The organism is Xanthomonas sp. A1809, from assembly GCF_017746015.1.
GTDB classification, from domain to species: Bacteria; Pseudomonadota; Gammaproteobacteria; order Xanthomonadales; family Xanthomonadaceae; genus Xanthomonas; species Xanthomonas euvesicatoria.
This window is the reverse complement of record NZ_JAGHWZ010000016.1, coordinates 57,311-172,653: the sequence shown is the minus strand read 5'-3', so window position 1 is coordinate 172,653 and position 115,343 is coordinate 57,311. Positions and strand designations below refer to the sequence as shown.

The following is a 115,343-nucleotide window of genomic DNA, read 5'->3' as shown; positions in this document are numbered from 1 at the left end:
AACGATGGACCAAACATCTTCGGGCGCACGCCCCGCAACGAGTACGTGACGATCTATTTCTGTACGCGTGCAAGTTCAAGACTCGAAGGATCGGCGCAATCCGCTCACTGGGACAACCGCTCCGTGGGACCTACAATCTTTCAGCCGAGAGGAAGTCAAGGTTCTTCAAGGAGCAAGGACTCAAGGCCGCAGGCTCAAGCGCCCTTCGGTTAGCGGGGGCCGAGTACCTCGATGAAATACTTGGGGATACGGACAAGGTCCGTGTTCTCCTTGGACACAGCACGGTCTCGGTCACACACAATAACTACCGTTCTAAAGTAACTCGCAGAAATGACGAGGAAGCGTTAGCTGGAGCCATGGCTTTACAGTTTCGATACCACGATAGCAATACGAAAGTTGACTCACGCAGTCACTTCGGCGATCGATCTGCGGCGTCACCCGGCTACCAATGTCTGGATCCATTTCAAAGCCCAATGCCGGGTCAAATTAATGGGCGCATGTGCACTGGCTATGGCTTGTGTCCGGCGTGTCCTCTTGCCGTCGAAATGAATGACGACGTTTCCATCGGGCGCAGAATTCAAATTTTCGAGAGGTACGGTGAGGCGCTCCGCACTCTTGGCACGCAGCGTTTCAGAGAGCGGTATGGAAGTGCATACGACCGCCTTGGCTCAGCTCTCGCATCCACGCTTAAGAAAGCAAATGCGAAGCGACTGGAACAATTAGTCCTCAACCCCATACCGCCGTTGGAATAGAATATGCCAACACGTGAAAGCAAAAAGCTGAGCCGACTTACTTTCGCAGGTGCAGATTTTAACGCTCGCGTCTGGATGCTTCCCAATGAAACTCCTGGTCAAGTAAAAAAGAACGCGGTGATGAGATGGGACAGGCCTCTTATAAATGGGGAGTCGCTTTTCGCGCCTGAACATCAGGATCTTCTCTTCTCTCTTAAATGCTTCGTATGGACGCTGGTTTACATGCCGCAGGCATCTGCAGCTACAACTGCGGGCGGGCTACAAAGGGTCCTTATTGGAGTAAGAGATCTCGCGAGCTTCATGATTGATGAGGGCATAAAGGATCTCGACGATTTGGACACAGGAGACTCATGGGCCTTTGCTGAGTACGCAGTTATAGTGCACGAAGCAGGAACAAGGGATGCAGAACGATGGGGCGCCTCACGAAAGCCTACCCACGCTGGCGTTATTCCATCTGTCAATGTTCTAACTCTGATCCATAGGCAGCGCTTAGCAATGTCCAGCCTAGGTGCAAGGACTCTCAAACTTGCGCCTTACGATGATAAGTCGCCTTACGAAGTAGTGAACAAAGACTTAGGACTCAAACGAGGAAGTAAAACCATACCTGCAATTCCTGATGAGGTTGCGATACCGATACTAAATGCGGCGTCACGCGTGATGGACCACTCTGTGGAAGCACTACGCGTTGCAGTAGGAAAGCTTCTTAGCATCAGGGGTTTTAAAAAGGATTGGGACGAGATTAGCGTTGCTGATCGTCTAGAGTTGTACGCTCAGGTCAACGCGTTCGCAAAGGAAATGCAGATACCGATGCCTAATGGCGGGGAATCACTGTTACTTGGTGAAAAGGCTACCAGGCGGAATTCCGAAGGCGATCATCTCGTCCTCGACAAGCCGCTTCTCGTACTTCGTTATTTAATTGTCACGTGTGTTGCAGCCTGCTCAATCGTGCTGCAAGCGGGAACAGGTTTGAGAGCCCACGAGCTACTCAGCTTACGCGCAAAAGCCACTCGAACCAATGGTTGGCCGGCGTGTTTGCATAGCTCAGTCACTCCCGATGGATTACTAGAGATGTTTTATGTGGAAGCCACGACTGCCAAGCGTGGGAGGCCTAGACAGGCAGATTGGCTAATTGGTGCAAGGCCGGTTGGTGCTGACTACAAGCCTCCTACAGTGCGCGCTGTTTTGGCGCTCAACGAGCTTCTTAAAGAGTTTCGCGACCTCGGTGGTCAATCCGAACTCCTTGTCACTCTAAGAACTAAAGGTGGGCTTCCCACAACCGCCGCTTCAGTCACGTCCATGAGCAGTGGTTATCTCGCAAGATTGCAGCGGGAGTTTCTTCTGAACTGGGTAGACTTTAGTATGCTCTCTGAACAGGAGCATGAGGTCTACAAGAAAGGGCGAATTAGACCTCATCAATGGCGACCAACTTTTGCGACATTCGTTTTTCGAACTAATCCCAATATGCTCAAACCGCTTAGCGAGCATTATAAACATGTGAACGATGCGATCACGTGCCGATACTACATAGGAAATGACCCGACGCTCGTTTCAGCTTGTTCGGATGCTCAGGCGATGTCAGCGGTACACGTTCTTCGCTCTATAACCTTCTCATCTGTCCCAATGGCTGGCGGATTCTCTACGGTTGTAAGTGCGGTACGCAAGGCACTGAGCCTGGAACTGAGTAGCGAAAGCTTGTCGGACGACGACACCGCTGCCCGCTACGTTAACGAGAATGAAGTGTCATTGTGGAACACACCTTATGGCCGCTGCTGGGCGTCACAGCTTCCTTCAAAAAGTTTGTGCAATCAGCGTGCGGGCACCTCTACATTCGCAGCGACCAAGCCCAATCTCAAAGTTGCCCATCTGGAGTTATGTGTAGGTTGCAGTTGCCTTGCCATCGGTCCTGAACACGAGAATTTTTGGCGTAATCGACGCGATGAGAACCAAGTGTTGATCAAGCGGGCACATGCGTCTGGAGACAAGGCGAGCCTGGCAATCGCCACACGGCGTAGGAAGCAATGCGATGCGATCCTTGCTGCCCTTACTCCTTAGTGCGCTTGTTTCTGAAGTTCCTTTGCATGCTGCGCACAATGGGATCGGCGCCAAGCTCGATCAGCGATTTCTGAGCTCGATCTAGCTCAGCACGTTGGGAGGCGATCACCGTAACCAATTCCGCTTTAAGTTTCTTTAGCTCGGCGATTTCCTGACGCAGCGCCTTGATGGTTGATGAACTCGGAGCTGCCTTTTTCGCCTTCAGAACTGCCATTCGGATCGCAGGGTACTGACAGCCGTCGTAACCAATAAGAGTGCGACTTACACCCGCTTCTAGGGCGACATTGGCGATGGAGACTAAGTTATAGGTTTTACCGGCACCAAGCTTCGAATCTAGACTTGCGCGAAGCTTTGGGTGATTCGGTTCACCATCGCGTAGTCTCTTCAGGGCATCTTCCAGTTGTTGTTTGGTTGTATCTTTCATGACCATTCCGCCTTGCAGAGACGCTCCCGACAAATCTTATCGGCCGGTTCGCCAGCCGGCCGCACGTCGGCTACCCGCCAAGATATTCGAGTTTGCCTGTGCGCAGATAGAAGTTAGCGACGCCCCCCGGGCCTGGCGGACCGGTGCGCATGTCCCCTGTGCAAAAAAGCTCGGATTAGGGTGTGAACGTGACCCTTTAAAGCGTTAGTATTAATGCTAACAAATGCAGGGGGCGCGTTGTAATTTGGGATGGTGAAAGGACGGATGCCTTGACACCCAGGGCTCCCATCAAAGGCAGGGCTCGGCTTCTCACGTGGCCGGGCGCTTCTCCCCCGTCGTTACGTTAGGAGTGGATGCAATCACACATGTGCGCCTGATCGCAGGACGGCTGGATCACGACACCTTGTCGACCCGCCAGCGACGCCAGATCGAAGTGCCGCTGGACGTGCAAGCCAGCTGACGGCTGGGGTTCTTTCTACGAAGACCACGCCGGGCGTCCGCAAACGTCTGTGGCATAAGAACGGGCCAAAACCATCATCAGCCGCAACGATTCCTCAGACATTGGTTTCTCTCAGTCCGGCAATCCCTCTATGGGCTGTGAGCACGGATGCGTTTACTGCTTCGCCCGTCCGTCCCACGCGTTTCTGGATCTCTCCCCTGGCTTGGACTTCGAGACGAAGGTCTTCGCGAAACGTAACGCGGCAGAACTCCTTCGCAAAGAGCCCCAGTGAGTGGCATCTCATCGCCGGTTTCGGCAGCGATCTATCAAGAAAGCTGATCGTCCAGGAAGTCGTCGCGATGAATGCCCAAGAGCTTGGCAAGCCAGCGCGTAAGCTGAAACGGAGGAGTGCCGCGAGGGGCCTGCTTTCCCGCGATCAATCGGAAATTGCTCCAGTCGCCCCAATTCCGATCTTCGTGGGCGGCTGCTGTTTGCAGCTCCAGAACGTGGATGAAGGGACCGATCAGCGACACAATTGCAGGCATCTTGCTTGAAAAGAAGTGTGCATCGCCCTCTTCGAACAGAACCATTCCAAATCCGGCTGCGAGGCAAAGCAACTCTTGCGGTGGGGCCTCCGGGAGTCCGTCAAAATCAGATGCAAAAAAAATATAGCTATTGAACTCCGGTGGGTGCATGTCAGCTGAGTTCAGGTAGGTGCGCATGAAATGCTCAGTACTCCGCGCATCCTCAACGTAAAGGTGCGGGATCTTATTTTTCTCGAGCAGATACCGAAGTACCCGCCAAGCCACGGACAAATAGAACCTCACGGTGGATGCGTCAGGCGAAGAGCCGGGGACGTTGGGATACGAACTAAACCACGTCCTAGAAAAGGGGCCTTCAAGATCCCCAAAAAGATCCTCGCAGGACTCGCAGAGGAAGGGAAGCTTGAGCGTGTCCTGTGCGAAAACACGCCGACCCCTCAGCGTGACCAGGCGATTCTTGCCGGCCGCCTTGGCACGCCTTCCCACAAAGGCTGGGATGATGTGACTTTTCTCGGCGGTCGGATGAAGCCCGCACAGGCGGCAGAGATCCGTTGGAGTTCCCTTCTGCATTGATCAACTGCCCCTTTATGATGGTGTCAAATACTAATTCTATCGATCTTCCATCAGCCACCGTACTATTTCGTTAATGAGAAGTGATTGATGTACGCGCACAGCAAATTTTCGTGTGAGCCCATTAAGTCATAACACCTCCTAAAGGGAATACCACGATGACCAATGCAGTCGTTTGGCTTGAAGCCGGAACAGAGAAAGTCTGGGCAATCGCAGACTCCCTGATCACAGCCACTGGTACTAATCCGGTTAGACGAGTAACTAATCAGGCAATGAAGATCATGAAGATGCACGTTGGCGCCTGGGGCCAAACGAAGTACACAATCGCGAGCGGACCGATGATTGGTTATGAGGTAGGCATGGCGTATGCAGGAGCCGTGACGCCGGCGCTCATGACACATGCAACGGCATCCATGATGCTCAAGAACTTGCATCCTCAGACGAAAGCGAGCCGCCGCATCTACGCACCCTCTTTCCACCGGATCGCTGAGCTGGTCCGCATGATATCTGAGAGATATACCAGGGAAGCCATGGTTGGGCAGGGAAACAACAACCCGCCATTCTGCGAGTTCGTGATCTTTGCTGTTCCGCCCGCGCAGAGCGAGGACCTTCCTGCTAAAGGTAGCTGGGATGAGAATCTTACTCAGCAACAGAGGCAAGCCTACGCGGACAAGCTCAATAGAGGGTCATTGGATTGCTATTGGATCCATCCGAAAGTCGATTCGCTTGGCTATCGTCAGGTGGCGGAGAGAGTGAACTTGCTCGACGGAGAGTACGTTGTGATCGGGGACCAGACGGCCACGTTGAGGACTGACATAGAGAGCCTCAAAGCATCCCCAAGCACCGGTCTGGTTGCAGAGCCCCGGATCGCGCTGGCGGCCCGCATTCTAGCCGGTCTGCACGATACCGTGGGCGGGACTCTACAGTTCGGACTCATGGAGCAGGGCCGGCTGGGCCTGTTCGGAGCTATGCAGGACGCCTACGGGGACCCTGCGAAAAACTGGTTAGGGTTCGAGTGCGAGACGGACATCAACCCGGTGTTGGGTATGCCAGTCGTCATTCCCTCGCAGGCGTAGATCGAGATCTTGGCCCTCCACACAAAACTGAGCCATCGTAGAGTAGAGACTTCGCCGGCATGGGACCCCATCATCACAACGAAGCAAGCTATAGCGACTCACAACGAAGCAAGCTATAGCGACGAAGAAGTCCCGTTTTGGCGTCCGCTGAAAGCCGAGGGATTACCGGCGCGTCTACTCTCTTCAGGTGTATAGCTGCCTCACTTTCCGGTCTCTAGGGAATCTCTGAACAACGGGCCACAAAAGCGCGACACTACCGGCTCGGAGCGAGGAGGCACGCATGCAACTGACGTTCGGTGACGCCGAGGGCTTGGGCAAGCGTAAGCGAACCCGTCGCGAGATCTTCCTAGCCGAGATGGAGCGGGTCGTTCCGTGGCAGCAATTGCTTGGTTTAATTGAGCCGCACCATCAGGTATCAGTGCGGCCCGGTCGGCAACCGTACGCACTGGCGACAATGTTGCGGATTCAGCTACTACAGCAGTGGTATGCGTTGAGCGATCCGGCGATGGAAGAGGCATTGCACGAGATCCCAACCCTGCGGCTTTTGCCAAGCTCGGCGGCTTGGACAACGTTCCCGACGAGATCACGATCTCAACTTTCGGCGCCTGCTGGAGACCCATGACCTTGCTGCACGGATGCTGGAAGCGGTCGACGCGCATCTGGCGCGCAAGGGCCAGAGTCTGCGGGCGGGAACGATCGTCGATGCGACTCTGATCGCTGCGCCCAGCTCGACCAAGAATGCCGATCATGCGCGCGACCCGGAGATGCATCAGACCAAGAAGGGCAACCAGTGGTATTTCGGAATGAAGGCGCACATCGGCGTAGGTGAATTTTCCGGGCTGGTGCACCACGTCCGTTGCACGGCCGCCAATGTGGCCGATGTGACGGTGACGCACGCGTTGCTGCATGGCAAGGAAGACAGCGTGTTCGGCGATAGCGGCTATACCGGTGCGGAAAAACGCGACGAGCTGCAACGCTGCGAGGCAGCATTCTTCTTTCAGCCGGCATTCGCTTTTTCGTACTCGCTTTCGCTCAGCGCTCCAGATCAAAGCGCGTCGCACGGGCAGAACGCTCGTCCCCGCGGCGTTCGGTCAGCACGTGGTACAGCTCCGGACGCCTGCCTGTCATCCAGCGTTGGCCACTGCTGCCTGTCACCAGATCGAGATCCAGGTCGGCGACAACTACGTCATCATCGATCGCCGTGCTTTCGGCGACAATGCGGCCGTAAGGATCCAGAATCATGGCATTGCCGGTGCGCAGCTCATCCTGGTCGCGGCCGACGCCATTGCTGAAGACCACGAACATCCCGTTGTCATGCGCTCTGGCAGGCAGCCAACGCATCAGCCACGCTTTGCCGTTTGGACCCGCAAAAGCCTGGCGTACGGCATCCGGGTCGCTTGCTCGACGTTCCCATAATGCAAGGGAAATTCGTTGCATGCCGTGTGGGCTGCGCGAGTCAGTTCCGCCGGTCTGATGCGGCGCCAGTAGGACCTGCGCGCCCATCAACGCGCATGCACGGACGTTCTCCACCAAGTTGTTGTCCCAACAGATCAGGATCGCCATCCGCACACCCCAGGGCGTATCGAACACTGTGTAGCTCTGACCACTGCAGATCAGCGGATGCTCGAAGGCATGCAGCTTGCGATGCGTTTGGCTTGAACCGTCAGGCAGGCAAAGCCGATATGCGTTGTAGAAACACTCATCGTCGGCCATCTCCAGCCAACCGATTCCGATGGCGATCCCTAGCAAAGTCGCAAGCTCGGCAACTGCTCGCAACGATGGACCGTCTCCTGGCTCGGCCAGATTGGCCAAGCCTGCGGCATCGAGCCGGGGAACATGCCAGTAGCCGGAAATGCACATCTCCGGCATTAGCACCATCGTTGCTCCGCGCATCTGGGCGCGAAGAGCTAGCGCCGCTATCCGCGACAGGTTGTAGCGCTTGTCGCCTGCACGATGCTGAAACTGCACGGTGGCGACACGCAGCTTTGTTTGCATTCCGGAGATCCTCGCGATTGGTCGGCTCAGGATCATGCGTTGCATCCATGAAATCTAATGAAAGCTGGGCGAACTTGTGATAACAATAGGGAATGGACCTACCGCATCTGCGCGCATTCGTAGCGCTGGCTGAGCTACAACATTTCGGACGTGCCGCCGACCGCTTGCATATCACCCAGCCCGCACTAACCAAACGGTTGCGGCTCCTTGAGGATGTGATCGGTGCTCGACTCTTCGAGCGCGACCGTACGGGAACGGTTCTGACCTCAATCGGGAAGGCGTTGCTTCCGGACGCGCTACGGATCATTACCGAGGCCGATGCCCTGCTGATTCGCGCCCGCCATGTCGTGCAAGGTACGGCAGGCCGGCTGGATATTGGGTTCGGGCTTTCGAGCATCGACATGGCACCATGGTTGGTCAGCGCGTACCGACGCACGCACCCAGAAGTATCGGTATCCCTCAACGACTTTTCCTCGACCGAGCAGATCGAGCGGCTTCGAGATGGGCGCCTGGATGTCGGCTTCGTGAGGCTTCCCCTCGCCTCTGCCGGATTGAAAGCAAAAACGCTGGGCCGGGACACATTGGCACTGGCTTGCCCCAAAGGCTGTCCGTCAAGCGGACATCTGTCAGACCTTGACGCCTTGAACGCGATTGGTTTTGTCATGCTCGATCGCAAGCGCGGCCCCGGATTGCGCGCACAAATCGACCGCTGGTGTGCCGTAGTTGGCCTGGAACCGCGGATACTGCAAATCGCGGACGACCTCCAGACCGTTTTGGCCTTGGTGGCCGCAGGAGTTGGTCTCTCTATAGTCCCGCAGCGGGCCGTGCGTCTGTCGGGCCCAGGAGCGGACTTGTTTCCATTGACGGGAGAGCATGCGGAATGGGTGATCGGCGCGGCCTGGCGCTCGGACCGGGACAACCCCGCCCTTTGGAGTTTTCTCGCCTTGATCGAGCAGGCGTGGCTGACTGAAACCACACGCGCGATCGACATCTCTGCCCTGAGACCTTAAAGCCCTGCGCACCTGGGTCCAACTCACCTATCTCACAACTGCAGCGCCGGATAAATGGACATAACTCATTCGGGCATGAGCAACGTGTCAGGCCTATCAATTTGTTTTTAAAATGGGCAAAGCCCAAAACTACTTGCCGACACCCGCAAACTTACTTGGTACACAAGCTGCTGGGCGCGACCAACACGGGAGCATATCTTCGCACGGGCTCGCTCGAGCTTTTGGGCTTCGCGCGGCTGGCAACCCTATGGGGCTGCCGTACAAGCCGGTCGAAGCTACTGGACATGAAGTGTGGGCTGTGTACGCGAACGCTATTCCACAGCCTCGGGGATCTGATAGTCGTCTGAGCGCCGCCGCTACCCAGTGGTGCAGCGGCATACGGGTACGCAGAAGGGCCCTTCTTTAATCCCGTCTTCCAACAAACCATGTCCATATGAGATAACAAATCATTGCCTCCAATGGAACTGGTTATAAGGCATAAGCCTCGCGCTGCGTCTGAGCTGTGTTCGGGCCGACGCCTTGAATTACATGTGAAGAGCATGGAAGCAGAAACATGACTACGTCTACGAAGTCCTCGTCCAAGAACCCCGGCCTGCCCACGCGGCACGGCATGCCGTGGAGCCCTAAGGAACTTGGAGAACTACTCGACGGCATCAAGCGCGGCATGGATCTGGACCAGCTTGCCTGCAACCACCAGCGGTCACGCTCAGGCATCAGTGTGGCGGCAGCCCGCCTTCTTCCTGAGCAGATGCGGCCGCCAACGCGAGCGCACTCGGTTGCCGTCCTAACCCGGTACCTCCTGCAACAGCAGAAGAGTCAACAGACATCGACAACCGACAGAGTCCCTACCGATTCCGTACTACAGAGCGAACCTGGGATGATTCAGCAATGGTCTCCAACGGGTGAGCCTTCGGCCTCAAGTGCTAATGGCTTCATCGCCACGATTGAGGTGTCGAGTCCAAAGGGACAGGAAGAGCCGGCTGAAGATGAAGCGCTGTCGGTTGATCACACCGACGCGACTATGCTGGTCGCCGTCGCGATTGAGAGCCTGAGCAACAAGCGGGACCGTAAAGTTCTAGAGTTGCGCTTAGGCACGGATGGACAACGGCTGACGCTTGCCCGGACCGGCAAGGAATGGGGAGTCACGGGAGAGAGAGTGCGTCAGATCCAGGAACGAGCACTGAAGAGGCTGGCCGCTCGGGCACGTCGTCTAGGAACCGCGGGCGCCTCCCTTAGACGACTGATCAACGCGAGTTCCGCTGACTCAAACGCTTCGGCGCCCTGGTTGATTGAAGTGGCTCGTAACGGCTTCGATATAGCCCTCCCACTGGCGTTGAAGTTCATGCTCAGGGCTGCCGGCTTCCCATAATTGGAGGTAGAAAGCGCCATCCAACTACTGTGCGGAATCGAACGATCGCGCCAAACTGAAACTCGTACGACCGCATCTCGCAGTGAAGAATTATGGGCACTAAGGGAGGTTGGGGATACCAATATTGCCGGCACCTACCACTCAGACAAGCTTGGACGAGCTGTCCAGTACGAGTCGGGCCTTGAGCTGGAAGTCATGTCACTCCTTGAAAAGAGCGAGCAGGTGGCTTACTACCAGGAGCAGCTGGCAGCCATCCGCTATGCTTTCGGCAAGAAACACTACAACTACTACCCCGATCTTCTGCTCGCCACTACTGACGGACGTTGTGTGCTCGTCGAAGTGAAGCCAACTAGCGCAAGCTCAGCCTGCAGCCTACGAAAAATCCAAGCAGTAGAACTGTAGTCAGTATGGATGCCACAAGTGCTCGCCGGGAGCTGCCGTAGAGCGTTCGGCGGTAGCGCTCCCTGTTTCTCTGATGAAGGCGTCGCCCAATTACCCAGACGCAGGCTGGAATCACCATCAGCGGAGAACTCGCGATCACCTGGATCCAGGGCTCGGCAAAGCTTCGATGATTCATAGTCCAGGCAACCGCTTGCGTTGGGAGGCCAAGGTAGAGAGCCATTGAGGCCACCTGGGTAAGGTGGAATCGAAAGCCGACCCTTGGCTTGGCGCGCCAATCGAAGTGTGTAATGACTACCTGAAGCCGGTACACCAAAGCGCAGATCAGCGATATCGCGACGATTCCCAGGTAGGCCACCGCTGGGAACACATATGTGCTGATCTCCAGCCATGTCGACATATTCTCAAAGGCTACCTGACCGAGCTCGGCTACGATCCTGTCCTCCGTCGTGTCGAAGAACATGGAGCGGTACTGGTCATAGGCGATCGCCCAAGGCGCAACCGCCACGGTTACCAATGGCCAGCTTCCTTTGAATGCGTCTCGGATCGCATCCCTTAGGCGAGCCTTGGGCGGTATTGGAAACGACTTGGGATCGCCCCATATCGGGAAGGCCGCCAAAAGTGCATAAGGATGGGCCTGAGACCAGCGCTTTGCCCGACGCACCCATCTGTATCCCACAGCTTTCATCTTTCGAGCCGCCTGAAGGACAAGGAATCTGATGTGCGTCAGGATCACCAGGCATCGGTGGGCTGCGAGGTGCAGCCGTCCATGTTTAGCTGCCCGCCTATGTGCTCGCTTGGTAGCGTGTGAGGAGGAGTTCATGATTCTTTTCATTTAAATGAGTTTAGACGAGCATTGCTTCTTCAACTGCGGAGCTCTCCCGAGCTGAAGGGTTCTATTGGCAGGCCTAAAGCTTTGGGCTGGCTTGCCGAATTCAGGCACCTCTGATGAGATGCCGCAACGCATGGTCATCCGGCACTCCCCAGCCCGCAGCAACACGTCGATCGCTTGCATTGATGCAAACCTTCCTGGCCGAAGCGAAGGCACTTGCCAGCGAACGCTCCCAATGAAGGTGTTCCGCAGCGATAGCTGTGGATAAGCCTGGAAAGCCTTCTCTGCGTCTCCCTGGGTGGCCTACAGCTAACTGAATCTTCGGGTATTGCGGTGGCCGTGGTTAGTAATAATACTAACCACCTATCCTTCCCAGGTCGTTGCTATGGAACACGATGCTCGAAAGGCACAAGTTCCCATCAAAGGTAGAGGTGCCGCATCGCGCGTCCCAAGCCGCTTCGATACCACATCAACCGTGGGGGTCGATGATGGCTGGGAGTCCGTCTATCAGGGGATGGAAGACGAGCCGCGATTGCGAACTCACGTACAGGAAGAGCGAGCGCGGACGGTCATCAGCCGCAACTCGTCACCCGACGTTGGCTTCAGCGTGTCGGTCAATCCGTACCGCGGTTGCGAGCACGGGTGCGTCTACTGCTTTGCACGCCCTTCTCATTCCTATCTCAGTCTCTCACCTGGCTTGGACTTCGAGACGCGCCTGTTTGCAAAGACGAACGCGCCTGAACGACTCAGAGCAGAGATCAGCAAGTCGAACTACAAGTGCGCCCCGATTGCGTTGGGGATCAACACCGACGGCTATCAGCCGATTGAAAGGAACTACCAAATTACACGCCAGTGCCTTGAGGTGCTTGCTGACGCAAAGCATCCGGCAAGCTTCGTCACCAAGAGCGCCCTGATCATCAAGGACATCGACTTGCTGGCCTCGATGGCCAAAGATCGGCTGGTGACGGTCTACTTCTCAGTCACCACGCTCGATAGAAAGCTATCGGCAAAACTCGAACCACGAGCCGCCGCTCCCCACGCGAGGCTGCGGGCAATGAAGCAGCTGCAGGAGGCAGGAGTGCCGGTAGGCGTTCTGATCGCGCCCGTCATCCCTATGATCACCGACCAGGACCTGGAAGCTATACTTCAGGCCGCTTACGAGCACGGCGCGAGGGCTGCAGGCTACGTGCTGCTCAGGCTGCCCAACGAGATCAAGGACATCTGGAGAGAGTGGCTAGAACTGCACTACCCGGATCGGGCCGAGCACGTGCTTAGCTTGATGCGACAGATGCATGGTGGAAAGGAGTACGACGCAAGCTTCGGCACCAGGATGTCCGGAACGGGCCCGGTGGCCGACTTGATCCGCAAACGGTTTGAAAAGAAGCATCGTGAGCTCGGCTTCGCCAGGCTGCCAGCGCTGGCCACCCATCTCTTCCAACCCCCTCAGGAAAAGTCTCCACAGGGTCAGCTCTTCTAGATCTGAGACATTCGGTATGAAGGCCTCAATCTGTAGCATTCGGCTCAGAGCCGCCGCCGCGAGCTTCAAAGTGGTCTTTCAATAGTGGGACCAGGCAGAGATGCCACATCAACCAACAAGCATAAATGGAATCCCCGGAGTAGGCTTGGCCATCGCTTGTCGTTCCGTGCGCGATGGCGTGGCGAAGCCCCGGACCGGATCGAGTAAGAAACACTCGCTCGATGTCATCAATCACGGGCGCGCTGAAGATGGCCTCTAGCTCACCGCGATGATTCTTGTACAACTGCGTAATGCTCATGTCCTCCTGGGTCCCAGACTCCTCATCGTGACGAACAACATCGATGTCATGTCCTTTCAGGACATAGATCAGCGAGGCTTCTAGCAGCGGAGTCAGGATGAACATGGCCGACGTCATATCGCCATGCAGAAATGCCATGATTCCCTTAGAAAAGGTCTCCGTGAGATCAGGAGGAACGAATGGGCTTTCTCGGCAGAGAGGGAAGACCTCGTCTAGTGATACTGAGTGCTCGCTGGCCAACTGATACACAACGACAGCGATTCGGCCCCGCACCACAGTCTCTCGGTAGATCCCCTCCTGCTTCGCGATAGCATGCTCCAATGCGGCAGGATCAATGTTCCGCGTGTCCGTTCCCGGAGAACGGAATCGAACATGGCCATCGGAATCGTGCTGCTGAACACCGAACAAAGAACCTAATGGATGTTTGCGCATCCCTTCAATTGCCTCTTTCTCGATGACTGAAGTAGGCCGGGGCCGGTGGATAGCAGCAAGCAAGAACAGAGCCTCCTCAATAGAAAGACCCTGAGTCCGATCTTTCACAGCTTTGACCAGCTCACTCAGATCATACGAGTACTCGAAGGTACCGAACTCATCCTCGGCAGCGGACTGAAGCCGAATCAACTCTATACGCAGCTCGCGCTTGGAAGCTTTGGCATCAGGCGAAGACAGCCCCCGCAGCAAGTCAATAGCCTGCTGTACGAAGTGTGAGCCACTCAAATTTCCGCCTAGTGCCTTTCCATACTCTGCCATACGGCAGCTTGCTTCAATCATGCATCGTTCGTAGTTGGAACTGTCCTTCGCACGGCGCCAAGCGCGACCAGCACCAACAAGCGCATCGCAAACAAAATGAGGGTCTGCTCCAGAAGTGAATCCGCGTGCAGCGAACTCCATACGAGGTGCACAACGCTCCGGCAAATCCAACTCATAGTCCAAGGCCAGATTCATCATGGCCAGCAGCCCCTGGCTGTCGCCTTCAGTCTCAAGCTGATCGGCAGACGCCAAGCAGAAAGTTTTCAGCGCTACGAGATCGGAGTCGTCCTCGCGCAGGCGCAGCAGGTCACAGATCTGGAGTCCTCTGCGAAGCGACCTCGTGACCTCGCTAATGGGACGATGATCTGAATCATAATCCCGATGCCTTAGCTCGCGGGTAAGCATCCCATCTGCTACACGAATGTAGGCGAGCACGGCCGCTCTACCAGCATCAACACGACTCCGCTCAACCAGCCAGGCAAGGTCCAAAAGCCGAGCGCAGATCACAGGATTGGGCGAACGTCTCCCCAACTCCTCCAGCACTGCGGCACACCCAATCCAATCCGACCCAATAGCTGTCCGTCGGCCACCGAATTCCATCATTGCGCTGTACGGGGCCTTGGGTAGATCAAGCCTTTGGTGCAGCTGCAATGCTGAAGCCACCATACAAAGAACCCGACTTCGCGGCGAGGTCGCTTGCTGATCGGCACGCTGATCTTCCGCTATCAGTAGGTCACCTATACGATGCGCAGAAGCTTCGCTGGCGAGCAGCCCAGAATCACCAGTATCAAAATTAAACTCACTTGCATCTGAAAACGAAGCCTCCGTCCAGGGGTAATTGATACTGTTCATTAGGCCTATCCCCATCAAGTCAGTGTGTAGCGATTACGACATGAAGTTGGCGCTGCGAAGACAAGACAGAACCAACTAACCATAGTTGCGTAATGCGTGGACCTAGCCTACCGGAAATACATCTAGGTCAGGAAACCAGAAGATCGATCAGAGTCCGTTCTTGCCATGGCAAGAACGAAAATCCAATTGAAGGAGGAATTCACGGAGATTCCGCTGGTCGTCGTGAATATGGCAACGCGTTTAGGCGTTCCCGTAAATGACGTGCCCGTCATCGACGACCTGATTCTTAAGCGGTTCTTGATAGGCAAGCTGGAGGCGTCGCGCTCGGCCGGGTGATCTGTCAGTACACAAGCGTCGAAAACTGTGTGCGACAGCTCTCGAAGAATTTTTACCGACTTCGACTTGCTTCAAGGATATAAATAAAGGGACATCGCCCTGTTCTATAAGCCTGGCGAGGGCTTTCCCATCAAGTCATATGTGGTTGGTATTGCAAGGCAGGACAACAAGTAATTGTTGATCGAATCAAGACAAGGGGGGGAGCCTTGCAGGGTTGCATGGCCATCTCGTGAGTCAGCGACGGCTTTTGGCCAATAGCGAACGTTGACGGTGGAATGAATGGATTGATTTATCGTGGTATGGACTGGTGGCCTAAAAGAACTTCAATCGACTGGCCCTGCAGCTTGCAGACTTGTGGCGTTGGCTTGCCTTTTGAGCACGCAATCGCTGCAATTGATCAGAGCGCTTAGTCGACCGCTTCGAAGGCAGCTATCGCTCCAGCTTATTCTCGTGATCTGCTCAAATGTATATACTTGCCGGAAAGGGGGGAGCATGGCAGCAGTTTTCATACATTTGTCGGACATCCACTTCGGCCAAGAGAAGGACGGCGGGCTCGTAACGATAAACGACGATGCGAAGGAGCGGCTGCTTGAAGACGCCGCTGCTGAGATCGCGAAACTGGGTATTAGTGCAACTGGCATAATCGTGACTGGGGACATCGCATATGCGGCGAAGTACGAAGAGTATGCGAAGGCCGGCAAATGGCTGGACCGGTTGGCGGAGTGCACAGGCTGCAGTCGCCTCGACATCCAGATGGTCCCCGGTAACCACGACATTGATCGCGACGCCATAACCGCAGTCACCAAGTTCCATCTCGATGCCGTCAGCGAGCAAGGAGACAAGGTGCTGGATATGCTTCTCGACGATGAGGCCCAGCGCGAGGCGCTCTACGAGCGCTTTGCTGCCTACCGGGACTTTTCGGGCGGCTACGGATGCGATCTGGACGTCGGCGGTGTGTATTCGGCTGACGTGGCTGTCGCCGTCGCACCGGGGCGGGCTGTTCGCTTCGTCCGGCTTAACTCCGCGCTGATCTGTTCGCGCAAAGATGACGAGGGTAAGCTGATCCTGGGGGCACGCCAGCGAGTGTTCGAACCGACTGACGGCGAAGAAATGGTGGTGCTCGTCCACCACCCTCTCAACTGGCTCCAAGATTCGGATGAGGCGGCACGCTACTTCAAGTCTCGCGCCCGCGTCATCATTTCGGGACACGAGCACTTCCCGTCACTCGACATCAAGTCGGTCGAAGAGGAATGCGATCTTTTGATGCTCGCCGCGGGCGCAACGGCGCCTGACGACATCGACGAGAAGTACACGTATAAGTACAACATCCTAACGTTCGATTGGGATGAGAGGGCCGATGCGCTGGCAGTGACCATCAACCCGCGGACTTGGAACTTCGAGATGAAGCGCTTCGAGCGGGATGACCCCTTTCTCGAAGGCCGGTCAGAGCGCAATGTCCTGGGGTCGCCCTACTTCCGTAGAGGAACTCAACCGATCGCGCCCGTACAACGCGCGGAGGACGAGCCGCCTCAAGCGCAGCCGGTCGCGAATCCGGTCACGGGCTCGAAGGAGGTAGACCTTACAATGACAGACGACGTTCGCCTGATCCGTCTGCGCTTCTTTCGGGATCTGCCGGAGCCCTGCCGCCGCCGCATCCTTGTCGAGCTCGACGTCATACCTGATGATCTGACCGACCGTCTTGATCACACTATCGAGCAGCGCTTTTTCGCGAAGTTGGTTGCGCAGGGGCGCATGGGCGAACTAGCTGCTGCGATAGACGCGGCGGCACTGCAATTGAAATCTGGAGATACCGAATGAGCGTGATGGCGAAGTACGTCAGGATCTTCTGTCCGGACCCCAAGGACGATGACGTTAGTCGTCGCAACGCCGCCGTCGTGGCAATCCAGTCTTGGATCACTGCATTAGACGACCCCTGGTCGGCGATTCAGCTGGCCTCGGCTTTGGCAGATGGGGTCGCCGACGGGAAGGCGCGCGACGATTTCGCCTTGAAGATCGAGCAGGCAATAGTTGACGCCGGAAGTGCAGCTTTCGTGCGCCAAGACCACGATCTAGAGATCATCGTCGTGGCGCTCGTGTCGGTTCTCAACCTCATCGAGCGCGAACCAGATGGTTCCAATTGGACGCCGGTTGACGCTCTGGCGGCGGGTTTATGGTCGGCGCTCTCGTTCCAGGCTCCCGTTCCGGAAGAACCCATCGAGCTTCTCCGTCACGAGTTGCTCGTCGCATCGCGGACAAGGACGATGCTGATTGCCGAGCGGTCACGCAAGCGGGTGCCGGTCCCGGAGATTGGACCGCTCACACTGCCGGAGGCTCAGCCAACAGGCACGCGGGCAAACATGGCATACCGCAGGGCTACTGAGCCGCTGGTCAGGGCCTTGCGGAAGAACGCCGAGCTGGACCGCGAGGAGCTTGAGTTCCTGTGGTGGACGATCGAAGACTGGAGCGAGTCACTTGGCTGTCGCCTGTCGGATGCGGATCCGCTCGTCCGTGCGGTCGTCGCGGGGATTGATGGCGCTTCTAAGCTGCGGCGCTTGCCGGCGTCAGGCCACCGAAACGTGGTGCTGCGGGGTGTGCCGGCGGGAACCCCCGCCGCTTTGCACTCGCTCCTCGCAGCGCTGGGGGATCATCGCTCGACGCTGGCGAGGTCGATCGACGCGGATCGGATTGGTCAGTCAGCTACGGTGTTTCCTCTGCTCGCGGCGATCACGGGCAGGAAGGCCGATCCTGTGGGCGCTGACATCGAGCGCGATGCACGTGAGTGGGGCGCGCGAGCGCTTCTGGAGGGCGGCGTCCTCCAGGCCGAAATGCTGCGGGACGTTTGATCATGGCTCAGGGCTCATGCCGACTGAGCGACTGCACGTTCAACTTGACGGGCGCGTGCGTGCTGAACCGTCCGGTCGAGCAATGCTCGAACCGGAGTGATCCTGGCAAGGCTGCAGGAGGCATTGAGGAGGCCGACGAGTCCGACAGGTGGGCGCTTGCGGCAGGTTCTTTGTCCGAAGGACCATCCTCCTCTGATCTGGGCGACGCAGTCCTGGCACCCCCGGATGAGACTCCGAGGTTACCGTCGAGCCTGACGATGGGTCTAGAAGAGGCGACGTCCCTCATGATGAGGCGACACACGACGATGGTCGGCATCCTGGGCCTGCCCGATTCCGGCAAGACTGCCTGCTTGGTTAGTGCTTACTTGCTCCTCGCTAGGGGCGGGTTCGAGGGATACGACTACGCCGACAGCGCCTCGCTGATGGCGTTCGAGCAGATCTCGCGCGGCAGCCGCCACTGGACGAAGGGGGACGAGCCAGGGCAGCTGACCATACACACTGAGATGGCTGACGACAGGCAGGCAGGGTTCCTCCACCTCAGGCTGCGTCGCCAGAAGGACGGCCGGTTCTTCGACCTACTGATGCCAGATCTTCCGGGCGAGTGGTCTAAGGCGCTGATTGATAAGACCGACAGTAACCGCTTCGCATTCCTCGGATCGGCCTCGGTGATCTGGCTAATGGTTGATGGCCGTGCGTTCGCCGATCCGGCGAGGAAGGGGTATGCGACCTACCGGGCCGAGGTGCTCGTCGAACGCCTGTCCGCGATCCTGCCAACGCCTAGGCCACGGGTCATCCTCGTCCCGAGCTGGCGGGACATTGGCGAGTTCCCAGCGGATGCATATAAGAGCATATGCGAGGAGGGTCTCAGACACGGCATGAAGATCGCCCTCGCGCCGATCGCCTCCTTCTCCTTCGGGGACGTTCCGCCCGGATTCGGTGTGGCGTCGCTCATCAACATGACGCTGAACCACGATCGGACGTCACCTGACTTCTGGCCGGACGATCGAAGCCCGGGCGCGAGGACGCTTGGTTGCTTCAGGAGTGCCAAATGACCCGGAGATCGATAGTGCTCCTAGGCGGCCCGGATTCGGGCAAAACCAACTACGTCGGCCGGCTTTGGCCGTCGTTCAAGAAGCGCAAAGGAGTGCTGCAGGCTGAGCGACTGCCGGACGATATCGCCTATGTCGACGGGGCAGTCGAGCACCTGATGCAGGGCAGCTTCGCGCCCCGCTCCGACAGGAACCTTGAGGTCGGCCGCGCGGACTTCACGATCAGCGTGCGTGGCGCAAACGGCGAGGGCGGGCTGACCGAACTGATGGTGCCGGACATCTCAGGCGAGCTGTGGACGCGCACGGTAGCGACATTCGAGATCTCCCAGGAGTGGCTCGACGTCCTCAACGAGGCGGAGGGGGCGGTCGTCTTTGTGCGGGCGCACTCCGATCAGATCGTTCAGCCGCTCGACTGGGTCACCGCGCAAACAATCCTGCAGCTTGATGCTGAGGACGACGAAACCGTCGCCGAAGCGGCGGCCGATAGCGCTGACAAACCCATAGTCGCAACCGAGGCAGCTTCGACGATAGCCGAGGTCGAACAGTCGCTTGCAGACGAGGAACGTGATAATTCTGCCGGGCTTACATCGGAGCCGAGTCTGCCAACGCAGGTGTTGCTCTGCGAGTTGCTCCGGTATCTGGACTTGTGTCTGGCAAACCGTGCGAATAGCGGCCGCCCGCGCATCGCTGTCGTCGTAGCTGCGTGGGACCTGCTCGACCCTGGTGTTCGCGCCGGTGGACCGATGGCCTATCTGAGGCGGGAGTTTCCGCTGTTCGCGGGCCGCCTTGCGGATACCGGCCGGCTGGACGTGAAGCTGTTCGGGCTTTCGGTCGTCGGCGGAGATCTCGCGGATGATGAGGACTTTCGCAACCGCTTCCTCGAACGGGACATCACGGAACAGGGCTGGGTCGTCGTTGAGGACGTGGACGGCGTGAAGACAGATGAGGACGTGATGCTGCCCATCGCTTGGGCGATGGGGGACTAGCTTGGCCGAATTCGATCAGCAACTGCATGGCTATCGGCAGGGGCACCAGCTCCTGTCTAGCACCATTCGGTTGCCCAAGGCCGATCAGGACCTGATCGACCGTCTGTCCGATGTCGCCGGCCCGCTTTCGCCAGGCGAACGCTTCGCGCCCTACCTCACCCTATATCCTCTTCCGAGCGAGACACACTACGTAGTGGCTCGGACGTGGCAGGATTTTGCGGCGCCGAGGGCCGGATGCGTTCGCACTCGAAGCGTTTTGGTGCCGATGTCCGAATGGCAGGAGATGCAGGACTTAGCCTCGATCGTCTCCGTCGCGACCGAGGGCGGTGCAGACCAGCCGGCCGAGCGCAGGGCGCCTGCAGCCGCCATCGTGGCCCAGCTTCCACCGGTCGATCCGCGACAGGGTACCGAGTTGATCGAGGCCATCTTTCTTGAAGAACGCGCACCGATTGTCGTGTTCGATGCGGAGAATCCCGAGCCGCTCGCACTCCGATTGACGACCGCGCTCTGGCCGGGCTTTCGCCGCACCTTCAGCATGTCGACCTTTGCCCGCTCGCCGCGGACGATAGGCCGACGTAGCTTCGATCTCGTGTTCGCGTCGAAAGAGGCTAGGTCCCGGTTCGCCGGTTGGAAGGGGCGTCGAATCGACGGGCGTAAAGGCGGACAGGCAAGGCATCCGTGGTCCGCGCCCATTGTCTACCAAGTCCTCAGCGCCCCCGTTCCGTCGCTCAAGAGCCTGGATGCACTCGGCGAGATGTCATCGGACGATGTCGGGAGTGAGTCGGCGCTGCGGGTCTCGCTGCTGTGGGACGATCTGCGTCGTAAGCTGCCCAGTTCGCCCACTGCGGCGCTGGGCATGCTCGACATCGCCAATACGCGGAAGGTCAGACAGGTCGACCTGATCCGTGAGCTAGAGCCGGCTCTGGCCCGGTCGGCAGCGATGGCAGCCACCACCATGCAGACGGAGGACGCCTGGAGATACCTGGGCGCCCTTATCCAGAAGCTAGAGGATATTCGTCCGTCGATGTCCGTGGAGACATCCATACGGACTGCAGCGGTGGAACTGGCGGCCCGCCATCCGGCCGAGACCGTAGGTGTGCTCTCGTCACTGAATGTCGAGCCTCAGAGGGGGCTGCTGATTACTGCGGCGGCCGACGGGCTCGCTCGATCGCTCGATCTCGACGTTGCAGAGCTGCTGAGCCGCCTCGATGGCGAGGATCTTCTCGATCTACTGTTCGCAAGCGCGAAGCTGGCGGAGGAGGCCATCGGCAGATTTCCGGTCTTGTCGTCCGCGTTGGCGACGGCGCTCCGTACCGCCGACTATGGGGTACGAGCGGAGGCGAGGCGCCAGCTGCTAGGGCTACTGGTCGATGATGACCACGTCGATCCTGCACGACTGCTTATCGACGACCTCGACGTCAACGGTCTAGTCAAGGAGGCAGCGCACGTCTATGTCGTCAACGGACTGAGCTCAAACGGGATCCGGAGTGTCCTCGTCGAGCGAGCACGGGTGCTTCAAGGCGAAGTCGTCCTCCGCGACGCGGTGAGCGCAATGGGAGCGAGCGCCGGAGGCGACGCGCTCGTCGAGGCCACGTTGCGTCAAACTCCGGAAGACATGGCTTGGCTGGTTACCAGTCCTATGCTGAAGCAGGAACGGCGGATCGAGTTAATCCGGTCCCTGCTCGCCGCGGCGAACTCGTTGCAGCTGCGCGGCATGCTAGCCGATCAGAGCGTACTGATCAGGACTATCGAACTGCTGAGCGCTGCGGACGAATCAGACGCCCAGCTGCTGTGCCGCATCGCCTGCAACGTGACAATGCCGCGTCACCACTACGTTGCCCTCATAGTCGCTCTGCTTCCAAAACTAACGGGCAGCATTGGCACAGAGCTCGTCGCCAAGGCGATCGAACTTGCATTGCCTCAAGAACCTAACGAGATCTCGTCCACCGCACTTGATCGACTATTGTCAACGGCAGGAGCCAAGCTGAACGGCGGCAGGACAATGCGCGTGGGTTTGCAGCGTGGTGTGTCCTCGGAGGCAGCGTCTCGTAACCTCGCGGCATTCGGTCGCGCTCCCGTCGCCGCCCGTGGCGCCCTTCTTGCCGGCATCGAGGAGATGGCAGGGGCAATAACGGGGCGGCATCAGCTGGACATCTCCACAGAGGCGGCAGAGGTGGCCGCTACGCTGTTGTGGGAATCCGGATCGGTGACCGCGAATGGCTTTGTTCGGGCTTCAGCCACTATTCTGCAAAGCGCGCTTGATGATCGGCGCGAGGCCGCATCTCCCCTGATTGCGGCGTCGTTTCCGCCGGTGTATTGGGAGCTCACCAAGGAAAGCGCGTCCAATCCGCTGAGCTATATTTTCGTCTTCCTAGACTGGGACAAGTGCAAAAGCGCACGCCGACGTCTAGCTGACGCGTTCGTCCATTCAGAATGGCGTATCTCTGACATAGCTATCGCAGCTGTGCGAGCTCGTGATCCTGTTCGCATCTTAGGGAGGATCGCCCGCGAGCGTGGCGGAGAAGAAGTACTTCAGGGTCTGAGCGCCAACTTGAAGCAGCTCCCGGTAGATGTTCGCAAGCCCATCCGGGCAGCCCTGAAAGAGCTCGAGATTTGCTGAAGTCGCGTCAGACGGCTGCGTCTTGCCTGAATCAAAATTATGATATTCAACTCGATTTTCCATGGCTTGCTGAAACTTCCGCAGCTCTTGTTGTTTCTCCCTTGGTGAAGATGTTTCTAAGCCGAATCTTTATTGGATCGGCTATTGGTGGACTGGTCGCCAAGTGTGTGATAAAGCCTAGATATTCTATCGCTGAGCCCCGTGGTCAACGGCCCGTACCGATAGCCCTCGAACCAGCAGGCCTCAGGCTGCGGCAAGAAGTGCCCGATGACCGACGAAGTAACTGCAAGCGAGCCCCCTGGTGTGGGGTAATGACGTGTTAGCCGTGCCGCTTCGCGGCGCACTTCAACAGGCAAACGCTCATCGAGCGCGAGCTCAACCAAGAAAGCGCCAGCTTGAAAGAGATGGCGCGTACTTTCTTTGGGTGTCGTCATATGGGCATCCTTAGGAAAACAATTTGGATAAAAAGGCTAGCGCTTAAGATGCGATCTCGGTCACTTCTTACTTGTTAGCTTGCTTGTGGAGGGGACAGCGTCCAAAATTTCTCGCCCATCGGTGCAATTCTTGTCAGGAAAAGTTCCATCAGTATTGGACGGCGCCAATGGGCGTCAGGTACGAAGCTATACTCGTCATCAGCAAGGTCTCGCTGGGTTTGCCTGGCTGCGAGCCAACGTCCTCGGCGTCGTAGATGTGTTTGTAGGGTGGCATATACCGCGTCTGTACCCAAGTGCTCTTGGGCCAACGTGGCGGCAACGTGGCGCACGCTCAACCAAGCAAGGTAGCGACGTCTACCTACAGAATATGGTGCCCACTCTGCTCGGATCGCCAATATGAGCGTTTGAACGTCGCCGCCGTCTAGTCGATGGCGTTGTAAGAGATGAACAAGATAGGCCTCGCTATCCCCATCGGCGAGCAACCGCCAGAGGGCATTACGAATTATTCCATCGTCCTCGGCTAGGCGAAGTTGTAATGCATCATCAAGAGCTGCTTGGATTTCTGTGCTTGGCAAATCGATGTCACAGTAGCGCCAAGCAACAGGCTCGTAGACGGCCCGGTGGGGTGCACCAGATGGAGAAGTACAGCGTATCAGGATGCCAGCCTGCTCTAGGAACTGAAGTAACTGCTCCGTTAAGCAAGGGCGAGACGTGATTGGGTTTGGCTGTTGGGTAGCGAGGTGCAAGGCGCACCAAGCAGCGGTGCCCATCAAACCGACACGCTCGGAAGCGCGCAACAGCGCGGTGCGAGGAGTTAAAAGAGTCGGTTGAGTCTGGACATGAGCCACGCGTACCTCTGTGGTATCAGGCTATCAGCGTATCAGGTGAAGGGACTGATATCTACATGATTTTCATGTAATCAGTAGATGGCGCATAGATTGCTGGTCGCATTCAGCAATCGCGACCATGGCAACTAAGACGATCTATGACGGGCAATACCGTGAGCTGATCTACCAGCTACGTGCACGCCGTGAGCGATTGAGGCTGTCACAGAGTGATGTTGCCCGGCGGTTGAGCTGGCCACAACAGCGCCTGTCGGCGATCGAAGCAGGCGCACGTCGTTTGGATATCTTGGAGTTCGTTCTGCTTACGCGTGCTTTGGGCTTGAGTGTAGCCGCTTCCACTAGGCTGCTGTTCCCAAAAGAAGGTTAGATGGCAGGTTCCCATACGGCACTTTACTAATTCGACGCTAACTGGAGTGCCGATCAGTTTTCCGCGAGGAGGTGTCAGCTAGGAGCAGGTATAGGTTGCCGCTGGCCTAAAGTGAGAGGGGGTTTGACGTTGCGAGGTCAGCGACTCAGCGCGATGCGGTCCTGCCGTTACGTCAGAACCCACGAAAGATAGGCGTCACTCTCGGAGTGTCGCTGAATGCTGTAAAGATCTCTGCGGTTTTTTCTGACGCTGCGACGAGTTCACGGCTGATGGTGCTGAAGGTCTTGTCATGACAATAATTCTTCGTCGTCCAGGCCACGTCCCCCACCATGGCTGGGGGACGGAGGTCAGAGCCTCCACTCAAGCGCCGATGACCAGAGGCCTGGCATGCGAGGTCTTTGCTTTTGCGCCTAGTACATCAAGCCCGGACCATGAACCCAGCCGCTACTCAGGATGGAGCAGTTCAGTTGCGAGATGCTTGGCGCAGAGTTTGTAGCTGCGACAAAACGGCTATGTCGAAGAACGCATGGTGCGTCGGACCGCTCCTCGCGTGTCGGACAATGGACGGTGTGAAGCTGCTACATCGTGCGCTGTTGCGGGAGCTGCATGTGCTGCTTTTCAGCAGGCAAGAGAGAGCGAAGGAAATCGTGCCATTGGATGTTCTCGGCCTCACACCGCGCCTCAACCTGCTCAACAATCCAATGCGAGTAGACCAGCACTGGGGCTTTGCCGTCTGCAATGTCATCGACCGCTGCGCCGACTAGCCAGCCAAGTGCGGCTATTTCGTCATCAGTGCCGGCGACAGGATCATCGTCCACTACGACTGTCCACGAATTTGTATCGTCACCTTCAACATAGGCGAGAAGAGCTTCGTCTTCACCAATGAGTTCAACAATGATGTTGCGCTCGGCATCAAAAGCGGCCATCCAATCTTCAACCTTACTTGGACCTGTGATTGGTCGCGCCTGCGCTTCTGCAGCTCTCTTGCGACGCTCCTTGAGCTTCGCTTTTCGTGCAGCATCCGATTTCTTTGCCATTGTTGCTCCTAGCGTAAAGCGTGGTACAGATGCCTGCCCAGCAGATGCGGTCTGTCGTTGTCAAAGTCTAACTTTCGATTCAATCAGCTACCCATCCCGGTTATGACATTCGCGGCCCCGTCCTGCTCGGGTCATTCTGGGTCTGGTCACGTGCTTGCGCTAGCTCCTGCAGTAGAGTCTGTTCTTGCGTATCGCGGGTCTGACTCGCAGCTAGATATTGCTGTTCCGGAGCTGCCGCTAGCGCCTCGCTAGTCGGCATATGTGCCCGGTTGGCGAAAGGATCTGGGGAAGCGCCTGGGCCTGAGCGCATCACGAACATCGTCACGCCGCCTGGAAGCTTGTCGGTCGGTAAGTTCAGTGCAACGTCGACCTTGTCGCCGGGCTTGAATCCTGCCTCCACGGCCATTTTGTAGGCACTCGCAACCATGCGATCGCTGCGCTCATCCCACGGTTTGTTGGCGCTCTCATCAAGTCTTGCGATGGAAGAGCGTAGTTGCTCCACCAGCGCAGCGTCTTGCGGTCTTGGGCCAACGGCGCTCTGACGATTCACAGATGGCTGCTCGTCTTCACGAGGATCATGCGATGGATTGGAACGCGCACCCATCTGCATTGCCGGTGCGGCGACCTGTGCTGTGTTCCTGCTCGTGGGCGCTGCACGCTGTTGCATGTGATCGTCATCCAGCGCTGATGAATGTCCCGGCGTTGTCTGCGACGACGGCGCGCTGGGTAATGGGGTTTGCGTGGGCGGCGCTGCAGGCTGCAGTGTTTGCGGCGACTGCGTGGAGGGATCGGGTTGGGGGACGTTGGCGGGCGTAGACTGCTGCCGTTCTGCCTGCAATATCTCTGCTGCCGTCGTGGTAGCCCTGATTTCCATGCGGTCGTCGTTCTGGCCAACCACCGTGGCGATTGAGCCATCTTTCTGCAGCTGCAGGAAGAAGGGCATCTGCTTGCCCGTATCGCGTGCATGGTCTTGTGCAACTGCCGCCGTGGCGGCATCAATCTGCGCGTCAGTGCGTGTAATACCAGCGCGGGCGTACATCCCGGTCACCTGGCTGTGCAAGTCGCTCTGCGTCGGCGTGGGATGGGTGCGCGCTATTTCCGCCATCGAAGCCATGTCTTGAAGGCCGGCCTGCTGGCTCTGCCACGTGCGGTTCAATTCCTCGCGTGTGTTGCCGGTGGCCGCATTGGTGCCATAGAACGTGCCGGGCGTGGTCCATTCGCCGCTGGCGTCGCGGGTGTAGGCATGACCGTCGGAAGCCTGTAACGGCTGCGGTTGCGTGCGCGCGTTCGTGATGGCCTGGGGCACAGGTTCGCGATTGGCGAACTCATTCCAGCCGAACTGGTTGTAGGCAATCTGGTAGCGGGCCGCTGTTGCTTCCGGCGTGCTGGCGGCGTTTTGCGCAATGATTGCCTGGGACTGGCTTTCCAGTGCGGTCTCACGCTCGGTGCTGATCGGGGTATTGCGTGTGATCGGTATCTTGCCGTCGATATTTTCCCTGATTTCGAGCTGCCACTGCCCGGTCTGCGCATCGCGCACGTAGTCGCGGCCCGTTTCAAACGGTTCGCGCGGCGGATGCGTTTCGGCCTTGGCATCCAGGCGGTATGGATCCTGCGGCTTTGGTGGATTTGCCAGCCCGAGCGAATACGAGTCGTTAGCCGCGCGGTAATTCAGTTCGTCGGCAAGGCGGCCAGCAGCAACCAGGCGTGTCTCCTGATAGCCGCCGCTTGGCAACGGAGCGCTCACCGTACGCGTCCACGTGCCCTGTGGGTCCTCTGGATTACGCGTCCACTCGTTGCCACTGCGGTCCGGCTGTGTGTAGATCCGGTTGATGTCCTGCTTCTCTGCCCAACGTTCGCCAAGGTAGGCGCCCGCCACGCCGCCGACCAAGCCAGTAGCTAACGCCCCAGGCCCCGTCCACGATCCTGTGACAGCACCGTAGCCTGCACCAAGCAGGAAGCCGCCTGCGATGCCGCCTGCATTGCGGCCGACGAAATGCGTTGCTGCTGACGCAGCACCGGTGTCGTTGCCTTGCGTACTTAGCTGGACAACGCGATGGCCGGTCACGGCGAAGTCGTAGGCCATCAGCGCTACGCCGGCCGCACCCGCGACACGAGCACCAGAAAGCCCGCGCGCTCCGGCAGCTTCCGCTGCAAGCCCTTCGCCCGCCACGACGCTGCCTTCGCCTGGGGTGCCCGGGAGCCGGGGACCAGCCGGTGGCCGTGCGAGAACTGGGGGCATCTCCTGTGCAAAGGAGAGGCGAAGACGGGCTTCAATCGGTTCGGTGATTGATAGGCGCCCGGCCTGGTTCGCTTCAGCAACTGCGGTGCCCAGCGACTTGTGGCCACCCCACTTGTCGCTGAGGGTAGATGATCCCGGCTGATTGATCGCATCCAATGCTAGCCTGACGTTACGCTCTGACTGAGTGACGCCAGCCCATTTCGCCTCTGCATCTGCCATCTTTCCCAATTCGGAAATCTGGGCTGCGTGGCCCTGTTTGTACGCAGCGAGATCCCCATGAAACGCTCGGATCTTCGCGTTCGCTTGCTCCTGCGTCATGCCCTCAGGCGTGTTAGTGACAAGATCTCCATTTACTAAGCCCACCTTAAGAGTGTCGGTTAAGGCATTGACCCTAGCTGCGATTCGCTGAGCTGCTCCCGGATCCGTTGCTTTATCCCCGAGCAGGGTTTGTTGGCCGTCGGGAGATATCTCTAGCCGATCAAGAGCAGTCTTAAGCTCGTCGGTGTATGCGCCGAGGGGACCACCTGGATGAGGCGACAATCCCATCTCTGCCGCCAATGCCTGGTCTGCGGGCAGATTGAGAATATTGCGTGGGCCATGTAGTTCAAACAAACCGCGTTCCGATAGCGCCTGTAGTAATTCACTGCGGGCATACGCAACTTGCTCAATTACGTGATGTCCCTGGAAAACAGGTGTGTCGGCCATGCTGGTGCTCCTGCGCAAAAATCCATGAGTGCGTCGGCGGAATCAGATTTCCGCAGCGTCTCGTATCCGAACACCGTCGAGGTTCGCAGCCATCAGTGCATCGGCTAGAAGACGGTCGCAGATAGCATCTATCGCGAGTCGCGGTTGCCGGAAAACGTGCGCGTCACCAACGATCTCTTCCTTGAAACCGAGACTTGCACCGCCGGCCACGCTGTAGAACTTGAGATCTTCTCCGGTCTGGTGATCGCGCTCATACTCGATCTTCACCCGTGAATTTTCCTCATCGAGCGCATCGAGCGAACGCACCACACCACACAAGTAGTACTGGGGACCTGCAGAACCATCGGCGAGGGTAAAATCACACGCACAAAAAGCGAACCCGTGCGGATCAATAGACTCGAAGATGTGTTTCAGAGATTCGGAAACAATCCACTTACCTGCCAACTTTTCAAAATCTCTCGGCATCCCGCCTTGGTCGGGTACATGGATCAGGTGGGGTTTTTCTGGGTATTGATTTGGATCGCCATTTGGATTTTCAATCATGAAAGTCCCAGGGAGCCGTAACTGCTTCTTGTTGGCAATCTCTAAGCCCGGCTGTTTGCCATTTCCCCAGAAGCTGGGCTCAAGAACAAAGAACTTCCCCTTCTGAGATGCGCTCATAACAGTGACCGGAATCGCACTTCTTTCGTTCATTTGGGCTTCCATCGGGGATGCGAGTGCGCTGCACATTGAAGTTGAATCCTCCTGCCGTCGCTATTGCTAGAGTAGCAGATGAGGTTGCCTTCTATTGATGAGGTCTTACATGATTGTTGTAGAAAAAATTTCTAGCGTAGCTAAGTTATTGTCTGAGGCTGCCCAGTCGAGAAGCACTGCTGGATTTAGGAAGCTTCACGAAATTTTCGATGAGGGTACTCGAAGTAATGACGTGTACGATACTTTGGAAGCCGCTAGCCGAGCGCTTTGCGACACACGCACAGCTATCTACAGTGCAGTGCTGGCAAAAAATTCCGATGGTTGCCCTGGAAGCGGGTTTTACGACATATTTAATAATATTCGCAGGCAAGAGTTTTTCGAAATCGCCGGACATAATGATATTCATAAATTAACGGATGGAGATCGGGTGTCAATGGCAAGAGTCGAGCGCGAACGGGTCTACCAGCATGCTGAGGAAGATTGAGTATCTGTTCTACTTCGAGAGCTAAGAGTACTGAACTGATCCTACTACCTATAGGGGGTCTTCGATATATCCACTGGTACAGACCACTCAACATCTCCACCGTCGGGGCGATAGCCGCTCTTAATTGAACCTATGAACATCTTCACGGACAAGGAAGCTAGGTGTTGATCTCGAAGGGGGCCAACACGGATACCAACTATCGCCTCTGCGGGGATCTCGACTTCAACATAAGGAATTAGTATCCCATTTCTGGGTCTGTACCTAATATTGTGCTGTCCGGGTGCATGATCATGCGGACTTCACTCTCCTTATCGAATCCGGCATCTTTGAAGGCAGCTGCCGATTCGAAACTCTGCCCTGCTTGCCGCGTGTACTGCACACGTCGAAAAGCTACGCATCGGCTTGCAAAGTAGCGCAGTACCCAACTTTTTTGATAGGCGCGTCAGACTCATCAAGGTCGCTCGGCGGCGCGTAGCCAATCGTTTACACCGTTTACGCCTAGCTCAAGCAATAGATCCTGAGTGGTGACCACCCTCCTCAACATAGTGCCATTGTCTACTTCTTCTTGATCTTCGGCTTCGGCGAAAAGACGAGTCATAAGCTGAGGGAGTCTGTTTTTTTGATCATAGAGATGCAATTTGAATTTCTTCGCATAGGAGAGAAAAAACTCTGCAGCAGACAGAGCCGTTTGGGGGGAAAGCTGAGAGGTCACGCTGAGCCAGTCGGGGAATTTGTAAAGACTATTTTTTCGCTCACTATCTACCTCACTTGATAGCGCTTTGAAGAAAAGCTCTATCATCTTAACTGGTAGGAGCAAGGTGGCTGCGCTCTCGTCTAGAAGCTGTGGGACATGTCTAGAAACTGAGTTAATGTAAGGAGAATCAAGCCTCAATCCCTCAGTCAACGCGGCAATGCAATGCTCTTTATGTTGTTGAAAATTATTGAGGTTAGTCCACACGCCGGCCGCCCCATCCCAGGCGCTGGGATCATCCAAATTGACCAAATCACTGATAAATTCAGACAATTTAATCTTGTCGGACATTGCCGCCAATGCTGAAATTCGGCCCCACGTTTTGAGCTGCTTTCCCTTTCCTTCTTCGCGCAACCTAGCTAGCAGTGGCTCCACTACCTCAAAATTCTTGTAATAAGCATAATAAAGGCATCGTTCGGAAACCCTCCACAATCCAACAGCTTCTCTCATCGCGACATGAAATAGTTCCCAGCCCAAAGCAAAGTCCTTGCTTTGGATATATGGCAAACGACGCAGAATGAGGGAGCGGATGGCGGGGTTCTCGTCGGTGGCGAAGCGGCGAAGAGTCGGAACCAATATTTCGGGATAATTGACGTTTTGATCGATAAGATTTTCCGTCAAGATCATTAAGCTGTCTGCAACATCGCCTTTCTTCATGTTAATCCCAATCGAAACAGGATCTGCATCGTCACCGCTGATTGGATTATCCTCTTTAAGGCTTGCAAATTGGATCGCGAGGAAAATTATTCGCTCTGCCGTCTCGGAATCAAAGACAACATGCGAGCAAGCCTTCAATGCTCTCGCGGCTGAGCGACTAAGCCGCCAGTGACAAGGATGCCTCTCCACCTCTCTAAGCATTCGCTTGGCTAATCTTGTTTCGTTAGCTTCGCATACAGGGTTCCACCCCGCGTTTGCCTGCAAGTCACCGAATCTGTGTTCCAAATAATTAGAAACCCCTTCCATGATGTCATCTCGGAACCTTCCGGCTAGCTCACGCCAAGATGCGCTCAGTAAGCTCAAGAATCTCTCTGGATGTCGAGACGATGCCTCGCGTAGCTGCCCGCCCACCTCGCGCTCACCCCCAACTAGGTGATCGTCGAACCAGCTATTTTGCCCCTCGTAATGCGCCAGAAGACGAAGAATTCCGGCGTCGCTGGAAGTTAGGAGCACGTCGTAAGGGAACGGCGCGCTTACAAACCCGCTTTGCCTTTGTATATCTGGTTGGTGGATAAATTTCCCAGACCTAATCTCATAGCGAGTTAGGTAATCCTGAGCACTGCAAGAACGAAGATGACATGGAATCGCTGCAATCAACTCAACCCGCTTTCTTATTATCCAATGTCCGTGCGAGTTTTCAAGGTCATGACCATTCCATGCCGATAGGAAAGATTCTATTGCCGCATCCTGTACTAGATCATCAAGATAAATAAATGCTGAGCTGATAAGAAGAGACAACTCGTATGAAAGTTTAAACTCCAGAAGTTCTTTATTGCAGAGCATGCGTCCAATTAGCTCAGAATTATTCTCTGCGGCCGTTCTGCAGGCTAGTATGGCGATATATGCGAGCGCGCCCTCGTGGCTACTGCAAACGCGCTCGGAATTTTCTACCCACCAGTTAGAGTTTTCACTCGCTTGAACCATGACGGAGTGCTCTATCGCATCCAGAAGAACATCCAAGCTATCCGAATGTCGCAAATCCGTCTGGCTATGAGTCGATGCGTATGATGTCTGATCTAGAAATCCGTGACGATAGCTTTTGCGCAAATCACCACGGCGTGATTCTCGATAATCACTCCATCTTTCCAAGTTATCTAACGCGAGATCCAGTAGCGCGGTTGATTTGATCATTCGCTGGCGAAGAAAATTTTTATCTGGATCGCCAAATTCATGCATGTCACATCGCAACTTGCCATCAAATTTGTAGCTGAGCAGATTAGATTCTTCGATCTCTCCCGCAATATACTTCCACAGCATCGAATCATCCATGACGCCAGCATCGACCGATCGCGCGATAGTTGGGCCTAGAGAGCTGTGCTCGGCGCGTGGAAGGAGAATTAGTTTTTCTAGAATCGGTACGAGGAGATTTAATTCACTCGAAGAGACGCTTGAAAGGTGGTATCCAAGATACTCTGAAATGCTTTTCTGGTCCAGCCAATTCAATGACAGCGCCTCGGTCCAGAACTGCACAACACCTCTAGTGTCTACATTTGACCACTGCGATATTCGATGCACATGCCTAGTCATCTCATCGGACTCCATGGCAAGTCTCATCTCTGGAACCAAGTTTCTAAGCCAAAAAAAATGCCAATCTAACTTATTGGATGCATAAATGACCTGGAATATCTCACCATGGTTCCTACGGAGCTCGCGCACCAGTGGCCAGTCCTCATCATGAGGGGTTTGCTCAGCGAAAGATTCAGCAACCAATCGTCTGATATGAAAGGCTGAATCGCCTTGAAGAACTGCGCGCACCTGCCTCCTGAACTCACGGCGCCCGCCAAGGGCTAGCTCCGAGACAAAGCTTCTAATGCTGGGGCGGATAAATGGAACTGGGGGTAGGCTACCAATAAATTCATTGAGAGAAACCCCGTTTCTGATTGCCCCGCTGATAACCAGTACATCTAACAATGTTTGATGGCCGAACGTTATCTTGTGATCTTGCGTTTCACAAAGGATATTAAGACTGAGTAGGCCTCTTAGAACATCTTGAGATGCACGGAAACGTTGGTAGGGAATTGTAAGGCTGCGCGAGTTCAGCATATCCGAGGCTATGGCCTCAATAGCTTGCATCGCGGTGTCGCCTAGCGCTGAGTCGTTTTGGACAATTGTATGTAGATAACGCTGCGCTAGTCCGTGACTCGTCACGACGTTGAAGCTTCCCTGATGCCGCGCCAGTTCCACAAAGAGAGTTAGCTCTCGCGGATTGGTTATCAGACCGCGCGTCAGGTCATCGATGGACTCTGTGGATATACCTAGATCATCAAGCAAAGGCTTGATTGCAGAGTCCCAATCTAAAATATTGCAATCTATCTCGTAATCCCACTGCCTTTCCGCGATTCGGCGATCGTAATGCCTATCAAAGTTTCGACAGGATGTCACTACCGTCACAGATGGAATCAATAGAAGGCGATCAATTTGACCTAAGAAATAGCCGAGGACCCTGTGATCACGAGCGATTGAGAGAACATCCAGCGAATCAATGACCACAATTACGTGTGCGCTTTCCGCCAAACGCGCGACTCGCTCTACCCACTGCTCATGCAGGCCGAAAGATTGCCGGTCCTGTGAACTTGAAATATCAGCAAATTCTCTTGATTGAATGAAGATTGGAACGATACCGGGGTCAAGTCCGGCTCTTTCTTCAAGCTTCTCCTGCAGGTCCAGCATTACGCATGTTTTCCCTGATCCAGGCAGGCCTGTGAGCAAGATCGCCCTATTTCCTTCGAAAATTGCGGCAAGTAGCAGATCAGGCGTAGGCACAGCAAGTCTTCTGCCAGAGATTTCTCTACGCCAGGACCTGCCTATCGCAGAGGTACTGGCGAATGACGAACGCACTTCCGCTAGGTCAAGTGGCGGAACTAATAGGGCGCCGGCCTCGTGTACGATGGCTTTAAGATCATCTTTGGTGAGTCTATGCCGATTGGCAGCGGTGCAATTACCCTCAATGCGTGCGCCCAATCGATTAAGATGCGTCCAAAGATGATTAAACGCAGACTTTGGATTGCTTGCCATGCCACGCAATCGTTCATGCAAAAGCTCTGTCATACGCTCCAGTTCATCAGTAGTGACAAACTTTGTGCGCTTGAGGAATTCATATGAAGAAAGACTCGACGAGGCGCCTTTCAGCTTTTCGGTCAGTTGAGCGTCGGTTGCCTCGATTGATTTAGTCAGGCTGGAACGATAGCTTGCTTCACAATCCTGTGTGGTACTGTGCTCTCGCAGCTTTGCCAGATCGCCGAAGTTGTTGCGGGAGTAGAAGCGCACTTCGACGCCAGCGTCCCGAGCAAGTAGGATGAAGGACTTATCTAACTCGTCGCCAAGGTCTGCAATCGACCAAGCCCTCGAGTCAATTTGGTTCTTCTTGCATTGGCAGGCTATTAGAGTGCCGTCTGCCTTTCCAATTACGACATCGTCAACGGTATATGCCACTGAATCAATCTCGATCCAGACAAAGTTTGGATCGGATATAACCGTCAATGCCCAGTCCAGTGCTACCAGAGTCTGGTAGCTGTCGCCTCGGTTTGATCGTATACCTGAAGTGCTCATCGATTAAATTCCGTTTTCCTCGATTTTACTCCGTATTCTTGGGGCGGGGGAGACTGCCTCCCCACAAAACTGGTTCGTCAAGTAGACACTTCGCTGGCATGAGTTCCCGTCTTCACGAGGAGTCAAGCGATGAAAAAGTCTCGTTTCACCGAGAAGCAGATTGCGTAGGAAGAGACAGGGATTGAACAATGTATCGAACGACGAATTCGCGGAAGTGATAACAGTCCCAATGGATAAGACTTGGCTCAGGGAGTGAAGGTATCTACTGCCTAGTGGCTCATCTTGCCGCACAGCCTAAAAAACTTGTTTCCGGGTGCCTGTCACCCACGATCGAGATGGTCATATCAAGGGAACTTGAAACCTGCCCCAACCCCCCTTACGGGCGGTACTTGCGACCATTAGCCTTGGATGAACCCAGTCCGATCTTGCGCACTTTGCCCAGATGCCAACCCCAGATATCGCCGTTGACCCACCAAAGCAACTGAACAAAAGAGCAAAGTCTCCATACAGTGTTGCTGCGTGTACTGCTTTGCCAGGCCCTCGCACGCGTATCTGGATCTGTCGCCAGGGCTGGATTTCGAAACGCGGATCTTCGCCAAGCCGAATGCGGCAGCGCTGCTGCGCGCAGAGATCGCACGCCCGTCCTACCAGTGCTCGCCGATCGCGTTGGGGATCAATACCGACGCCTACCAGCCCACCGAGCGGCGCCTGCACATTTCCCGGCAATGCCTGCAAGTGCTTGCGCAGGCCCGTCACCCGGTCAGCTTCGTGACCAAGGCAGCGTTGATCGAACGCGACATCGATGTGCTGGCCGAGATGGCGCAGCACAACCTGGTGTCGGTGTATTTCTCGGTCACCACGCTCGACAATCGCCTCGCGGCCAAGATGGAGCCGCGCGCCGCCGCGCCGCACGCGCGACTGCGCGCGATGCAGGCGCTGCACGCTGCCGGCGTACCGGTGGGCGTGCTGGTCGCTCCGGTCATCCCGATGATCAACGACAAGGAACTGGAGCGCATCCTGGACGCGGCAGCAGCCCACGGCGCACGTTCGGCCGGCTACGTGTTGCTGCGCCTGCCGCACGAGCTCACCCAGTTATGGCGCGAGTGGCTCGAGCTGCACTATCCCGATCGTGCCAAGCATGTCATGAGCCTGATCCAGCAGATGCGCGGCGGCAAGGACTACGACAGCCGCTTCGGCAAGCGCATGGTCGGCGAAGGCCCGTTTGCAGAACTGATCGCGCAGCGGTTTTCCATCGCGTATCGGCGCCTTGGATTCGGGCGGCTGCCCAGGCTCGATACCACGCAGTTCCGTCCACCCAGACCGGACACGCCGCAGCTGGACTTGTTTTGATCCTGCCGGGTCCGCGCTGCCTGCAGTGGCCTTGGCCCCGACGCGCAGGCAACGCGTTCGGCAGCAGGACCAATGCGCCAGCGCCGGCAAACGCGCTGCAACGCGTCCAGCAGAAGGCTGCAACCTGATGCCGTGGAAGGGTTGCAGCACGATCTCGGCAATTGCCGAACGTCCCACCTCGAAGGCGTGCTGATACTCCGCATCGGCAATCATCTGCTTGAAGGCGGATCGACCCGGATACTGCACCAGCGTGACCGCATCCCACGGCTGTGCCTGGCCCGCGGTCAGCACCGGCAGGCCATCGCCACTGAAGACGATGTGCGCGCCGAACCGGGCCAGGATGGGCGTGGCCAACCGCAGGTACTGGTGATAGCGCTCGCGGCCACCATCGGCCTGGAAGCGAATCAGGTTCAACATGACGATTGCCGAGGTGTCCTCGTCATCCAGGAACGCACCGAGCGCATCGGGTAAAAACGCAACCATGTCAGTCTCCTTGGTCTGGCTTCCTCGCAGTGGAAGCGGCCAACACACGCTAGCGTTGCGGCCTGTCAGAAACTGTCAGTAGCGAACGCCAGTCGCGGTCCTGCTCTCGCCATTGCTTCACCAACGCCTGGCGCGAGTGCGGGTAACGCGTTTGCAGCAGTGCCCGCACCTGCAACCGATCGACACGAAAATGCCGGAACGCGCAGCGGCGCTCGCACCAGGCCGCCAGGACGCGTACGTCGTCGAAATACACCAGGGCGATCGGCCAGACGATGCGCTCGGAGGGCGTGTCGTGCGCATCGACATAGCCGATCGCCAGTTTGCATTGCCGCCGAATGGCCTCGCGCAACACGGCGGTCTGCGGATGATCGACCGACTCGGATGTGGAAGCGGCGGTCAGAATCGCCGCTGGCGCCATGTCTGTGCCGACGCCATCGCCGTGCCTTCTGGCAGACAAGATCTTCGCCAGGGCGCTTTCACCACATCTGGCCAAGGCAGGATCGGCGCGTTGTTTGACCCAATCCAGGCCCAGCATGACCGCATCCAGTTCCTCCTGCGAAAACGCCAGCGATGGCAGGAAGAATCCCGGCTTCAGGTAATAGCCAACGCCGGCTTGGCCCTCCAACGGCGCACCGAGCGCGCGCAAGGTGTCGATATCCCGGTAGACGCTTCGCTGCGATACCCCCAACTCGGACGCCAGCGCAGCTGCCGACACCGGCCGTCTGTGCGCGCGCAGCAGGCCAAGCAGTTCAAACAGGCGGGTTGTCCTGGACATCCATCAGCCTTCGCGCGACAGCCTTGCATTCCGGCGCTCATCCTAGAGCGTGTCATGTACTTTGGGGTGAGTGCGAAGCGTCCTATGGCGCGTGGAGACACCGCGTGCGCTGCGGCCAGGCTTGCCGCCTGGGCACGGCGCGCAACGCGGTATCGGCGCCCCACACGGCGCTTCCCCGGCAGGTTGGCCGCCAGCGCTGCAGTGCGCTCTGGCGAATGCCATCCAGGGCTGGAAGCGCCCGGGCACGCGACCGACGCCTGCAGAACGGGCAGGTCTTGCCGGCTCGAGGGCACCGGCGCGTGCAGGCCGCTATCGGCAGCGTTTGCGTGCCGCCGCCGCCATCGCCACCTCGCTCACGCGGGCAGTGATCATCGCAACACCGCATGCGCCCCGTAGAATCCGCGCATGCTCGCACTTGCACAGGGCGCGTGGGAGTGGCTGGCCACCATTCCCCACCTCGAAGCGCTCCTCCTGGCCGCCTATGTGCTGTATCTGCTGTGGATCGCCGGCTGGATCGTGCTGCAGAAGCGCGAACCGGTGGCCACGCTGAGCTGGGTGTTGTCGCTGGCGGCGCTGCCGTACCTGGGGCTGCTGATCTACTACTGGCTGGGCCCGCAAAAGGTCAAACGGCAGCGGCTGCGGCGCGGGCGCTCGCGCTCGGGCATGGAGAGCTACAGCAGCGTCTGCCCGCCGGATGCCGACTGTACCGAGCTGGCCAAGATCGCCCAGTCCACCACCGGGCTGGCGCCCAGCAGCGCCACCGAGGTGCACTGGCTGGTGGATGGCGCTGCCACGTATGCCGCCATCATCGAAGCGATCCGGGGCGCACGCGACCATATCCATCTGGAGTACTACATCTTCCAGCCCGACCACAGCGGTACCGCGATCTGCGCTGCGCTGATGGAACGTGCCCGTGCCGGAGTCAAGGTGCGGCTGCTGATGGATGCGATCGGCTCATCGGCAATGACCCGACGCGCACTGCGCACGCTGCGCGAGGCCGGGGTGGAAACCGCCTGGTTCCATCCCTCGCAATTGCTCAAGCCATTCAAGCGGCCGTGGTTGAACCTGCGCACCCACCGCAAGGTGATCGTCATCGATGGCCGCGTGGGTTTCACCGGCGGCATCAACGTCACCGACGACGAGAACGAACAGGTGCGCAAGCAGGCGTATCGCGATCTGCACGTGCGCCTGCAAGGCCATGTGGTGCGCAGTCTGCAGCTGGTGTTCCTGGAGGACTGGCTCTATGCCACCGGCCAGGGCCGCGCGGCCTTCCACGGCCAGCAGCTGTGGCCGGACGATGTGCCCACCCGCGCGCAAGGCACGGTGGATGCGCAGGTGCTGGTGTCCGGGCCGGATTCGTCGTGGGAAGCGATCCACCGCCTGATGGTCGCCGCCATCCATGAAGCCAAGCACCGCGTGTGGCTGGTCACTCCGTACTTCGTGCCCGGCGAAGCAGCGCGCATGGCGCTGACCTCGGCCGCGCTCGGCGGGCTGGACGTGCGCCTGCTGGTGCCGCGGGTCAGCGATTCGCGCCTGGTCACCTACGCGGCACGCTCGTATTTCGACGAGTTGCTGGAAGCCGGTGTCCGCATCTACGAGTACGGCCCGCGCATGCTGCACACCAAGGCGCTGCTGGCCGACGACGATGTCTGCATCGTCGGCAGCGCCAATTTCGACAGCCGCAGCTTCCGGCTGAATTTCGAGTTGTCGATGCTGTTCCGCGACCAGGCGGTGGCGGCAGAGATGGCCGGGCTGATCGGCACCGATCTGCAGCAGGCGCAGGAGGTGCAATTCGCGCGGCATCGGCCGTTATGGCGCTCGCGCCTGCCGGAGGCCTTCGCCCGGCTGTTGTCGCCGCTGCTCTGACCAACGGTGAGGCGCCCACGTGGAACCGCGCCGGGCGCGGCGCTACACTGCCGCCACTCAACGGGGGAGCGCGTCATGCACTGGCTGTTTCTGCTTATGGCACTGGGTGCGCTGGTGCTGGCTTTCAGCACGCCGCACGTGTGGTTGCTGGTGGTCTCGCTGCTGGTGGCGTTGGTGCTGCTGCTGTTGTGGACGCGCGGTTGGTTCGCCTCGCGCATGGGCGACACCCAACGCGATACCAGCAGCATGATCGATCCGGCCGAGCTGCGCCGCCTGCGCGAGCTGGCAGAAGCACGCAAGTCGGCCGCCCTGGCCGCCGCACGTGACAGCGAGCCGCAGGCCTGATCACCGCATGACCACCCAGCTCAGCGTCAACGTCAACAAGATTGCAGTCCTGCGCAACTCGCGCGGCGGCACCGACCCGGACGTGGTGCAGGCCGCACGCGCCTGCATTGCCGCCGGCGCACACGGCATCACTGTGCATCCGCGCCCGGACCAGCGGCATATCCGCGCCGACGACGTGCTGGCGCTCAGTGCACTCACGCGCGCGCAGGCGGTGGAATTCAATATCGAAGGCAACCCCTTCGCGCCGCCGCGCGCAGGCTACCCGGGGTTGCTGGAATTGTGCCGTGCCACGCGCCCGCAACAGATCACCCTGGTGCCGGACGGCGACGGGCAGCTGACCTCCGATCACGGCTTCGATTTTGCGCAGGACACCACGCAGCTCGCCGAGCTGATCACCGCGTTCAAGCAGCTGGGCAGCCGGGTCAGCCTGTTCGTCGATGCGGGTAACCCGGACATCGCCCGCGCAGCCGCGCTCGGTGCGGACCGTATCGAGTTGTACACCGGCCCGTATGCCCACGCGCACGCCAGCGGCCAGGCCGATGCCACGTTGGCGCTGTTCGCCGATGCCGCGCAGCGCGCCAGTGCCGCAGGCCTGGGCATCAATGCCGGGCACGATTTGTCGCAAGCCAACCTGGGCGATTTTCTCGCCGCTGTGCCGGGGGTGCTGGAAGTATCCATCGGCCACGCCTTGATCAGCGAGGCCTTGTACCAGGGATTGGATGCAAGCGTGCGCGCGTACGTCGACATCCTGCGTGGCAGCCACGTTAGCGCTTGAGTCCATGCGCTAACGTCGGCATCGATGATCGATGCCCGGGTTGGCGACAACCACGTTCGCGTGGTGGATGCTACGCAGGAACATCACGACGAGCGCCTGGTTAGCGACGGCCAGCTGCTGCCGGTGAGAAACAACCTCGATTAACTCCCCATGCCTGTCGCGTCCGAAGCCGCGATGCGGCGCCTGGGCGACGCGCATCGCGCGTTGTTGCATGCACTGCACGTGGCCAAGCGCAATACGCGCTTGCACAAACACTACTGCACAAAGGCGATGCGCTGCACTTGCGCGTTCTTCGCTGCCGCCAGCACGCTGGCCACCGCGGCATACTCGGCGTCCCCACTGGCGGCGATGCGCAGTTCCGGCTGACGTCCTGCAGTTGCCTGCATCTGCTCGATCAACCTGGACTGGAGTTGCTGCAAGGTCACCGGGTTGGCGTTCCAGAACAGCTGTCCGTCGGCATCCACACGCAAGGCGATTGGTGCAGCCGGCTCCGGCCGTGTGGTCACTTGCGAACTGTGCTGCGGCAGATCCACCGCGATTGTCCGCGTCACCATCGGTGCGGTGACGATGAAGATAATCAACAACACCAACATGACATCCACCAGCGGCGTGACATTGATCTCCGCCAGCGGTCCCCGATTCCCTGTCGTACTGAAAGCCATGACTGCCTCCCGTGCTGTGATCGTGGGTGCTGCACGGCCGAGCACACACCTGCGACCTGCACCGGCAACTCGACGCGGGTGCGCTGGCGGCACGGCATCGGCTCGGCAATGGGGTGCTGGGCGCTGAAGGGTCTACAAGCGCTGCCATTAACGCGCTTGGGTCGAAGCACACATAAAAAAACGCCACCGTTTCCGGTGGCGTTGCAGTCGCGTCATGACTGTTGTGTTGCGGTCTTGCAGATACGTTTACTGCTGCATGAAGCCGATTTTCTTCATCTGCGAGTTCTTCGCAGCGGCCAGCACCTTGGCCATCACCTCGTACTCCGCATCCGGATTTGCATCGATGCGCAGTTCCGGCTGATTGGTCGGATCGGCCTGCACCACTTCTTCCATCTTCTGTTGCAACACATCGACCGGAGTCGGGCTGTTGTTCCAGAACACCTGGTTGCTGGCGTCGATACGCAACTCGATCGGCGGCGGCGGTTCGGTCGTCTGCGGTGGCGGGTTGAGCACCCGCTGCGGCAGATCCACGGCGATCGGGTAGGTCATGATCGGCGCGGTGACGATGAAGATGATCAGCAGCACCAGCATCACGTCCACGAGGGGCGTGACGTTGATGTCGGCCATCGGCCCACGGCTTCCACCAGTACTAAATGCCATGGCTTACTGCCCCTTCACTTTGGTTGCAACGAAACCGACGTCCAGCATGCCCTGACCCTGCGCGATCTTGGTGATCTCGTTGATCGTACGCATCTTGGTCGTGCGGTCGCCACGCAGGTTGAGCGGCGGCTGCGGGGTCTGCTGTGCGGCGGTGGACAGGCGCGACTCCAGGGCTTCCTTGGAAATCGGCTCGTCGTTCCAGTACAGCGACCCATCTTCCTTGACGGCCAGAGTGATCGGCGCGGCGCGTTTCTCCGCATCTTCCTTCTGGATCAAGTTGGCCTCTGGCAGCTCCACCTTGACCTTATGGGACATCAGCGGTGCCGTAATGATGAAGATGATCAGCAGCACCAGCATGACGTCCACGAGGGGCGTCACGTTGATGTCGGCCATCGGGCCACCGCTGTTTCCACTACTGAAGGCCATAACGGGCTCCGTCTAAATCGTTGCGAAGGCGTTCTTGACGACCGGATTAGCGAACGCGCGAACCGGTGGCGAAGAAGTCGTGCAGGTCGTGGGCAAAGGTGTCGAACTTGGCGATCACCGAGCTGTTGACCTTGGAGAAGAAGTTGAACGCGAACACGGCCGGGATCGCGACGAACAGGCCGATCGCGGTCATGATCAGCGCTTCACCCACCGGGCCGGCAACGGCGTCGATGGAGGCCGAACCGGTCGCACCGATCTTGATCAGCGCGCCGTAGATGCCCCACACGGTACCGAGCAGACCGACGAACGGTGCGGTCGCACCGACGGTGGCCAGCAGGGTCATGCCCGACTGCAGCTTGGTGCTTTCGCGGGTCACGGCCTGACGCAGGGCGCGGTCGACGAACTCCGAACGGCTCAGGCTCTCGCCCAGGCCACCGGTGCTGCCTTCGGCACGCTGGTGGTGCGCAGCAGCCTGGGCGGCGTCCAGCGCGATCTTCGAGAACGGCTCGGAAGCCGGCTGTTCTTCCATGGCGCGGATGGCGTCCTGTGCATTCGGGGCATCCCAGAACGCGGTGGTGACGCGGTCAGCCGCGCTCTTCAGGCGGGTGGCACGGAAGATGTTGATGACAGTCCAGTACCAGGAGGCAGCGGACATGGCGATCAGGGTGATCAACACGACCCAGGACACGGCGAAGTCGCCGGGGCTGGAAGTCATTTCGGTGATCAAGTGCTCGAAGCCCATCTGCGACAGAGCGGCCGACGGATTGGAGCCCCCTGCAGCGGCGGCGATAAAGAATTCCTGCAGCATGACGCTTACCTTTGTTGTGTGTGGTGATGAAGGGTGGAGCGAAAGGAAGACAGGATCCTGGGCCGACCGTGGCCGGCCCGTGGGATCAGTTCAGAGCAAAGTTGACCGGGACGCGGACACGTCCGGCGGCTTTCTGCCCGTTGACGGTGGAAGCGTTGAACTTCCACTTGCGTGCTGCGTCCATCGCGGCACGGTCAAGGTCGCGGTTGCGGCTGGACTTTTCGACCGACACGTTGGTCACGTTGCCGCTGGCATCCACATCCACGATCAGGATGACCTCGCCTTGGACACCGGCACGGAATGCAGCCGGCGGGTACTTCGGCGGGTTCATGTTCTTGGACGAGATATCGACGCTGGCGCCAATGTCACTCGGCGGAGCCGGCGGGCTCGGCGGGCTCGGCGGCGTGACGATATCGCTCGGACGCGGTTCGGGAACGTCGACCACCGGAGCTTCCGGCGGCGGCGGAACCGGTGACGGCTTCGGCGGCGACAGATTCTTGACCGGCGGCGGCGGCTTGTCTTCCGGCGGCGGCGGCGGCGGCGGCGGCGGGGGAGGAGGCGGTGCATCCACCAAGGTGACCATGGTGGTGCGCTCCTTCTCTGCCGGAGCCTTCGGCGCCACTGCAGGGATCAGCAACATCATCAGTGCAGTGAGGTGCAAAGCAATTACAAAAGCAATGCCGATAATGCGGGCCCAGCTCAGACCCTGGTTCCCGGCATCGTAGTCATGCCTGTGGATAACGAGTTGTTCCGTCATGCGCCAATGGCTCTTTCAGTGGGGGCCCGGATCACTGTGATGATCCCCAGGTTTTCGGACGGCTTTGACACCGCAGGAACTCCCAAGCTTATACCAATCCCGAGTCCTGTAACCACTAAAAACACAGGGATTTCGGGGGTTTATTTTCTTTTTTTACTTCAGGTTGATGATCTTCTTGGCGTCTTCGGGTTTTTTAACACCCTTGGCGATCGCCTGCTGTGCGGCCTGCTTGGCCTCGGGGATGCGACCTTCCGAATGCAGCACCTTGGCCAGATTCAAATAGGTCTCGCCATCCTTGGAAAGCGGTGCGGCCTTCTGCCAGTTTTCGATCGCCTTCGGGACATCGTCGCTGTAGTAATACGACTGGGCCAGGGCAAGGTATGTCTGATAATCAGGCTTGAGGATGCCTTTTTGCATACCCTCATTGATGACGGCAATGACGTCCTTTTCTTTGTTCTCGGTGTTGGCGTAGATGGAATACAACTGCTTGTATTCCTTTTCTTCGGTCAACTGGCCGGAGGCACGCAGCTTGTCCATCACGCCTGCGGCCTTGTCCATCTGGTCGGCCTGCATGTACATGTTGGCCAGGTTGAGCTGCGCCTTTTTGTCGTTGGGCGTCTTGGCGGCCAGCGCCTCGGCGGCCGCAACGGCCTCACCGGTCTGGCCAGCTTCGGCGTAGGACGCCATCAGCAGCTGGTTCCAGCTGTCCTTGGGCTCGGGCGAGGCAGCGATGGCCTGCTTCAACACCGGAATGGCTTCCTTGTAGCGCTCGGTCTGGTACAGCGCCTGGCCCTTGAGGATCAGGTCTTCCGGACGCTGCGACTTGCTCTCTTCCAGATATTTGTCCAGCGTGGCCAGACCCTCGGCCTGCTGGTCGTCCTGCATCTGCAACTGCGCCAGCATCAGCATCGACTGGAACTGGCCGTTGTTGTCCAGCGCGTTCAGGCCGATGGCCTGCTGCAGGTACTTCTTGGCAGCGGCGGTGTCGTCCAGGTTGTAGGCAGCCTGCGCGGCCAGCTGGGCCGCCAGCGCCTTGTCGGCGTCGTTGGCAGCGCTGTTGGCCAGGATCTCATCGGCCTGGGTGCGCACGCCTTGGTAGTCCTCGCCCTTGTTGAAGGTTTCGATCAGCTTCTGCAGCTTGCTGCTCAACTTGGAGGACGGCTTGATCGTCGGTGCCTGGCGGGTCGACTGCGGGTACAGCTCCTCGGCCTTGCCGCTTTTGGATTTGCGGCTGGCGCGTTCGGAGGAACGGTCCGACTGCGCGACCGCATCGGTGACGACAGCCCCACCCAGCGACGCGGCGATGAACAGGGACAACAGGGCTTGCTTGCGGTTGAGCAGTTTCATGTTTCACCTCGGACGATCCGCCGTCGGGCGGTACGAAAAGCGGAATGGGCGCTGTACGAAAAATCTGAGCCGGCAAACTTAGCAGAAAGTCTCAGTTCCCGAAAACGGTTTCCATGTTGTGTTGCGGCAATCAGAAGCAGGGAACCGATGTCTTAGCGTCGCTAACAGACCTTGACCGGTGTAGCGGCGCGTACGCCACCAGGGGAGGCAAGCAAGCGTCGCATCGAATCGGTGTTCGTCCGGGTTGACGGCGGCCGCACGGATGTCGTTAGCAGCACTAGCCACAACGCGGCACGCGCCCGCTCTGCCTGGCCTGCTGGTACACCGGTTCGAGCTGGGCAACGTCGGCCTGCAGTTCGCGGATGCGGTTGGCAGGGTCGGGGTGGGTCGACAGCCACTGCGGTTGGCGATTGCCGCTGGCGGCCATCATGTTCTGCCACAGCGTCACCGCCTGCGCCGGATCGAAGCCGGCCTGGGCCATCAGACGTTGGCCGACCACATCGGCTTCGCTTTCCTGGGTACGCGAGCCGGGCAGCAGGAACACTGTCTGGGCAGTCATACCGCCGACCTGATTGACTGCATTGGCCGCCCCATCGCCATAGGCAGCGCCGGCGAGTGCGCCGATGATGCCCAGGCCCGTCTGCGCGCCGAGCTGACGGGTGATGCGCTCTTCGTGATGGCGCGAAATGACATGGCCGATCTCATGCCCGAGCACGGCGGCGAGCTGATCCTGGGTCTTGGCGACAGTAAAAATGCCCGTGTTGACACCGACCTTGCCACCAGGCAGGGCGAAAGCATTGGCTTCGTTGTCCACGAACAGCGCGGTTTCCCACTTGGTTTCGCGCCATTGCGGCGGCAGTTGCGCCACCAGCGCGTTGACCACGCACTGCACGTAGGCGTTCTGCTTGCCATCGGTGCTGACTTTTTCCTTGGCCTTGGTCTGCGCAAAGGATTGCGCGCCCAACTGGTCCAATTGCTGTTGCGATACCCCGCCCACCACCTGTCGGCGGCCGGTTGGCGAAGTTGTGGTGGCACACGCCGTCAGTGCAAGCACGGCAACAACGATCAACAGCCTAGCTTTCATTCGATCCCCCTAGAACCATGGGGGCATTCTGGCAGGCTCGTCTTAACTTTTCGTCAAACGGTTCCGTGCGGCCGATGACGCGTGCCCGGCCGGGGCGATCGGCTGTCCAAAGCGTGCGGATTTATCCGGTGCCCAGGCGCCGCGCCGCTGCGGCTGGGTTCTCGCATCTGACCGCTTGTGGACTCAGCCAAGCCCGAAAAAGTACAGCGCTGCCAGGGCCGTGGTGTTGTTGATGCCATGCGCGGCAATGGGCGCCCATAACGTACCGGTGCGCCAGTACAGCCATGCGAACGCCGCGCCCATGCTGCCGTACACCAGCCACAGCTGCGCGATCGCGGCCGGGCCGTTGCCGCTGATGCCGGGTACTTCGTGCACCAGCGCGAAAATCGCCCCGCTCAGCACGATGCCCAGCCAGGGGCGGCCGGCAGCGAGCAGGCGCCCGAACAGCACGCGACGAAACAGCAGTTCTTCGTAAGCCGGCGCGATGACCACCGCAAACAGCGTCAGTGCCAGCGGCCACTGCTGGAGCGCGTCTTCCATCAACGGCAGGTTGGTGGGCACCGGCTTGATGCCCAACGCCGAAGCCGCCACGCTGACCAGGTTGCTGAGCAGGAACACTGCGGCGGCGACCAGCGCGGTCCAGCCCCAGGTGGAGGCGCGACGCGCGGCAGCCCGCGAGGCGGTCTGTTCGGCAGCGGTGGCGCGGCGGCGCCAGTAGTACAACAGCAGCGCCGGCGTGGCCGTGCTGACCAAGGCGGTGAGCAGCTGCACCATCACGCCGGGTTGGCCAATGGCGGCCATGACCTCGGTGGGCGAGGGAGTCAGTCCCTGCGCCTTGGCCGCCTGTACGTGGCCAAAGCCACGCACCGCGCCCCACAACGCAAAGCCGGCCACGCTGAGGGTCAACAGCAGGCCGGCGGCGATGAGCACGTCGACCCAGAAACCCACGAGCACGGGCAGCAACGGCGGCTTGCCGGCAACCGTGCATGGTGCCGGGGGCGGTGGAAGATCGGTGCGCATCATCAATCCTGCGAACACCGCACCGGCCACCACGCCGCGGTTGCGACGTGTCGGCCGATGCGGGTGCCTCAGATATCCAGGTTGGACACCTTCAGCGCGTTGTCCTCGATGAAGTCGCGGCGTGGCTCGACCACATCGCCCATCAAGGTGCTGAAGATCTGGTCGGCGGCCACCGCGTCCTCGATGCGCACCTGCAACAGGCGACGCGTGTCGGGGTTGACCGTGGTTTCCCACAGCTGCTCGGCATTCATTTCGCCCAGGCCCTTGAAGCGCTGCACCTGGCGGCCCTTCTTGGCCTCGTCCAGCAACCAGGCATGGGCCTGCGCGAAGCTGGTGATCGGGTGGCTCTTGTTGCCGCGCACGATCTGGGCACCTTCGCGCACCAGGTCGTGCAAGGCCAGCGAGACCTCACGCAGCGGACGCAGCTCGCCGCTTTCGAACGCACCCATCGGCAGCACCTGGGTGAACTCTTCGCCCATGTGGCGGCGGATGGCCACCAGGGTGGCAGGCGCGTTCTCGCTGCCGGGGTCGAAGCGCAACTGGTAGCGCGCGGTACCCAGGGTGCCGCGGTTGAGCACTGCCTGCAGTGCATCCAGGGTCGGATGCTGGTCGCCTTCGGCCTGCAGTTTTTCCACATCCAGTGGCGGCAGGTCGATCAGCGCGGTGAGCAGGGCCGGGTCGTAGCGGTGTGCGTTGCGCGCGATCGCTTCGTTGGCGCTGGTGAACAGCATCAACAATTTCTCCAGCGCTTCGCCGGTGATCGGCGGTTCGTCGGTGGCCGGAATCAGCGCCGCACCCTCGACCGCATTGCTGGCCAGGTAGGCGTTGAGCGCCGCGTCGTCCTTCAGATACAGCTCGCTCTTGCCCTGCTTGAGCTTGTACAGCGGCGGCAGGCCGATGTAGATGTAGCCGCGCTCGATCAACTCCGGCATCTGCCGGTAGAAGAAGGTCAGCAGCAGGGTGCGGATGTGCGAGCCGTCCACGTCGGCGTCGGTCATCAGGATGATGCGGTGGTAGCGCAGCTTGTCCGGGTTGTACTCGTCGCGACCGATGCCGGTGCCCAGCGCAGTGATCAGCGTGCCGACCTGGTCGGAGGCCAGCATGCGGTCGAAGCGGGCACGTTCGACATTGAGGATCTTGCCGCGCAGCGGCAGCACGGCCTGGTTCTTGCGGTTGCGTCCCTGCTTGGCCGAACCGCCCGCCGAGTCACCCTCGACGATGAACAGTTCCGACAGCGCCGGGTCCTTTTCCTGGCAGTCGGCCAGCTTGCCCGGCAGGCCGGCGATGTCCAGCGCACCCTTGCGGCGGGTCAGGTCGCGCGCCTTGCGGGCGGCTTCGCGCGCGCGCGCGGCATCGACGATCTTGCCGGTGATGGCCTTGGCTTCGTTCGGGTTCTCCTGCAGGAACTCCTGCAGGCGCGCACCGAAGGCGTTTTCCACCGCCGGGCGCACATCCGAGCTGACCAGCTTTTCCTTGGTCTGCGAAGAGAAGCTGGGGTCGGGCACCTTGACCGAAAGCACCGCGATCATGCCTTCGCGCATGTCATCGCCGGTCAGCGCGACCTTGGCCTGCTTGGCGATGCCGTTCTGTTCGATGTAGGTGCTGAGCACGCGCGTCAGCGCCGCACGGAAACCGGCCAGGTGGGTGCCGCCGTCCTTCTGCGGAATATTGTTGGTGAAGCAGTACATGGTTTCCTGGTAGGCGTCGGTCCATTGCAGGGCCACGTCCACCATGATGCCGTTGTGCTCGCCGGTCACCGAGATCACATTCGGGTGCAGCGGCGACTTCAACTGCGCCAGATGCTCCACGAAGCTGCGGATACCGCCTTCGTAATGGAAATCGTCGCGACGGCCTTCGCCGCGCTCGTCGATCAAGGTGATCTTGACGCCGGAATTGAGGAAGGACAGCTCGCGCAGGCGCCGCGCCAGGATGTCGTAATGGAACTCGACGTCGCTGAAGATGGCCACGGACGGCTTAAAGCGCAGCGTGGTGCCGCGCTTGGTCGAGGCTTCCAGCTGCTTGAGCGGGTACTGCGGCTCGCCCAGCGCGTATTCCTGCTGGTAGTGGAAGCCGTCGCGCCAGATATCCAGCCACAAGTGCTCGGACAATGCGTTCACCACCGAGACGCCTACGCCGTGCAGGCCGCCGGAGACCTTGTAGCTGTTGTCGTCGAACTTGCCGCCGGCGTGCAGCACGGTGAGGATCACCTCGGCCGCCGAGACGCCTTCTTCCTTGTGGATGTCGACCGGCACGCCGCGCCCGTTGTCGGAGACCGCCACCGAGCCATCGGCCAGGATCTTCACCACGATGTCGTCCGCATGCCCGGCCAGGGCTTCGTCGACCGAGTTGTCGACCACCTCGAACACCATGTGATGCAGGCCGGTGCCGTCATGGACGTCGCCGATATACATGCCGGGGCGCTTGCGGACGGCCTCCAGGCCACGCAGCACGGTGATCTTGCTGGAGTCGTAGGTGCCGTTGGGTGTTGGCGGGGTGTTTTGTTCGTCGGTCATGCGCGTGCCGTTGGCTCCACAACACGGGCGAAGGCGGCGATAGCCGCTCCGCACCGTGGGAAAAGGGGGATAGCGAGCAAATTATACCAGCCGGCACGAGCCGGCCGTTGCGGCTCAGTGGGCCGCTGCCTGTCGCGTAATGTGGCCGTGTTCCACGTGGAACTGCTGCAATCGTGCGCCGGCATCTGCAAGACCAGGCGGGGTTTCGGTTGCGGTGATGAGCACCTGCGCCGGCGCGGACGCGAGCCGCTGCAGCACACGCCCCTGATGGTGCCGGTCCAGCTCCGAGCCCAGATCATCCAGGGCGATGACCGGCCACTCGCCGCGTTCGTATGCGAAGTCCTCCGCCTGTGCGAGCAGGCAGGCGAGGGCGGTGAGCTTGGCCTGTCCCCGGGAAAGCGCGTCCCGTCCAGGGAGTGCCTGAAAGCTGGGCACCCAATCTGCGCGGTGCGGGCCTTGCGAGGTGTAGCCGTTCTGGCGATCTCGTTCGCGCGCAAGCAGCAGGGCGTCCGCCAGCGAGACCTCGTGCCGCTTCCAGCCGGGAGCGAACGTCAGCGCAGACAGTCCCAGCGCGGGCGCGATCGCGTCTGCCACGGGAACCAGCCGCTCCTGCAGGCGTTCCAGGTAGCGCGTGCGCCGAGACGTCAGGCTCTCGCCGGATTCGGCGAGTTCGTGGTCCCAGGCGTCCAACATGCGTGGCTGCGCGCCCTGCTTCAGCAACGCATTACGTTGCTTGAGCGCCCGGGCGTAGCGGCGCCACATGGTGAGGAAATCGGGTTCCACGTGGAACAGGCCCCAATCCAGGAAGCGGCGACGAGGTTCGCCACCGCCACTGATCAGCACGTGGCTGCCGGGCTCGAACGTCACCACTGCCAGCGCAGCGCAAAGCGCGCCAAGCTGCGCCACGTCTTCACCGTCCAGACGTCCCGTCCATTCCTGCCCGCTATGACGCAGGCCGGCTCGACGCGTCCGTTCGCCCGCAGCGCCGTTGCCTTCTTTCCATTCCACGAAAACTTCAAGGTCGTTGGCGCCTTGTTGGATCAGGCCGTCACGGACGCGCCCGCGGAAGCTGCGGCCGTAGGCCATCAGATGCAGCGCTTCGAGCACGCTGGTCTTCCCCGCACCGTTGTCGCCGGTCAGCAGATTCAAGGTACTGGAGGGATGAAGCTCGACCGTGTGAAACCGGCGAAGCCGATGAATGGACAACCGCACTACATGCATCGATCGGTGTGCTCTGGGCTGTAATCCGGCATGCCGGTCGGGTCGAAGGATACGGGATCGGCATGAAACGCGCGCAGTTGTGGCCGGCAACAACGGCGGGACAGGCAGGGGATAACATGTGGATAAAAAAGGGGCGGAGGGCGGTGTTTTTTCTTATCCACAGCTTGTAAGCCAGAAAACAGGTCGATAAACACAGGGTTTCGACCCCCTAATTCCCTTTAAGAACAATCACTTGAGGTGTTTTTACGCGAAATCTGCGCCTACCATCACCACAAAGCTCTTAAGTTATTTATAGATTTAAAAGCAAAGCGCGATGTGCATAAGTCAAAAACAGTAGGGAGCTGAACAGCTGGACACCGGATCTCGCCGACATGTGCGATAGCAAATCAATTGATTGCCTTGAAATGAACTCATTCAGGTTAAACACGCAGAGCTTCAAAACCCAATGGCGCATGAGAGATAAGGTGTCCTGTTCTCTCCCTGCTTTCGCTGTGTCTCGGACCAAGCCAGCTCGACGATCAAAGACCGGGCGAATGAACTCGGCTCCGGCCACGTTGAGACTTTCGAACCTCGCTGGGTCGCCAGGTGCCAGGCCCGTCCAAAATTTCAGGACACTGCAGACGTAACGCGAAGATGCGTGGCGACGGTAATAGTCCGTAGAGGTCCTACTTACGCGCCGCGGTGAATCTTGTCCTGACGTTTGACCGAGTCGGAGCTGGGTCCGCAGCCGCTCATGTAGATTTTGAAACTCGATGTGTACCGCGTCTCAACCCTGGCGCCGATGTCCAGCCAACACAGCAGCGCCGTGGCAAGCGCGTGGAGCGCGTTGGTCCATCGATCGGATCGAAGGCATAGCTCCCACGCTTACGTCAGCGCTTTATCCCTTCAGATCATGCACAGGCGCCATAGCTCGACCCACGCCCCATTTGGTCGCCACAGACGACTTGGCCGCGATGCTTATCTACACACAACAAGCCCCCGAATGGCGCAAACAAAAAGCCCGGCAGATGCCGGGCTTTTGCGTGTTCCACGTGGAACGAAGCGTTAGAGACGCAATGGCATCACCACATGGCGCGACTTCTCGCTGCTGGCCTCACGCACCAATGCAGACGAATTGGCGTCACGCAGCTGGATCACCACGTGCTCGTCGCGCAGTGCCGACAGCGCGTCGAGCAAATAGTTGACGTTGAAGCCGATAGCCAGGTCGTCGACCTTGGTATCGGCCTCGATCTCTTCCTGCGCCTCTTCCTGCTCGGGGTTATGCGCGCTGATCTTCAGCTGACCCGGCGACACTTCCACACGGACGCCGCGGTACTTCTCGTTGGACAGGATGGCGGCACGCTGTAGCGACGCGCGCAGCGCTTCACGATCCACCTTGACCTCACGATCGGCACCAATCGGAATCACTGCCTCGTAGTCCGGGAACCGGCCGTCGATCAGCTTCGACGTAAAGGTCACATCACCGCGCTTGACGCGGATATGGCTACGTCCCACTTCCAGCTCGACCTCGCGATCGGCACCTTCCAGCAAACGCTGCAGCTCGGTCACGCCCTTGCGCGGCACGATGATCTGGCGCTTGGCGCCGCCGGCTTTCTCCAGCTCCATCTCGCACAGCGCCAGACGATGACCGTCGGTGGCCACGCAGCGCAGCAAGCCGTCGCGCAGGTCGAACAACAGGCCATTGAGGTAGTAGCGCACGTCCTGCTGGGCCATGGCGAACGCGGTGCGCTCGATCAGCTCCTTGAGCCCGGCTTCGGGCACCACGACGCGCTCGGTCGCCTCGACCTCGTCCACGGACGGGAAGTCGTTGGACGGCAACGTCGCCAGGGTGAAGCGGCTTCGCCCGGCCTGCACGGTGACCTTGTCGCCGGTCTGCGAAATGGTGACGCGGCTGCCGTCGGGCAGGGCGCGCAGGATGTCGAACAGCTTGCGCGCCGGAATCGTGGTTTCGCCGTCCTGCGCGTCCTCCACCAGCGTGCGCGAGATCATTTCCACTTCCAGGTCGGTGCCGGTCAACGAGACCTGTCCGTCCTTGACCTGGACCAGCAAGTTGGCCAGGACGGGCAGGGTTTGACGGCGTTCGACCACATTGACCACTTGTGCCAATGGTTTGAGGAAGGCTTCGCGCTGCAGTGTAAAACGCATGTGGTTCCGTGCCCCTATGCTTTAAAAGATATGGAATAAATCAAAAGCTTGGTGGTGATGGTAGGGCCGTTTTCAGCGGATAACCACCGTAACTATTTGTTTCCAAAGACATTTCAGCATCTGAAACGCGTTGGACTAGTGCGCCTGAGCTGGTCGGAAAACCTGTGGATAGTTTTCCAGCCGGACTGCGGTGCAACGTTATCCACAGATTCTCCCGCATTTGACCCCAACGTTTCCACGCTTTTTTCCAGCCTGGCGCCGATGGCAGCCGATGGCCTACTCGCTGAGCTTGCGAATCAACTTTTCCCAGTCCTCGCGGAGCTTGCCGTCGGCCTCCATCAACGTGCGGATCTGCCGGCAGGCATGCAGCACGGTGGTGTGGTCGCGGCCGGCGAACGCGTCGCCGATCTCCGGCAGGCTGTGCTCGGTGAGCTCCTTGGCCAACGCCATCGCCACCTGGCGCGGGCGCGCCAGCGAGCGGGTGCGCCGCTTGGACAGCAGGTCCTTCATCTGCAGGCCGTAGTAATCGGCCACGGTCTTCTGGATATTGGGAATGCCGATCGCCTGTTGCTGGGCGCGCAGCAAATCGCGCAGCGTCTCCTGGGCAAATTCCACCGTGATCGAGCGGCCGGTGAAGTTGGCACGCGCCACCAGGGTGTTGAGCGCGCCTTCCAGGTCGCGCACGTTGGAGCGCATCTTCTTGGCGATCAGGAATGCCACGTCGTCGGGAATCTCGGCGCCGCGCTCGCGTGCCTTGGCCAGCACGATGGCCGCGCGGGTTTCAAAGTCCGGCGGGTCGATCGCCACCGACAGGCCCCAGGCCAGGCGCGACTTCAGGCGCGGCTCCAGGCCTTCCACTTCGCGCGGGTAGCGGTCGCAGGTCAGGATGATCTGCTGGCGGCCATCGAACAGCGCGTTGAAGGTGTGGAAGAACTCTTCCTGGGTGCGGTCCTTGCCGGCGAAGAACTGGATGTCGTCGATCAGCAGCGCATCGATCTGCTGGAACTGGCGCTTGAACTGGTCCATCGCCTTGTCCTGCAGCGCCCGGATCATCGCGCTGAAGAACTGTTCCGAACGCAGGTACATCACCTTGGCGGCCGGATTGGCCTGACGCAGCGCATTGCCGGCCGCGAACATCAGGTGGGTCTTGCCCAGGCCGGTGCTGCCGTACAGCAGCAACGGGTTGTGCGCGCGGTCGCCGGGCTTCTGCGCCGCCTGAATCGCGGCGGCCAGACCCAGCTGGTTGCTGCGGCCTTCGACGAAGTTGGCGAAGGTGTAATGCGAATCCAGGTTGCCGGCGAACGGCACCATCGGCGCAGCCTGCGGCGCACTTGGCACCGCCGCCGCTGCGGGGGCCGGCTCAGGCGCACGTGGACGCGAACCGACCGCCAGCGCGACTTCGCCGTTGCCGGCGAAATACGCCAGCAATTCGCGGATGCGCGGCAGGTACCGTTCGCGAACCTGGTCGACGATGAAGGCGTTCGGGGCGTACAGCACGATGCTGTCGCCGCGATCTTCGGCTTGCAGGGGTTTCAACCAGGTGTGGACATCTTCGGGCGGGAATTCGGCTTCGAGACGTTCCAGACAGCGGGGCCAAGCATCCATCAACGTGTGATCATCTGTTGCCGGCCGCGGGGCGCAGAAAAGCGCCGTGCTCGCAGCCCGGTAGTGAAAAGAGGATGGACCAGACTAGCACCGAGGGCAGGGTTTTCCCAGAGTTATTCACAGGGCCATCCACAGGCCGCCGTCGTCCTCTTCCGCGGTAAGGCAAGCAGGGTGTTGACCTGCGGCGCGGCAGGCCTATAGAATTGCCGGTTCTATTCGTCTCCATTCATGCAGAGGGCCCCATGGCCACCAAGCGTACTTTCCAACCCAGCAATCTCAAGCGAGCACGCGACCATGGTTTCCGCGCACGTATGGCAACCGCCGACGGCCGCAAGATCCTGGCTCGCCGCCGCGCCAAGGGCCGCAAGCGCCTGAGCGCTTGATTGCCGCGCCGCTCCCTGCGGCCGAGGCAGTCCCTACCGTGAACGCATCGAACCCGTGCAGGCGATTTCCTCGCTCTGCGCGGGTTCGTACGCGTGCGCAATATACGATCGTTTTCGATACTGCACGTCGCACCTCGGACCCACTCCTGAGCCTGCACTGGCGCACCGGCGATACGCCGCCGCGCCTGGGCATGGCCGTGTCGCGCAAGGTCGATACGCGCGCGGTCGGACGTAACCGCATCAAACGTGTGCTGCGCGATGCCATGCGGCATCTATTGCCCGAGCTGGCCGGTGGTGACTACGTCATCGTGGCGCGCTCGGCGGCGGCAAAAGCGACCAATCCACAGATCCGCGATGCCTTCGTGCGTCTGCTGCGCCGTGCCGGCGCATTGCCCCTGCCTGCTGCGCCCGGCACAATGCCGCCCGCCAGGACGGTGCGCCCATCCTCCCCTTCCCCGACAGAGCCGGAACTGTAGTTCCGACTGAGCGAGTTGCTGCCCGATGAACCAGACCCGTGTTTTCCTGATTTTTGCCTGGCTGATGGTCGCGGCGTTGCTGTGGATGGAGTGGGGCAAGGACAAGGCGGCTGCCAATGCGCCGGTGGCCGCGGCGACCCAGGCGGTGCCGGCGGCGCGCGATCCGGATGCGGCAGCGCCGAGCGCGGCCAATGTGCCTTCGGCCCAGCCCATTCCGCAGGCCGGCGCGCCGGGCACGGTGCCGGCGACCAGCAGCACTGCGGCAACACCGGCCGCAGCCGGCGCTGCGCCGGTGGTGACCCTGACCTCGGATGTGCTGCGCCTGAAGCTGGACGGCCGCAGCGTGCTCGATGCCGAGCTGCTGCAATTCCCGCAGACCAAGGACGGCACCGCGCCGGTCAGCCTGCTGACCGAAGATCCGGCGCACCCGTATAACGCCACCAGCGGCTGGGCCAGCGAGCATTCGCCGGTGCCGGGTGTAGGCGGCTTCCGCGCCGAGCAGCCGGGCACGACGTTCGAAATGGCCAAGGGCCAGAACACGCTGGTGGTGCCGTTCGTCTGGAATGGCCCCGACGGCGTCTCGATCCGTCGCACCTTTACCCTGGAGCGCGGCCGCTATGCCATCTCGATCAAGGACGAGGTGATCAACAAGAGTGGCGCGCCGTGGAACGGCTACGTGTTCCGGAAGCTGAGCCGGGTGCCGACCATCCTCAGCCGCGGCATGACCAATCCGGATTCCTTCAGCTTCAATGGCGCGACCTGGTACAGCCCGCAGGAAGGCTACGAGCGGCGCGCGTTCAAGGACTACATGGACGACGGCGGCCTGAATCGCCAGATCACCGGCGGCTGGGTAGCGCTGCTGCAGCACCACTTCTTCACCGCGTGGATTCCGCAGAAGGACCAAGCCTCGCTGTACGTGCTGGCCCAGGACGGCCCGCGCGACGTGGCCGAGTTGCGTGGCCCGGCCTTCACCGTGGCGCCTGGCCAGACCGCCAGCACCGAAGCGCGCCTGTGGGTAGGCCCGAAGCTGGTCAGCCTGATCGCCAAGGAAGACGTCAAGGGCCTGGACCGCGTGGTCGATTACAGCCGCTTCTCGATCATGGCCATCATCGGCCAGGGCCTGTTCTGGGTGCTGAGCCATCTGCACAGCTTCCTGCACAACTGGGGCTGGGCCATCATCGGCCTGGTGGTCCTGCTGCGCCTGGCGCTGTATCCGCTGTCGGCTGCCCAGTACAAGTCCGGTGCCAAGATGCGCCGATTCCAGCCGCGCCTGGCGCAGCTCAAGGAGCGCTACGGCGACGATCGCGTCAAGTACCAGCAGGCGACGATGGAGCTGTTCAAGAAGGAAAAGATCAACCCGATGGGCGGCTGCCTGCCGCTGCTGATCCAGATGCCGATCTTCTTCGCGCTGTACTGGGTGCTGGTGGAGTCGGTGGAACTGCGCCAGGCGCCGTGGCTGGGCTGGATCCAGGATCTGACTGCGCGCGACCCGTACTTCATCCTGCCGGTGCTCAACATCTCGATCATGTGGGCGACGCAGAAGCTGACCCCGACCCCGGGCATGGACCCGATGCAGGCCAAGATGATGCAGTTCATGCCGCTGGTGTTCGGCGTCATGATGGCCTTCATGCCGGCCGGCCTGGTGCTGTACTGGGTGGTCAACGGCGGGCTGGGCCTGTTGATCCAGTGGTGGATGATCCGCCAGCACGGCGAGAAGCCGAGCAAGATCATCCAGGCCAACGCCAAGTAAGTTCAAGAAGGCCCGCCGCAAGGCGGGCTTTCTGCATATCAGCCCGCATTGAGTGCCTGTTGTCTCTTTCGCCAAGGACGCCGTCGTGACCACATCGCCGTTGCATCGCCTGTTGCTGTGCGCAAGTTGCGTCGGAGTGCTGGCACTGGCCGGCTGCGGCACGCAGGACGCCAGCGATGCTGCCGGCGCTGCGAAGCCCGCGGCTGCAACGAGCGCTGGCACGCAGGCGGACAAGACCGGGAACGCCACCGGTGCATTGATCGCGCAACTGCGCGAACAGCTGGACCGGCACCGCCGCATCATCGTGCTGCTGGCCGATGAGGACAAACAAACGCCACGCGATCGCGCCACCTCCAGCAGCGTGGGCCAGCAGTTGTTTCATGAAAACCTGGAGCAGCGCGAACGCATTGCCGCATCGTTGGACACGATTCTGGCTTCCAAGGATGCACGCCGGTTCGCGACGATTGCCGCAGTGCTGGACGAGGTGGAATCTGCGTCGGATCTGTTCGATGCCGACCGCCTGGCATTTGCCGAGGTGCTGCGCGATCTGCATGCGCGCATCGGCCGTGACTCTGCATTGCCGGCGGTGAAACTGCATCAGCGCATCGGCGAGGATCTGGAGGCGCTGGACGAGATCGAGCGCAGCTACAACAAGGAGTTGACGCAGATCTTCAGCCGTTTCGATCGCAGCCGGGCGATCGTGCCCAAGCGCGAGAAGTGGGGCGACTACGTGGCGCAGTTGCGCACGCTCTATACGCGCGAGAACATCCTGCGCGACCATGGCGTGGTCGAGCCGTACCCGTTCGCCGCGCGCGACAGCGACAGCGAAGTGTTCGGCCGCGACCTGCCGCCCAAGACAGTGGTGCTCACCTTCGACGATGGCCCGCACAAGGCCTATACCGAAGAGATCGTGGCGATTCTCAAACGCTACGATGTGCCAGGCGTGTTCTTCGAAGTGGGACGCAACCTCGGCAGCCTGGATGCCAACGGCAAACCGCAACTTGCGCCGCTGTCGAAGATCAGTCATTCGCTGATGGAAGAAGGCTATGCGGTGGGGAACCACAGCCTGACCCACGCACAGTTGTCCAAGACCACCGGCGATGCACTGCGTCGCTAGGTTCTGGATACCGACACCTTGCTGCGTGCGGTGGATGACAAACGTGCGCCGCTGTTCCGGTTTCCGTATGGCGCGCGCAATGCGGAAGGCTTGCAGCTGCTGGGCGAAGCCGGCCTGAAATCGATCATGTGGAACATCGACTCGCTGGACTGGGCCGATCCGGTGCCGGAATCCATCGTGCAACGCGTGCTCGATCAAGTGAACAAGGAGCAGCGTGGCATCGTGCTGTTTCATGACATCCACGACCGCGCAGTGAAGGCGCTGCCGCAGATTCTGGATCGTCTGATCGCCGACGGTTACCAGTTCGCCGGCTGGAATGGCCGCGAGTTCTCGGTCGCGCGCGCGCCCGGCGCGGCGGCCGATGCCACGGTGACCACCGGCTATGCGAAATCGTGGGCGATCGTGATCGGCATCGACGACTACGCGCATTGGCCCAAGCTGGAATATGCGGCCAACGATGCGCAGGCGATTGCCAGTACCCTGACCGGGCCGTTGGGATTTCCGTCCTCGCAAGTGATCGTGCTCAAGGACGGGCAGGCCACGCGCAACAATATCCTGGCCGCATTCCACGACCGCCTCGGCGAAGGCCGTGCACAAACCAACGACCGCGTGTTCGTGTTCTTTGCCGGGCATGGCGCCACACGACGGCTCGCTTCCGGTCGCGATCTGGGTTACATCATTCCGGTCGACTCGGACCCGCAGCATCTGGCCAGCGATGCGATCGCAATGAGCGATTTGCAGAACATCGCCGAAAGCCTGCAGGCCAAGCACGTCTTGTTCGTGATGGATGCGTGCTACAGCGGGCTGGGATTGACACGTGGCGGGCCGACGTCCAGCGCGTACCTGCGCGAGAACGCGCGGCGTATCGCGCGCCAGATGCTCACCGCCGGCGGCGCCGATCAACAGGTGGCCGATAGCGGACCCAATGGGCATTCGGTGTTCACCTGGGTGCTGTTGCAGGCATTGGCTGGCAAGGGCGACCTCAATGGCGATGGCTTGATCACCGGAACCGAACTGGCCGCGTACGTGGCGCCCGCGGTGTCGGCAGTCTCGGCGCAGACGCCGGCCTTCGGCAGCCTGCCCGGTTCGCAAGGCGGCGAATTCGTGTTCCAGGTTCCCAGCGGCGAAGAATTTCTCACTGCGCAGACCGCGCAGCTGTCGGCCGATGCGATTGCGCTCAACTCACGCGTGGACGCAGCGCGCCCTGTGCCGGCCGCAGCCGGTGTGGCAGTGGCTGCAGTGCCGGTGACGGTGAAGACACTGCAAGGTGGCCAGGCCACGCTGGTGTTGCCCACCGCAGCGAAGAGCAGCGATCGCCAACGTGCACAACTGGCCAACGAACGCGGCCTGCAGTTGTACAAGGAAAAGCGCTATGCCGATGCGGCCGAGCAATTTGCCGAGGCACTGAAGCTGCGTCCGGATTTCGCGCTGGCGGCCAACAACCTGGGCTTTGTGTATTACCGTCAGGGGCGCTTTGCCGAATCGGCGCGCTGGCTGGAAAATACCTTGAAGATCGATCCCTCGCGCGCGGTGGCCTATCTCAATCTCGGCGATGCATATGCCAAGGCAGGCGATCGCGACAAGGCGCGCAAGGCCTATGCCACGTACCTGGAATTGCAGCCGCAAGGCAGTGGTGCCGAGCAGGCGCGCGCACAGCTGCAATCGTTGTGACCGGACGCGCGACACGACATGGCGTGCAGACGCCAGACAGCGCGGATGTCGTCATGGGAGGTGATTCAAAAGTGCCCGCAAATATGTGGGTCGGCGCTGTTGGCTGCGCCGTTTAAACTCCAGGTGTCCTTTTTTAATCCACGTAGAGCAGTGCCCATGTCGTCTTCCGCTTCGACCATCGTTGCCATCGCCAGTGCTGCCGGAATCGGCGGCGTTGGCATCGTGCGCCTGTCCGGGCGGCAGTCGGTGCAGATTGCAGCGCAACTGGGAATTGCGCGGATGCAGCCGCGGCATGCGCACTACGCGCGTTTTCGCGACGGGCAGGGCGCCGTCATCGACGATGGCATTGCGCTGTGGTTCCACGCGCCGCACAGCTTTACCGGCGAAGACGTCGTCGAGCTGCAAGGCCATGGCAGCCCGGTGCTGTTGCGGCAACTGGTTGCCCGCTGCATCGAACTGGGCGCCCGCCAGGCACGCGCCGGTGAATTCAGTGAGCGTGCGTTCCTCAACGGCAAGCTCGATCTTGCGCAGGCCGAAGCGATTGCCGACCTGATCGCAGCCGGCGACCTGCGGGCGGCCCGCGCCGCGCGGCGCGCACTGGACGGGGTGTTTTCGCGACGGGTCGATGCGGTGGCCGACACCCTGACCCGCCTGCGTATCCACGTGGAAGCGGCCATCGACTTTGCCGACGAGCCGCTCGACACCTTGGGCGGCAACCAACTACGCGATGGTCTGGGTCAGGCGCGCAACGTGCTCGCCCAGCTGCTGCGCGATGCCGAACGCGGACGCAAGTTGCGCGACGGCCTGCATGCGGTGTTGATCGGTCCGCCCAACGCCGGCAAGAGTTCCTTGCTCAATGCGCTGGCCGGTAGCGACCGGGCGATCGTCACCGATGTCGCCGGCACCACCCGCGACACCTTGCACGAAGCCATCCAGCTCGACGGCTTCGAGTTGACCCTGGTCGATACCGCCGGCCTGCGCGATGGCGGCGATGCGATCGAACGCGAAGGCATGCGCCGTGCACGCGCCGAGCTGGAGCGCGCGGACCTGGCACTGGTGGTGCTGGATGCACGCGACCCGCAGGCCGCCCGCGATGCCATTGGCGATGCCGTCGATGCCGTGCCGCGTCAGCTGTGGATCCACAACAAATGCGATCTGCTCGGCAATGCCGCATCGCTCGATGCCAATGCGATCGCTGTCTCTGCCGTGACCGGGCAGGGACTGGAGCAATTGCACATCCGCCTGCGCGCGCTTGCGCTCGGCGATGGCGTGGACAGCGTCGAGGGCGAATTCTCTGCCCGCACGCGGCATGTGCAGGCGCTGCATCGCGCCGAACAACACGTGGACGCAGCCGATCTGGAACTGGGTTTCGAGCAGCTGGAACTGGCTGCCGAAGAACTGCGCCTGGCGCATGAAGCGCTCGGCGAGATCACCGGAAAGCTCAGTGCCGATGACCTGCTCGGCAAGATCTTCTCGAGTTTTTGCATCGGCAAGTGATGCGGCGATGCCCAGCGCGATGAGGCGCGCGGCAACCGTCGGAACCGGGCCGCATCCAGACGCAGCTGCCGCCGCATCATCTGCGTGGACGGCGATGCGGGCGCAAACTCTCGCACGTCGTCCGAGCACCGCAGGCGCATCGGCCATGCGCTTGCGGTGGACTACAGCACCCCAGGCAATGCGGTCCCTAGCGCTTGGTTTTCCGCGTTGCACGCAGCCACCGAGGACGCAGCCGGCTGCTTGGCCTGCGCCTGTTCGATCTCGCGGCGTGCGGCGGCCAGGTCTTTTTCGAACGCAGGATTGGCGTGCAATGCGGCGACCGTGGCAGCGCCTACCACGCGGCCCTGGGTGACATCGCTCTGCCAGTGCACGTTGCAGACCAGGCGGCTGTCGCCGAAGGCGCGGCCGCGCGCGAGCAGGGCGTCGCGGTGGGCGGGGGCGATTTCGGACAGGATCAGGCCCCAGGTCCAGCCGATGGCGGTGTGGCCGGAGGGGTAGGAACCGTTCTTGCGCAGGGCCGCGTCATCGGCCGGGGTGCACATCGGTTGCGCGTTGCGCATGAAAGGACGCGGGCGTTGATAGCGTGCCTTGGCGGCGCTGGTCGCGGTGCTGGCATCGCGCATGCTGCGTTCGAGCAGACGGATCAGATGCGGGGTGCTGGCCTGGTCGATCTGTATGCCCAGCGCGCAGCTGAAGTGCGTGGCCGCAGCCGGAAAGCTCAGCACCGCGTCCTGCGCGGCCAGCTCCCAGCGCGGTGTCCCGCGCAGGGCGAGCATGGCCTTGGCCACTGCCTCGTCGTTGGCGAGCGCAGCGCTGCCCTCCTGCGGTGGCGGTGGCACCAGCTGCACGCTGTCGGGCAGTTGTTGTTTCTCCAGGTACCCATGCGCATCGGTGGCGAGCACCGAATCTTTCGCGGCTGCCTTGTCCCGTGCACTTGCGATGCCGCTGCCGATCAACAATGCGGCGATGGCAACGCTGACCAGCGTCCGGTGAGAGTGGCAAGCAATGCGCTGCGACATGGCAACCTCAGACAACACAAATGGAAGAGCCCGCAGATTACGACGGCTCGATGACAGCTGCATGCCAACGCGACGCAGCAACGGCCAGGGATGCGAAACGGTTGTCGTTGCACTGTCATGTTTCGGTCGCATCGACGCAAGACAACTGTCGCACGCTTGCCGCCATCTTTTGACTCGTCCCCAACGCCGCTCATGCCCAAGACCCATCAGTTAAGTGCCGCCGTTCTCGCCGCGCTCGTGCTCGCGCCTGCCGCTTACGCCGCCGACCCTGAGGTGTCTGCCGATACCGGTGCGACCGTGCAGCAACTCGATGCGGTGTCGGTGATCGGCCAGGGCGAAACCCGCCAGGTGCAGCGCATCACCCCGCAGGACATTGCGGTGTTGCCGCCGGGCACCAGCATCCAGAAGCTGCTCAACCGCATGCCGGGCGTCAACGTGCAATCCAACGATGCGTTCGGTGCCAACGAAGAATCGCAGACGATCAGCCTGCGCGGCTTCAACGGTACGCGCCTGGGCTATACGCTCGACGGCCTGCCGTTGGGCGACAACGCCTATGGCAACTACAACGGCCTCAACATCAGCCGCGCATTGATTGCGGAAAACTTCGGCGGCGTGGAGCTGGCCTCGGGCATCGGTGCGTTGGGCACGGCGTCGACCAGCAACCTGGGCGGCACCATCCAGTATTACTCGGCCGATCCGTCCAGCGTATTCGGCGGGCAGGTGTCGCAGACGGTGGGCTCCGATGCCAATCGGCGCACCTTCCTGCGCGTGGATACCGGCGATTACAATGGGTTTTCGGCGTATGTGTCGGGCATCAATGCCGAAGCCGACATGTGGGCGCGCCCGGAATCGCCGACCACCACGCGGCAGTTCAATGCCAAGGGCGTGTACCAGTTCGATGGCGGCAAGCTGACCGCATTCGCCGATACCTCGCGTACTTCGCAGGCCGACTATGCGTACCTGTCCAAGAGCGGCATGGCGCGCGGCCTGGGCTGGGACTGGAATCTGTACGCGCCGGACTGGAACCGCGCATTGGCTGCGGCGTATTGCGCACCGGCCACGCGCAATGCCGCGCGTTGCGGTTTCAGCGGCGGTGTCGACAACATCGACGATGCGTATTACCAGAGCCGCGCCTTGCGCGACGACGACCTGTTCTACGTGGCCGGCGATTTCCAGCCCAACGATGCGATCAGCCTGCATACGCAGGTCTATCACCACGAGAACAAGGGCCAGGGCCACTGGTGGTCGCCGGGCCAGGCGTCCAATCCGGGTACGCCGCAGGCATTGCCGATTTCCATCCGCAGCACCAATTACTGGATCAACCGCACCGGCGGCATCGCTTCGCTCGGTTGGGACCTTGGCCCGCATCATCTTGAAGCGGGCCTGTGGTACGAGCGCAATCATCACGATGTGGAGCGCAATTTCTACTGGATCGATGGTCCGGTCAGCGACGACAAGTTCCTTCAGAATCCCAATCGCCGGTTGTTCTCGCAGAACTACATCATCACCACGCGGCAGTTCTACGTGCAGGGCAATTTCAAGTTCCTGGATGAGCGTCTGAGCCTGGACCTGGGCATCAAGAGCCCGAGCACCGAAATGACCGCGCGCGAGACGCCGGGCGTGGCAGTGGAAGCGCCGGTGGCCACCGGTTCGCTCAAGGCCAGCGAATCGGTGTTGCCGCAGATCGGCGTGGGCTATCGGCTGGCCGAAGGCCAGGAAGTGTTCGCCTCGTACGCGGAAAACATCGCGGCGTTCCAGGGCGGCGGCGCCGGCGGCCCGTTGCTGGTGACCCAGGCCTCGTTCGATGCCAGCGTCGGCGCATTGGAGCCGGAGAAATCGCGCACGCTGGAAGCGGGCTATCGCTTCGTGCGCGACCGCTTCGAAGCCTCGCTGGTCGGTTACGACGTCACCTTCGATAACCGCCTGCTTTCGCTCAACCCCTGCGCCAGCATCCAGCAGGGCACCACGCCCGCATGCACCACGCGCTTCTTCAACGTGGGCTCGGTGAGCAGCCGCGGCGGCGAACTGACGGTGATCTGGAAGCCGACCAGCTACCTGCAGTGGTACAACTCGGCCTCGATCAACCGTTCGACCTACGACGACAACTACGTGCAGAACGGCGTGGTGATTCCCACCGCCGGCAAGTACACCGTCGACACGCCCAAGCGCATGTTCGCCAGCGAACTGGCCTTCAATTACGGGCCGTGGAATCTCAACCTGCGCGGCAAGTACACCGGCCAGCGCTACTACACCTACACCAACGACCAGGGCTTCGGCGGCTACACCGCCTTCGATGCGGGCGGTGGTTATGACTTCGGCCAGGTTGGCGTGCTGCAGGGGCTCAAGCTTTCGCTCAATGTCACCAACCTCACCGACAAGCGTTACGCCTCCAACCTGACGGCCTTCGCCAATAGCGATCCCAACGGCCGCCAGCTGGCCTTCCATGCCAGTGCGCCGCGGCAAGTGTTCTTGACGCTGGATGCGAAGTTCTGAGGACGGGAATCGGGATTGGGGAATCGTAAGAGCCGGTCTTGCGGTTGCTTACCGAATTCCGGTTTCGATCGACGCAGACAGTTTCAGGCTGGCGAACAAGACGTCGCGAGTGATGTTCCGGCGGGTGCTGACGATGCAGCGGAAGCGGGATGTACAGTCGTACCTCCCGCGCCGCCTATCGGCCAGACTCGCCCGGCGGTCATACGTCGATTCGGTACCTGTTTTTCGTTGGAGAGATGCATGATGCAGTTCGGTCGTATCTGGTTGGTGGGAGCGATGATGGTTGGCATGAACGGCCCGGCAGTTGCCGAAGCGCCGCTGGCCAAGACGGTGCAGATCTTTGCGCACCGCGGCGCCAGTGCGCTGCGTCCGGAACACACCCTGGCCTCCTATGCCAAAGCCATTGTCGATGGCGCCGATTTTGTCGAGCCGGATCTGGTGTCCACCAAGGATGGCGTACTGATCGCGCGGCACGAGAACGAGATCGGTGGCACCACCGATGTGGCCAGCCACCCGGAATTCGCTGCGCGCAAGACCCGCAAGACCATCGACGGTCAGGCGATGGAAGGCTGGTTCACCGAAGATTTCACCCTGGCCGAGTTGAAGACGCTACGTGCGCGCGAGCGGCTGCCGCAGCTGCGTGGCACGCGCTGGGATGGCCAGTTCCAGATCGTGACCTTGGACGAGATCATCGATTTCGTCGCGGCCGAATCTGCCGCGACCGGCCGCACGATCGGGCTGATTCCGGAGATCAAGCACCCCAGCTATTTCAAGGCGCTGGGCCTGCCGATGGAAGACAAGGTGCTGGCCACCTTGCAGGCGCATGCCTATACCCGGACTGCGCCGGTGATCATCCAGTCGTTCGAGACCGGCAATCTGCGCTATCTGCGCGACAAGATCGGGCGCACCAGCAACATCGGCCTGCTGCAGTTGCTCGGTGGCGCGCAGATGGCGCTGCCCGCCGGCACGGACGATGCGCCGAAGACCTACGGGCAGATGATCACGCCCGACGGCCTGAAGCAGGTCGCGACATATGCCGATGCGATCGGCCCCGACATCCGCAGCATCATCCCGCTGGATGCGCAGCAACGTTTGGGCGCGCCCACCAGCCTGGTGCACGACGCACATGCGGCCGGGTTGCAGGTGCAGCCGTATACGTTCCGTCCAGAAAATTATTTTCTGGCCGCCAACAACCGCAGCAGCGGCGCGGTGACCGAGCGCAACGACGCCGGTGCGTTGGTCGAGTTGCAGGCGTATCTGGATGCGGGCATCGATGCGTTCTTCGCCGACGACCCGGGCCTGGCGCGGCGCGCATTGAGCGGGCGCCCCGCGCGCTAATCAGCATCTGTAGGAGCGCGCCAGAGCGCAACGGGCTCTAGCGGTACAGCCCGTCGCGCGCAGGCACGCGCCTACGCAGGGCAGAGCAACGCCGTCGATCGCGCGAGCGGAGCAACGGCGTTGATTGATTCGAAAGTCGCCTGAAAATTTTTTAGGCACCTGGCGGCCGTTCGCGCGGCGGGAAATGCAGCACCACGCTCTGCGAGCCATCGTCCTGGCGCTGCCACAGCACCGGCACCTGACGCGGCGGTGGCGGTTCCAGCATCGCGTGTTCGGAGTTGCTCACCTCCCAGGCAGCGTCTTCGTCCTCGTCTTCCCAGCTGTAGCGCGGCTTGGCCTGTTGCGGGTCGCGCAGGCGCAGCAGCAGGGCGGCGATCAGGCCGGCCACCGCACCGCCCAGATGCGATTGCCAGGACACGCCGGCTTCGTGCGGCAGGATGGTCATCAGCATGCCGCCGTAGAACAGGAAGGCGATCATGCTGGTGGCGATCGCGGGGCGGTCGCGGCGCAGCAGGCCCAGCACGAACACCAGGAACATCAGCCCGTGGGTCACGCCGCTGGCGCCCAGATGCCGGCTGCCGGGTTCGCCCAGCAGCCATGCGCCCAGGCCCGAGCCCAGCCACAACAGCGGCAGCGCCATGACGGTGGCACGCGGATACACGCTGCCGGCCAGCGTGCCCAGGATCAGCAGCGCCGCGGCGTTGGCGCCCAGGTGGGCCAGCGAACCATGCAGCAGCGGTGCGGTGAGGATGCCGCGCAGGCCGTCGGCCTGCAGCGGTGCCACGGCCCAGGCGCGCCAGTCGAACATGCCCTGGGCGGTGAACACCGCCACCAGCAACAACACGGCGGCCAGGCTGATGTTGAAGGCACGCAAGACCCGGGAACGATCCAGGCGAGCTTGGGTGGTGGTTTCTGCGGCGGCAACAGGATGCGGTGTCATACCTTCACGGATGGCGTCACGCGGGTTTTTTTACAAGCCTCTCAAACTCGGGATAAGCAGGCCCGGCGGCGGGATAATCCAATCCCGCCGCCGAATCCTGGCGTCGTCTGCCGCGCATGACGCAAGTGGATGAGGCGCGGCACCGCACGTGCCGCGCCATCCGCCATCTGCAAAGTCCACTTCCGGCCGATCTGCAGCTTGGCTGCAGGGCCCTTGCCCGCCCACCATCGCGGGACACGCTGCAAGTACGTCCTTGTAAGCTCTGGCGCGGCATCCATGCCGCTCAAGGTCCCGCGACGGTGGGCGGGCAAGGACCTGGCGAGATGGTCGGTGCGCATGGTTGCCAGCAGTGCAGGCTGCGCCACGATTCCCGATTCCCGATTCCCTCAGTGCCCGGCAGGCCTGGGCGGGCGCAGCAGGCTCAGCACGATGGTCGCCACCAGGATCGCAACCACCACGCCCAGCGACACCAGCACCGGGATCTTGTACAGATCGATGATCATCATCTTGATGCCGATGAACACCAGGATCACCGCCAGGCCGTAGGGCAGCAGGTGGAAGCGGTCGGCCATGCCGGCCAGCAGGAAGAACATCGCGCGCAGGCCCAGCACCGCGAACACGTTGGAGGTGAGCACGATGAACGGGTCGGTGGTGATCGCGAAGATCGCCGGGATGCTGTCCACCGCGAAGATCACATCGATCACCGCGATCAAAATCAGCACCACGAACAGCGGCGTAAACCAGCGCTTGCCGTCCTTGATCACGCTGAGCAGGTTGCCGTGGTACTGCGGGCTCAGGCGCAGGTGCCCGCGCATCCAGCGCAGCACCGGGTTGGCTTCCAGATCCGGCTCCTTGCCGGCGGAGAACCACATCTTGATGCCGGTCAGCAGCAGGAACGCACCGAACACGTAGAGCAGCCAATGGAACTTGGCCAGCAGCATCGAGCCGGCAAAGATCATGATCGCGCGCAGCACGATGGCACCCAGCACGCCGATGATCAGCACGCGCTGGCGCTGTTCTTCGGGCACGCCGAAGTAGGTCATCACCATCAGGAAGACGAAGATGTTGTCGACCGCCAGGGATTTTTCCACCAGGTAGCCGGTGAGGAACTGCAGCCCGATCTGGTCGGCCTGGGCGTCGCCGACGCTGCCTTGCAGGTACCACCACAGCCCGGCATTGAAGGCCAGCGCCAGCAGCACCCAACCGATGCTCCACCAGGTGGCCTCCTTGAAGGTGACCTTGTGGGCACCGCCGTGGCGCATCAGCACCAGATCGATCAGCAGCGCGGCGATCACCACCACCGCGAAGCCACCCCATAACCACACGTTGCCAATGGTTTGCATAAGAATCCCGAAAAAAGTGAAAGCGGCCTGGACAGCCGGCGGGCTGAGGCCTTGTGACACGGAAATCGTGGATTCCGGGTGACGGACCTTCGCCTGCGCGGCGAAGGTCTCGCTCGCAACCGGCCGGGCCGGTTGCCGTTGCACCGGAGCGCTGCACATGGCGGGCTCGTAATGACGGCGACAACGCTGGGAGCTACTCCCCTTCTGCGCCCGATTCTGCGTGCACGGCGCAGGCACGTCAATCCAGCCGGATACAATGGACCGATGAATATTCCAGTCCCCGTCGTCCGTCTCAAGAATGCCTGGCGCTCCAGCCACCCGTGGATCTTCCAGAAGCTGGTGGAAAAGCCCGCCGCCAAGCCCAAGCCCGGCACCATCGTCGATGTGGTCGGCGTGGATGGGGAATGGATTGGCCGCGGCTTCTACAACGGCCATTCGCGCATTGCCGTGCGCATCCTGGAAACCGACCGGTCGGTACCGGTGGATGCGGGCTGGTTCTCGCGCAAGATCGCCGCGGCAGTGAGCCTGCGCCGCGACTGGCTCAAGCTCGATGGCGTGTCCGACGCTTGGCGCGTGGTGCACAGCGAAGGCGACGGCCTGTCCGGCCTGGTGGTGGACCGCTACGGCGACCTGGTGGTGGTGGAGTTCTTCGCCGCCGGCATGTTCCGTCATCGCGAATGGATCTACGAGGCGCTGCGCGAACAGTTCCCTGGCTGCCGCTTCCACAGCTTTGCCGACGAACATGTGCAAAAGCAGGAAAGCTTCGATTTCCACGGCAACACCACCACCGAAGCGGCGGTGATCACCGAGCACGGCATCAAGTTCCGCGCCGACCCGGCCGGTGCGCACAAGACCGGCTTCTTCGCCGACCAGCGCGACAACCGCCAGTGGCTGAGCGAGCAGGTGGAAGGCAAGAGCGTGCTGGACCTGTGCTGCAACACCGGCGGCTTTGCGGTGTATGCCGCCGCCCGCGGTGCGGCCGAAGTGCTGGGCGTGGACATCGACGAAGACGTGATTGCCATTGCCAAGGGCAACGCCAAGCTCAACAACGTGCGGCCCAAGTTCGTGCAGGCCGACATCTTTCCGTGGCTGCGCGATGCGGCCAACCGCGGCGAGCAGTTCGATGTGGTGATCCTGGATCCGGCCAAGATGACCCGCGACCGCGATCAGGTGATTCCGGCGCTGAAGAAATACCTGGACATGAACAAGCTGGCCTTGGGCGTGGTCAAGCCGGGCGGCCTGTTCGCCACCTTCTCGTGCACCGGTCTGGTGGCCGAGCAGGAGTTCCTGGACATGCTGCGGCGCGCCTCATATTTCTCCGGGCGCACCATCCAGATCCTGAAAGTGGCCGGGGCCGGTCCCGATCATCCGTTCATGGCGCACGTGCAGGAATCGCGCTATCTGAAGGCGGTGTTCTGCCGGGTGATGTAGCAGCGCGTTGCGGCGAAAGACGCCCGCTGTGTGGCAGGCAGCGTCTTTCGCGGCGCGATGCCATCGTCGGCCAGCAGTAGGTCAACGCAGACATGCAACCAGGAGCCGGCAGCCGATGACCTCCAGCGACGAAGACGAACGCAAGGCCCTGCGCCGCTTGCTGCGGCAGATCGAGCGGCCCAATGCCAGCCTGCTGGCCAGCAACTGGCCGGTGTTCGGCGTCTGGCTGCTGTTTTCCGGGGCTTTCATGTATCTGTTCCAGACCGGCGACGGTTCGCCGCTGCACCCGTTGCTGCTGGCGCTGGGCTCGACCTGTCTGGGCGTGTTCGGTGCGTGGATCGTGTTCCGTTCGGTGTGGGCGCGGCAGTGGCCGCATGTGCGCGAACACATCGATGTGGACAGCGTGCGCGCGCGTCTGGCAGAACTGGACGACTGAGCGATACAGCGCGCGAGGCGGTTTGCGCGCGCTGCCAGGCAGATCAAACCGATCTGCAACGACGAGCGGCCGCCCGCGCCGTGGTTGCCGGCATGGCGGCGTCGCTCGACAGCATCGCGCGTGCGCACGCCATCGGCATCGCCGCAGAACTGCGCTTGCATCGCGCGTATCGCACGCCACGCCGTGCGGATCGACCGCAGCGCTGCAGCGTCCCACGTGTGGCCGCAGTGCGTGTAGCCAGCCGCTATGATCGGCTCACCCCCACTGCCTGTGAGATCGCATGCACCTGCGTTCGCTTTGCCTGTCTGCCACGTTGTTGCTGGCCGCTGCGCTGCCCGCACATGCGCTGGAGTTTTCCAAGGCCGAACTGGCGCGCGCGACTGCCCTGCAGAAACGCCTGGTCACGCTGGATTCGCATCTGGATACGCCGGCCAATCTGGAACGCGCCGACTTCGACGTCTTGCAGGCGCATGCCGGCAACCGCCTGTCCCAGGTGGATTACCCGCGCATGGTCGAAGGCGCGCTGGATGGTGGGTTCTGGGCGGTCTACACCGGGCAGGGCGATCGCAGTGCGGCCGCGCACCTGGACGATCGCGATGCCGGTCTGCAGCGCCTGCTGAAGATCCACACATTGGTGGCCGCGCAACCGCAGCGTTTTGCACTGGCCACCACGCCGGCCGACGCCGCGCGCATCAAGGCCGCCGGCAAGCGCGTGGTGTACATCAGCATGGAAAACGCCAGCCCGCTGGTGGCCGATCCCACCTTGCTGCGCTTCTATTACGCGCAGGGGCTGCGCTTGATGAGCACCGTGCATTTTCTCAACAACGAGTTCGCCGACTCGGCCACCGACCCCAAGGGCGCGGAGTGGAACGGCCTGAGCCCGGCCGGCAAACGGCTGGTGCAACAGGCGCAGGCGTTGGGCATCGTGATCGATCAGTCGCATGCCTCCGATGCGGTGTTCGACCAGTTGATCGCGCTGTCGCCGGTGCCGATCGTGCTCTCGCACAGCGGTGCGCGCGCGGTCTACAACCACCCGCGCAATATCGACGATGCGCGCCTGAAGGTGCTGGCCGCGCATGGCGGGGTGATCCAGGTCAATTCCTACGGCGGCTACCTGGTGGACAGCGGCGCCAGCCCCGAGCGCAAGGCCGCCGAGAAGGCGCTGACCGACCAATACGGCGGCTGGGAGCACGTCAAGATCGCCGACGGTACCAAGCTCAGCGCCGCGCTGAAGGAGCTGGATGCGCGCTACCCGATCAAGCGCGCCACCGAAGAAGACTTCTTCGCGCATCTTGAGCACTTATTGGCAGTGGTCGGGCCCGAGCACGTGGGCATCGGCATGGATTGGGACGGCGGTGGCGGGGTGGTGGGCCTGGAAGATGTCTCCGACCTGCCGCGCATCACCGCGTGGCTGTTGCGCAAGGGCTACACCGAGCAGCAGATCGCCGGCATCTGGGGCGGCAACCTGTTGCGGGTGATGGGCCGGGCGCAGGCGTATGCGGCCGGGAAACGGGAATCGGGAGTGGGGAGGTAGTGCTGGGGGACCAGGGATTCGGGATTCGGGAATCGGGAATCGGGAATCGGGATTCGCAAAGCCGAGGCGGTGTGTCGTGTGGGGCTGGGTGCTGGCCGCCGGCTTGGTTGTGGGTGCAGGGCTGGGGTAGAGGCAGCGTTGCTGCCGCGGGCTCCTTCGCCGGATGGGCTGGTTGGGGCGCGCGCGGAGTGCGCCGCTAGGTGTCAGCCAAGCGGTGGGTCACGGGGCGCCGTCGCTGCATCGGGGCGGCCAGCCCTGCACCAACAGCATGGTGGCTGTTGCGTTCCGAACCCGGCACACGCCGGGAGCGGTTGCAGTTGATTTGGGCATTTGCACGAAAATTTGCGCGTGTCAGCCCGCAGACAGGCAACACCCTGACGATGATTCCGGGAAAACGCTCAATCTAGAATGCGTCGACCACCTGCCTGGTGTCGGTGCTGCCGCACTGCGCACCGGCTGGCCTTCCGACTGCTGGAGCGTGCGATGACCCAAGCCACCCGGCCCCTGCCGCCCTCCGATGACATGGGTCCGACCTACCGCAAGATCCTGTGGCGGCTGATCCCGTTCCTGTTCGTCTGCTACCTGTTCAATTACCTGGACCGGGTCAACGTGGGCTTTGCCAAGCTGCAGATGCTGGGCGACCTGGGCATGAGCGAGACCGTGTACGGGCTGGGCGCGGGCATTTTCTTCATCGGTTACCTGGCCTGCGGGGTGCCGAGCAATCTGATCCTGCAGCGCATCGGTGCCCGGCGCTGGGTGGCGATCATGATGGTCAGCTGGGGCCTGCTCTCCACCTGCCTGCTGTTCGTGCGCACCCCGGCCGGGTTCTACACCCTGCGCCTGCTCACCGGTGCGGCCGAGGCGGGCTTCTTTCCCGGCATCGTGCTGTACCTGACCCGCTGGTTCCCGCGTGCCCGGCATGGCCGGGTCATGACCGTGTTCATGTCGGCGATCCCGATCTCCGGGGTGCTGGGCGGGCCGTTGTCCGGCTGGATCCTGGATCACTTCTCGGCCGGGCAGGGCGGCCTGGCCGGCTGGCAATGGATGTTCCTGTTGCAGGGCCTGCCGACCGTGTTGCTGGGCATCGGGGTGTGGTTCCTGCTCAGCGACGGCGTGCAACAGGCCAGCTGGCTCAACCCGCAGGAAAAACAGGCCTTGGCACGCGTGCTGGCCGAGGACGAAGCAGGCAAGCCGGCCGGCGCGTCCACCTCGCTGGGCGCAGTGCTGCGCAATCCGGCGGTGTGGCTGCTGGGCACGGTGTACTTCTGCATCCAGAGCGGGGTGTATGCGATCAACTTCTGGCTGCCGTCGATCATCCAGGGCAGCGGCGTCACCGACCCCACCCGGATCGGCCTGATGAGCGCCATCCCGTACCTGGCCGCGGCGGTGTTCATGGTGCTGATGGGCCGCTCGGCCGATCGCCGCTGCGAGCGCCGCTGGCACCTGGTACTCCCGTTGCTGATGGGAGCGGCCGGGCTGTGCATCGCCGCCAGCGTCACCGACAACCTGGGCCTGGCGGTGTTCGGCATGACCCTGGCCACGATGGGGGCGGTCAGCGGCTTGCCGCTGTTCTGGCCGCTGACCAACGGCTTTCTCACCGCCGCCGCCGCGGCTGGTGGGCTGGCGCTGATCAACTCCACCGGCCAGGTCGCCGGCTTCGTCAGCCCGTACCTGGTGGGCTGGATCAAGGACGCCACCCACAGCACCGAGCTGGCGCTGTATGTGCTGGCCGGGGCCATGCTGCTGGGCGCCGCGCTGGTGCTGCGGGTGCCGGCACGCGCGGTGAACCAGTGATGCGTCCGTCCCAGCGAGTGTGCCCATGAAGATCGTCATCGCCCCCGATTCCTACAAGGAAAGCCTGTCCGCGCTGGAGGTCGCCACCCAGATCGAGGCCGGTTTCCGCGAGGTGTTCCCCGACTGGCAGTACCGCAAGGTGCCGGTCGCCGATGGCGGCGAAGGCACGGTCGATGCGCTGGTGGCGGCCACCGGCGGGCGGGTGATCGACTGCACGGTCAGCGGCCCGCTCGGCACCCCGGTGCAGGCGTTCTTCGGCCTGACCGGCGACGGCCGTACCGCGGTGATCGAAATGGCCGCCGCCAGCGGCCTGGCACTGGTGCCGCCGGCCGAGCGCGCGCCGCTGCGCACCAGTACCGCGGGCGTGGGCGAGTTGATCCTGGCCGCCCTGGACGCCGGCGCGCGGCGCTTCATCATCGGCATCGGCGGCAGCGCCACCAACGACGGCGGCGCCGGCCTGGCGCAGGCGCTGGGCGTGCGGCTGCTGGATGCGCAGGGCGAGTCGATCGGCCCCGGTGGCGGCGCGCTGGCGACGCTGGCGCGGATCGATACCCAGGACCTGGACCGGCGGCTGCAGGACTGCCAGTTCGAAGTGGCCTGCGATGTGGACAACCCGCTGATCGGCCCGACCGGCGCCTCGGCGGTATTCGGCCCGCAGAAGGGTGCCACCCCCAGCATGGTGCGCCAGCTCGACAGCAACCTGCAGCGCTACGCCGATGTGCTGCAACGCGACCTGGGGCTGCGCCTGCACGACCTGCCCGGCGGCGGTGCGGCCGGCGGCCTGGGCGCGGCGCTGGTGGCCTACCTGGGTGCGCAGTTGCGGCCCGGGGTGGAGATCGTCGCGCAGGCGCTCGGGCTGGATGCCCTGGTCGCCCAGGCCGATCTGGTCATCACCGGCGAAGGCCGCCTGGACAGCCAGAGCCTGCACGGCAAGACCCCGGTGGGCGTGGCGCGGGTGGCGCAACGACACAGCAAGCCGGTGATCGCCATCGCCGGTTGCCTGGGCAACGGCGCCGCGCTGCTGCATGGGCACGGCATCGACGCGATGTTTGCGGTGGTGCATCGCGCCTGCACGGTGGAACAGGCACTGGCCGACGCCGCCAGCAACGTGCGCATCGCCGCGCGCAACGTGGCGGCGACGCTGCAGCTGGGCGGGGCGTTGGCACAGGTCGGGTCGGGGCGCGAGCGGGGCTGACGGCAGTGCCCCGGGTGGCTCGGAGGGGTGGGGCGCCTGCGCTCGCGTTCGGGGCGGCCTCCTGGACAGGGTGCGCGCCCACGGCATGTACGACCGATCCGCGCGAAGGCGGTCAGCGTTCTTCGCACCGATCCCGGGCATCGGCCGCAACTGCTCCCGTCACACACCTGCCGAACATCCGCGAAGCGAACATGCCACCGTGACCGCTCCTGATCGCGGCAACAGACCCCCGCCCATGCTCACGCTAGACCGCACCCTGGCGCAGTCCATTGTCGACCGCGCGATGACCATCATCGACGGCAACGTCAATGTGATGGACCACTCCGGCGTCATCATCGCCAGCGGCGAGCCGGCGCGGATCGGCCAGCTGCACGAAGGTGCGTTGCTGGTGCTGTCCCGGCAGGGCCGGGTGGAGATCGACGCCGCCCTGGCGCAGCAGCTGGATGCGGTGCGCCCCGGCGTCAACCTGCCGCTGATCGCCGAGGGCCGCATCGTCGGCTGCGTCGGGCTGACCGGCGACCCGCAGCGCATCGGGCAGCAGGCCGAGCTGGTGCGCATGGCCGCCGAAGCGATGCTGGAACAGGCCGGGCTGCTGCGCCTGCTGGCCCGCGACGCGCGCCTGCGCGAAGAGGTCACGCTGGGCCTGATCCGGCCCGAGGGCCCGACCCCGGCGCTGGCCGGCTGGGCCGAGTGGCTCGGTATCGCGCTGGACCTGCCGCGCGTGGCCGCGGTGATCGAAGTGGAAAGCGATAGCCTGGACCTGGACGCGATGCTGGTGGAACTGCAGCGCCTGCACACCCTGCTGTCCACGCCCGAGCGCGGCAACCTGATCGCCGCCACCGCGCTCAACGAGCTGGTGGTGCTCAAGCCGGCACTGGACCGGCGTGGCCACTGGGACGTGGAGGAGCAACGCCGTCGCGCGCACAGCCTGCTCGAGCGCATGCGCGCCAGCAGCCGGCTGCGGATCCGGTTGGCCCTGGGCCAGTATTTTCCGCAGGCCAACGGCCTGGCGTTGTCGCACCAGATCGCGCGCACCACCATGCGCATCGGCAAGGCGCGCACCCCGCATGCCGACGCCTTCTTCTACGACGATTACCGCCTGCCGGTGCTGGTGGACGACCTGCGCCAGGCCTGGCAGGCCGAGGAATTGCGCAAGCCGCTGCAGGCACTGCTGGCGCAGGACCGTCGCAGTCAGTTGCTGAAGACCTTGTCGGTCTGGTTCGGCGCCGGCATGCGCATGGCCCCCACCGCCAAGGCGCTGGGCATTCATCGCAACACCCTGGATTACCGCATGCAGCGCATCCAGGAACTGTGCGCGGTGGACCTGGGCAACACCGACGACTGCATGCGCCTGTACCTGGCGCTGCAGATGCGCCACGACAGCGCCGCAACCACGCCGAACACCGACGCGCACGCCCCCGACTGAGCGAGGCCACAACCGCCGCAACGCTGCCCTGTGCAGTGGCGCACGGAACGCCGCCTTGGCTGGTATGCGCAGTCCGCTAGACTGCGCGGATTGCCCGGCCGCGAGCGCTCCGTTGAACCAGTGCGATACCGTCGTGTCATCTGCGTCTAGCGAGGCCCAGCGCCTGGCACGTCTGGCGTTGTTGCAGGTGGTCGACACTGCCGCCGAGCCGTTCTTCGACGCGCTGGCCGCTGCCGCGCAGGCGATCGCCGGTACCCCCATCGCACTGGTCTCGCTGGTGGACGAACATCGGCAGTGGTGGAAGGCCAACATCGGCCTGCCGGGGGTTTCGGAAACCCCACGCGAGCTGGCGTTCTGCGCCTACACCATCCAGGGCGATGCGGTGATGGAAGTGCGCGACGCGCCGGCCGACCCACGCTTCCACGACAACGCCCTGGTCACCGATGCGCCCGGTATCCGTTATTACGCCGGCGCCCCCATCGTGCTGCCGGATGGTTTACGCATGGGCACGGTGTGCGTGATCGACCAGCGCCCGCGCGCGCTGGAGCCGGCGCAGTTGCAGGCCTTGCAGCAACTGGCCAGGGTGGCCGCCGAAGGCCTGGAGCAACGCCGCGTGATGCTCGAGCGCGAGGCGGCCAATGCCCAGCTGCAGCAGCGGCTGCGCGAGAGCGAAGCGTTTCTGGAGCGCACCGGCCGGGTGGCCGGGGTCGGCGGGTGGGAGGTGGACGTGGCCAGCGGCACGCTGATCTGGTCGGACCAGACCTGCCGCCTGCACGATGTTCCGCCCGGTTACCGGCCCAGCCTGACCGAGGCGATCGGCTTCTATCCGCTGGAAGCGCGCGCGGTCATCACCGAAGCGGTCGAAGCCTGCGTGCGGGACGGCACGTCCTGGGATCTGGAGCTGCCGCTGACCAGCGCCACCGGGCGACGGCTATGGGTGCACAGCACCGGATCGGTGGAACACGTGGATGGGCGCATGCGCCTGATCGGTGCGGTCCAGGACGTGACCGACCGGCACCAGGCGGTGGACGCGCTGGCCGCCAGCGAGCGCAAGTTCCGCAAGATGTTCCAGTACAGCCTGGGCCTGATCTGCACCCACGACATGCATGGCCGGCTGGTCAGCATCAACCCGGCCGCCGCACGCTCGCTCGGCCGCAGCGTCGAGCAGATGGAAGGCCGCTCGCTGGTGGAATTCGTGCGCCCCGAGCGCCACGCCGCCTTGCGCGGGTACCTCTCGCGGATGGTGCTCGATGGCCAGGATTCGGGAGTGATCGAACTGGTGGCCGGCGACGGTAGCCTGCGCCATTGGCAGTACCACAACGTGCTGGACGTGGAATCCGACGCCACGGTGGTGCTGGCGCATGCCCAGGACATCACCAACCAGTACCGGCAGGAGAAGCAGCTGCTGGAATGGTCGTTCACCGACCCGCTGACCAACTGCTACAACCGCCGCTTCCTGGACGAACTGGACAAGCGCGACCCCAGCGTGCGCTGGGGCTGCATCGTGGTGGACCTGGACAAGTTCAAACTGGTCAACGACACCCATGGCCATCAACGCGGCGACGAGGTGTTGGTGCAGATGGCATGGTTCCTCAACCAGCCGCTGCGCACCCAGGACCGCCTGGTACGCCTGGGCGGCGACGAATTCCTGGTGTTGCTGCACCAGGCCACCCAGGCACAGCTGGATGCGTTGACGCGCGACTACATGGGGGCCATCGAGGACGCGCCGATCCGCTTCACCCTCGGCACCGCCCTGCGCCAGGACGGCGAAGCGCTGGCGGCGGTGGTCGATCGCGCCGACCACTCGCTGTACTCGCTGCGCCGCGCCCGCCGCGGCACCGGCACCAGCGACCAGCGCTGAGCCTGCGAACACCCGGAAGCTGCACCGGACCCATGTGACCGGCTGCGGGGAAGCGTGCCGATGAATAAGCGATCGCCTATCATGTAAACGTTTACAACTACATGGATTGGAATGGATACCTTCGATCGCACCCAGCTCAGCCCCAAGTGGCAATTCCGCTTCGCCTTCTTCGACCGTCACGGCGGTCCCAGGGACCCTGCCTACAAAGAGGCGCTCAAGACCCTGCCGTTCGGGGAGAAGCTCAAGGTGGGCATGAACTTCTACGCGTTGTTCTTCGGCTTCATCTATTTCTTCATCCTGGGCCTGTGGCGCAAGGCGCTGGGCCTGATCGGCGTCGGCCTGGTGGTCGGCATCGTAGCCTCGTTCCTGCCCGCATCGATCGGTAACGCGCTGAGCATTCCACTGGCCCTGCTGGCCGGCATGAGCGCCAACTACGCCTACTACCTGGACAAGGTGAAGGGCAGCACCAGCTTCAACCCGTTCGAAGGCATGCGCTGGTAAGCCACCGCCGGGCCGCGGACCCTCCCACCGACGCCCTGCCGCCAAGCCCGGTCCTGTGACCGGGCTTTTTTGTGGGCCAAGCGCGCCGGCCTGAGGACAAACGTGTGGGCATCATTTGCATGCCAGATGGCAGGGGATCGCGGGAAAAGCGCATTCAATCCTCGCCGTACGCGACTCAGGCCGCGCGGGTGCAGACGCGATCGCAGCAACGCCAGGATTTGAGAATAGGCCTCGCTGCACGGCCATGCGTCCTGGGCAGCCTCCCGCGCACGCTGCGAGCGGGGTTGTCGGCGCAGAGCACCCTCCGATCCGGCAGCGCCACGGCTGCCGCAGCGGCGTTTGGCCCTGGAAATGGGCGCCGGACCAACTGCCGTCCAGGCAGGCACGGGAAGTCACAGCCGGACTCATCCGTTAGCGAAGCTGGCAAGGCGTTTGGGTTAATACTCCAAACCATTGATCCAAAAGACGTCTCTACCTCGAAGACGCGCTTGAGACCGCCCGGATTGTTGCGTCGCGGCGTGGTGTGGGTGCTGCCGCATGCTTAATCTTTGCCAACACATGACACACCGCTCTGCTGGTTTTAGATCGATCCAAGCGCGCCCATCGCCCGCAAGTGTTTGAAAAGACATTGTCTTTCCGTCGCACCATCACCCTCGACGAGACGCTTGAATGACCGCTTTCCGCCATTGCCGCCACACCCGCTGTCGCAGGCGCTGCTGCTCGCATCACTGTCGCCCCTGGCTGGCCTGGCCCAGCAGACCCCCGCCCCGCAACAGCTGGACGCGGTCACCGTCACCGGCTCGCGCATCAAGCGCGTGCAGGCCGAAGGCCCGGCGCCGGTGCAGATCATCGGCGCCGACGAGATCCGCGCCCAGGGCTTCACCACCGTCTACGACATGCTCGGCACGCTCAACCAGGCCATCGGCACGGTGGAGGCGGACGTCAGCTGGGGCTCGCATACGCCCAATGCCAGCCCGCTCAACCTGCGCAACCTCGGCCCCAACCGCAGCCTGTTGCTGGTCAACGGCCGCCGCGTGGCCGATTACCCGTTGCCGTACAACGGCCAGAGCAACGTGTCCAACTACAGCAACATCCCGGCCGCGGCGGTGGACCGGGTGGAAGTGCTCACCGGCGGCGCCTCGGCCATCTACGGCTCGGACGCGATCGCCGGCGTGGTCAACGTGATCCTCAAGCAGAACTACAGCGGCGATCAGTTCCGCATGCGCGGCGGCACCTCCACCGAGGGCGGCCGCGACACCGCCGACGTGTCCTGGGCCGGCGGGCGCACCGGCGACCACTGGAGCGTGACCTACGCGCTGCAGTACACCAGCCGCGACCCGCTGTTCGGCCGCGACCGCCCTCAAATGGACGATGCCAGCGATGCGCCCTATAGCGCCTGGACCACCGAACAGCGGCGGGTGGGGTTTCGCCCCAGCAGCGGCATTGCGCTGATCGACAATGCCACCGGCACCCGCCAGGCGCCGCCGCCCGGTGCCTGCGATCAGTTCGGCGGCGAGTACTACCTGGCCGACCGGCTGCTCTACAACCGCAATACCGGCGTCACCACCAATACCGGCCAGCTGTGCGGGCTGAGCGCCGACTACGGCCAATGGCTGCTGCGCAGCGGCGGCAAGGACCTGTCCGGGTATCTGTACGGCACCTGGGAGTTCGGCAACGGCGTACAGGCCTGGACCAACCTGGCGGTGTTCGACTCCGAAGCGCAATGGGGCACCTCGCCGCCCTATGTGCAACTGCCGGCCGGGCTGGACTATCCGGCCTTTTACGATACCGCCAGCGGCCAGCAGCTGATCGGCGTGCGCCAGTTCACCGCCAGCGAGGTCGGCAGCCAGGCCGGCCTGCGCAACCGCAATCGCGAGCGCTCCTGGGACATCAGCGCCGGGCTGCGCGGCACCCTGGCCGACGGCCGCTTCGACTGGGAAGCCTCGCTGGGGCGCTCGTACTACCGGGTACAGGAGCGCATTTCCACGGTCGATTGGCAGCGCGCCAACGACTACTTCCTGGGCCCGCAGCAGGGCACGGTGGACGGGCTGCCGGCCTACACGCTGGACCGCGCGCGCTGGTGGACCCCGCTGACGCCAGGCCAGTACGCGCAGATCGGCGCGCATTCGGTCAACCGCGCCGCGTCCTGGGTCAACCAGGGAGCGCTCAGCCTGAGCGGTCGGCTGTTCGAGGGCTGGGCCGGGCCGGTCGAATTCGCCGCGGTGCTGGAAGCGGCCCAGCAAGGGTATCGGCTCAATCCGGACCCGCGTGCCAATGTCGATTACGAAGTGCAGAACGTCGACCGCGGCGGCGGCGAGCGCACCCGCTACTCGGGCGGCCTGGAGTTCGGCGTGCCGTTGACCGCCACGCTCACCGCCACCCTGGCCGGCCGCTTTGATCGCTATGGCGACTACACCGCATTCAACGACGCCGCCGACCAGTTGGACATCGGCACCCAGAAGGAATCCACCTGGAGCGCCGGCCTGCAGTGGCGGCCGATCGACAGCCTGCTGCTGCGCGGCAGCTACGCCACCAGCTTCCGCGCCCCGGACATGCATTACTTGCTCGGACAACCCAGCTCGGCGCAGGTGCGCACGCTCGACCAGTACCGCTGCATCGCCAGCGGTGCCTACCAGATCAACAACTGCACCGGCGACAACACCGAGGTGACTTATCCCTTCGCGATCAATCGCCGCGGCACCCCGGATCTGGAGTCGGAACTGGGCAATTCCTGGACGGTGGGGTTTGTCTGGGATGCGTTCGAGAACCTGTCGTTGACCGCCGACTTCTGGCGCATCCATCTGGAAGAAGAGATCCGCGACATCGATGAAACCACCATCCTGCGCGACGAGGCCGGCTGCCGCACCGGGCTGACCATCACGCCTGGCCAGGCCTGGTCCAACCCGGGCGGCGCCGATTACTGCGCCTCGATCCTGGCGCGCGTGCAGCGCAATGCGGCCGGCGCCATCACCGCCATCGAGCGCGGGCCGATCAACCTGGCCCAGCGCGATGTCAGCGGCATCGACCTGTCGGCGCGCTACCAGCTCAAGACCGGTGTCGGCGATTTCCAGATGGGGCTCGACTACACCAACCTGCGCTCGATGCGCGAGCAGACCTACCGCACCGACCCCAATCCCGAGCGTCGCGACCGCGACATCCGCAGCAAGCTGCGCGGCAGCGTGAGCTGGCTGTACGGCAACTGGAATGCCACCGTCTATGGCGATCGCGTCGGCGCGGTGCCGGGCGTGCGTTCGCACTGGGGCCTGGACCGGCTGGACAACCCCGGCGGCTGCGTGCCGTTCGCCGATGGCGGCGTGCCCGACGACCGCGCCAACTGCACCGACACCGATCCGGCCAGCCCCACCTTCGGCCAGAGCACCCGCAAGTACTACGGCCGCATCGGCCCGGCGATCACCTGGAATGTCAATGTCGGCTACCGCATCACGCCGGCGATGAAGCTCAACCTGTACGTCAACAACGTTTTCAACAGCACCGGCTACAACCACAAGGATCCGTACAAACTCGATTACGAGTTCTATAACAGCCGCCTGTTCAGCCCGGTCGGGCGCGAGATCGCGGCAGAATACGTGTTCGATTTTTGAAGCGCGCAATCGGCGACGCGTGCGTCGGATATGGACAGGTGGTGTTTGCGGCATCGTCCGGGCACGCAAGATGCCTGCCGATTCCGGGCACGGCCAAAACGCACGACGATGCCGGCGCCTTGGTGTCTCGTGTTGCGCGCACGTGTCGTGCGTCGGTCGCTGCGCATCGCAGCGGCGGGCACGCGCCTTCCACCTGCGGCTTTGGCCGCCCTCTCCCCCAAGGGGTTCTGCATGCTGTCAGTCGTACCGCCCAACCGTTCCACCGCGCGTGCTGCGCGCACGCCGTTCTGGCGCCGCGCCGCGGTCGGTCTGTGCCTGCTTGGCGTGGCCATGTCCGGCCCGCTGGCCGCGCAAGACCCGGCGCAGGTCAACACCTTCATCGGCAGCAAGGACGACGGCAATACCTATCCGGGCGCCTCGGCGCCATTCGGCCTGATCCAGGTCAGCCCGATCGGCGCGCACTACGCCGGCTGGCGCTATGACGACCCCAGCATTCGCGGCTTCGGCCATTCGTTCCTGTCCGGCGCCGGCTGCTGGGAGCAGGGCGGCCAGGTCTCGCTGCTGCCGGTCATCGGCCGCATCGGCCCCGGGGGCGACTTCGACACCAACGATGCCAAGGCCTTCGACCAGAAACGCTATGCCGCGCGCTACACGCACGATGGCGAAGTCGGCCAGGCCGGCTATTACAAGGTACGGCTCACCGATTACGGCGGCATCGACGCCGAAGCCAGCGCGCTGACCCGCGCCGCGACCGAGCGCTACACCTTCGCGCCGGGCGCCGACACCGGCCATGTGCTGGTCAACGTGGCGCAGGCCAACGACCGCCATGTGGTGATCGGCAGCCAGGTGCAGATCGTCGGCGACCGCGTGGTCGAGGGCAAACTGACCACGCAGAGTTTCTGCGGTGGCCACGAATACACCACCTGGTTCCGGCTGGAATTCGATCGCCCGTTCACCGCGCATGGCGTCTGGGGCGAAGAGGGCGGTGTGCCCGGCGCGCGTCACGGCATGGGCGGCGAACTCAAACCCAACGGTGCCTGGCTCAGCTTCCCGCTGGGCAAAGACAAGCGCGCGCGTGCGGTGACTGTGGTCAGCGCCATCTCGCATGTGGATGCGCAAGGCGCCCGCAGCAACCTGCGTGCCGATGGCATGCAGGGCGGCAAACTGCTCAGTCTTGAACAGATGCGCCAACGCGCGCAGCAGGGCTGGCGCAATGCGTTGGCCAGCATGCAAGTGGAAGGCGCCAGCAACGACGAGCGTTCCGTGGCCTATACCGCGCTGTATCACGCCTTGCTGCAGCCGCTGACCGGCAGCGATGCCGATGGCCGCTATCGCGGCTACGACGATGCGATCCATCGCGCCGATGGCTGGACCTACTACGAGTATTTTTCGCTGTGGGATACCTACCGCTCGCAAAACCAGCTGCTGGCCTTGCTGCAGCCAACGCGCGCGCGCGACATCGGCCGCTCGTTGCTGGCGATCCAGCAGCAAGGCGGCTGGCTGCCGCGTTGGGGCTATGCCAACTACGACACCAACATCATGACCGGCGACCCGGTCACCCCGTTCCTGGTGGATCTGTGGCGCTTCGGCGCGTTGCAGGGTAACGAGGCGCAGGCGTATGCAGCGCTGCGCCAGAATGCGTTCGGCCAGCCGCCGATCAATTCGCGCCACGCCGGGCGCTCGGGCAATGCCAACTATCTGGCCAACGGCTTCGTGCAATACGACCGTGCGTTTCCCTCCAAGGGCATGGACGTGGACCCGCATCACGGCGGTTCGGCCACGCTGGAATACGCGCTGGCCGATTGCGCGCTCGCACAGATGGCGCAAGCGCTGGGCCACGGCGATGACAGCGCGCAGCTGCGCAAACGCGGCGGCAACTGGCACAACGTCTGGGATGCGGATGTGCGCGATACCGAGACCGGCTTTGCCGGCTTCCCGCGCCCGCGATTGGAAGACGGCAGCTGGTATGCGCCATCCGACGATCGCTACAGCCCACGCTCCGAGCACGGCTTCCACGAAGGCACCGCCTGGCAATACCAGTGGCTGGTGCAGCAGGACATCCCCGGCATGCTGCAGGCCATGCATGGCCGCGAACACACCGGTAAACGCCTGGACGCCTTCTTCGCCTACGACGATCTACTGAAAGATCCGCTCACTGCCGCACGCACGCACTGGGTGGTCGGCCCGTACAGCTATTACAACCAGTACCGCTACAACCCCAACAACGAACCGGACCTGCACGCACCGTGGATGTACACGCTGATCGGGCAACCGTGGAAGACCGCCACCGTGGTGCGCGCCGCGCAGCAGTTGTTCACCAATGCACCCAACGGCGTCACCGGGAACGACGACCTTGGCACCATGTCGGCCTGGTATCTGTTCAGCGCGCTCGGCCTGTATCCGGCAGTGCCGGGCAGCGGGCAATTCCTGCTGCATGCACCGCGTTTCAAGCGGGTCACGCTGAATCTGGGCAACGGCAAGCGCCTGCGCATCGACGCGCCCGGCGCCAACGGCCGCGCGCTGCAATACGTGGACAGCGTGCGTTGGAATGGAAAGCCGCAGCCGCAGGTGTTCCTGGATTGGGCGCAGCTGCAGCAGGGCGGCACGCTGTCGTTTGCGCTCACCCCGCAGGCGCCCACCCAAGGCTGGGGTACGCAAGCGGATGCATTGCCCACTTCATTCTGCGCCACACCTCAGGCGCAGTAACACCACGGCGGTTGAAGCCCTCTCCCTGCGGGGCGAAAAGGCACAGCTTGCGCGCTACTGGCGCGCGTGCCTTGGAGAGAGAAGGACGCTCAGCCCGCCTGATTCAACCGGCTATTGCGTCGCCCATATGCCAGGTACACCACCACGCCCAGCGCATTCCATAGCAGGAACCAGACCTGCGTCTTGCTCGGCAAACTCCAGAACAGGTACAGACAGCCGCCGATCGCCACCGGTCCCACCACCCACGCCAGCGGCGTGCGGAAGGCGCGCGCGCGGCCGGGCTCGCGCACGCGCAACACCAACAGGCAAGCCGCCACCGCGGTGAATGCGGCCAGCGTGCCGGCATTGGCCAACGCGGCAATTTCGTCCAGCCGGGCCACGCCCGCCAGTGCTGCCACCAGCACCGCGGTGAACAGCGTGATCGCCACCGGCGTGCCGGTGCGTGCATTGACCTTGGACAGCCCGCGCGGCAACAAGCCATCGCGCGACATCACGAAGAAGATGCGGCTCTGCCCGTACAAGAACGCCAGCAACACCGTCGGCAACGCAATGATCGCCACCGCACCGATCACCAGGGCCGCCTTGCCGTGGCCGAGTTCGCGCAGGATCAGCGCCAACGGCTCGGGGCTCTTGCCGAACACGGTAAAGCTCATCGCACCCACCGCCGCCAGCGCCACCAGCACATAGATCAAGGTGCAGCCGATCATCGAACCGACGATGCCGATCGACAGATCGCGTCCGGGGTTCTTGGTTTCTTCGGCGGCGGTGGAAATCGCATCGAAGCCATAGAACGCGAAGAAGATGATGGCCGCCGCTGCCATCACGCCGCGCTCCACGCCATCGGGACCCATTGCCTTGGAGAAGCCATACGGCATGAACGGCTGCAGGTTGGCGCTGTTGAAGGCCGGCAGCGCAATGGCCACGAACACGCCCAGCGCGATGATCTTGAACACCACCAGCACGGCATTGAGCGTGGCGCTTTCCTTGGTACCGGCCATCAACAGGCCAGCCACCAGGAAGGTGATCACCACCGCCGGCAGGTTCACGATGCCGCCGGCATGCGGCCCGGCAATGAGTTCATGCGGCAAGCCCACTCCCAGCCATTGCAGGAACCCGACGAAATAGCCCGACCAGCCGACCGCCACGGTGCTGACCACCAGCGAGTATTCCAGCACCAGGCTCCAGCCCACCACCCAGGCAATGCTCTCGCCCAGCGCGGTGTAGCTGTAGGTATACGCACTGCCGGCAGCCGGCATCATCGTGGCCATCTCCGCATACGCCAGCGCCGCGCAGGCGCAGACGATGCCGGCCGCCACGAACGACAGCAGCACCGCGGGGCCGGCCTTGTCGGCGCCCACGCCGATCAGCGTGTAGATACCGGTACCGACGATGGCGCCGATGCCCAGCGCGATCAGATGCGGCCAGCTCAGGCTGCGGACCAGTTGCCGGCCAGTCTCGTGCACGGTGACCTGATCGATGGATTTGCGCCTGAGCCAAGACGACATGCGGACCTCGCAGGAATCAAAAGAATGCGCGAGTGTCGCCCAACGCAGCGCAGCAAAGCTATCGGTCCAAGGTCATGCGGTGGCTATGCCCGGGCAAGGCGGGCACGCGATGGCATCAACTCATGCGCGGCGCATCGTGCCTATCCTTGGCCAAGCACCACCATCCATCACGGCGTGCGCGATCGACGGCACGCGTTCGCCCACCACACTGCCGCTCACTCAATCGAGGCGCGATGCGGCGGGCGCGCGTTGCGATAGATCAGCTGCACCGCCCAGGCACCGGCAAGCCCGACCACACCGGCAGCGAAGTGGCTCCAGTCCAGCACCCGCGGCGCCGCGCCATTGGCGTCATGGCCCCACAGGTTAAACCACAGCAGCACCAACGCGGTGATGCCCATGCCCATCCAGAACCACAGCCGGGTTCCGCCGATTGCGTAGATCAAAAACGGCAACGCCGCTCCGATCAGAAAATGCACCGGAAAAAAATACGCCGTGCCGTAGGGGCGCATCAGGTACCAGACGATCGCTGCGAACGTGCCCAGAAAAACGAACAGGCCAAGCGCCAGCAGGCGGGTTTGGTTGGTGGCAGTGGTCATCGGCAAGTCTCGCAAAAGCAGACCCTCACCCTACCCATGCCCAGGTCAATGCAGTGCGAGCGTGCTGCATGCATCGCTTCGGTGGTCTGGTTCGCTTCGCACAAAGGCGACATGCAGCATCACGGTGCCGTGCAGCCATGGCGCTGAAATCCGGCGCGTGTCTGCAAGTGTGCGTAATACGCCGCCACCGCAGGCAATGCCGCATGCGCGATGGGGCTGGCGACCCAGCGCTGTGTCGACACCCCCAGCACGATGTCGGCAAGCGTAAAGCATGCGCCCAGGACGAACGGACCGCCGCGCTGCAGCTGCGCATCGAGGATCGCCATGTGGCGGTTCCACTGCTCCACGCTCGCCGCAATCGCCTGCGCATCGGTATGCGCGGCGCTGCCACGCACGGTGGCCATGAATGCGTAGCGCCAGGCGGTATTGAGTTCGGTGGCCTGCCAATCCATCCATTGCTCGACCAATGCGCGCGCGGCGGGCGCGGCCGGCAGCAGATCATCGCGTTGGCTGCGCGCGGCCAGGTAGCGGCAGATCGTGTTCGATTCCCACAGCACCAGTTCACCCGCGCGGATGACCGGCACCAACGCATTGGGGTTGAGTGCGCGAAATTCCGGCGTCTGCACCGACGCAAAACCGCTGCCATAGGCATGCAGCGTGTAGTCCAGCCCCAGCTCATCGCACAACCACAACACTTTGCGCACATTGATCGAGCTCGGCTTTCCGTAGATCTCCAGCATGTGTTCCTCAGTGACGCGCGTAATGGCCGGCCGTTGGCGGTGGTGATCCGTGCTGCCTGCAACCCCGCACGCGCCTTGTGCAGCGCGTGCAGCCGAGTGCATCCATGCACGCTGCGGTCAGTCGCAGAGCGGTGCATTCTCGCCGCTGCACTCTTGCGCCGCTACAGCTCGATCTTGCCCGCGTATGCATCGCGCACGGTCTGGCTGATGTAGGTGCTCAGCCCGCGTCCGGCCGTGGCAAGCCGCTGCATGGTCGCGACCGCCTCGGCACCGGCGCTATCGGCGGTATACACATAGGTCTCGCCGCTGCGAAAGCGCACGGCGATGGCGTCGTCGGCCAGCGCGTAGGCCACCACGCCCGAGTGGCCGTCGCGATTGCCATAGCGCTGCATGCGAACCGGGCGGGGTGCGGTCATGCCGGCAGGCTAGAACCGCTGCAGTGATGGGCGCTTCAACGAACACGGCAATAACGCGCTACAGCCCGCAGGCCATGCGACATCGAAACAGGTGTGCTGGCCATTTCAGCGTCATGGCGCAGCCGTGCAGCCACCGTTTGCACGCCGGCCACGCGAGGGCCGCCGTGATGGCAGGTACCGCGCGTGTGGCAGATGGCGCAGCGCATGCAGGTGTGGCGCGTGGATGATGTGCGTTCGCGCGCGCATCGCATCGACCGCCGGCCTTCTGTCTAGCCAAGCGATCGCGCCGATCGCGCCACTGCGATCACCGCATCACCCCATACCAGCCCCATCGGCCTGCAGCGGGTACAACGCCGTCAGCGCCTGGCAGCGCTGCGCAAACAGCGCATGCAATTGCCGGATCGCCGGCGAAAACTGCTTGCGGTGCGGGCACACCAGCTGCAGCGGCAGCCGATCGCCGCACTCGGGCAACAGCGCCTCCAGCCGCCCGGCCTGCACGTCTGCGCACACATCCAGCCACGACTTGTAGGCAATGCCTTCGCCGGCGACTGCCCAACGCCGCACCACATCGGCGTCGTCGCACAGCATCGCCCCGCGCACCGGCACCACGTGGCGGCGGCCGTCCAGGTCGAATTGCCAACGGTCGTAGGCGCGTCCGGCCAGCACGTACAGCAGGCAGGCGTGCTCGCGTAGCGCATCCAGCGTGGCGGGGCGCCCGTGGCGCTGCAGGTAGGCGGGCGCGGCCACCAGTACGCGGCGGTTGTCCGGTGCCAGCGGCAATGCCACATGCTCTGCACCGTCGATACGGCCGAGCCGAAATGCCACATCCACCGGCGCGCGATACAGGTCGGCCACCTGATCGGACAGGTGCAGGCGCAGGGTCAGCTTCGGGTGCGCGGCGCGGAATTCGGTCAGCCACGGCAGCAGCACGTTGCGGCCCAGGTCCGACGGCGCCGTCACCTGCAGCAGCCCCTGCAGCGCGCTGTCGGCGCCTCGCACATGCTCGCGCCCGTCGCGTAGCAACTCCAGCACGCCGCGCGCATAGGGCAGGTACTGCTCGCCCTCGGCGGTCAGCCGCAGGCTGCGCGTAGACCGGGCGAACAGACGCAGATCCAGCGCGCGTTCCAGCCGGGCCACCGCCGCGCTGGCCTGTCCCGGCAACAGATCGGCCTCGCGCGCTGCGCTGGAAAAACTGCCCAGCGCCGCGGTCCGCACGAACAGCGCCAGGTCGTCGAAGCGGACCATCTTCACTCCAGTGGTGAAAGTGCTTGTGCAGTTTGCCGGTTTTTCCGTGAATCCAGGTGGTTGACGATACAACTCCCTCCCGCACGACGCCTGCCATGAAAGCCATCGCCTACCCGCAACACGGCCTGCCCATCGACGATGCGCGCGCGCTGATCGAACTCGAGCTGCCGCTGCCCACCCCCGGCCCGCGCGACCTGCGCGTGCGCATCCACGCCGTGTCGGTCAACCCGGTCGACACCAAGGTGCGCAGCAACACGGCGGTGGATGCCCCGCGCGTGCTGGGCTGGGACGCCAGCGGCGTGGTCGATGCGGTCGGCGAGGCGGTCAGCCTGTTCCGCCCCGGCGATGCGGTGTACTACGCCGGCGCGCTGACCCGCCCGGGCACCAATGCCGAGTTCCACCTGGTCGACGAGCGCCTGGTCGGGCGCAAGCCGGCCACGCTCGACGACGCTGCGGCCGCCGCATTGCCGCTCACCGCCATCACCGCCTGGGAGCTGCTGTTCGACCGGCTCGGCATTGCCGAAGGCGGCGGCGAAGGCCAGGCATTGCTGGTGGTCGGTGCGGCCGGGGGCGTGGGCTCGATCCTGGTGCAGCTGGCGCGCACGCTGACCAAGCTGACCGTCATCGGCACCGCCTCGCGCCCGGAAACCCGGGATTGGGTGCACGCACTCGGCGCGCATCACGTGATCGACCACAGCCAGCCGCTGGGCGAGGGCCTGCAGCGGATCGGCATCGCGCAGGTGCAGCACGTCGCCAGCCTCACCCACACCGACCAGCACTTCGCCCAACTGGTCGAGGTGCTGGCCCCGCAAGGTCAGCTGGCGCTGATCGACGACCCGGCCACGCTGGACGCGCTGCCGCTCAAGCGCAAGAGCCTGTCGCTGCACTGGGAGCTGATGTTCACCCGCTCGCTGTTCGAAACCCAGGACATGATCGCCCAGCACCATCTGCTCAATCGCGTCGCCGAGCTGGTGGATACCGGCGTGCTGCGCACCACCCTGGGCGAGCACTACGGCCGCATCACCGCCGACAACCTGCGCCGCGCCCACGCCGCGCTGGAATCGCACCGCACCCGCGGCAAGCTGGTGCTGGAAGGCTTCTGAGCGCAGAGGCCTCACGCACGACAGCGCTCTGGCATGGCCGCTGTCGTGCAGCCGCACCCTTCAGCGTTGGCACGCGATCGCCGCTGGCCAAGGTCCGCGACGCAGCTATTGCGACAGGCGCCGCTACACTGCGCGCATGTCATCTCAATCCCTGATCCTTCTCGGGCTGCTTGTCGTAGTCCTCGTGTTGCAGCTGCTGGCGCTGCTGCGACGTCCGTCCACCACCGCGCTGGAACATGCACTGCGCGCCGAGCAACGCGATGGCCGCGGCGAATTGCGCGAGCAACTCGAAGGCCTGGCGCGGCAGCAGGACGCCCGCCTGGAAACCTTCGCGCGCAACCTCACCGAGTTGTCCACGCGCACCGACCAACGCCTGGACCTGCTGCGCGACGCGCTCGGCGAAGACGCCCGCAAGGCGCGCGAAGAAAGCGGCCTTGCACAACAACGCACCGGCGAGCTGCTGACCCTGCGGCTCACCGAATTGCGCACCCAGCTCGAAGGCTTCGGCCAGCAACAGGAAACCCGCATTCACGTATTCGGCCAGCAACTGACCGAACTGATCGCGCGCACCGATACGCACATGGCCGCGCTGCGCGACGCGCTGGCCGAAGACGCCCGCAAGGGCCGCCAGGAAGCCGGCCAATCGCAACAACGCTTCACCGAAGCGCTGGGCCAGCGCTTGAACGAACTCACCCAGCGCAACGAACTGCGCATCGGCGAGATGCGCGCCACGCTCGAGCAACAGCTGGCCAACCTGCAACACGACAACGCCAGCAAGCTCGAATTGATGCGCGCCACCGTCGATGAAAAACTGCAGACCACGCTCAACACACGCCTGGATGCCTCGTTCAAGCTGGTCTCCGAACGGCTGGAACAGGTGCAACGCGGCCTGGGCGAAATGCAGCAGCTGGCCACCGGCGTGGGCGACCTCAAGCGCGTGCTCACCAACGTCAAGGACCGCGGCGGCTGGGGCGAAGTGCAGCTGGACAACATCCTCGAGCAGACGCTGACGATGGAGCAATACGCCCGCGGCGTGCGGGTCAAGCCCGACAGTGCCGAAGCGGTGGATTTCGCAATCCGCCTGCCCGGACGCGGCGACGAGCAGGTGGTGTGGCTGCCGGTGGACGCCAAGTTCCCGCGCGAGGACTACGAACGCCTGATCGACGCGCAGGAAAAGGGCGACCTCGACGCGATCAAGCAATCGACCGCGCAACTGGAACGCGCCATCCGCATCCAGGCCAAGTCGATCAGCGACAAGTACGTCTGCCCGCCGCACACCACCGATTTCGCGGTGATGTTTTTGCCCACCGAAGGGCTGTATGCCGAAGTGATCCGGCGTGCCGGCCTGGTCGATCTGCTGCAGCGCGAACACCGCGTGGTGCTGGCCGGCCCCACCACGTTTACCGCCTTGCTCAACAGCCTGCAGATGGGCTTTCGCACGTTGGCGATCGAGAAGCGTTCCAGCGAGGTCTGGCAGGTGCTGGGCGCGGTGAAGAGCGAGTTCGGCAAGTTCGCCGGCATTCTGGAAAAGGCCGAGCGGCAGATCAGCACCGTCGGCAAGAGCCTGGGCGAAGCCAGCCGCAAGACCCGCACCATTGAACGCCGCCTGCGCGGGGTGGAAACCCTGGCCGGCGAGCAATCGCAGGCGCTGCTGGACGATGGCAGCGACGACACCGGCACCAGCAGCGAAGACGACAGCACCGACGAGCAGGCGTGATTGGCTGCAGACGCCGATGCATGGCCTGCGCAGGCGACAGCACACGTAGGAGCGCACCCGGGCGCGAGCCGCTTTACCGATAACGCTTCATCGCGCCCGGGTACGCTCCTACGAATGCAGGTTTGCGGCACGTGCTTGCGCCGATCGCCAGCACATCGTGCAGACATCGCCACCGCGATGCTTGCATCCACCTGATTCAAGACGAGAGTTTCAACATGGCGACCCGATGGATCCACGCAGGGCTCTGCGCGCTGCTGCTGACTGCCTGCAGCAATGCGCCAACCGCCTCCCCTGCCTCGCCAGCCGCGCAGGCCCCTGCTGCACAGACGAGCGCCGACGCCGCTGCCTGCACCGCAAAGGGTGGCCAACTGCGGCCGGTCGGCCGCATGCAGATTCCGCGCTGCATCGTGCCGTATGCCGATGCCGGCAAGACCTGCACCGACAACAGCGATTGCAGCGGCGACTGCCTGGCCACCAGCATCGTGCCGAACGGCGCGGCGGCCACCGGGACCTGTCAGCGCGACAGCGATCGTTTCGGTTGCCGCCAGGAGGTGGTCGGCGGCAAGGGCCAGGCGGCGTTGTGCATCGATTGAGGGCTTCGAAAATGGCCGGACGCGTGTCCTGGCCGGTCAGCCGTTCGGCCCGTGGGCGTCGCTGCAGACAACTGCCAGCCGCGTGAGCCAGCGGCATCGCTCGCTCCACCCTGGCCGTTTATGCTCTCGGCTCTACCTGTCCAGGACGCATCGATGAGCCAGACGCTGTACGACATTCCCGTGACCCGCATCGACGGCCAGCCCACCACCCTGGCCGACTACCGCGGCAAGGTGCTGCTGGTAGTCAACGTCGCCTCCAAGTGCGGCCTGACCCCGCAGTACGATGGCCTGGAAGCGCTGTATCGCGACAAGCGCGCACAGGGCCTGGAAGTGCTGGGGTTTCCGGCCAACGACTTCAACGGCCAGGAGCCGGGCAGCGAAGCGGAAATCGCGCAGTTCTGCCAGCTCACCTACGATGTCACCTTCCCGATGTTTGCCAAGATCGCCGTCACCGGCGACCAGGCGCACCCGCTGTATCGCGCACTGACCAGCACGCACCCGCACACCACCGGCGACGGCCCGATGCGCGAAAAACTGGCCGGCTACGGCATCGCCCCCAACCCCGCGCCCGGGGTGGTGTGGAACTTCGAAAAATTCCTGATCGGCCGCGACGGGAAGATCATCGACCGCTTCGCTCCGGACATCCCCGCCGACGATGCGCGCCTGCGTGCGGCAGTGGATACGGCGCTGGCCACCCACGCATAGCGCGCTGGCGGCATTGCGATGACGCGTCACGTTCTTATCGGGAGCCAGGGAACAGGCAATGACCTTCAATCACTTCTTCAGCTCTTCAATGCTCGCGTTGTCGATGGTGACTGGCTGCTCGCACATGCCCGGTACGGCGTCCACCCCTGACACGCAGGCAGCGCGGTACATCGTCGACTGTTCTCGCGACTGGGCAGAGTCTGTCGTGACAGGAGATCGGTCAAAGCGCAGGATTTACTTTGCCGACGACTTCATCGGGACTGACACCAAGGGCCGCAGATACGATAAATCCCAGGTCACTCGCGAGACCGGTCCTGCCAAACAGATCATGTCCAACACACTCGACGAGATCAACGTCAGATTCTTCGGAGAGACCGCAATCGCGCACGGGAGCGAAACGTGGACCCGTAAAGACGGGTCTACGGGCCGGTATGTCTGGACCGATATCTGGATCAAGCGGAGTGGTCGGTGGCAAATCATCGCTGCGCAGGATGCAGCGGTACCGGTACCGACACCGCCTCGCAACGACGGCACCTAGCACTGCTGTCACACCGAGGCGCTTGGCAATGCGGGCGTTCGTCGTGACGTCGCAACGGGTCCGCCTGGTGCCTAACACACAAAAAAGCCCGGGATAGCTCCCGGGCTTTTACATTCATCACTCGCCAAAACCCTAACCGCTCAACGCACCCAGTTCGGGATCGGCATGGCGTTACCCGGCACGGTGTTGTCCTTGTCGTCGCGCAGGTATTCCGGCAGCTCGTTGTTCTTCTCGCGATGGCTGCGCAGATCGCGGGTGATCTGGTAATTGCGGCGCTGCATCCACGCATCGCGGGTCAGCGCGTATTCGTCCGGCGCCTGGTCGCGCAGCGAATCCAGCGACATCAGCTGCGCGCGCGTGTCCACCAGCTGCAAGCCCTGCAGGGCGAAGCGCGTACCGCCGTCGTCCACCTGGCGAATCCACGACAGCGGAATATCGCCCGCCAGCCCGAAGGTGTCGCGCACGGTGCGCGGGCCGAACAACGGCAGTTCGAAGTAACGCGAATTGCGCCAGCCCCACGCGCCCAGCGTCTGGCCGAAGTCTTCGCTGCGCCGTGGGATGCCGGCCGCCGAGGCGGGGTCGAACAGCCCAGCCACACCCAGGGTGCTGTTCATCACAAAGCGCCCCAGCGACTGCATCGCATGGACCGGGTGGCCTTGCAGCAGCTGGTTGACCATGGTCAGCGGCGTGCCCAGGTTGTCGAAGAAGTTGGTCACGCCCAGACGCGCCGGGCTCGGCACCACCTTGGTGTAGGCCGTCGCCAACGGACGCGCCACGCCACGGTCAACCGCCATGTTGAAGCGGTGCATGCCGCGGTTGTAGCGCTCCCACGGGTCGTATGCCGGCGCCGCGCCCGGTTGTGCCGGCGCACCGTTGGCACCTGCTTGCGGGGTGGTCGGGCCATACAGCGCATCGAAATCGCTTTCGGCATCGGTGGGCGCGCCTGCAGCGGCGGTGCCGGTACCCGCCGCTGCAGGCGCATCGGCAGGAGCAGCAGCGCTCGCCGGCAGCGCGTCCGGGGCGGCCATCCCGGCGGCGGCCGGCTGCGCGGTCACTCCGGCATCGTCGCGTACCGGCGCCTCGGTCGCAGGCGCGATGGCGGTACCGCCCGACGGCGGTGCGGATTTGGGCGCCTGGCTGGCGCAGGCACCCAGCAGCAGGCTGGCCAACAACGGGAGAGAACGGAACTGGGTCATGGGCTGGCGCTCAGGCCTGAAAATCGAGAGTGGGGGACAACCGGTAGGCGGCGCGCAATTCGTCCAGACCGGACGCCTCGCCCACCACCGCGCCGCTGCCGGCTTGGCGTAACCGGGCAGCCAGTTCGGCCAGCATCGCCACGCCGGCACTGTCCAGGCGTTGTACACCCGACAGGTCCAGCGTGCGCGCGCCATCCAGCTGTGCGATCGCCTGCGGCCAGGCCGCGGTGACCGCCGCACGGTCGAGCACGCCGGCAATGACCAGCGCATCGCCCGTGCGTTGCACGGTATCAGTTGCCATTGGCCGGTGCCGTACCGACCTGCAGGTTGCCGCTACGCAGCTCGGCGGCCACCTTGGCGATGCCCTTTTCGCGCAGCGGGCCGTCGAACTGGGTCTTGAAGGTCTGCACGTAGGAAATGCCTTCGATCATCACGTCGAAGATCTTCCACTGGCCGCCGGTATTGCGCATCAGGTAGTCGACCGGGGTCGGGTCGTTGCCGGCACGCAGCAGGTCGGTGGAGACCTTGACGCCGCGGTTGCCCGGCAGCGCGCTCTCGGACTTGGCGCGGAAGGTCGGCTTGCCTTCGAAATTCAGCAGCGCGGTGCCATACCGCTGCATCAGGTTGTCGGCCAGCGCATCGGCAAACAGCTTGACGTCGGCATCGGAGGCGCCACGGCCATGCACGCCCAGCACCAGGCGGGCCGAGTAGTCGCGGTCGAAGGCCTTGTTCAATTCGCCATTAATGAACTGACGCAGCGCGGCCGGATTGCTGCGGAACTCGGCACGGCGCTGGTCCAGCGTGCTCAGGATGCGGGTGCTGCTGTCGATGACGGTCTTGGTCGCCGCGCCCTGCGCAGGTGCGCTGGCAGCGGCCGGCTGCGCCAGCACGGTGGCCGGTGCGCACACCAGCAGGGTCGAGGCCAGGACGGCAGAAAGCACAGTGGTCTTCATTGGTGTGGTTCCGTAGAGGGAGGAGCGGTTTGGGCAGGCGCAGGCGCCTGGCCGTTGGCGGCGGCCGGGGCATTGCTGCCGCCACCGCCACCACTGAACATGTATTTGCCAACCAGCTGCAGCAGATCCACCGCCGGCTGGGTGAAGCCGATTTCGTCGCCCGGCTTGAGGGTGTCCGGGTCGCCGCCCGGCTGCAGCCCGATATAACTCTCGCCCAGCAAGCCGCTGGTGAAGATGCCGGCCGAGGTGTCGGCCGGCAGGTCCTTGTATTTGGTATCCAGCGACAGGGTCACGATCGAATCGAACTTGGTCGGGTCCAGGCTGATGTTGGACACCTTGCCGATGGTCACCCCGCCGATCTTTACCGGTGCCTGCGCGCGCAGCTGGCCGATCTGGCTGAAGCGGGCGGTCAGCGTGTACTGGCTGGAGCCAAAGCCCCAGCGCTGGTTGGTCGAGGCCACCGCCAGCACCAGCAGCGAGGCCAGGGTCAGCAGCAAAAAGGCGCCGACGGCGAATTCGAGTCGTGGTCCACGCATGGCCATAGTTATTCCACTCACCTAAACAACATTGCAGAAAGGACGAAGTTGAACATCAGCACCAGCAAAGAGGCATTCACCACCGCGCGGGTGGTGGCGACCGAGGTGCCTTCGATGGTCGGTTCGGCATGGAAGCCCACGTAGGCGGCAACCAGTGCAGCGGTGCCGCCGAAAATCGCCGACTTGAGCATCGCCACGCCGAAGTCGTCCCAGACGTCCACGCTATTGCTCAGCCCCGACCAGAACGTACCGTTGTCGATGCCCAGCACATGCACCGCTTCGAAATAGCCACCGGTGATGGCCAGCGAGCAGAACACGCCGGTCAGCAACGGCACCGTCAGCACCGCCGCCCAGAAGCGCGGCGCCACGGCCTTGGCCACCGGGTCGATGGCCATCAGCTCCAGCGCCTTGATCTGATCGGTGGCGCGCATCAGGCCGAGCTCGGCGGCGATCGAACTGCCGGCGCGGCCAATGAACAACAAGGCGGTCAGCACCGGCGCCAGTTCGCGATACAGCGACAGGCCCAACAAGGTGGACAACGCATCGGACGCACCGTAGGTGGTGAGCGTGCGGTAGCCCTGCAAGGTCAGCACCAGGCCGACGAAGGCGCCGCCCACCGCAATGATCGGCAGCGAGCGCGCGCCGACCTTGTAGATCTCGCGGACCAGTTCGGCAATGAAATCGCGCGTGGGCAGCGAGCCGCGCAGCACCGTCAGCGAAAACAGCCCGGCGCGGCCGAAGGCGCGAATGGAATCGGCGAAGGCCATCAGGCAGCACTCCGGTCGCGGCGCGGGGCGGCATCGAAGGCGATCGGGCCGTCCGGCTGGCCGTGCAGGAATTGCTGCACCAGCGGGTCGGTACTGTCCTGCAGCTGCGCCGGCGTGCCGGCGAACACGATGCCGCCATTGGCGATCACCACCGCCTGGTCGCAGATCGGCAGCGTCTCGTGCACATGGTGGCTGACGATGATGCTGGTCAGGCCCAGGCTGTCGTTGAGGCGCTGGATCAGGCTCATGATCACGCCCGAGGCGATCGGGTCCAGTCCGGTCAGCGGCTCGTCGTAGATCATCAGCGGCGGGTCCAGTGCCAGCGCGCGCGCCAGTGCCACGCGCCGTGCCATGCCGCCGGACAACTCGCGTGGCCAGGCATCGGCTGCGGCCAGCAGGCCCACTGCATGCAACTTCATCTGCACCAGGCGCTGCAGCACCGCTGCCGGCAACCGCGTGTGGGTGCGCAGCGGCAGTGCGACGTTCTCGGCCACGCTGAGGTCGGTGAGCAGGCCATTGCCCTGCAGCAGCACGCCGACGTTGCGACGCATCTCCAGCAGCGCGCGGCTGCCGGTGGGAATGGGATTGCCGAACAACGTGACCGTGCCTGCGACCGGGCGCAGCTCGCCGGTCAGCGCCGCCAGCATGGTGGATTTGCCGCTACCGGACGGACCGAGCACGGCCGTGATGCTGCCGCGTGGCACCTCCAGCGACACATCGCGCAGGATCGTGCGCCCGCCGCGATCGATGCGGACACCGGACAACTGCACGACAGGGGAAGCGGAAGCCGTCATCGGTGCCTTTAACAAAATTACAACGCGATAGAGTAGCCCGTGCACCGCTGAACATAACCAGACTGGCGCGTGCAGTATTGTCGCATTCACCGAAGGGCGATGTGCGGGTTGCGTGTCGCTGTCTGCGTAACAGCGTGTCCTGCAACGCAACCAGGCCCACGCATGTGGTCGCGATCGGCAAACGTACGCTGCGGTAGGGACGTAAGCGACGTTGCCACAGCACGCAGTGTGTACCTTGAGACTGGCAGGTGCCCCTGGTCGTCTTGCCTGTCGCAGTTGCGCAACGATCTGCCTAGCACGTCGCGTTGTCGGCAGCGGCATCTTGTCGAACCGGCCACAAAACGTGACGATCCACGCTACTTCGTCGCTGCAGGAATCTTCCATGGAGTTGCTGACGCTTGAACACTTTGCCGGCAGCGTCAACGAGACCTTTGCCGCCGCTTTGAATGAGGGCGAGGTGCCGTTCGTGCTGGTGGAGGCGCGGCCCTTGCAGCACGCGCGCAATTCGCAACGTGCGCCGTTCTCGTTGCTGTTTCGGAATGGTTCGGCCTTTTTGTTTCCGCAGCAGACCTATCAGATGCGGCATGCGCGGCTCGGCGAGATCGGTATCTTCCTGGTGCCGGTGGCGCGCGAGCGCGACGGGTTCTTGTATCAGGCCGTATTCAATTGAACACGGCCAGCTGCTCGTTCAACTGAGCAGGTGATCGTGCCGATGCCAGTGCATCTGCAGATGGGTCTGGGTGCTGTCGCCTGCAACGAATCCGAGGCGGGCATACAGGCGTTGCGCGGCGGGGTTGGCGTGCAGCACATGCAATGACAAAGCACATCCCGCATCGCGGGCGCACGCCTGCGCATGTGCAATCAACTGCGTGCCGATGCCCTTGCCATGCCAGTCCGGCAGCAGGCTGATATCGACCAGCGTGTGGTGTGCGGCGCCGCGGTGCAGATACAGCCGGCCGATCGCTAGAGCTTTGGTCTGCACGATCAGAAAGTCCGCATCGGCAAACTGCTGCCGGTAATGCGCGCGCTGCAGGGCGAACTGCTGCTGCAGGAAGGCGCGCTTGGTCGCTTCCGGCCAAGGCACCGGTGCCAGCTCCTCGCGACGCGTGCTTGCGTACAGATCCTGCAACCAGGGCAGATCCGCATCCTGCTCTTCGCGCAATGCAATGGCGTGCGCACCCGGCAACGTGGTCTGGCTTGCGCCGCCGGATGCCTTCACGACCTCGCCGGAAAGCGGGCGTGTCATGACATCAACTGAAGACAGGGTAGTCGCCGGATAGCGCGATGCAGAAGTTTACCGCCAGATACGGCTGCCGGTTCTCGTGGGCCTGGCCGTTGCCGGTGGGAATCAACATAACGGGAGAGAACTGCTTGTCGGGCGCAATTGCGTTATATGGACGTGCGCTGCTGCTACCTGGCGACGACAGCGCGGCGCCGCCGACGGGCGCACCGCTCTTCTTCGTCTGGTCCGCTAAGGAGAACGAGTTGACGCCGTGCTGGTGCATCGGCATCTCCGAGCCCGACAGATTCACCCCTGCGGAACCAAAATTGCTGCCCAGCGTGTGCGGGGTCAGGCCAGGGCCCGGGCCCTGCTGGCAGCCAGCGCGCGCGGTGAAGTTCGGCAGCTGAAACGTACTGGAGCCATTGCCGCCGTAGGCGATGCCGAGCAGCGAATACAGCGCGCTGTTCTGCGTGATCGGCAGGACGGCACCATTGCACAGGGCCCAGCCGTAAGGGTTGTAGTCGAAGCCGAACAACTGGATTTCGCCGAGATAGGGTTCGGTCATGAGCGGATTCCTCCGATGGAGCGGATGCGTGCCGCAGCCACGTCGACGCGGCGCATGGGATCAGGCTTGCTGCGGAAAGATGCCGGTGGTGGCAATGCAGTACTGCACCGTCAGTGTGGGCATGACGTTGTCGTGCGGCTGGTTACCACCGGCGAATGAGGTGCTCTGCCCCGACATCGCTTGCGCCGTGGCGCCGCCGGTGGTGGTGAGATAGAAAGTGTCGCCGCTCACCGCTGCAGGCAACAGGCCCGAGGGTGCCGTCGCTGTCGCCCCCGCGGTGGTAGCTTGCGCGACGTGCGTATGCGCCGGCATCTGCAGATCGGTCAACGTCACCGTCTCGGTACCGGCACTCTGGGCAAGCACGTAGTTGCTCAGTCCCGGCCCCTGGCCCTGGTGGACCGGCACGCGGCCGCGCAGGTCAGGCACTGCAAAGGTGCTGGTGCCATTTCCACCGTAGGCGGTGCCGAGCAGGACATATAACGGCTCGTATTCGGAGATCTGCAGCAATGAGCCATCGCACGCTTGCCAGCCCTGAGGAGTGCGGCCAAAGCCGAACAGGCGGATTTCGCCGATGAAGGGAGTACCCATGAGATTCTTCCTGGTCGATGAGGTGATCCGCGCACCAGTGCGCTGCGCACCCGAGTGCGGATGCGCCTAGCTGCGCGAAGGGAAGATGCCGGACAGCGCGATGCAGAAATTGATCGTGGTGTATGGCTGCACGTTCGGATGCGCCTGGCCGCCGCCCTCTGCGCCTACCGTGGCTTGCGAGAGCGGGACCACGCTCCCCGGCGCGGCGTACAGCGGTGTCGCCGTTCCCGACGTGGCGCCATTGTTGGCGAATAGGCGCCCGGTTGGGTTGCGGTTATTGCCGGCGGCGCTGGCGCATTCCATCAGATGGAGGTGTGCAGGCAACTGGTTTTCCACCAGCGTCACCGTCTCCGCACCAGCGGCCTGACCCATTGGCATCGCCGTCGGCTGCCATGCCGGATCCGCCGACGGCCCATAGCCCATCGGCGTGCGGCCGCGCATGTCCGGCAGCGCGAAATTGGTCTTGCCGTCGCCGCCGAACCGCGTGCTGAGCAGACTGAACAGGGCCTGGTTCTGATTGATCGGCAGCAATTGACCGTTGCATTGCGCAAAATACTTCGGCGCAAACGCGAAACCGGTCAGCATGATCTGACCGATGAAGAACTCGCTCATGCGGATCTCCCCTAGGGTGTTTGACGCCGACATCGCGCCTGGCGCTGCTCTACTTAATCACGTCTTCTGCGCAATGCAAGCATTGATAATGCTGAATCGGACAGGGGCGACGTATTTGGTGCTTTACGAATACGTAAATTTACTGTTCAAATGCTAGCGCAGCATGGTGGGGAATATGCCTTTCAAGGCCTATAACCATGCTGTCTGAGGCACCAGGAGCGTTGCCGGCGCCAGCGGGGTGGCGTGATTTTCCGGGGAAATGGAATATGTCTACGAATTGCACCAATATGGCTGCAGGCGTGCGCGTCGTTTTGCGTTGGCCGCTGGTGTTCGCGCTGCTGCTGTTGAGTACGCTGTATTCCGGCAAGGCCGCAGCAGCGGCGTCGCAATATTGTCCGACGTTGAACGCCACTGTAGTTCAGGGTGGCTCGGTGCAGATCGACGTCACCACCTGCGACGGCACTGGCGTAGACGACATCGGCGTTGGCTGGGACGGAGTGCAGCCTCCCCACGGCACTCTGACCGTTCCTAATCCAAGCGGAGCACAGGGAACGCAGATCGTCACATACACGCATAATGGCGACAGCGCCACCAGCGACACGTTTCCGCTGGAAGACGGCGCTGGCGATACCATCACAGTCAATATCACGATTACCCCCTCGCGGACCGCCAGCATCGCGGTTAGCCCGTCCGCCGCCAACGAGGACAGCGGTACCTCCTTGGTCTACACGGTGACGCTGAGCCAGACCAATACCTCGGCGACCACGGTCAACCTGACCCGCAGCGGCACCGCGACCAGCGGCACGGACTACTCCGGCGCCGTGACCAGCGTGGTGGTGCCGGCCAATACCGCCTCGGCCAGCTTCAGCGTTACCCCGATCGCCGACACCGCGGTGGAAACCGACGAAACGGTGATCTTCAGTGTCGCCAATGGCACCGGCTATTCCACCGGCAGCCCGTCCAGCGCCACCGCCACCATCGTCAACGACGATTTCCCTTCCGCGAGCATCGCCGTCTCCCCGGCCAGCGTGTCCGAGGACGGCGCCACCAATCTCCTCTACACGGTCACCCTGAACCAACCGTCGCCCACCGCGCTGTCCATCGGCTTTGGCGTGAGCGGCACGGCGACCTCGGGCACCGACTATGCGGCCGTCAGTTCGCCGCTGGTGATCGCCGCCGGCCAGACCACCGGCACCATCACCATCAATCCGACCGCCGACAGCACGGTCGAGCCCGACGAAACCGTGGTGATCAGCCTCAACACCGGCAGCGGCTACACGGTCGGTTCGCCGAACAGCGCCACCGGCACCATCCTCAACGACGACCAGCCGGCGCTGTCGATCAACGATGTCTCGGTCAACGAAGGCAATGCCGGCACCACCAACGCCACCTTCACCGTGTCGTTGAGCGCGCCGGCCGGCGCCGGCGGCGTCAGCTTCGATATCGCCACGGCCGATGGCACCGCCACTGCGGGTGTGGACTATGTCGCCTCCAGTCTGACCGGGCAGACCATCCCGGCCGGCAGCAGCAGCGCCACCTTCACCGTGCTGGTCACCGGCGACACGCTGGCCGAGCCGAACGAAACGTTCTTCGTCAACCTCAGCAACGTCACCGGCGCCAGCGTGAGTGACGGGCAGGGCCTGGGCACGATCGTCAACGACGATGCGCAGCCGGCCCTGTCGATCGACGATGTGAGCGTCAACGAAGGCAACAGCGGCACCACCACGGCCACCTTCACGGTGAGCCTGAGCGCTGCCAGCGGCCAGACAGTCACGGTCAACTACGCCACCGCCGACGGGACCGCCACCGCCGGCAGCGACTATGTCGCGCGCTCCGGCACGCTGAGCTTCGCGCCGGGCGTGACCGCGCAAGGCGTGGCCGTCACCGTCAATGGCGACACCGCGGTCGAGCCCAACGAAACCTTCAGCGTTGGCCTGTCCGGCGCCAGCAATGCGACCATCGCCCGCGCCACCGGCACCGGCACCATCCTCAACGATGATGCGGTGGTGACGATCTCGCCGGCGTCGCTGCCCGCAGCAACCGCAGGCAGCGCGTACAGCCAGACGCTGAGCGCCAGCGGTGGCACGCCCGGCTACAGCTTCGTGATCAGTGCCGGTACGTTGCCGGCCGGAATGACCCTGAACGCCGCCGGGGTGCTGTCCGGTACGCCGACTGCCAGCGGCAGCTTCAACTTCACCGTCACCGCAACCGACAGCGGGGCACCGACCAGCGGCAGCCGCGCCTATACCCTGACCGTGGCCGGCGCCAACGTGATCTTGCCGGCCACCACCTTGCCGGCCGGCACCGCGGGCCAGGCCTATTCGAGTGCGATCACTCCGGCCGCCGGCGGCATTGCGCCCTACAGCTACGCGCTCACCGCCGGCGCGTTGCCCGCCGGCATCACGCTCAATAGCGGTAGCGGCGCATTGAGCGGCACCACCACCAGCGTGGGCAGCTTCAGCTTCACCGTCACTGCGACCGACAGTACCAGCGGCACGCCCTCGCAGGGCACGCGCGGATACACGTTGAACATCGCCGCGCCGACGATTGCAGTGGCGCCGTCCACGGTTCCCACCGCAACACGTGGCACCGCCTACAGCCAGACGCTGACCGCCAGCGGCGGCACGGCGGCCTACACCTACGCGATCACGAGCGGTGCATTGCCGGCCGGGATCACCTTGGCCAGCAACGGCACCTTGTCGGGCACGGCCACGCTGGAGGGTACGTTCAACTTCACCGTACAGGCCACCGACGCCAACAGCTTCACCGGCACGCAGGCATACAGCCTGACCGTGGCTGGCCCGAACCTGGTGTTGCCGGCGTCGACCTTGCCGGCAGGGACGGCCGGGCAGGCCTATGCAGCTGCGGTCACGCCGGCCACCGGCGGCACCGCGCCGTACAGCTATGCAGTCACTGCCGGCGCGCTGCCGGGTGGCTTGGGACTGGACGCTGCCACCGGCGGCCTCAGCGGGACGCCGACGGTGTCGGGGACCTTCACCTTCACCCTGACGGTCACCGACAGCACGCCCAGCCCCGCCGCGCAGGCCAGCCGGAGCTACTCGCTGACCATCAACGCCGCAACGCTGGTGCCGGGGCAGCCCACCTTGCCGCCGGCCGTGCGTGGCACCGCCTACAACCAGGTGCTCACCGCCAGCGGCGGCGTTGCGCCGTACCGCTACAGCATTGCCAGCGGCACGTTGCCGGCCGGATTGACGCTGGCCAGCGACGGCACGCTGTCGGGCACGCCAACGGTACAGGGCACCACGTCGTTCACCATTGCGGTGGCCGATGCGGGCAATGCCAGCGCCACGCAGGCCTACACCTTCACGGTGAACGATGCGGCGCCGGTGGCGGTGGCCGATGTTGCCGCCACCATGACCGACACCGCCGTGACCGCAGCGGTCACCGCCAACGACACCGGCAGCATCACCGCGATCGCCATTGCCAGCGCGCCCACCAACGGCACGGCCGTGGTCAACGGGCTGGAAGTGGTCTACACGCCGAACGCCGGCTTTGCCGGTACCGACGTGCTGAGCTATACCGCCAGCGGCGCAGGCGGCACCTCGGCAGCGGTGACGCTGACCATCACGGTTAACGTGCGGCCGGTGGCGGTGTCGGTGACTGCGGCGGCAGTGCCGGGCGAAGCGCAACAGGTGGACATCACCCGTAACGCCACCGGCGGGCCGTTCGTGGCGGCTGCGGTGGTTGCGGTGTTGCCGGCCTCGGCCGGTACCGCCACCATCACCCGCGTGGGCGGCACCGCCAGTGCGGCGGCGGCGCGTGCCTCCGGGCTGTCGCCAGCGGCCGCTGCAATGGCCGAGACGCCGACCTTTACCCTGACCTTTACGCCCAACCCGGCCTTCGTCGGCCAGGCCACGGTGCAGTTCACCTTGTCCAACGCATTCGCCACCTCGGCCCCGGCCAGTGTGGTGTTCAACATCGCGCCACGGCGCGACCCGAGCGTGGATGCGGAAGTGCGTGGCCTGATCGATGCGCAGTCCGAGTCCACGCGGCGTTTTGCGCGGGCGCAGATCGACAACTTCCAGCGCCGTCTGGAGGCCACCCATCGCGGCGGCGGCAGCTTCACCAACGCAGTGAGCTTCCAGCCGACCTCGCATTGCCGCCAGGCCGAGCGCGGCATCAGTGCGCAGCCCTGCAGCCCGGACACGCAGGACGTCGACAACGACTTCCGCGATGCGCCCGCGGCGACCGGCACCACCGGCAGCAGCGCGCAGACGCAGGGTGACCTGGGCCTGTGGGTGGGCGGCGCAATCCGCTCGGGCAGCCTGAACCGCCAGACCAACAGCAACGGCGTGGATTTCCAGACCGATGGGTTGAGCGTGGGTGCCGACTACCGGGTTGCCTCGTCGCTGGCGATCGGCGCGGGCCTGGGTTGGGGCCGCGACGACAGCGACGTGGGCAACAACGGCAGCCACAGCAAGGCCACTGCCTACACGATGGCGTTGTACGCCAGCTTCCATCCGGGCAAGGCGTTCTTCTTCGACACCTTGGTCGGCTACCAGCTGCTGTCTTACGACCTGCGCCGCTTCGTCACCGATGACAGTTCGCTGGCCGAGGGCAACCGCGACGGCACGCAGTGGATCGCCTCGCTGTCCACCGGTGCCGACCTGCAACGCGGCACGCTGCAGATCACCCCGTACGCGCGGGTGGATGTGGCACGCGCCACCTTGGACGGCTATGTGGAAGCAGGCGTGGCCCCGTTCGCGCTGCGCTATGCCGACATGGATGTGGCCACCACCACCGGCAATCTCGGCCTGCGTCTGGAATGGCGTCGCGAGGTTGCCTGGGGACGGCTGACCCCGCAGTTGCGCGTGGAGTACCAGCGCGACTTCCAGGGCCGTGGCGATGCGATCCTGAGCTACGCCGACCTTACCGGTGGCCCGTTCTATCGCACCGCGCAGAGCGCGTTCGACCGCAACCGCTTGATGGTGGGCATCGGTGCAGCGCTGTTGACCGAACAAGGCCTGTCGACGCGGCTGGAATACCGCGGCATCACCGACGGCGACAGCAACAACGATCAGACCTGGATGATCAATCTGGAAAAGAAATACTGATCGGGTTGTAAGCCGCGCGGTCATGCAACGCGATGGGCCGGGCGAACACCCCGGCCCATTGCGTTTGTGATGTCGGCAGCGTGTTGCGCGCGTGGTTGCGATGACGCTCGCGGACGCAGTGAATGGCTGCGTTGGGCGTCTCGAAGGTTGCACGTCACGACCGCAGTACGTCGAATGTGGTGTTGAGCCTGATGGCAGTGGGTGACGCACGGTGTGCGGCGCGCCGTCGATCGGCATCTCCCGCGCAGCGCTGTTGCACGGTGCCGTGCGGCCTTGCGTCCCAGCGCGGCGACCTGGCCGCCGACACGGCGGCCAACAACGCCTCACGCGCGCATCCGGCACAATGCGCCACGCATGCACGCCACTTCCGCGCCCGATTTCCGTCTTTATCCATCCAATGCGCTGGATACCCTGGCCGCCTTGCTCGCGCAGGAGTTGCGCCGGCCGATGCCGGGGCAGCCGTTGCTGCAGCCGGAGGTGGTGCTGATTCCGCAGGTGGCGATGCGGCGCTGGTTGCAGTCCACGCTTGCGGCCGAGCACGGTGTTGCGGCGAATCTGGAATTTCTCACGCCCGGCGAATTCGTCGCGCGCGCGCTGGAGCGCAACCTCGGCGCGGCCGACGACGATCTGGACATGGCCACCACGCAGTGGCGGTTGTATGCGGCCCTGCAGTCGGACCTGGGCAGCGACGCGGCCCTGGCCCCGCTGGCCGGATACCTGTCCGATGGCGATGCGCTCAAGCCGTGGGCGCTGGCCGGCGAGCTGGCCAGCGTGTTCGAGAAATACCAGGCATGGCGCCGCGACTGGTTGCTGCGCTGGGAAGCAGGCGCCGACCCGGACGACCCGCAGGCACGGTTGTGGCGCAGCATCGCCACCGGCCGGCAATACCGCGCCCGGCGCATCGGCCAGTATCTGGATCGCCATGCGCGTGCCGACGGCCCGTTGCCGCAAGGCCTGCCGCCGCGCGTGTTCGCATTCGCCATCTTGAACATCTCGCCGGACGTCCTGCGCGTGCTGGCCACGCAGGCGCGCGTGGGCACGCTGCACTTCTATCTGCCCACGCCGACGCAAGGCTACTGGGGCGACCTGCAGACCTTGTGGCAACGCCGGCGCGAAGACGGCGCCGTGCAACTGTTCGCCGAGCAGGTACAGGAAAACCCGTTGCTGCAGGCCTGGGGCGCAGCCGGGCGCGATTTCATGGCGTTGGTGGGCGATTACGAAGTGGTGCACCCGCTGGCCGAAATCGCCGCCTACGCCGACCCGCTCGATTCCGGCCGCCGCACGCTGGCCGATGGCGGGTTGGGCGACAGCCTGTTGCGGCGCATGCAGAGCGATCTGTTCCATCGCCGCGCGCCTGCGGCGCACGCGGTATTGCCGGCGGTGAATCTGCACGACCCCAGCCTGCAGGTGCATGCCTGCCACACGCGGCTGCGCGAGTTGCAGGTGTTGCACGACCAACTGCGTGCGCTGCTCGACGATGCACGCTTCGACCCGCCCCTGCAGCCGCGCGAGATCGCGGTGCTGTCGCCCAATATCGACCCGTACGTGCCGTATCTGGATGCGGTGTTCGGCAGCCATGGCAACGACGACGCGCTGCCCTATGCGCTGGCCGATGCCAGCCCGTTGGCGAGCGAGCCGCTGGCCGAGGTGTTCCTCACCTTGCTCGGTTTGCCGATCGCGCGTTTCGGGCTGCATGAAATTCTCGACCTGCTGGCCAGCGCGCCGATCGCCGAAGCGGCCGGGCTGGACGAAGCCGGGCTGGAACGCCTGCGCAGCTGGCTGCACGCGGCCGGCGCGCGTTGGGGCCTGGACGCAGCGCACCGGCGGCAGCACCAGGCACCGGGCGACGATGCCTACACCTGGCGTTTCGCGCTGGACCGGCTGCTGCTCGGCCATGCCAGCGGCGCCGACGAGGACATCGATGGGGTGGCGCCGTGGCCGCAGCTGGAAGGCAGCGCGCTGGCCGCACTGGACACCTTGTTGCGGTTGTTGCGCGTGCTCGAACGGCATCAAGCCGCGCTGGCCGAGGCGATGACCCCGGTCGAGTGGCGCGAGCGGTTGCTGGGCCTGCTCGAGGCATTGATTCCGACCATGCCGACTGCGCCGCGCGCGCAACGCGCGCTGGATCGCTTGCGCGCCTTGATCGACCAATTCGCCCGCGACGCGATACGCGCCGAGTACGCCGGCAAGGTGCCTGCCGAGGTAGTGCGTGCGCATTTTGCGGCGGTGCTGGGCGAATCGGATACGCGCGCGCCGCTGCTTACCGGCGGCATCAGTTTCGGGCGCATGGTGCCGATGCGCTTGCTGCCGTTCCGCGTGATCTGCCTGCTCGGCATGAACGATGGCGACTTCCCGCGGCGCGACCCGGCCGCCGGGCTCAATCGCCTCACCGCGGAACTGGGCACCGAGCGTCGCCGGCACGGCGACCGCTCCACGCGCGAGGACGACCGCTTTTTGTTCCTGCAGTTGTTCGCTTCCGCGCAGGACGTGTTTTATCTGAGCTATCTCGGCGCCGATGCGCGCGATGGCAGCGTGCGCGAGCCGTCGGTGCTGGTCAGCGAATTACTGGCAAGCGCTGCGCAGTACCACGCCGCCAGCAACGCGCTCGACACGCTGGTGGTGCGACACCCGTTGCAACCCTTCGCCGCTGCCGCGTTCGGCGCGCTGGGCGACGAGAGCGATGCCGGAGCCGACCCGCGCCGTTTCAGTTATCGCCGGCAGTGGCGGCCGGCGGTGGACAGCCTGGTCGGCCAGCGGCAGCCGCTGGCGCCGTGGGTGGCCGGTGCATTGCCGGCCGAAGGGATCGCCTTGCCGGCCAGCATGTCCATCGACGCGCTGCGCCGCCTGTTGACCGACCCGGCCGGGCAGTTCCTGCGTCATCGATTGGGCATGCGCCTGCCCGATCCGGCCGGAGAGGACGCCGATCTGGAACCGTTGCTCGCCCCCACGCGTGGGCTGGATCAATACGGGTTGCAGCAGCAGATATTCGACGCTGCGTTGGCCGGCGACACCGAGCACCTGTACGCGCGTCTGCGTGCCCGCGCGCTGCTGCCATCCGGCCCGCTGGGGCGGCGCCAGCTCGACGAGCGCGTGGCGCAATTGCGCCCGTATGCCGATGCGTTCCGGCAGTGGCGTGGCGAATCCCCGGCCCAGTCGCGCCGGCTGCAGGTGCAGATTGACGAGATCGAACTGCACGGTCGTGTGCCGGGCTGGTACGCAAGCGGCGTGGGGCGCGTGCAGGTCGGCGCGCTCAGCGGCCGCAGCGCCATTCGCCACGGCCTGGAATGGCTGCTGCTGCGCGCCGCCGGTGAGCACGCGCCGTACGTGCGTTTCTTCGAACACGACGACGGCCTGGGCCCGCATCCCATCGACGCGCAGCCGCTGTCGCAGACACAGGCGCGCACCGCGTTGGCCGAGCTGCTGCAGCTGTATCGCCAGGGCTTGCAGATGCCGCTGGCGTTCGCGCCTTACAGCAGCTGGAAATATCACCAGGCCGCGCGCGGCGGCGACCTGGACAAGGCCATCAAGGAGGCGGCCGGGCAGTGGCAATCGGGTTTCGGCTGGAGCGAATCGCACAGCCCGGAACTGCGCCTGGTCACCCGCGGCCGCGACCCGTTTGCCGACGCGCAACGCTTCGCCGAGTTCGCCGCCACCAGCCATCGGGTGTATGCATTGCTCGAACAGGGAAACACCGGCGCGCCGCTCGAGACCGAGCGCGTGATCGACAGCTGGCGACACTGGCACGGCGCGCAGGAGGATGTCGAATGAGCGTCAGCCCCGTCACCGACCCGTACCTGCAGTTGCCGCTGCACGGCGTGCGCCTGATCGAGGCCAGCGCCGGCACCGGCAAGACCTTTACGCTGGCCACGTTGTTCACCCGGCTGGTGGTCGAGCGTGGCTTGCGCATCGGCCAGATCCTTGCGGTGACCTTCACCGAAGCGGCCACGCAGGAGCTGCGCCGCCGCATTCGCGAACGCCTGGTGCTGGCCGCAAGCCTGGTTCCCGAGGCGCCATCGCCTCTCGCAGGAGCGGCTTCGGCCGCGACCGAGTCGTCCGCAATCCAGTCGCCCGACGCCCCATCGGCTTCTGCAGGAGTGGCCCTGGGCGCGACCGACCTCGCCGATGCCCCGTCGCAGCCAGGGCCGCTCCTCCATGAAGCGCCCGACGTGTTACTCACCCGCGCCATCCTCGCCACCCATCTGGGCGGCGGCAGCGAAACGCCCGTCGCCTTGCGTCGCCGCCTGCAGCAGGCGGTGGAAGAAATCGATCTGGCCGCGGTGTTCACCATCCACGGCTTTTGCGCGCGCGTGCTGCGCGAACACGCACTGGAAAGCGGCCAGGCGTTCGCCGCGCCGGAACTGCTCGCCAACGATCGCCAATTGCTTGGCGAAGTGGCGGCCGATCTGTGGCGGCAGCGCGCCGCCGATGCGGTGATGGCCGAAGATCTCATCGCCCTGTGGTCGGGCGGCCCCGAGGCCTTGGCCAGCGATCTGCGCGCGCTGGTGCGGCACCCGACGCTGTTGCCGGCAGTCGCCACAATCACCGACGATGCACCTGCCTTGCTGCAGGCCGCGCACGCGGCAGCCAACGCACTGGCCGCCGCATTCCAGACGCACGGCACCGCATTCTTCGACGCCATCATGGCGGCCATCGAGGGCGGCATCCTGAGCAAGGTCAGCTACAAACCCGAGTGGCTGGCATCGCTGTGGCACTGGTTCGAAACCTTCGCCGCTGCGCCTGCGCTCAACACCGCGCCGCATGCCAAGTTGCTCAAGTTGACCGCGGCGGAACTGGCTGCCGGCACCAACAAGAAGTTCGTCGATCGCACGCCGTCTTCGCCGATGAGCCACCAGATCGATGGCTATCTCACTGCGCTGGCGCGCGTGGAAGAATGGCGCAGCCGTCGCCGTATCGCATTGCTGCACGCGCTGCGCGACGATGCCATCGCACGGCTGGCGCTGCTCAAGCGGCAACGCCGCGTGCAGACCTACGACGACCTGGTCGATGGGGTGGCGCACGCATTGCAAGGCGCGCAGGCCGACGCCTTGGTCAAACGCCTGCGCACGCAATACGCCATCGCGTTGGTGGACGAATTCCAGGACACCGACGACCGCCAGTGGTCGATCTTTTCCAACGTGTTCGGCGAAGGCCCGCTCGCACGAGCAGCAGGGCTGGAACCGGCGCTGTTTCTGATCGGCGACCCCAAGCAGGCCATCTACGGCTTCCGTGGCGGCGATGTGCGCACCTATCTGGCCGCGGCCGTCACCGCCGAACTGGCGCCGCCGCTGAGCCACAACTTCCGCTCGCGCCCCGGCGTGCTGGCGGCCATCGACGCGCTGTACGCACAGGCCGGCTACGCCGATGCCTTCCTCACCGACGGTATCGCCTTCCACCCGGTGCGGGCCGGGACCAAGCGCGTGGATGAAGACCTGCAACGCGATGGCGTCACTGCGCCGGCACTGACGCTGTGGCGCGCGCCGGAACCGCCGCCGCCTGCGAAAGGCAAGCCCAAGCCCTGGAGCGCCGGCCGCGCACGCGAGCTGGCCACCGCCGCCTGCGTCGCAGCGATCCGCGGCTGGTTGGCCGGCGGCCGCGACGGCACGGCCACGGTGTGCGGCCGGCCGGTGCAGGCCGGCGATATCGCCGTGCTGGTGCGCAGCCACGGCGAGGCCACGCGTCTCCAGCAGGCGCTCGGCGCGGTGGGCATTCCGGCGGTGGCCGCCGGCAAGCAAAGTCTGTTCGCCACCGAACAGGCGCTGGAAGTGCTTGCCTTGCTGCAGGCCTTGCTCGATCCGGGCGACGACAGCCGCCTGCGCGCCGCCTTGGCCACGGTGTTGATCGGCGAAGACGCCATCGCCATCGCCGCACTTGAACGCGACGGCGAGCGTCACCGCCACTGGCAGCAACAGGCGCTGGACTGGCGGGAACGCTGGCAGCGCGGCGGCCCGCTCGCCCTGATCGGCGAACTCGGCGCCACCCACGGGCAACGCCTGCTTGCCCTGGTTGATGGCGAACGCCGCCTCACCAACTATCTGCAACTGGCCGAACTGCTGCAGGAAGCCGACGCGCGCGCACTCGGCCCGCATGGCCTGGTCGACTGGCTGTCGCGGCGCATCGCCAATGCCGACGACAACGACGAAGCCCAGCAGTTGCGGCTGGAATCGGACGCGCGCCGCGTGCAGATCGTCACCCTGCACAAGAGCAAGGGCCTGGAATATCCGCTGGTGTTCCTGCCGTATATCGGCATCGGCCGCAGCGACAAGGGCGCCGGCCGTCATTGCGTGGTGCATGCGCCGGACGTGGGCCGCCAGTTGCACTGGAAGACAGAGCGCGACGACCCGAGCTGGAGCGCCGCCGAAGCCGCCTGGAAACAGGAACAACGTGCCGAAGACGCGCGCCTGCTGTATGTCGGCCTGACCCGCGCCGAGCACGCGCTGTGGATCGCCAGCGGCCCGTTCCATCAGCACGAACGCACTGCGTTGTCGGCCATGCTGCGTGCGCTCGATGCGCTGCAGGGCGCGGCAGGCGAGGGCACCGTGGTGGTGGACACCAGCACGCCGCCGGCCCACTTGCCGCGGCTGCCGGCCCCGATCGAGGCGCAGGTGCCGCCCGCGCGCAGCGCGCAACGGCACATCGCCCCGGAATGGTGGGTGTATAGCTTCACCCAACTGGCCAACGCCGATGCCGGCGCGGCCACCGACCCGATGGCCAGCGCCACCGTCGTCGGCAGCGGCGGCAGCGATGAACCGTCCGGCAGCGAGGCGGTTGCCGTGGCCGTTGCCAGCGACGCCGAACCGTTCGATCCGCGCTTTGCCGGCAACCGCTTCGGCGTGGTGATGCACGATGTGTTCGAACGTTGCGACTTCGCCGCCTGGCAGGCCTGGCGGCCGGGCCACCCCGCCCCCGACGGCCAGGCCGCACCCATCCTCCAGGCCCTGCAACGCGGCGGCTACGCCCAGGACGACCTCGACGACGGCCTGCGCATGCTCACCGCGCTGATCGGCCACACGCTCACCGTGGCCTTGCCCGAAGGCACCCGCCTGGCCGACGTGCCCGAACCGCAGCGCCGCAACGAAATGGAATTCCATTTCGCCATGCGGCCCACCCGCGTCGATGCGTTGCTGGCCCTGCTGCATCGGTTCGGCGTGGTCGGCGACCGCCAGGCCTTCGGCGCGCGCCAGCGCCTGGAAGGCCTGATGACCGGCCTGATCGACCTCACCTACAGCGTGGACGGGCGCTGGTATGTGCTGGACTACAAATCCAACCGCCTGCCCAGCTACGATGCCGACGCCCTGGCGCGGGCCATGGCGCACAGCGAGTACGAACTGCAGGCGCTGATCTACACCGTGGCGCTGCACCGCTGGTTGCGCTTTCGCCTGGGCGAGGCCTACGACTACGCCCGCGACTTCGGCGGCGTGCGCTATCTGTTCTGTCGCGGCCTGGATGCCGGGCGCCCTGCGGAGGCTGCCGGGTCGGAAGCCGTTGCCGAAACCCCTGGCCATTCCATCGCGGGCCAGCGCATGTCCGCAACCGCGCGCGATTCCACGGGCGACAGACCTGATTCCGCTCCGAACGCCGGCGCCACCACCACCGGCGATGCGCGCGCGCCGCTTGGCGATCCGGCACCGGGCATCCACGCCTGGCGCTTCGAACCGGCGCTGGTGCTGGCCGTGGACGCCTTGTTCGCCGGCAAGCCCGCAGATGCGCTGTCCAATGACGCGCCAGCGCAAGGGTCCCGCAACGGCCTCGAGCCCTTCTCCCCCCGGGAGAGGGGTTGGGGCGAGGGTACGTCCGCAGCAGGGACCCCCACACCATGAAGCAGCGCACCACGCCACTGGCATGGCCGACCCGCACCGCGTCCAAGCCTCTCCGTGATCGCGCCGAGCAGGCACCACCTGCGAGCCACGGGCGCCAATGCCGCTGCGCGCCCGCAAAGCAAGCCAGCGCCGCGCATGCCAGCACAGGTGCGCGGAGCATGACGGGGCGCGAGCGCGCGTGCGCCAAGGGAATGCCGACGCCATGACCCATCCAAACCTGCTCGCCGCCCTCAACCAGAGCGGCGCCCTGCGCACCTTGGATCTGGCCTTCGCGCAAAGCCTGCAACGCCTGGAGCCGGACACCGGCCCACAGGTGCTGGCCGGCGCCGCGCTCGCCTCGCTGGCGGTCACCAGCGGCCACGCCGGCCTGGACCCCGCCCGCGCCGCCATGTTGCTGGACGCGCGCGACGGCCCGCCGCCCACCTTCCCGGACCCCGCCGACTGGCAACGCAGCCTGGCCGCCTCGCGCTGGGTCGACCAACCGCAGCCCGACGCCCCGGCCGCCGCCGATTGCCCGCTCGTCCTCGAACGCGGCCTGCTCTACCTGCGCCGCTACCGCGAGTACGAACGCCGCCTGGCCCTGGGCCTGCAACGCATCGCCGCGCAACCGCTGCCGCTGGTCGACGCCGCCACGCTGGCGCCGCTGTTCGCGCAGTTGTTCCCGAACGCGATCCCAACCCCTCGTACCGCGGAGCCAACCCCGCTCCCCCCGGGAGAGGGTGCCCGACGGGCGGGTGAGGGTACGGGCCTGCCCGCGCCAATCCACTACCAAGAGGGAACAAACCCCCCCACGCCATCCCACCCCCCGGACCGCCAGGCCCAGGCCGCCGCACTCGCGCTACGCCGCGCGTTACTGCTGGTCACCGGCGGCCCGGGCACCGGCAAGACCACCACCATCGCCCGCCTGCTGTTGCTGCGCATCGCCCAGGCACGGGCATCCAGCACGCCGGCCCCACGCATCGCCCTGGCCGCGCCCACCGGCCGCGCCGCCGAGCGCATGGCCGAAAGCCTGCGCGCCGCCATCGCGCGTGCCATCGCCGACGGCATCCAGCTCCCGGCCGCCGGCTCGCTCCCCGCACCATCGGCAAGCGCCGGCCTCATCACGTCCACGCATCCGACCAACGCCGCCGCGTCCGCGTCGCCGTCCACCGGCGCCGGATTGGAACTGCAGACGCATGCCGCCTCAGAGCAGGGCGCGCCGCCCAGCTGGGAA

At 63.2% G+C, this 115,343-nt stretch carries 85 protein-coding genes and 5 pseudogenes (2 of these 90 running past the window's edge); 48 read left to right on the top strand and 42 right to left on the bottom strand.

The features are described 5' to 3' along the window. Positions 1-752, top strand: partial view of a hypothetical protein gene (locus J7396_RS19390; protein WP_209261944.1) — the 3' end only. The gene continues 1,045 nt to the left of window position 1, outside the view; only the last 752 of its 1,797 coding nucleotides appear in the window; its start codon lies off the left edge, out of view; its stop codon occupies positions 750-752. Between the two features lie 3 nt (positions 753-755). Beyond that, on the top strand, positions 756-2,804 hold the full coding sequence (locus J7396_RS19385; RefSeq protein ID WP_209261943.1) for a hypothetical protein: 2,049 nt from the start codon (positions 756-758) through the stop codon (positions 2,802-2,804). Here the strand turns inward: J7396_RS19385 and J7396_RS19380 are convergent. Further along, positions 2,794-3,228 carry a hypothetical protein gene (locus J7396_RS19380; protein WP_209261942.1) on the bottom strand — a complete coding sequence of 145 codons (435 nt, stop codon included), beginning with the start codon at positions 3,226-3,228 and terminating at the stop codon, positions 2,794-2,796. The two genes, J7396_RS19385 and J7396_RS19380, sit on opposite strands and share 11 nt — an antisense overlap. Before the next feature lie 458 nt (positions 3,229-3,686). Here J7396_RS19380 and J7396_RS19375 point away from each other — a divergent pair. Then, positions 3,687-3,944, top strand: a pseudogene (locus J7396_RS19375) (radical SAM protein); the annotation flags it as partial. A 49-nt stretch (positions 3,945-3,993) separates the two neighbouring features. Here the strand turns inward: J7396_RS19375 and J7396_RS19370 are convergent. Continuing rightward, positions 3,994-4,779: a hypothetical protein gene (locus J7396_RS19370; protein ID WP_209261941.1), complete on the bottom strand. Its 786-nt coding sequence runs from the start codon at positions 4,777-4,779 to the stop codon at positions 3,994-3,996. A 158-nt stretch (positions 4,780-4,937) separates the two neighbouring features. Between J7396_RS19370 and J7396_RS19365 the strand changes: the two genes are divergently transcribed. Both J7396_RS19365 and J7396_RS19360 read left to right on the top strand, forming a co-directional pair. Further along, positions 4,938-5,855, top strand: coding sequence for a hypothetical protein (locus J7396_RS19365; protein WP_209261940.1), 918 nt, complete (start codon positions 4,938-4,940; stop codon positions 5,853-5,855). A gap of 280 nt (positions 5,856-6,135) precedes the next feature. Beyond that, a pseudogene (locus tag J7396_RS19360) lies at positions 6,136-6,850 on the top strand (IS5 family transposase); the annotation flags it as partial. Between the two features lie 37 nt (positions 6,851-6,887). Here J7396_RS19360 and J7396_RS19355 read toward each other — a convergent pair. Beyond that, positions 6,888-7,850 carry a nitrilase-related carbon-nitrogen hydrolase gene (locus J7396_RS19355; RefSeq protein WP_209261939.1) on the bottom strand — a complete coding sequence of 321 codons (963 nt, stop codon included), beginning with the start codon at positions 7,848-7,850 and terminating at the stop codon, positions 6,888-6,890. Positions 7,851-7,942: 92 nt separating this feature from the next. Here J7396_RS19355 and J7396_RS19350 point away from each other — a divergent pair, with 92 nt between their 5' ends. From J7396_RS19350 to J7396_RS19335, 4 genes are all read left to right on the top strand, one after another. Further along, a complete protein-coding gene (locus tag J7396_RS19350) occupies positions 7,943-8,860 on the top strand; it encodes a LysR family transcriptional regulator (protein ID WP_209261938.1) in 918 nt (305 codons plus the stop codon). 553 nt (positions 8,861-9,413) lie between these two features. Further along, positions 9,414-10,229, top strand: a complete 816-nt coding sequence (locus tag J7396_RS19345; RefSeq protein WP_209261937.1) for a sigma factor-like helix-turn-helix DNA-binding protein — start codon at positions 9,414-9,416, stop codon at positions 10,227-10,229. Positions 10,230-10,424: 195 nt separating this feature from the next. After that, the gene (locus tag J7396_RS19340) at positions 10,425-10,631 is read left to right on the top strand and encodes a TnsA endonuclease N-terminal domain-containing protein (protein WP_209261936.1); all 207 of its coding nucleotides are present in this window, start codon (positions 10,425-10,427) and stop codon (positions 10,629-10,631) included. Positions 10,632-11,845: 1,214 nt separating this feature from the next. Further along, entirely contained in the window at positions 11,846-12,937 is a 1,092-nt protein-coding gene (locus J7396_RS19335) for a PA0069 family radical SAM protein (protein ID WP_209261935.1), read from the top strand. A gap of 25 nt (positions 12,938-12,962) precedes the next feature. On the opposite strand, the gene J7396_RS19330 is transcribed toward J7396_RS19335, so the two are convergent. Next, complete coding sequence (locus J7396_RS19330; protein ID WP_209261934.1) at positions 12,963-14,837, bottom strand: hypothetical protein; 1,875 nt, start codon at positions 14,835-14,837, stop codon at positions 12,963-12,965. Between the two features lie 165 nt (positions 14,838-15,002). On the opposite strand from J7396_RS19330, the gene J7396_RS19325 reads away from it, so the two are divergent. The 6 genes from J7396_RS19325 (at position 15,003) to J7396_RS19300 (ending at position 22,671) form a co-directional block, all read left to right on the top strand. Beyond that, the gene (locus J7396_RS19325; protein WP_209261933.1) at positions 15,003-15,173 is read left to right on the top strand and encodes a hypothetical protein; all 171 of its coding nucleotides are present in this window, start codon (positions 15,003-15,005) and stop codon (positions 15,171-15,173) included. A 492-nt stretch (positions 15,174-15,665) separates the two neighbouring features. Then, on the top strand, positions 15,666-16,991 hold the full coding sequence (locus J7396_RS19320) for a metallophosphoesterase (protein WP_209261932.1): 1,326 nt from the start codon (positions 15,666-15,668) through the stop codon (positions 16,989-16,991). Continuing rightward, entirely contained in the window at positions 16,988-18,016 is a 1,029-nt protein-coding gene (locus tag J7396_RS19315) for a GTPase-associated system all-helical protein GASH (protein WP_209261931.1), read from the top strand. Before J7396_RS19320 ends, J7396_RS19315 begins: the two co-directional genes overlap by 4 nt. Before the next feature lie 59 nt (positions 18,017-18,075). Then, positions 18,076-19,068: a hypothetical protein gene (locus J7396_RS19310; protein ID WP_209261930.1), complete on the top strand. Its 993-nt coding sequence runs from the start codon at positions 18,076-18,078 to the stop codon at positions 19,066-19,068. Then, positions 19,065-20,051 carry a hypothetical protein gene (locus tag J7396_RS19305; protein ID WP_209261929.1) on the top strand — a complete coding sequence of 329 codons (987 nt, stop codon included), beginning with the start codon at positions 19,065-19,067 and terminating at the stop codon, positions 20,049-20,051. Before J7396_RS19310 ends, J7396_RS19305 begins: the two co-directional genes overlap by 4 nt. 1 nt (position 20,052) lies before the next feature. Continuing rightward, positions 20,053-22,671, top strand: coding sequence for a hypothetical protein (locus J7396_RS19300; protein ID WP_209261928.1), 2,619 nt, complete (start codon positions 20,053-20,055; stop codon positions 22,669-22,671). Between the two features lie 116 nt (positions 22,672-22,787). On the opposite strand, the gene J7396_RS22805 is transcribed toward J7396_RS19300, so the two are convergent. Continuing rightward, positions 22,788-23,105, bottom strand: coding sequence for a BPSL0761 family protein (locus J7396_RS22805; protein ID WP_343237467.1), 318 nt, complete (start codon positions 23,103-23,105; stop codon positions 22,788-22,790). A gap of 966 nt (positions 23,106-24,071) precedes the next feature. Here J7396_RS22805 and J7396_RS19295 point away from each other — a divergent pair. After that, positions 24,072-24,317 (top strand): helix-turn-helix transcriptional regulator, encoded by a 246-nt coding sequence (locus J7396_RS19295; RefSeq protein ID WP_244669742.1) that lies wholly within the window; start codon positions 24,072-24,074, stop codon positions 24,315-24,317. A 578-nt stretch (positions 24,318-24,895) separates the two neighbouring features. Here the strand turns inward: J7396_RS19295 and J7396_RS19290 are convergent. The 3 genes from J7396_RS19290 to J7396_RS19280 form a co-directional block, all read right to left on the bottom strand. After that, positions 24,896-25,354, bottom strand: coding sequence for a hypothetical protein (locus tag J7396_RS19290; protein ID WP_209261927.1), 459 nt, complete (start codon positions 25,352-25,354; stop codon positions 24,896-24,898). A gap of 100 nt (positions 25,355-25,454) precedes the next feature. Next, entirely contained in the window at positions 25,455-28,298 is a 2,844-nt protein-coding gene (locus J7396_RS19285) for an XVIPCD domain-containing protein (protein ID WP_244669741.1), read from the bottom strand. Positions 28,299-28,340: 42 nt separating this feature from the next. Continuing rightward, positions 28,341-29,003 (bottom strand): DUF1629 domain-containing protein, encoded by a 663-nt coding sequence (locus tag J7396_RS19280; protein WP_209261926.1) that lies wholly within the window; start codon positions 29,001-29,003, stop codon positions 28,341-28,343. 97 nt (positions 29,004-29,100) lie between these two features. Between J7396_RS19280 and J7396_RS19275 the strand changes: the two genes are divergently transcribed. Next, positions 29,101-29,475, top strand: coding sequence for a hypothetical protein (locus J7396_RS19275; RefSeq protein WP_209261925.1), 375 nt, complete (start codon positions 29,101-29,103; stop codon positions 29,473-29,475). 451 nt (positions 29,476-29,926) lie between these two features. On the opposite strand, the gene J7396_RS19270 is transcribed toward J7396_RS19275, so the two are convergent. Then, positions 29,927-34,492 (bottom strand): AAA family ATPase, encoded by a 4,566-nt coding sequence (locus J7396_RS19270; protein ID WP_209261924.1) that lies wholly within the window; start codon positions 34,490-34,492, stop codon positions 29,927-29,929. A 516-nt stretch (positions 34,493-35,008) separates the two neighbouring features. Here J7396_RS19270 and J7396_RS19265 point away from each other — a divergent pair. After that, a pseudogene (locus tag J7396_RS19265) lies at positions 35,009-35,842 on the top strand (PA0069 family radical SAM protein); the annotation flags it as partial. A 120-nt stretch (positions 35,843-35,962) separates the two neighbouring features. Here the strand turns inward: J7396_RS19265 and J7396_RS19260 are convergent. Both J7396_RS19260 and J7396_RS19255 read right to left on the bottom strand, forming a co-directional pair. Next, positions 35,963-36,325 (bottom strand): annotated as a pseudogene (locus J7396_RS19260) (DUF1330 domain-containing protein); the annotation flags it as partial. A gap of 49 nt (positions 36,326-36,374) precedes the next feature. After that, on the bottom strand, positions 36,375-37,100 hold the full coding sequence (locus tag J7396_RS19255) for a YafY family protein (protein ID WP_209261923.1): 726 nt from the start codon (positions 37,098-37,100) through the stop codon (positions 36,375-36,377). 405 nt (positions 37,101-37,505) lie between these two features. On the opposite strand from J7396_RS19255, the gene cls reads away from it, so the two are divergent. The 3 genes from cls to J7396_RS19240 all read left to right on the top strand — a co-directional run bounded on the left by cls (position 37,506) and on the right by J7396_RS19240 (position 40,086). Then, complete coding sequence (cls, locus tag J7396_RS19250) at positions 37,506-38,966, top strand: cardiolipin synthase (RefSeq protein WP_011345777.1); 1,461 nt, start codon at positions 37,506-37,508, stop codon at positions 38,964-38,966. Positions 38,967-39,041: 75 nt separating this feature from the next. Next, positions 39,042-39,311: a hypothetical protein gene (locus tag J7396_RS19245; protein WP_008572960.1), complete on the top strand. Its 270-nt coding sequence runs from the start codon at positions 39,042-39,044 to the stop codon at positions 39,309-39,311. A gap of 7 nt (positions 39,312-39,318) precedes the next feature. Further along, positions 39,319-40,086 carry a pyridoxine 5'-phosphate synthase gene (locus tag J7396_RS19240; RefSeq protein ID WP_136733097.1) on the top strand — a complete coding sequence of 256 codons (768 nt, stop codon included), beginning with the start codon at positions 39,319-39,321 and terminating at the stop codon, positions 40,084-40,086. Between the two features lie 9 nt (positions 40,087-40,095). Here the strand turns inward: J7396_RS19240 and J7396_RS19235 are convergent, their stop codons facing one another. The 13 genes from J7396_RS19235 to dnaA form a co-directional block, all read right to left on the bottom strand. Further along, positions 40,096-40,299: a hypothetical protein gene (locus tag J7396_RS19235; RefSeq protein WP_127171063.1), complete on the bottom strand. Its 204-nt coding sequence runs from the start codon at positions 40,297-40,299 to the stop codon at positions 40,096-40,098. A 41-nt stretch (positions 40,300-40,340) separates the two neighbouring features. Beyond that, positions 40,341-40,748 carry a biopolymer transporter ExbD gene (locus tag J7396_RS19230; protein WP_136733098.1) on the bottom strand — a complete coding sequence of 136 codons (408 nt, stop codon included), beginning with the start codon at positions 40,746-40,748 and terminating at the stop codon, positions 40,341-40,343. A gap of 246 nt (positions 40,749-40,994) precedes the next feature. After that, positions 40,995-41,408 (bottom strand): biopolymer transporter ExbD, encoded by a 414-nt coding sequence (locus J7396_RS19225; protein WP_005912449.1) that lies wholly within the window; start codon positions 41,406-41,408, stop codon positions 40,995-40,997. A gap of 3 nt (positions 41,409-41,411) precedes the next feature. After that, positions 41,412-41,834: a biopolymer transporter ExbD gene (locus J7396_RS19220; RefSeq protein ID WP_005912447.1), complete on the bottom strand. Its 423-nt coding sequence runs from the start codon at positions 41,832-41,834 to the stop codon at positions 41,412-41,414. A gap of 46 nt (positions 41,835-41,880) precedes the next feature. Continuing rightward, positions 41,881-42,642: a TonB-system energizer ExbB gene (exbB, locus tag J7396_RS19215; protein WP_005912445.1), complete on the bottom strand. Its 762-nt coding sequence runs from the start codon at positions 42,640-42,642 to the stop codon at positions 41,881-41,883. A gap of 85 nt (positions 42,643-42,727) precedes the next feature. Further along, complete coding sequence (locus J7396_RS19210) at positions 42,728-43,285, bottom strand: energy transducer TonB (RefSeq protein ID WP_003482203.1); 558 nt, start codon at positions 43,283-43,285, stop codon at positions 42,728-42,730. A 267-nt stretch (positions 43,286-43,552) separates the two neighbouring features. Further along, entirely contained in the window at positions 43,553-44,746 is a 1,194-nt protein-coding gene (locus tag J7396_RS19205; protein ID WP_008572970.1) for a tetratricopeptide repeat protein, read from the bottom strand. 277 nt (positions 44,747-45,023) lie between these two features. After that, the gene (locus J7396_RS19200; protein WP_029818090.1) at positions 45,024-45,830 is read right to left on the bottom strand and encodes a M48 family metallopeptidase; all 807 of its coding nucleotides are present in this window, start codon (positions 45,828-45,830) and stop codon (positions 45,024-45,026) included. Positions 45,831-46,013: 183 nt separating this feature from the next. Then, positions 46,014-46,850 carry a CPBP family intramembrane glutamic endopeptidase gene (locus tag J7396_RS19195; protein WP_209261922.1) on the bottom strand — a complete coding sequence of 279 codons (837 nt, stop codon included), beginning with the start codon at positions 46,848-46,850 and terminating at the stop codon, positions 46,014-46,016. A 68-nt stretch (positions 46,851-46,918) separates the two neighbouring features. Then, positions 46,919-49,363 carry a DNA topoisomerase (ATP-hydrolyzing) subunit B gene (gene gyrB / locus J7396_RS19190; RefSeq protein ID WP_029818088.1) on the bottom strand — a complete coding sequence of 815 codons (2,445 nt, stop codon included), beginning with the start codon at positions 49,361-49,363 and terminating at the stop codon, positions 46,919-46,921. Between the two features lie 114 nt (positions 49,364-49,477). Beyond that, positions 49,478-50,584, bottom strand: coding sequence for a DNA replication/repair protein RecF (recF, locus tag J7396_RS19185; protein WP_209261967.1), 1,107 nt, complete (start codon positions 50,582-50,584; stop codon positions 49,478-49,480). A 1,044-nt stretch (positions 50,585-51,628) separates the two neighbouring features. Beyond that, positions 51,629-52,729, bottom strand: a complete 1,101-nt coding sequence (gene dnaN, locus J7396_RS19180; protein WP_005912436.1) for a DNA polymerase III subunit beta — start codon at positions 52,727-52,729, stop codon at positions 51,629-51,631. A 276-nt stretch (positions 52,730-53,005) separates the two neighbouring features. Next, a complete protein-coding gene (gene dnaA, locus J7396_RS19175) occupies positions 53,006-54,334 on the bottom strand; it encodes a chromosomal replication initiator protein DnaA (protein ID WP_008572980.1) in 1,329 nt (442 codons plus the stop codon). A 242-nt stretch (positions 54,335-54,576) separates the two neighbouring features. On the opposite strand from dnaA, the gene rpmH reads away from it, so the two are divergent. The 5 genes and pseudogenes from rpmH to mnmE all read left to right on the top strand — a co-directional run bounded on the left by rpmH (position 54,577) and on the right by mnmE (position 61,228). Continuing rightward, positions 54,577-54,717, top strand: a complete 141-nt coding sequence (rpmH, locus tag J7396_RS19170) for a 50S ribosomal protein L34 (RefSeq protein ID WP_002805908.1) — start codon at positions 54,577-54,579, stop codon at positions 54,715-54,717. Between the two features lie 38 nt (positions 54,718-54,755). Continuing rightward, positions 54,756-55,193, top strand: a complete 438-nt coding sequence (rnpA, locus tag J7396_RS19165) for a ribonuclease P protein component (RefSeq protein WP_007968218.1) — start codon at positions 54,756-54,758, stop codon at positions 55,191-55,193. Between the two features lie 25 nt (positions 55,194-55,218). Continuing rightward, a complete protein-coding gene (gene yidC / locus J7396_RS19160) occupies positions 55,219-56,943 on the top strand; it encodes a membrane protein insertase YidC (protein WP_209261921.1) in 1,725 nt (574 codons plus the stop codon). 85 nt (positions 56,944-57,028) lie between these two features. After that, positions 57,029-59,731 (top strand): annotated as a pseudogene (locus J7396_RS19150) (polysaccharide deacetylase family protein). Positions 59,732-59,887: 156 nt separating this feature from the next. Next, positions 59,888-61,228, top strand: a complete 1,341-nt coding sequence (mnmE, locus tag J7396_RS19145; protein ID WP_209261919.1) for a tRNA uridine-5-carboxymethylaminomethyl(34) synthesis GTPase MnmE — start codon at positions 59,888-59,890, stop codon at positions 61,226-61,228. A 161-nt stretch (positions 61,229-61,389) separates the two neighbouring features. On the opposite strand, the gene J7396_RS19140 is transcribed toward mnmE, so the two are convergent. Beyond that, positions 61,390-62,247 carry a phosphatase PAP2 family protein gene (locus tag J7396_RS19140; RefSeq protein WP_136733104.1) on the bottom strand — a complete coding sequence of 286 codons (858 nt, stop codon included), beginning with the start codon at positions 62,245-62,247 and terminating at the stop codon, positions 61,390-61,392. 192 nt (positions 62,248-62,439) lie between these two features. Here J7396_RS19140 and J7396_RS19135 point away from each other — a divergent pair, with 192 nt between their 5' ends. Then, the gene (locus tag J7396_RS19135; protein WP_031425274.1) at positions 62,440-64,740 is read left to right on the top strand and encodes a TonB-dependent receptor; all 2,301 of its coding nucleotides are present in this window, start codon (positions 62,440-62,442) and stop codon (positions 64,738-64,740) included. 240 nt (positions 64,741-64,980) lie between these two features. Beyond that, complete coding sequence (locus J7396_RS19130; RefSeq protein ID WP_008573008.1) at positions 64,981-66,078, top strand: glycerophosphodiester phosphodiesterase; 1,098 nt, start codon at positions 64,981-64,983, stop codon at positions 66,076-66,078. A 151-nt stretch (positions 66,079-66,229) separates the two neighbouring features. Here J7396_RS19130 and J7396_RS19125 read toward each other — a convergent pair whose 3' ends face one another. Together J7396_RS19125 and J7396_RS19120 are read right to left on the bottom strand one after the other, a co-directional pair. Then, entirely contained in the window at positions 66,230-67,018 is a 789-nt protein-coding gene (locus J7396_RS19125) for a rhomboid family intramembrane serine protease (protein ID WP_033478680.1), read from the bottom strand. Between the two features lie 386 nt (positions 67,019-67,404). After that, complete coding sequence (locus J7396_RS19120; protein ID WP_011349210.1) at positions 67,405-68,361, bottom strand: TerC family protein; 957 nt, start codon at positions 68,359-68,361, stop codon at positions 67,405-67,407. A 264-nt stretch (positions 68,362-68,625) separates the two neighbouring features. Here J7396_RS19120 and J7396_RS19115 point away from each other — a divergent pair, with 264 nt between their 5' ends. The 10 genes from J7396_RS19115 to J7396_RS19070 all read left to right on the top strand — a co-directional run bounded on the left by J7396_RS19115 (position 68,626) and on the right by J7396_RS19070 (position 84,847). Then, the gene (locus J7396_RS19115) at positions 68,626-69,792 is read left to right on the top strand and encodes a class I SAM-dependent rRNA methyltransferase (RefSeq protein ID WP_209261918.1); all 1,167 of its coding nucleotides are present in this window, start codon (positions 68,626-68,628) and stop codon (positions 69,790-69,792) included. Between the two features lie 115 nt (positions 69,793-69,907). After that, positions 69,908-70,228: a hypothetical protein gene (locus J7396_RS19110; RefSeq protein ID WP_003482258.1), complete on the top strand. Its 321-nt coding sequence runs from the start codon at positions 69,908-69,910 to the stop codon at positions 70,226-70,228. 280 nt (positions 70,229-70,508) lie between these two features. Next, positions 70,509-71,762: a dipeptidase gene (locus J7396_RS19105; RefSeq protein ID WP_209261917.1), complete on the top strand. Its 1,254-nt coding sequence runs from the start codon at positions 70,509-70,511 to the stop codon at positions 71,760-71,762. Positions 71,763-72,245: 483 nt separating this feature from the next. Beyond that, entirely contained in the window at positions 72,246-73,556 is a 1,311-nt protein-coding gene (locus J7396_RS19100; protein WP_008573112.1) for an MFS transporter, read from the top strand. Between the two features lie 25 nt (positions 73,557-73,581). Next, complete coding sequence (locus J7396_RS19095) at positions 73,582-74,751, top strand: glycerate kinase (RefSeq protein WP_209261916.1); 1,170 nt, start codon at positions 73,582-73,584, stop codon at positions 74,749-74,751. Positions 74,752-74,986: 235 nt separating this feature from the next. Next, positions 74,987-76,177 carry a sugar diacid recognition domain-containing protein gene (locus J7396_RS19090; protein WP_209261915.1) on the top strand — a complete coding sequence of 397 codons (1,191 nt, stop codon included), beginning with the start codon at positions 74,987-74,989 and terminating at the stop codon, positions 76,175-76,177. 112 nt (positions 76,178-76,289) lie between these two features. Beyond that, positions 76,290-78,038 carry a diguanylate cyclase gene (locus J7396_RS19085; protein WP_029820551.1) on the top strand — a complete coding sequence of 583 codons (1,749 nt, stop codon included), beginning with the start codon at positions 76,290-76,292 and terminating at the stop codon, positions 78,036-78,038. A 111-nt stretch (positions 78,039-78,149) separates the two neighbouring features. Then, complete coding sequence (locus J7396_RS19080) at positions 78,150-78,539, top strand: DUF2628 domain-containing protein (protein ID WP_008573104.1); 390 nt, start codon at positions 78,150-78,152, stop codon at positions 78,537-78,539. 737 nt (positions 78,540-79,276) lie between these two features. Then, positions 79,277-82,141 carry a TonB-dependent receptor gene (locus tag J7396_RS19075; RefSeq protein WP_244669751.1) on the top strand — a complete coding sequence of 955 codons (2,865 nt, stop codon included), beginning with the start codon at positions 79,277-79,279 and terminating at the stop codon, positions 82,139-82,141. 231 nt (positions 82,142-82,372) lie between these two features. After that, a complete protein-coding gene (locus tag J7396_RS19070) occupies positions 82,373-84,847 on the top strand; it encodes a GH92 family glycosyl hydrolase (RefSeq protein WP_071118830.1) in 2,475 nt (824 codons plus the stop codon). An 89-nt stretch (positions 84,848-84,936) separates the two neighbouring features. Here J7396_RS19070 and J7396_RS19065 read toward each other — a convergent pair whose 3' ends face one another. The 5 genes from J7396_RS19065 to J7396_RS19045 form a co-directional block, all read right to left on the bottom strand. Beyond that, positions 84,937-86,352 (bottom strand): amino acid permease, encoded by a 1,416-nt coding sequence (locus J7396_RS19065; protein WP_057682045.1) that lies wholly within the window; start codon positions 86,350-86,352, stop codon positions 84,937-84,939. 215 nt (positions 86,353-86,567) lie between these two features. After that, positions 86,568-86,948, bottom strand: a complete 381-nt coding sequence (locus tag J7396_RS19060) for a hypothetical protein (protein ID WP_008573095.1) — start codon at positions 86,946-86,948, stop codon at positions 86,568-86,570. A gap of 119 nt (positions 86,949-87,067) precedes the next feature. Beyond that, entirely contained in the window at positions 87,068-87,688 is a 621-nt protein-coding gene (locus tag J7396_RS19055; protein WP_042774040.1) for a glutathione S-transferase, read from the bottom strand. A 161-nt stretch (positions 87,689-87,849) separates the two neighbouring features. Continuing rightward, the gene (locus tag J7396_RS19050) at positions 87,850-88,080 is read right to left on the bottom strand and encodes a hypothetical protein (protein WP_008573091.1); all 231 of its coding nucleotides are present in this window, start codon (positions 88,078-88,080) and stop codon (positions 87,850-87,852) included. A 336-nt stretch (positions 88,081-88,416) separates the two neighbouring features. Then, positions 88,417-89,349 carry a LysR family transcriptional regulator gene (locus J7396_RS19045; RefSeq protein WP_209261914.1) on the bottom strand — a complete coding sequence of 311 codons (933 nt, stop codon included), beginning with the start codon at positions 89,347-89,349 and terminating at the stop codon, positions 88,417-88,419. A gap of 95 nt (positions 89,350-89,444) precedes the next feature. On the opposite strand from J7396_RS19045, the gene J7396_RS19040 reads away from it, so the two are divergent. The 5 genes from J7396_RS19040 (at position 89,445) to J7396_RS19020 (ending at position 94,005) form a co-directional block, all read left to right on the top strand. Next, positions 89,445-90,452, top strand: a complete 1,008-nt coding sequence (locus tag J7396_RS19040) for a zinc-binding alcohol dehydrogenase family protein (RefSeq protein ID WP_209261913.1) — start codon at positions 89,445-89,447, stop codon at positions 90,450-90,452. A 184-nt stretch (positions 90,453-90,636) separates the two neighbouring features. Beyond that, the gene (gene rmuC, locus J7396_RS19035) at positions 90,637-92,169 is read left to right on the top strand and encodes a DNA recombination protein RmuC (protein WP_186379773.1); all 1,533 of its coding nucleotides are present in this window, start codon (positions 90,637-90,639) and stop codon (positions 92,167-92,169) included. 191 nt (positions 92,170-92,360) lie between these two features. Beyond that, a complete protein-coding gene (locus J7396_RS19030; protein WP_109290613.1) occupies positions 92,361-92,762 on the top strand; it encodes a hypothetical protein in 402 nt (133 codons plus the stop codon). A gap of 153 nt (positions 92,763-92,915) precedes the next feature. Next, the gene (locus J7396_RS19025) at positions 92,916-93,467 is read left to right on the top strand and encodes a glutathione peroxidase (protein ID WP_209261912.1); all 552 of its coding nucleotides are present in this window, start codon (positions 92,916-92,918) and stop codon (positions 93,465-93,467) included. Positions 93,468-93,525: 58 nt separating this feature from the next. Beyond that, positions 93,526-94,005 carry a nuclear transport factor 2 family protein gene (locus J7396_RS19020; protein ID WP_008573078.1) on the top strand — a complete coding sequence of 160 codons (480 nt, stop codon included), beginning with the start codon at positions 93,526-93,528 and terminating at the stop codon, positions 94,003-94,005. A 140-nt stretch (positions 94,006-94,145) separates the two neighbouring features. Here the strand turns inward: J7396_RS19020 and J7396_RS19015 are convergent, their stop codons facing one another. From J7396_RS19015 to J7396_RS18990, 6 genes are read right to left on the bottom strand one after another with little or no spacing between them, the layout of a single operon-like run. Next, positions 94,146-95,201: a VacJ family lipoprotein gene (locus J7396_RS19015; RefSeq protein WP_014091559.1), complete on the bottom strand. Its 1,056-nt coding sequence runs from the start codon at positions 95,199-95,201 to the stop codon at positions 94,146-94,148. A 10-nt stretch (positions 95,202-95,211) separates the two neighbouring features. Further along, complete coding sequence (locus J7396_RS19010; protein WP_008575279.1) at positions 95,212-95,502, bottom strand: STAS domain-containing protein; 291 nt, start codon at positions 95,500-95,502, stop codon at positions 95,212-95,214. After that, entirely contained in the window at positions 95,492-96,154 is a 663-nt protein-coding gene (locus J7396_RS19005) for an ABC transporter substrate-binding protein (RefSeq protein ID WP_011349189.1), read from the bottom strand. Before J7396_RS19005 ends, J7396_RS19010 begins: the two co-directional genes overlap by 11 nt. Then, positions 96,151-96,696: an outer membrane lipid asymmetry maintenance protein MlaD gene (mlaD, locus tag J7396_RS19000; RefSeq protein ID WP_008575276.1), complete on the bottom strand. Its 546-nt coding sequence runs from the start codon at positions 96,694-96,696 to the stop codon at positions 96,151-96,153. Before mlaD ends, J7396_RS19005 begins: the two co-directional genes overlap by 4 nt. An 11-nt stretch (positions 96,697-96,707) precedes the next feature. After that, the gene (locus J7396_RS18995; protein WP_011349188.1) at positions 96,708-97,457 is read right to left on the bottom strand and encodes an MlaE family lipid ABC transporter permease subunit; all 750 of its coding nucleotides are present in this window, start codon (positions 97,455-97,457) and stop codon (positions 96,708-96,710) included. Further along, on the bottom strand, positions 97,457-98,251 hold the full coding sequence (locus J7396_RS18990) for an ATP-binding cassette domain-containing protein (protein ID WP_011349187.1): 795 nt from the start codon (positions 98,249-98,251) through the stop codon (positions 97,457-97,459). The genes J7396_RS18995 and J7396_RS18990 overlap by 1 nt, the downstream gene beginning before the upstream one ends. Positions 98,252-98,633: 382 nt before the next feature. Here J7396_RS18990 and J7396_RS18985 point away from each other — a divergent pair, with 382 nt between their 5' ends. Continuing rightward, positions 98,634-98,921, top strand: a complete 288-nt coding sequence (locus J7396_RS18985; protein ID WP_011257259.1) for a hypothetical protein — start codon at positions 98,634-98,636, stop codon at positions 98,919-98,921. A gap of 18 nt (positions 98,922-98,939) precedes the next feature. Here J7396_RS18985 and J7396_RS18980 read toward each other — a convergent pair whose 3' ends face one another. The 4 genes from J7396_RS18980 to J7396_RS18965 form a co-directional block, all read right to left on the bottom strand. Continuing rightward, positions 98,940-99,497 (bottom strand): GNAT family N-acetyltransferase, encoded by a 558-nt coding sequence (locus tag J7396_RS18980; RefSeq protein ID WP_014091557.1) that lies wholly within the window; start codon positions 99,495-99,497, stop codon positions 98,940-98,942. Positions 99,498-99,501: 4 nt separating this feature from the next. Beyond that, positions 99,502-100,038, bottom strand: coding sequence for a tail fiber protein (locus tag J7396_RS18975; protein WP_011349185.1), 537 nt, complete (start codon positions 100,036-100,038; stop codon positions 99,502-99,504). 60 nt (positions 100,039-100,098) lie between these two features. Beyond that, positions 100,099-100,626 (bottom strand): tail fiber protein, encoded by a 528-nt coding sequence (locus tag J7396_RS18970; protein ID WP_057682050.1) that lies wholly within the window; start codon positions 100,624-100,626, stop codon positions 100,099-100,101. A gap of 66 nt (positions 100,627-100,692) precedes the next feature. Beyond that, entirely contained in the window at positions 100,693-101,238 is a 546-nt protein-coding gene (locus tag J7396_RS18965) for a tail fiber protein (protein WP_011349183.1), read from the bottom strand. Between the two features lie 266 nt (positions 101,239-101,504). Between J7396_RS18965 and J7396_RS18960 the strand changes: the two genes are divergently transcribed. The 4 genes from J7396_RS18960 to J7396_RS18945 form a co-directional block, all read left to right on the top strand. Then, entirely contained in the window at positions 101,505-106,313 is a 4,809-nt protein-coding gene (locus J7396_RS18960; protein WP_209261911.1) for a putative Ig domain-containing protein, read from the top strand. A gap of 354 nt (positions 106,314-106,667) precedes the next feature. Beyond that, the gene (recC, locus tag J7396_RS18955) at positions 106,668-110,081 is read left to right on the top strand and encodes an exodeoxyribonuclease V subunit gamma (protein WP_209261910.1); all 3,414 of its coding nucleotides are present in this window, start codon (positions 106,668-106,670) and stop codon (positions 110,079-110,081) included. Beyond that, positions 110,078-114,130, top strand: coding sequence for an exodeoxyribonuclease V subunit beta (gene recB, locus J7396_RS18950; protein WP_209261909.1), 4,053 nt, complete (start codon positions 110,078-110,080; stop codon positions 114,128-114,130). Before recC ends, recB begins: the two co-directional genes overlap by 4 nt. 202 nt (positions 114,131-114,332) lie before the next feature. Then, a protein-coding gene (locus tag J7396_RS18945) for an AAA family ATPase (RefSeq protein ID WP_209261908.1) crosses the window boundary here: on the top strand, positions 114,333-115,343 show its start. The gene runs 1,371 nt beyond the window's last position; the window shows 1,011 of its 2,382 coding nt (coding positions 1-1,011); its start codon is at positions 114,333-114,335; its stop codon lies beyond the right edge, outside the window.

Excerpts from the sequence above, each read along its gene's own strand:
- J7396_RS19385 (WP_209261943.1), top strand. The coding sequence starts at position 756 with ATGCCAACACGTGAAAGCAAAAAGCTGAGCCGACTTACTTTCGCAGGT.
- J7396_RS19380 (WP_209261942.1), bottom strand. The coding sequence starts at position 3,228 with ATGAAAGATACAACCAAACAACAACTGGAAGATGCCCTGAAGAGACTA.
- J7396_RS19370 (WP_209261941.1), bottom strand. The coding sequence starts at position 4,779 with ATGCAGAAGGGAACTCCAACGGATCTCTGCCGCCTGTGCGGGCTTCAT.
- J7396_RS19365 (WP_209261940.1), top strand. The coding sequence starts at position 4,938 with ATGACCAATGCAGTCGTTTGGCTTGAAGCCGGAACAGAGAAAGTCTGG.
- J7396_RS19355 (WP_209261939.1), bottom strand. The coding sequence starts at position 7,850 with ATGCAAACAAAGCTGCGTGTCGCCACCGTGCAGTTTCAGCATCGTGCA.
- J7396_RS19350 (WP_209261938.1), top strand. The coding sequence starts at position 7,943 with ATGGACCTACCGCATCTGCGCGCATTCGTAGCGCTGGCTGAGCTACAA.
- J7396_RS19345 (WP_209261937.1), top strand. The coding sequence starts at position 9,414 with ATGACTACGTCTACGAAGTCCTCGTCCAAGAACCCCGGCCTGCCCACG.
- J7396_RS19340 (WP_209261936.1), top strand. The coding sequence starts at position 10,425 with ATGTCACTCCTTGAAAAGAGCGAGCAGGTGGCTTACTACCAGGAGCAG.
- J7396_RS19335 (WP_209261935.1), top strand. The coding sequence starts at position 11,846 with ATGGAACACGATGCTCGAAAGGCACAAGTTCCCATCAAAGGTAGAGGT.
- J7396_RS19330 (WP_209261934.1), bottom strand. The coding sequence starts at position 14,837 with ATGAACAGTATCAATTACCCCTGGACGGAGGCTTCGTTTTCAGATGCA.
- J7396_RS19325 (WP_209261933.1), top strand. The coding sequence starts at position 15,003 with ATGGCAAGAACGAAAATCCAATTGAAGGAGGAATTCACGGAGATTCCG.
- J7396_RS19320 (WP_209261932.1), top strand. The coding sequence starts at position 15,666 with ATGGCAGCAGTTTTCATACATTTGTCGGACATCCACTTCGGCCAAGAG.
- J7396_RS19315 (WP_209261931.1), top strand. The coding sequence starts at position 16,988 with ATGAGCGTGATGGCGAAGTACGTCAGGATCTTCTGTCCGGACCCCAAG.
- J7396_RS19305 (WP_209261929.1), top strand. The coding sequence starts at position 19,065 with ATGACCCGGAGATCGATAGTGCTCCTAGGCGGCCCGGATTCGGGCAAA.
- J7396_RS22805 (WP_343237467.1), bottom strand. The coding sequence starts at position 23,105 with ATGACGACACCCAAAGAAAGTACGCGCCATCTCTTTCAAGCTGGCGCT.
- J7396_RS19295 (WP_244669742.1), top strand. The coding sequence starts at position 24,072 with ATGGCAACTAAGACGATCTATGACGGGCAATACCGTGAGCTGATCTAC.
- J7396_RS19290 (WP_209261927.1), bottom strand. The coding sequence starts at position 25,354 with ATGGCAAAGAAATCGGATGCTGCACGAAAAGCGAAGCTCAAGGAGCGT.
- J7396_RS19285 (WP_244669741.1), bottom strand. The coding sequence starts at position 28,298 with ATGGCCGACACACCTGTTTTCCAGGGACATCACGTAATTGAGCAAGTT.
- J7396_RS19280 (WP_209261926.1), bottom strand. The coding sequence starts at position 29,003 with ATGGAAGCCCAAATGAACGAAAGAAGTGCGATTCCGGTCACTGTTATG.
- J7396_RS19275 (WP_209261925.1), top strand. The coding sequence starts at position 29,101 with ATGATTGTTGTAGAAAAAATTTCTAGCGTAGCTAAGTTATTGTCTGAG.
- J7396_RS19270 (WP_209261924.1), bottom strand. The coding sequence starts at position 34,492 with ATGAGCACTTCAGGTATACGATCAAACCGAGGCGACAGCTACCAGACT.
- J7396_RS19255 (WP_209261923.1), bottom strand. The coding sequence starts at position 37,100 with ATGTCCAGGACAACCCGCCTGTTTGAACTGCTTGGCCTGCTGCGCGCG.
- cls (WP_011345777.1), top strand. The coding sequence starts at position 37,506 with ATGCTCGCACTTGCACAGGGCGCGTGGGAGTGGCTGGCCACCATTCCC.
- J7396_RS19245 (WP_008572960.1), top strand. The coding sequence starts at position 39,042 with ATGCACTGGCTGTTTCTGCTTATGGCACTGGGTGCGCTGGTGCTGGCT.
- J7396_RS19240 (WP_136733097.1), top strand. The coding sequence starts at position 39,319 with ATGACCACCCAGCTCAGCGTCAACGTCAACAAGATTGCAGTCCTGCGC.
- J7396_RS19235 (WP_127171063.1), bottom strand. The coding sequence starts at position 40,299 with ATGCAACAACGCGCGATGCGCGTCGCCCAGGCGCCGCATCGCGGCTTC.
- J7396_RS19230 (WP_136733098.1), bottom strand. The coding sequence starts at position 40,748 with ATGGCTTTCAGTACGACAGGGAATCGGGGACCGCTGGCGGAGATCAAT.
- J7396_RS19225 (WP_005912449.1), bottom strand. The coding sequence starts at position 41,408 with ATGGCATTTAGTACTGGTGGAAGCCGTGGGCCGATGGCCGACATCAAC.
- J7396_RS19220 (WP_005912447.1), bottom strand. The coding sequence starts at position 41,834 with ATGGCCTTCAGTAGTGGAAACAGCGGTGGCCCGATGGCCGACATCAAC.
- exbB (WP_005912445.1), bottom strand. The coding sequence starts at position 42,642 with ATGCTGCAGGAATTCTTTATCGCCGCCGCTGCAGGGGGCTCCAATCCG.
- J7396_RS19210 (WP_003482203.1), bottom strand. The coding sequence starts at position 43,285 with ATGATGTTGCTGATCCCTGCAGTGGCGCCGAAGGCTCCGGCAGAGAAG.
- J7396_RS19205 (WP_008572970.1), bottom strand. The coding sequence starts at position 44,746 with ATGAAACTGCTCAACCGCAAGCAAGCCCTGTTGTCCCTGTTCATCGCC.
- J7396_RS19200 (WP_029818090.1), bottom strand. The coding sequence starts at position 45,830 with ATGAAAGCTAGGCTGTTGATCGTTGTTGCCGTGCTTGCACTGACGGCG.
- J7396_RS19195 (WP_209261922.1), bottom strand. The coding sequence starts at position 46,850 with ATGCGCACCGATCTTCCACCGCCCCCGGCACCATGCACGGTTGCCGGC.
- gyrB (WP_029818088.1), bottom strand. The coding sequence starts at position 49,363 with ATGACCGACGAACAAAACACCCCGCCAACACCCAACGGCACCTACGAC.
- recF (WP_209261967.1), bottom strand. The coding sequence starts at position 50,584 with ATGCATGTAGTGCGGTTGTCCATTCATCGGCTTCGCCGGTTTCACACG.
- dnaN (WP_005912436.1), bottom strand. The coding sequence starts at position 52,729 with ATGCGTTTTACACTGCAGCGCGAAGCCTTCCTCAAACCATTGGCACAA.
- dnaA (WP_008572980.1), bottom strand. The coding sequence starts at position 54,334 with ATGGATGCTTGGCCCCGCTGTCTGGAACGTCTCGAAGCCGAATTCCCG.
- rpmH (WP_002805908.1), top strand. The coding sequence starts at position 54,577 with ATGGCCACCAAGCGTACTTTCCAACCCAGCAATCTCAAGCGAGCACGC.
- yidC (WP_209261921.1), top strand. The coding sequence starts at position 55,219 with ATGAACCAGACCCGTGTTTTCCTGATTTTTGCCTGGCTGATGGTCGCG.
- mnmE (WP_209261919.1), top strand. The coding sequence starts at position 59,888 with ATGTCGTCTTCCGCTTCGACCATCGTTGCCATCGCCAGTGCTGCCGGA.
- J7396_RS19140 (WP_136733104.1), bottom strand. The coding sequence starts at position 62,247 with ATGTCGCAGCGCATTGCTTGCCACTCTCACCGGACGCTGGTCAGCGTT.
- J7396_RS19135 (WP_031425274.1), top strand. The coding sequence starts at position 62,440 with ATGCCCAAGACCCATCAGTTAAGTGCCGCCGTTCTCGCCGCGCTCGTG.
- J7396_RS19130 (WP_008573008.1), top strand. The coding sequence starts at position 64,981 with ATGATGCAGTTCGGTCGTATCTGGTTGGTGGGAGCGATGATGGTTGGC.
- J7396_RS19125 (WP_033478680.1), bottom strand. The coding sequence starts at position 67,018 with ATGACACCGCATCCTGTTGCCGCCGCAGAAACCACCACCCAAGCTCGC.
- J7396_RS19120 (WP_011349210.1), bottom strand. The coding sequence starts at position 68,361 with ATGCAAACCATTGGCAACGTGTGGTTATGGGGTGGCTTCGCGGTGGTG.
- J7396_RS19115 (WP_209261918.1), top strand. The coding sequence starts at position 68,626 with ATGAATATTCCAGTCCCCGTCGTCCGTCTCAAGAATGCCTGGCGCTCC.
- J7396_RS19110 (WP_003482258.1), top strand. The coding sequence starts at position 69,908 with ATGACCTCCAGCGACGAAGACGAACGCAAGGCCCTGCGCCGCTTGCTG.
- J7396_RS19105 (WP_209261917.1), top strand. The coding sequence starts at position 70,509 with ATGCACCTGCGTTCGCTTTGCCTGTCTGCCACGTTGTTGCTGGCCGCT.
- J7396_RS19100 (WP_008573112.1), top strand. The coding sequence starts at position 72,246 with ATGACCCAAGCCACCCGGCCCCTGCCGCCCTCCGATGACATGGGTCCG.
- J7396_RS19095 (WP_209261916.1), top strand. The coding sequence starts at position 73,582 with ATGAAGATCGTCATCGCCCCCGATTCCTACAAGGAAAGCCTGTCCGCG.
- J7396_RS19090 (WP_209261915.1), top strand. The coding sequence starts at position 74,987 with ATGCTCACGCTAGACCGCACCCTGGCGCAGTCCATTGTCGACCGCGCG.
- J7396_RS19080 (WP_008573104.1), top strand. The coding sequence starts at position 78,150 with ATGGATACCTTCGATCGCACCCAGCTCAGCCCCAAGTGGCAATTCCGC.
- J7396_RS19070 (WP_071118830.1), top strand. The coding sequence starts at position 82,373 with ATGCTGTCAGTCGTACCGCCCAACCGTTCCACCGCGCGTGCTGCGCGC.
- J7396_RS19065 (WP_057682045.1), bottom strand. The coding sequence starts at position 86,352 with ATGTCGTCTTGGCTCAGGCGCAAATCCATCGATCAGGTCACCGTGCAC.
- J7396_RS19060 (WP_008573095.1), bottom strand. The coding sequence starts at position 86,948 with ATGACCACTGCCACCAACCAAACCCGCCTGCTGGCGCTTGGCCTGTTC.
- J7396_RS19055 (WP_042774040.1), bottom strand. The coding sequence starts at position 87,688 with ATGCTGGAGATCTACGGAAAGCCGAGCTCGATCAATGTGCGCAAAGTG.
- J7396_RS19050 (WP_008573091.1), bottom strand. The coding sequence starts at position 88,080 with ATGCAGCGCTATGGCAATCGCGACGGCCACTCGGGCGTGGTGGCCTAC.
- J7396_RS19045 (WP_209261914.1), bottom strand. The coding sequence starts at position 89,349 with ATGGTCCGCTTCGACGACCTGGCGCTGTTCGTGCGGACCGCGGCGCTG.
- J7396_RS19040 (WP_209261913.1), top strand. The coding sequence starts at position 89,445 with ATGAAAGCCATCGCCTACCCGCAACACGGCCTGCCCATCGACGATGCG.
- J7396_RS19025 (WP_209261912.1), top strand. The coding sequence starts at position 92,916 with ATGAGCCAGACGCTGTACGACATTCCCGTGACCCGCATCGACGGCCAG.
- J7396_RS19020 (WP_008573078.1), top strand. The coding sequence starts at position 93,526 with ATGACCTTCAATCACTTCTTCAGCTCTTCAATGCTCGCGTTGTCGATG.
- J7396_RS19015 (WP_014091559.1), bottom strand. The coding sequence starts at position 95,201 with ATGACCCAGTTCCGTTCTCTCCCGTTGTTGGCCAGCCTGCTGCTGGGT.
- J7396_RS19010 (WP_008575279.1), bottom strand. The coding sequence starts at position 95,502 with ATGGCAACTGATACCGTGCAACGCACGGGCGATGCGCTGGTCATTGCC.
- J7396_RS19005 (WP_011349189.1), bottom strand. The coding sequence starts at position 96,154 with ATGAAGACCACTGTGCTTTCTGCCGTCCTGGCCTCGACCCTGCTGGTG.
- mlaD (WP_008575276.1), bottom strand. The coding sequence starts at position 96,696 with ATGGCCATGCGTGGACCACGACTCGAATTCGCCGTCGGCGCCTTTTTG.
- J7396_RS18995 (WP_011349188.1), bottom strand. The coding sequence starts at position 97,457 with ATGGCCTTCGCCGATTCCATTCGCGCCTTCGGCCGCGCCGGGCTGTTT.
- J7396_RS18990 (WP_011349187.1), bottom strand. The coding sequence starts at position 98,251 with ATGACGGCTTCCGCTTCCCCTGTCGTGCAGTTGTCCGGTGTCCGCATC.
- J7396_RS18985 (WP_011257259.1), top strand. The coding sequence starts at position 98,634 with ATGGAGTTGCTGACGCTTGAACACTTTGCCGGCAGCGTCAACGAGACC.
- J7396_RS18980 (WP_014091557.1), bottom strand. The coding sequence starts at position 99,497 with ATGACACGCCCGCTTTCCGGCGAGGTCGTGAAGGCATCCGGCGGCGCA.
- J7396_RS18975 (WP_011349185.1), bottom strand. The coding sequence starts at position 100,038 with ATGACCGAACCCTATCTCGGCGAAATCCAGTTGTTCGGCTTCGACTAC.
- J7396_RS18970 (WP_057682050.1), bottom strand. The coding sequence starts at position 100,626 with ATGGGTACTCCCTTCATCGGCGAAATCCGCCTGTTCGGCTTTGGCCGC.
- J7396_RS18965 (WP_011349183.1), bottom strand. The coding sequence starts at position 101,238 with ATGAGCGAGTTCTTCATCGGTCAGATCATGCTGACCGGTTTCGCGTTT.
- J7396_RS18960 (WP_209261911.1), top strand. The coding sequence starts at position 101,505 with ATGTCTACGAATTGCACCAATATGGCTGCAGGCGTGCGCGTCGTTTTG.
- recC (WP_209261910.1), top strand. The coding sequence starts at position 106,668 with ATGCACGCCACTTCCGCGCCCGATTTCCGTCTTTATCCATCCAATGCG.
- recB (WP_209261909.1), top strand. The coding sequence starts at position 110,078 with ATGAGCGTCAGCCCCGTCACCGACCCGTACCTGCAGTTGCCGCTGCAC.